At 65.1% G+C, this 114,956-nt stretch carries 104 protein-coding genes and 1 pseudogene (2 of these 105 only partly in view); 65 read left to right on the top strand and 40 right to left on the bottom strand.

Annotated features, from left to right (window positions below):
* The 4 genes from HWX32_RS03580 to dnaE form a co-directional block, all read left to right on the top strand.
* A protein-coding gene (locus tag HWX32_RS03580) for an efflux RND transporter periplasmic adaptor subunit (protein WP_175934735.1) crosses the window boundary here: on the top strand, positions 1-1,166 show its 3' portion. It extends 592 nt beyond the left edge of the window; 1,166 of the gene's 1,758 nt are visible here — the last part of the coding sequence; the start codon falls outside the window, past its left edge; it ends in the stop codon at positions 1,164-1,166.
* 370 nt (positions 1,167-1,536) lie between these two features.
* Positions 1,537-2,247 (top strand): ABC transporter ATP-binding protein, encoded by a 711-nt coding sequence (locus tag HWX32_RS03585; RefSeq protein ID WP_075469402.1) that lies wholly within the window; start codon positions 1,537-1,539, stop codon positions 2,245-2,247.
* On the top strand, positions 2,248-3,522 hold the full coding sequence (locus tag HWX32_RS03590; protein WP_175934736.1) for an ABC transporter permease: 1,275 nt from the start codon (positions 2,248-2,250) through the stop codon (positions 3,520-3,522). It abuts the gene before it with no gap.
* A 66-nt stretch (positions 3,523-3,588) separates the two neighbouring features.
* Entirely contained in the window at positions 3,589-7,149 is a 3,561-nt protein-coding gene (dnaE, locus tag HWX32_RS03595) for a DNA polymerase III subunit alpha (protein WP_175934737.1), read from the top strand.
* An 82-nt stretch (positions 7,150-7,231) separates the two neighbouring features.
* Here dnaE and HWX32_RS03600 read toward each other — a convergent pair whose 3' ends face one another.
* Both HWX32_RS03600 and HWX32_RS03605 read right to left on the bottom strand, forming a co-directional pair.
* Positions 7,232-7,696, bottom strand: coding sequence for a hypothetical protein (locus tag HWX32_RS03600; RefSeq protein ID WP_075469338.1), 465 nt, complete (start codon positions 7,694-7,696; stop codon positions 7,232-7,234).
* A gap of 34 nt (positions 7,697-7,730) precedes the next feature.
* Positions 7,731-8,123, bottom strand: coding sequence for a hypothetical protein (locus tag HWX32_RS03605; RefSeq protein WP_175934738.1), 393 nt, complete (start codon positions 8,121-8,123; stop codon positions 7,731-7,733).
* Between the two features lie 260 nt (positions 8,124-8,383).
* Between HWX32_RS03605 and ilvA the strand changes: the two genes are divergently transcribed.
* Positions 8,384-9,676 (top strand): threonine ammonia-lyase IlvA, encoded by a 1,293-nt coding sequence (gene ilvA / locus HWX32_RS03610; protein WP_175934739.1) that lies wholly within the window; start codon positions 8,384-8,386, stop codon positions 9,674-9,676.
* Positions 9,677-9,705: 29 nt separating this feature from the next.
* Here ilvA and treZ read toward each other — a convergent pair whose 3' ends face one another.
* On the bottom strand, positions 9,706-11,415 hold the full coding sequence (gene treZ / locus HWX32_RS03615; RefSeq protein ID WP_175934740.1) for a malto-oligosyltrehalose trehalohydrolase: 1,710 nt from the start codon (positions 11,413-11,415) through the stop codon (positions 9,706-9,708).
* Between the two features lie 26 nt (positions 11,416-11,441).
* Here treZ and HWX32_RS03620 point away from each other — a divergent pair, with 26 nt between their 5' ends.
* From HWX32_RS03620 to HWX32_RS03630, 3 genes are read left to right on the top strand one after another with little or no spacing between them, the layout of a single operon-like run.
* Positions 11,442-12,086, top strand: coding sequence for a YigZ family protein (locus tag HWX32_RS03620; RefSeq protein WP_075469342.1), 645 nt, complete (start codon positions 11,442-11,444; stop codon positions 12,084-12,086).
* Positions 12,087-12,097: 11 nt separating this feature from the next.
* Entirely contained in the window at positions 12,098-12,331 is a 234-nt protein-coding gene (locus tag HWX32_RS03625; protein WP_075469343.1) for a hypothetical protein, read from the top strand.
* Positions 12,332-12,344: 13 nt separating this feature from the next.
* A complete protein-coding gene (locus tag HWX32_RS03630; RefSeq protein ID WP_075469344.1) occupies positions 12,345-12,728 on the top strand; it encodes an RNA-binding S4 domain-containing protein in 384 nt (127 codons plus the stop codon).
* Positions 12,729-12,737: 9 nt separating this feature from the next.
* Here HWX32_RS03630 and HWX32_RS03635 read toward each other — a convergent pair whose 3' ends face one another.
* From HWX32_RS03635 to HWX32_RS03645, 3 genes are read right to left on the bottom strand one after another with little or no spacing between them, the layout of a single operon-like run.
* Positions 12,738-13,763, bottom strand: coding sequence for a GTP pyrophosphokinase family protein (locus HWX32_RS03635; protein WP_175934741.1), 1,026 nt, complete (start codon positions 13,761-13,763; stop codon positions 12,738-12,740).
* Between the two features lie 22 nt (positions 13,764-13,785).
* The gene (gene treY, locus HWX32_RS03640; protein WP_175934742.1) at positions 13,786-16,221 is read right to left on the bottom strand and encodes a malto-oligosyltrehalose synthase; all 2,436 of its coding nucleotides are present in this window, start codon (positions 16,219-16,221) and stop codon (positions 13,786-13,788) included.
* A 53-nt stretch (positions 16,222-16,274) separates the two neighbouring features.
* Positions 16,275-16,715, bottom strand: a complete 441-nt coding sequence (locus HWX32_RS03645; RefSeq protein WP_175934743.1) for a hypothetical protein — start codon at positions 16,713-16,715, stop codon at positions 16,275-16,277.
* 420 nt (positions 16,716-17,135) lie between these two features.
* Here HWX32_RS03645 and HWX32_RS03650 point away from each other — a divergent pair, with 420 nt between their 5' ends.
* On the top strand, positions 17,136-18,686 hold the full coding sequence (locus tag HWX32_RS03650; RefSeq protein ID WP_175934744.1) for an aryl-sulfate sulfotransferase: 1,551 nt from the start codon (positions 17,136-17,138) through the stop codon (positions 18,684-18,686).
* A 39-nt stretch (positions 18,687-18,725) separates the two neighbouring features.
* Here the strand turns inward: HWX32_RS03650 and HWX32_RS03655 are convergent, their stop codons facing one another.
* The 3 genes from HWX32_RS03655 to HWX32_RS03665 are packed head-to-tail and all read right to left on the bottom strand — an operon-like array spanning position 18,726 to position 22,988.
* Positions 18,726-20,168 (bottom strand): exonuclease domain-containing protein, encoded by a 1,443-nt coding sequence (locus tag HWX32_RS03655; RefSeq protein WP_175934745.1) that lies wholly within the window; start codon positions 20,166-20,168, stop codon positions 18,726-18,728.
* Between the two features lie 44 nt (positions 20,169-20,212).
* The gene (gene glgX, locus HWX32_RS03660) at positions 20,213-22,390 is read right to left on the bottom strand and encodes a glycogen debranching protein GlgX (protein ID WP_175934746.1); all 2,178 of its coding nucleotides are present in this window, start codon (positions 22,388-22,390) and stop codon (positions 20,213-20,215) included.
* A 37-nt stretch (positions 22,391-22,427) separates the two neighbouring features.
* Positions 22,428-22,988 carry a TetR/AcrR family transcriptional regulator gene (locus tag HWX32_RS03665; RefSeq protein ID WP_075469351.1) on the bottom strand — a complete coding sequence of 187 codons (561 nt, stop codon included), beginning with the start codon at positions 22,986-22,988 and terminating at the stop codon, positions 22,428-22,430.
* 202 nt (positions 22,989-23,190) lie between these two features.
* On the opposite strand from HWX32_RS03665, the gene HWX32_RS03670 reads away from it, so the two are divergent.
* Both HWX32_RS03670 and HWX32_RS03675 read left to right on the top strand, forming a co-directional pair.
* Positions 23,191-23,937 (top strand): hypothetical protein, encoded by a 747-nt coding sequence (locus HWX32_RS03670; protein ID WP_175934747.1) that lies wholly within the window; start codon positions 23,191-23,193, stop codon positions 23,935-23,937.
* Complete coding sequence (locus HWX32_RS03675) at positions 23,928-24,530, top strand: hypothetical protein (protein WP_175934748.1); 603 nt, start codon at positions 23,928-23,930, stop codon at positions 24,528-24,530. Before HWX32_RS03670 ends, HWX32_RS03675 begins: the two co-directional genes overlap by 10 nt.
* Here the strand turns inward: HWX32_RS03675 and HWX32_RS03680 are convergent.
* Complete coding sequence (locus HWX32_RS03680) at positions 24,527-25,612, bottom strand: YbjN domain-containing protein (RefSeq protein WP_175934749.1); 1,086 nt, start codon at positions 25,610-25,612, stop codon at positions 24,527-24,529. The genes HWX32_RS03675 and HWX32_RS03680 overlap by 4 nt on opposite strands.
* A gap of 133 nt (positions 25,613-25,745) precedes the next feature.
* On the opposite strand from HWX32_RS03680, the gene HWX32_RS03685 reads away from it, so the two are divergent.
* From HWX32_RS03685 to HWX32_RS03725, 9 genes are all read left to right on the top strand, one after another.
* Positions 25,746-25,928, top strand: coding sequence for a hypothetical protein (locus HWX32_RS03685; RefSeq protein ID WP_075469355.1), 183 nt, complete (start codon positions 25,746-25,748; stop codon positions 25,926-25,928).
* Between the two features lies 1 nt (position 25,929).
* Positions 25,930-27,231 carry an MFS transporter gene (locus tag HWX32_RS03690; protein ID WP_175934750.1) on the top strand — a complete coding sequence of 434 codons (1,302 nt, stop codon included), beginning with the start codon at positions 25,930-25,932 and terminating at the stop codon, positions 27,229-27,231.
* A 22-nt stretch (positions 27,232-27,253) separates the two neighbouring features.
* Positions 27,254-27,886, top strand: coding sequence for an imidazole glycerol phosphate synthase subunit HisH (locus tag HWX32_RS03695; RefSeq protein WP_175934751.1), 633 nt, complete (start codon positions 27,254-27,256; stop codon positions 27,884-27,886).
* A 10-nt stretch (positions 27,887-27,896) separates the two neighbouring features.
* Positions 27,897-28,742 (top strand): inositol monophosphatase, encoded by an 846-nt coding sequence (locus HWX32_RS03700; RefSeq protein ID WP_075469358.1) that lies wholly within the window; start codon positions 27,897-27,899, stop codon positions 28,740-28,742.
* Positions 28,742-29,425, top strand: a complete 684-nt coding sequence (locus HWX32_RS03705) for a TIGR02234 family membrane protein (protein ID WP_175934752.1) — start codon at positions 28,742-28,744, stop codon at positions 29,423-29,425. The genes HWX32_RS03700 and HWX32_RS03705 overlap by 1 nt, the downstream gene beginning before the upstream one ends.
* A gap of 51 nt (positions 29,426-29,476) precedes the next feature.
* Positions 29,477-30,295, top strand: a complete 819-nt coding sequence (locus HWX32_RS03710) for an indole-3-glycerol-phosphate synthase (protein WP_175934753.1) — start codon at positions 29,477-29,479, stop codon at positions 30,293-30,295.
* 19 nt (positions 30,296-30,314) lie between these two features.
* Positions 30,315-31,286 (top strand): prolipoprotein diacylglyceryl transferase, encoded by a 972-nt coding sequence (gene lgt / locus HWX32_RS03715; protein WP_175934754.1) that lies wholly within the window; start codon positions 30,315-30,317, stop codon positions 31,284-31,286.
* Positions 31,287-31,342: 56 nt separating this feature from the next.
* Positions 31,343-32,770, top strand: coding sequence for a pyruvate kinase (gene pyk, locus HWX32_RS03720; RefSeq protein WP_175934755.1), 1,428 nt, complete (start codon positions 31,343-31,345; stop codon positions 32,768-32,770).
* Positions 32,771-32,993: 223 nt separating this feature from the next.
* Positions 32,994-35,399 carry an excinuclease ABC subunit UvrA gene (locus HWX32_RS03725; protein ID WP_175934756.1) on the top strand — a complete coding sequence of 802 codons (2,406 nt, stop codon included), beginning with the start codon at positions 32,994-32,996 and terminating at the stop codon, positions 35,397-35,399.
* Between the two features lie 20 nt (positions 35,400-35,419).
* Here the strand turns inward: HWX32_RS03725 and HWX32_RS03730 are convergent, their stop codons facing one another.
* The 5 genes and pseudogenes from HWX32_RS03730 to HWX32_RS03750 form a co-directional block, all read right to left on the bottom strand.
* Complete coding sequence (locus HWX32_RS03730) at positions 35,420-37,312, bottom strand: cation-translocating P-type ATPase (RefSeq protein ID WP_175934757.1); 1,893 nt, start codon at positions 37,310-37,312, stop codon at positions 35,420-35,422.
* Positions 37,309-37,668, bottom strand: coding sequence for a helix-turn-helix transcriptional regulator (locus tag HWX32_RS03735; protein ID WP_070828718.1), 360 nt, complete (start codon positions 37,666-37,668; stop codon positions 37,309-37,311). Before HWX32_RS03735 ends, HWX32_RS03730 begins: the two co-directional genes overlap by 4 nt.
* A gap of 82 nt (positions 37,669-37,750) precedes the next feature.
* A pseudogene (locus tag HWX32_RS03740) lies at positions 37,751-37,910 on the bottom strand (alkane 1-monooxygenase); the annotation flags it as partial.
* Between the two features lie 25 nt (positions 37,911-37,935).
* A complete protein-coding gene (locus HWX32_RS03745; protein WP_175934758.1) occupies positions 37,936-38,658 on the bottom strand; it encodes an aminotransferase class IV in 723 nt (240 codons plus the stop codon).
* Entirely contained in the window at positions 38,651-40,492 is a 1,842-nt protein-coding gene (locus tag HWX32_RS03750) for a chorismate-binding protein (protein WP_175934759.1), read from the bottom strand. The genes HWX32_RS03745 and HWX32_RS03750 overlap by 8 nt, the downstream gene beginning before the upstream one ends.
* A 164-nt stretch (positions 40,493-40,656) precedes the next feature.
* Here HWX32_RS03750 and HWX32_RS03755 point away from each other — a divergent pair, with 164 nt between their 5' ends.
* The 3 genes from HWX32_RS03755 to HWX32_RS03765 are packed head-to-tail and all read left to right on the top strand — an operon-like array spanning position 40,657 to position 44,200.
* Entirely contained in the window at positions 40,657-41,643 is a 987-nt protein-coding gene (locus tag HWX32_RS03755; protein ID WP_175934760.1) for a TAXI family TRAP transporter solute-binding subunit, read from the top strand.
* 3 nt (positions 41,644-41,646) lie between these two features.
* Complete coding sequence (locus HWX32_RS03760; protein ID WP_175934761.1) at positions 41,647-42,144, top strand: DUF1850 domain-containing protein; 498 nt, start codon at positions 41,647-41,649, stop codon at positions 42,142-42,144.
* A 19-nt stretch (positions 42,145-42,163) separates the two neighbouring features.
* Positions 42,164-44,200 (top strand): TRAP transporter permease, encoded by a 2,037-nt coding sequence (locus HWX32_RS03765; protein WP_175934762.1) that lies wholly within the window; start codon positions 42,164-42,166, stop codon positions 44,198-44,200.
* Between the two features lie 87 nt (positions 44,201-44,287).
* Here the strand turns inward: HWX32_RS03765 and HWX32_RS03770 are convergent, their stop codons facing one another.
* The 3 genes from HWX32_RS03770 to HWX32_RS03780 all read right to left on the bottom strand — a co-directional run bounded on the left by HWX32_RS03770 (position 44,288) and on the right by HWX32_RS03780 (position 49,397).
* Entirely contained in the window at positions 44,288-46,681 is a 2,394-nt protein-coding gene (locus tag HWX32_RS03770; protein WP_175934763.1) for a glycogen/starch/alpha-glucan phosphorylase, read from the bottom strand.
* A gap of 86 nt (positions 46,682-46,767) precedes the next feature.
* Positions 46,768-48,021 (bottom strand): amidohydrolase, encoded by a 1,254-nt coding sequence (locus HWX32_RS03775; protein WP_175934764.1) that lies wholly within the window; start codon positions 48,019-48,021, stop codon positions 46,768-46,770.
* 44 nt (positions 48,022-48,065) lie between these two features.
* Entirely contained in the window at positions 48,066-49,397 is a 1,332-nt protein-coding gene (locus tag HWX32_RS03780; RefSeq protein ID WP_175934765.1) for a DUF4921 family protein, read from the bottom strand.
* 33 nt (positions 49,398-49,430) lie between these two features.
* On the opposite strand from HWX32_RS03780, the gene HWX32_RS03785 reads away from it, so the two are divergent.
* Positions 49,431-49,820, top strand: coding sequence for a hypothetical protein (locus tag HWX32_RS03785; protein ID WP_075469374.1), 390 nt, complete (start codon positions 49,431-49,433; stop codon positions 49,818-49,820).
* Here HWX32_RS03785 and HWX32_RS03790 read toward each other — a convergent pair.
* Positions 49,790-50,941 (bottom strand): glycerate kinase, encoded by a 1,152-nt coding sequence (locus HWX32_RS03790; protein ID WP_175934766.1) that lies wholly within the window; start codon positions 50,939-50,941, stop codon positions 49,790-49,792. The two genes, HWX32_RS03785 and HWX32_RS03790, sit on opposite strands and share 31 nt — an antisense overlap.
* Positions 50,942-51,040: 99 nt before the next feature.
* On the opposite strand from HWX32_RS03790, the gene gdhA reads away from it, so the two are divergent.
* The 8 genes from gdhA (at position 51,041) to HWX32_RS03830 (ending at position 57,845) form a co-directional block, all read left to right on the top strand.
* Positions 51,041-52,387, top strand: coding sequence for an NADP-specific glutamate dehydrogenase (gdhA, locus tag HWX32_RS03795; protein WP_075469376.1), 1,347 nt, complete (start codon positions 51,041-51,043; stop codon positions 52,385-52,387).
* 50 nt (positions 52,388-52,437) lie between these two features.
* Positions 52,438-53,181, top strand: coding sequence for a DivIVA domain-containing protein (locus HWX32_RS03800; protein ID WP_175934767.1), 744 nt, complete (start codon positions 52,438-52,440; stop codon positions 53,179-53,181).
* Positions 53,182-53,291: 110 nt separating this feature from the next.
* Positions 53,292-53,828 (top strand): DUF177 domain-containing protein, encoded by a 537-nt coding sequence (locus tag HWX32_RS03805; RefSeq protein WP_075469378.1) that lies wholly within the window; start codon positions 53,292-53,294, stop codon positions 53,826-53,828.
* On the top strand, positions 53,825-54,583 hold the full coding sequence (gene rnc, locus HWX32_RS03810; RefSeq protein WP_175934768.1) for a ribonuclease III: 759 nt from the start codon (positions 53,825-53,827) through the stop codon (positions 54,581-54,583). Before HWX32_RS03805 ends, rnc begins: the two co-directional genes overlap by 4 nt.
* Positions 54,576-55,397 carry a bifunctional DNA-formamidopyrimidine glycosylase/DNA-(apurinic or apyrimidinic site) lyase gene (gene mutM, locus HWX32_RS03815; protein WP_175934769.1) on the top strand — a complete coding sequence of 274 codons (822 nt, stop codon included), beginning with the start codon at positions 54,576-54,578 and terminating at the stop codon, positions 55,395-55,397. The genes rnc and mutM overlap by 8 nt, the downstream gene beginning before the upstream one ends.
* A gap of 59 nt (positions 55,398-55,456) precedes the next feature.
* Complete coding sequence (locus tag HWX32_RS03820; protein WP_175934770.1) at positions 55,457-55,978, top strand: flavin reductase family protein; 522 nt, start codon at positions 55,457-55,459, stop codon at positions 55,976-55,978.
* 38 nt (positions 55,979-56,016) lie between these two features.
* On the top strand, positions 56,017-57,534 hold the full coding sequence (locus HWX32_RS03825; RefSeq protein ID WP_175934771.1) for a sodium:alanine symporter family protein: 1,518 nt from the start codon (positions 56,017-56,019) through the stop codon (positions 57,532-57,534).
* A gap of 26 nt (positions 57,535-57,560) precedes the next feature.
* Positions 57,561-57,845, top strand: a complete 285-nt coding sequence (locus HWX32_RS03830; RefSeq protein WP_075469383.1) for an acylphosphatase — start codon at positions 57,561-57,563, stop codon at positions 57,843-57,845.
* 53 nt (positions 57,846-57,898) lie between these two features.
* On the opposite strand, the gene HWX32_RS03835 is transcribed toward HWX32_RS03830, so the two are convergent.
* From HWX32_RS03835 to HWX32_RS03850, 4 genes are all read right to left on the bottom strand, one after another.
* Positions 57,899-58,210, bottom strand: coding sequence for a helix-turn-helix domain-containing protein (locus tag HWX32_RS03835; protein ID WP_175934772.1), 312 nt, complete (start codon positions 58,208-58,210; stop codon positions 57,899-57,901).
* A gap of 36 nt (positions 58,211-58,246) precedes the next feature.
* Positions 58,247-59,023: a 3-oxoacyl-ACP reductase gene (locus tag HWX32_RS03840; protein ID WP_175934773.1), complete on the bottom strand. Its 777-nt coding sequence runs from the start codon at positions 59,021-59,023 to the stop codon at positions 58,247-58,249.
* Between the two features lie 84 nt (positions 59,024-59,107).
* The gene (locus tag HWX32_RS03845; protein WP_217702883.1) at positions 59,108-59,377 is read right to left on the bottom strand and encodes a Fic family protein; all 270 of its coding nucleotides are present in this window, start codon (positions 59,375-59,377) and stop codon (positions 59,108-59,110) included.
* 81 nt (positions 59,378-59,458) lie between these two features.
* Positions 59,459-59,650: a hypothetical protein gene (locus HWX32_RS03850; RefSeq protein ID WP_175934774.1), complete on the bottom strand. Its 192-nt coding sequence runs from the start codon at positions 59,648-59,650 to the stop codon at positions 59,459-59,461.
* A gap of 82 nt (positions 59,651-59,732) precedes the next feature.
* Here HWX32_RS03850 and smc point away from each other — a divergent pair, with 82 nt between their 5' ends.
* Positions 59,733-63,209, top strand: coding sequence for a chromosome segregation protein SMC (gene smc / locus HWX32_RS03855; RefSeq protein WP_175934775.1), 3,477 nt, complete (start codon positions 59,733-59,735; stop codon positions 63,207-63,209).
* On the opposite strand, the gene HWX32_RS03860 is transcribed toward smc, so the two are convergent.
* On the bottom strand, positions 63,206-63,697 hold the full coding sequence (locus tag HWX32_RS03860) for a hypothetical protein (protein ID WP_175934776.1): 492 nt from the start codon (positions 63,695-63,697) through the stop codon (positions 63,206-63,208). The genes smc and HWX32_RS03860 overlap by 4 nt on opposite strands.
* A 79-nt stretch (positions 63,698-63,776) precedes the next feature.
* Here HWX32_RS03860 and ftsY point away from each other — a divergent pair, with 79 nt between their 5' ends.
* The gene (gene ftsY, locus HWX32_RS03865; RefSeq protein WP_175934777.1) at positions 63,777-65,492 is read left to right on the top strand and encodes a signal recognition particle-docking protein FtsY; all 1,716 of its coding nucleotides are present in this window, start codon (positions 63,777-63,779) and stop codon (positions 65,490-65,492) included.
* A 179-nt stretch (positions 65,493-65,671) separates the two neighbouring features.
* Complete coding sequence (ffh, locus tag HWX32_RS03870; RefSeq protein WP_175934778.1) at positions 65,672-67,300, top strand: signal recognition particle protein; 1,629 nt, start codon at positions 65,672-65,674, stop codon at positions 67,298-67,300.
* A gap of 102 nt (positions 67,301-67,402) precedes the next feature.
* On the opposite strand, the gene HWX32_RS03875 is transcribed toward ffh, so the two are convergent.
* On the bottom strand, positions 67,403-69,715 hold the full coding sequence (locus HWX32_RS03875; protein ID WP_175934779.1) for an acyltransferase family protein: 2,313 nt from the start codon (positions 69,713-69,715) through the stop codon (positions 67,403-67,405).
* Positions 69,716-70,060: 345 nt separating this feature from the next.
* Here HWX32_RS03875 and rpsP point away from each other — a divergent pair, with 345 nt between their 5' ends.
* The 13 genes from rpsP to HWX32_RS03940 all read left to right on the top strand — a co-directional run bounded on the left by rpsP (position 70,061) and on the right by HWX32_RS03940 (position 82,203).
* Positions 70,061-70,597: a 30S ribosomal protein S16 gene (gene rpsP, locus HWX32_RS03880; RefSeq protein ID WP_175934780.1), complete on the top strand. Its 537-nt coding sequence runs from the start codon at positions 70,061-70,063 to the stop codon at positions 70,595-70,597.
* 149 nt (positions 70,598-70,746) lie between these two features.
* Positions 70,747-71,526, top strand: a complete 780-nt coding sequence (locus tag HWX32_RS03885; protein ID WP_175934781.1) for an SDR family NAD(P)-dependent oxidoreductase — start codon at positions 70,747-70,749, stop codon at positions 71,524-71,526.
* A gap of 48 nt (positions 71,527-71,574) precedes the next feature.
* Positions 71,575-72,075, top strand: a complete 501-nt coding sequence (gene rimM / locus HWX32_RS03890; RefSeq protein WP_175934782.1) for a ribosome maturation factor RimM — start codon at positions 71,575-71,577, stop codon at positions 72,073-72,075.
* A 10-nt stretch (positions 72,076-72,085) separates the two neighbouring features.
* The gene (gene trmD, locus HWX32_RS03895; protein ID WP_175934783.1) at positions 72,086-73,237 is read left to right on the top strand and encodes a tRNA (guanosine(37)-N1)-methyltransferase TrmD; all 1,152 of its coding nucleotides are present in this window, start codon (positions 72,086-72,088) and stop codon (positions 73,235-73,237) included.
* A gap of 30 nt (positions 73,238-73,267) precedes the next feature.
* Positions 73,268-75,586 (top strand): Tex family protein, encoded by a 2,319-nt coding sequence (locus tag HWX32_RS03900; RefSeq protein WP_175934784.1) that lies wholly within the window; start codon positions 73,268-73,270, stop codon positions 75,584-75,586.
* 114 nt (positions 75,587-75,700) lie between these two features.
* Positions 75,701-76,048 (top strand): 50S ribosomal protein L19, encoded by a 348-nt coding sequence (rplS, locus tag HWX32_RS03905; RefSeq protein ID WP_075468977.1) that lies wholly within the window; start codon positions 75,701-75,703, stop codon positions 76,046-76,048.
* A gap of 357 nt (positions 76,049-76,405) precedes the next feature.
* A complete protein-coding gene (gene lepB, locus HWX32_RS03910; protein WP_175935025.1) occupies positions 76,406-77,095 on the top strand; it encodes a signal peptidase I in 690 nt (229 codons plus the stop codon).
* A 4-nt stretch (positions 77,096-77,099) separates the two neighbouring features.
* Positions 77,100-77,744, top strand: coding sequence for a ribonuclease HII (locus tag HWX32_RS03915; RefSeq protein WP_075468994.1), 645 nt, complete (start codon positions 77,100-77,102; stop codon positions 77,742-77,744).
* Entirely contained in the window at positions 77,741-78,046 is a 306-nt protein-coding gene (locus HWX32_RS03920) for a DUF2469 domain-containing protein (RefSeq protein ID WP_075468975.1), read from the top strand. The genes HWX32_RS03915 and HWX32_RS03920 overlap by 4 nt, the downstream gene beginning before the upstream one ends.
* 110 nt (positions 78,047-78,156) lie before the next feature.
* Complete coding sequence (locus HWX32_RS03925) at positions 78,157-78,537, top strand: YraN family protein (protein ID WP_175934785.1); 381 nt, start codon at positions 78,157-78,159, stop codon at positions 78,535-78,537.
* On the top strand, positions 78,524-80,053 hold the full coding sequence (locus HWX32_RS03930) for a YifB family Mg chelatase-like AAA ATPase (protein WP_175934786.1): 1,530 nt from the start codon (positions 78,524-78,526) through the stop codon (positions 80,051-80,053). The genes HWX32_RS03925 and HWX32_RS03930 overlap by 14 nt, the downstream gene beginning before the upstream one ends.
* Positions 80,054-81,232 (top strand): DNA-processing protein DprA, encoded by a 1,179-nt coding sequence (locus HWX32_RS03935; protein ID WP_175934787.1) that lies wholly within the window; start codon positions 80,054-80,056, stop codon positions 81,230-81,232. It abuts the gene before it with no gap.
* 74 nt (positions 81,233-81,306) lie between these two features.
* Entirely contained in the window at positions 81,307-82,203 is an 897-nt protein-coding gene (locus HWX32_RS03940) for a tyrosine recombinase XerC (protein ID WP_175934788.1), read from the top strand.
* On the opposite strand, the gene HWX32_RS03945 is transcribed toward HWX32_RS03940, so the two are convergent.
* Positions 82,200-82,667 (bottom strand): M23 family metallopeptidase, encoded by a 468-nt coding sequence (locus HWX32_RS03945; protein ID WP_175934789.1) that lies wholly within the window; start codon positions 82,665-82,667, stop codon positions 82,200-82,202. The genes HWX32_RS03940 and HWX32_RS03945 overlap by 4 nt on opposite strands.
* A 290-nt stretch (positions 82,668-82,957) precedes the next feature.
* Between HWX32_RS03945 and rpsB the strand changes: the two genes are divergently transcribed.
* Both rpsB and tsf read left to right on the top strand, forming a co-directional pair.
* On the top strand, positions 82,958-83,938 hold the full coding sequence (gene rpsB / locus HWX32_RS03950; RefSeq protein ID WP_175934790.1) for a 30S ribosomal protein S2: 981 nt from the start codon (positions 82,958-82,960) through the stop codon (positions 83,936-83,938).
* A gap of 217 nt (positions 83,939-84,155) precedes the next feature.
* A complete protein-coding gene (tsf, locus tag HWX32_RS03955) occupies positions 84,156-84,974 on the top strand; it encodes a translation elongation factor Ts (protein ID WP_175934791.1) in 819 nt (272 codons plus the stop codon).
* Positions 84,975-85,099: 125 nt separating this feature from the next.
* On the opposite strand, the gene HWX32_RS03960 is transcribed toward tsf, so the two are convergent.
* Positions 85,100-85,546 (bottom strand): hypothetical protein, encoded by a 447-nt coding sequence (locus HWX32_RS03960; RefSeq protein ID WP_131820140.1) that lies wholly within the window; start codon positions 85,544-85,546, stop codon positions 85,100-85,102.
* Positions 85,547-85,658: 112 nt separating this feature from the next.
* On the opposite strand from HWX32_RS03960, the gene pyrH reads away from it, so the two are divergent.
* Positions 85,659-86,342 (top strand): UMP kinase, encoded by a 684-nt coding sequence (pyrH, locus tag HWX32_RS03965; RefSeq protein ID WP_217702886.1) that lies wholly within the window; start codon positions 85,659-85,661, stop codon positions 86,340-86,342.
* A 4-nt stretch (positions 86,343-86,346) separates the two neighbouring features.
* Here the strand turns inward: pyrH and HWX32_RS03970 are convergent, their stop codons facing one another.
* Complete coding sequence (locus tag HWX32_RS03970) at positions 86,347-87,414, bottom strand: amidase (RefSeq protein ID WP_254868252.1); 1,068 nt, start codon at positions 87,412-87,414, stop codon at positions 86,347-86,349.
* A gap of 77 nt (positions 87,415-87,491) precedes the next feature.
* Here HWX32_RS03970 and frr point away from each other — a divergent pair, with 77 nt between their 5' ends.
* The 3 genes from frr to rlmN all read left to right on the top strand — a co-directional run bounded on the left by frr (position 87,492) and on the right by rlmN (position 90,167).
* Positions 87,492-88,049: a ribosome recycling factor gene (gene frr, locus HWX32_RS03975; protein WP_175934793.1), complete on the top strand. Its 558-nt coding sequence runs from the start codon at positions 87,492-87,494 to the stop codon at positions 88,047-88,049.
* Between the two features lie 105 nt (positions 88,050-88,154).
* On the top strand, positions 88,155-88,985 hold the full coding sequence (locus tag HWX32_RS03980) for a phosphatidate cytidylyltransferase (RefSeq protein WP_254868297.1): 831 nt from the start codon (positions 88,155-88,157) through the stop codon (positions 88,983-88,985).
* A gap of 54 nt (positions 88,986-89,039) precedes the next feature.
* Positions 89,040-90,167, top strand: a complete 1,128-nt coding sequence (rlmN, locus tag HWX32_RS03985) for a 23S rRNA (adenine(2503)-C(2))-methyltransferase RlmN (RefSeq protein WP_075468992.1) — start codon at positions 89,040-89,042, stop codon at positions 90,165-90,167.
* A gap of 107 nt (positions 90,168-90,274) precedes the next feature.
* On the opposite strand, the gene HWX32_RS03990 is transcribed toward rlmN, so the two are convergent.
* Complete coding sequence (locus HWX32_RS03990; RefSeq protein ID WP_175934795.1) at positions 90,275-90,832, bottom strand: DUF2631 domain-containing protein; 558 nt, start codon at positions 90,830-90,832, stop codon at positions 90,275-90,277.
* Between the two features lie 173 nt (positions 90,833-91,005).
* Between HWX32_RS03990 and dxr the strand changes: the two genes are divergently transcribed.
* Genes dxr through map form a run of 5 tightly spaced genes read left to right on the top strand, consistent with a single transcriptional unit; the run spans position 91,006 to position 97,364 of the window.
* Positions 91,006-92,178: a 1-deoxy-D-xylulose-5-phosphate reductoisomerase gene (gene dxr, locus HWX32_RS03995; RefSeq protein WP_175934796.1), complete on the top strand. Its 1,173-nt coding sequence runs from the start codon at positions 91,006-91,008 to the stop codon at positions 92,176-92,178.
* Positions 92,179-92,201: 23 nt separating this feature from the next.
* Complete coding sequence (locus tag HWX32_RS04000) at positions 92,202-93,410, top strand: RIP metalloprotease (protein ID WP_175934797.1); 1,209 nt, start codon at positions 92,202-92,204, stop codon at positions 93,408-93,410.
* 42 nt (positions 93,411-93,452) lie between these two features.
* Positions 93,453-94,616, top strand: a complete 1,164-nt coding sequence (gene ispG / locus HWX32_RS04005; RefSeq protein WP_175934798.1) for a flavodoxin-dependent (E)-4-hydroxy-3-methylbut-2-enyl-diphosphate synthase — start codon at positions 93,453-93,455, stop codon at positions 94,614-94,616.
* Positions 94,616-96,421 (top strand): penicillin-binding transpeptidase domain-containing protein, encoded by a 1,806-nt coding sequence (locus HWX32_RS04010; RefSeq protein ID WP_175934799.1) that lies wholly within the window; start codon positions 94,616-94,618, stop codon positions 96,419-96,421. The genes ispG and HWX32_RS04010 overlap by 1 nt, the downstream gene beginning before the upstream one ends.
* A 46-nt stretch (positions 96,422-96,467) precedes the next feature.
* Complete coding sequence (map, locus tag HWX32_RS04015) at positions 96,468-97,364, top strand: type I methionyl aminopeptidase (RefSeq protein ID WP_175934800.1); 897 nt, start codon at positions 96,468-96,470, stop codon at positions 97,362-97,364.
* A 93-nt stretch (positions 97,365-97,457) separates the two neighbouring features.
* Here the strand turns inward: map and HWX32_RS04020 are convergent, their stop codons facing one another.
* The 4 genes from HWX32_RS04020 to HWX32_RS04035 form a co-directional block, all read right to left on the bottom strand.
* Complete coding sequence (locus HWX32_RS04020; RefSeq protein WP_175934801.1) at positions 97,458-99,380, bottom strand: hypothetical protein; 1,923 nt, start codon at positions 99,378-99,380, stop codon at positions 97,458-97,460.
* Positions 99,381-99,422: 42 nt separating this feature from the next.
* The gene (locus tag HWX32_RS04025; protein ID WP_175934802.1) at positions 99,423-99,812 is read right to left on the bottom strand and encodes a hypothetical protein; all 390 of its coding nucleotides are present in this window, start codon (positions 99,810-99,812) and stop codon (positions 99,423-99,425) included.
* Between the two features lie 312 nt (positions 99,813-100,124).
* On the bottom strand, positions 100,125-101,528 hold the full coding sequence (gene mtr, locus HWX32_RS04030; RefSeq protein WP_175934803.1) for a mycothione reductase: 1,404 nt from the start codon (positions 101,526-101,528) through the stop codon (positions 100,125-100,127).
* A gap of 42 nt (positions 101,529-101,570) precedes the next feature.
* Positions 101,571-102,602, bottom strand: coding sequence for an alpha/beta hydrolase (locus HWX32_RS04035; RefSeq protein ID WP_175934804.1), 1,032 nt, complete (start codon positions 102,600-102,602; stop codon positions 101,571-101,573).
* A 140-nt stretch (positions 102,603-102,742) separates the two neighbouring features.
* Between HWX32_RS04035 and mqo the strand changes: the two genes are divergently transcribed.
* Complete coding sequence (gene mqo / locus HWX32_RS04040; protein WP_175934805.1) at positions 102,743-104,242, top strand: malate dehydrogenase (quinone); 1,500 nt, start codon at positions 102,743-102,745, stop codon at positions 104,240-104,242.
* Between the two features lie 48 nt (positions 104,243-104,290).
* Here the strand turns inward: mqo and HWX32_RS04045 are convergent, their stop codons facing one another.
* A complete protein-coding gene (locus HWX32_RS04045; protein ID WP_175934806.1) occupies positions 104,291-105,499 on the bottom strand; it encodes a protein adenylyltransferase SelO family protein in 1,209 nt (402 codons plus the stop codon).
* Between the two features lie 23 nt (positions 105,500-105,522).
* On the opposite strand from HWX32_RS04045, the gene cobA reads away from it, so the two are divergent.
* From cobA to HWX32_RS04060, 3 genes are all read left to right on the top strand, one after another.
* Positions 105,523-106,260, top strand: a complete 738-nt coding sequence (cobA, locus tag HWX32_RS04050; protein WP_175934807.1) for a uroporphyrinogen-III C-methyltransferase — start codon at positions 105,523-105,525, stop codon at positions 106,258-106,260.
* Positions 106,247-107,275 carry a class I SAM-dependent methyltransferase gene (locus tag HWX32_RS04055; protein ID WP_254868255.1) on the top strand — a complete coding sequence of 343 codons (1,029 nt, stop codon included), beginning with the start codon at positions 106,247-106,249 and terminating at the stop codon, positions 107,273-107,275. Before cobA ends, HWX32_RS04055 begins: the two co-directional genes overlap by 14 nt.
* Positions 107,276-107,355: 80 nt before the next feature.
* Positions 107,356-107,802, top strand: coding sequence for a type II toxin-antitoxin system YoeB family toxin (locus HWX32_RS04060; RefSeq protein ID WP_175934809.1), 447 nt, complete (start codon positions 107,356-107,358; stop codon positions 107,800-107,802).
* A 22-nt stretch (positions 107,803-107,824) separates the two neighbouring features.
* Here the strand turns inward: HWX32_RS04060 and HWX32_RS04065 are convergent, their stop codons facing one another.
* The 5 genes from HWX32_RS04065 to HWX32_RS04085 form a co-directional block, all read right to left on the bottom strand.
* Positions 107,825-108,559: an NAD-dependent deacylase gene (locus HWX32_RS04065; RefSeq protein ID WP_175934810.1), complete on the bottom strand. Its 735-nt coding sequence runs from the start codon at positions 108,557-108,559 to the stop codon at positions 107,825-107,827.
* Between the two features lie 3 nt (positions 108,560-108,562).
* Positions 108,563-109,171 carry a thermonuclease family protein gene (locus HWX32_RS04070; RefSeq protein ID WP_175934811.1) on the bottom strand — a complete coding sequence of 203 codons (609 nt, stop codon included), beginning with the start codon at positions 109,169-109,171 and terminating at the stop codon, positions 108,563-108,565.
* Positions 109,172-109,960: a DUF1648 domain-containing protein gene (locus HWX32_RS04075; protein ID WP_175934812.1), complete on the bottom strand. Its 789-nt coding sequence runs from the start codon at positions 109,958-109,960 to the stop codon at positions 109,172-109,174.
* A 23-nt stretch (positions 109,961-109,983) separates the two neighbouring features.
* The gene (locus HWX32_RS04080; RefSeq protein ID WP_175934813.1) at positions 109,984-111,105 is read right to left on the bottom strand and encodes an ATP-binding protein; all 1,122 of its coding nucleotides are present in this window, start codon (positions 111,103-111,105) and stop codon (positions 109,984-109,986) included.
* A 70-nt stretch (positions 111,106-111,175) separates the two neighbouring features.
* Positions 111,176-111,898: a YaaA family protein gene (locus tag HWX32_RS04085; RefSeq protein WP_175934814.1), complete on the bottom strand. Its 723-nt coding sequence runs from the start codon at positions 111,896-111,898 to the stop codon at positions 111,176-111,178.
* 30 nt (positions 111,899-111,928) lie between these two features.
* On the opposite strand from HWX32_RS04085, the gene HWX32_RS04090 reads away from it, so the two are divergent.
* Entirely contained in the window at positions 111,929-113,707 is a 1,779-nt protein-coding gene (locus HWX32_RS04090) for a proline--tRNA ligase (protein WP_175934815.1), read from the top strand.
* 228 nt (positions 113,708-113,935) lie between these two features.
* Here HWX32_RS04090 and HWX32_RS04095 read toward each other — a convergent pair whose 3' ends face one another.
* Complete coding sequence (locus tag HWX32_RS04095; RefSeq protein ID WP_254868257.1) at positions 113,936-114,796, bottom strand: hypothetical protein; 861 nt, start codon at positions 114,794-114,796, stop codon at positions 113,936-113,938.
* A 31-nt stretch (positions 114,797-114,827) separates the two neighbouring features.
* Between HWX32_RS04095 and rimP the strand changes: the two genes are divergently transcribed.
* On the top strand, positions 114,828-114,956 hold the start of the coding sequence (gene rimP, locus HWX32_RS04100; RefSeq protein WP_175934816.1) for a ribosome maturation factor RimP. Its footprint extends 411 nt past the window's final position; only the first 129 of its 540 coding nucleotides appear in the window; it begins with the start codon at positions 114,828-114,830; the stop codon falls past the right edge of the window.

Here is a 114,956-nt window from a genome sequence, read left to right on the forward strand (position 1 = left end):
TAGTCCGCGGCGGTACGCAGGGCACCGCCGGTGCGCCGGGTCGCGCGTTGACGCCACCGGCGCCGCCGGTTGTGCCGTCACCGGGTGCCCCGGGTGCAGTCCCTGGCGCTGGCGCCGCTCCTGGCGCTCCCGGTGCAGTTCCTGGGGCTGGCGCGGGCGTGAATCCGAACGACATCGCGGCGCAGCTGGGCGGCGGCACTGGCGTTGGTGCGGGTGCTGGCGCAGGTTTGAGCGCCGAAGAAGCGTATGCGGCGCTGCAGGAAGCGCGCGCGGACCTCGAGGTCGCGCGCACCCAGGCGGCGCAAGAACGCGACCAGCTCCAGGCGCAGGTGAACTCCGCATGGCGCCAGGCCGAGGCGGCGCAGCTTACCGAGGGTGATGGCACCCTGGAGTACCAGGTGCAGGAATCCACCATTTACGCGCCGATCTCTGGTCTTGTGACGAGCGTGGACGTGCGTGAGGGTGACATTCCGCAGGGTAAGCTGCTCTCCATCGCGGACGATTCGCGGTTGATGATCCGCACCGACGTCCGCGAGGTCGACGTGCCGAACATCTCCGAGGGAGACAAGGTGAAGTTCACCTCCACTGCCACGGGCAAGAAGGAATTCACCGGGCGAGTGGTGCGCATCGCTCCTGCCGCGGGCAACGGCGGCGGCGCTGTAGCGGCGCAGAACCCGGCCATGGCGATGGGTGGCGGCGGCGAAGGCGGCTCGTCCACAGTGACATTCCCCGTGGAGATCGAGGTGACCGGCGACAAGGAAGGCCTGCTGCTGGGCGGCAGCGTGCGCGCCGAGATCATCACCGAGGAGGCCGCGGGCGCGATCAGCGTGCCGGTGGACGCGGTGTACGAAAACGAAGACGGCGAGAAGACGGTGCTGGTGCTCGCCACAGACTCCGACGACGCGACCTCGGGCACAGTAGAGGAGCGCTCTGTGAAAACGGGCGCGGCCAATGACGTGGATATCGCGGTAACGGGCGGCGAGCTGAAGGCCGGCGACATTGTGATCAACTGGCCGGACGAGTACCAGGGCCGCATCGGCGAGCACGTGGACATCACGGACCCGAACTTCGACCCGGCGGCCGTGCGCGAAGCACGCGAGAAGAAGCAGCCCACCACGGCGACGGTAACGGTAACGAGCACCCGCCGCGCCACTGAGGCGCAGTAGGGAAGCCGCGGTGAGCACACCTTTTTCCCGGTGGCGGAAGAAACCGCGCCACGGTGCAGACGACAGCGTTGAGCGGGCTGAGCAGTTCGAACACGCCGACGACAACGGAAACGACCCGTTTTTCTTCGGCGAGGAGGATGACGACTGGGACGACGGATGGGTGAACACTGATGCGTTGCCCCAAGTAGACGCACCGGTAGGCAATGAGGGCGCCAAGGACCCGAGCAAAGGCGTGCCCATTGCCGCGCCCGCGCCGCACAACCCGTACGCGCAGCAGCAGGCGCCAGCTCCGAAAGCCAAGAAGCCACGGAAGGTTACGGCCGGGGCGGGGCGAGCTTTAGACGTCGATAAGCAAACTGCTCCCTCGACCATGGGTAATACCGGGCTGCTCATTGACATGCGCGACATTGTGAAGACCTATAACGAGGGCGAGCCGAGCGAGCTGACGGTACTGCACGGCATTGACTTCCATGCGGATCAGGGCGAGTTTGTATCCATTGTCGGACCTTCCGGCTGCGGTAAATCGACGCTGATGAACCTCATCGGCATGCTGGACCGACCCACCGGCGGCGCGTACGCGTTCAACGGCGAGCCCGTCTACGCGAAAGAAGACAAGGAGCTGGCGGCATACCGTAGCCAGAACATCGGCTTCATTTTCCAGAACTTCAACCTGGTGGGGCGCATCGACGCGCTACAGAACGTGGCCATGCCCATGATGTACGCGGGTGTGGGCAAAGCCGAGCGCGAGGAACGCGCGGCCGATTTGCTCACCCGCATGGGCATGGGCGATCGCCTCCACCACAACCCAAACGAACTCTCCGGCGGTCAGAAGCAGCGCGTGGCGATTGCACGCAGCCTGGCGAACGACCCGGACCTTTTGCTTGCCGACGAGCCCACGGGCGCCCTGGACTCCAAGACCGGGCGCATGGTGATGGATCTTTTCCACGAGCTGAACAGCGACCTGGGTAAGGCGATCGTGTTCATTACCCACAACCCGGAGCTTGCCGAGGAAACCGGCCGCGTGGTGGAGATGATGGACGGGCGCATCGACAACGTGCGCGTGCCGGGGAAGGGGCAGTAGGTGAATATTCGCGAATCGCTGCGGCTGGCCGTATCCAGCCTGAACACGAACAAGCTGCGCTCGCTGCTGACCCTTCTGGGCATCATCATCGGCATCATGGCCGTGATCATCATCATGACGCTCGGCCGTGCTCTGGAAAACGACGTGATGGGCGGGCTGGAGGAAGCCGGTACCACAACGTACCCCGTGTACATCCACGAGGTGCCGGAAGAGAGCGACGACGTGGACCCGGAGGACCCCTTCGGCGCGTTCACCATGGCACCGCCGACGAACGAGCGCGACGCGATGACGCTCGATGAGCTGCAAGAACTGGATCGGTTCTTCGGCGAGAGGGTTACTGGCGTGGACCTCGAATACTCCCTCGAGGGCGAGGCCAAGGTCGGCGACAAGACGACCTCCACCGGCATCAACCCGGTTCTGGCGGGCTCGCTGGATATGCGCGGGCTTGAGGTGGAGTACGGCCGTGGCATCACGCAGGACATGATCGACGGTGCCCGCCCGGTCGCGGTGGCGTCGCCCACACTGGTCGAGGCGCTTTTCGACGGCGACGCTGTATCCGCCCTCGGTGAGAGAGTAGACGTGGAAGCTGACGGGCAGACCGGAGTGTTCACCATCGTCGGCGTGGCGCAGGAAGCCGACCAGAATCCCATGTTCGGGCAGATGTCGTACGCGGACATCTACATCCCCGCTACGGCCGCGGACCGGGTGGGTGCGGACGTGAGCTGGACTGCGTCGTTTAGCGTGCGCTCTGCGCCGACGGAGGACCCGGAGGTGTTCCGCGCGGACCTGCAGGAGTACCTGGACCGCCAGTACCGCGGCAACGACGCCTACACCGCGGAGGTCTTCGACATCGCCGCCTCGCTGGAGGAGCTGACCGCCATTTTCCGCACCATGTCGGTGGTGCTGTCCGCGATCGGTGGCATCTCGCTGCTCGTCGGCGGCATCGGCGTGATGAACATCATGCTGATCACGGTCACCGAGCGCACCCGGGAGATCGGTGTGCGTAAGGCGCTCGGCGCGACGCAGAACGACATCCGCATGCAGTTCATCATTGAGGCGATGATGGTGTGCCTCATCGGCGGCATCATCGGCGTGGTGCTCGGCGGAGCGATCGGCATGATTGCCTCGTCGGCCCTATTGTCGCTGACCTGGCCGCCGTTGTCCGCGGTGCTGTTTTCGCTTCTGTTCTCGCTGGCAATCGGCGTGTTCTTCGGCGCGTACCCGGCGTCGAAGGCCGCGAAGATGCAGCCCATCGACGCGCTGCGCTACGAGTAAGACCGAGTTACGCCGAATTACAATGGGGGATTTTTCGGCGTCGCCGGGCAGTCTAAGATGACCGGCATGGCCAAAAATTCCTCCTTCGTCCACCTGCACAACCACACCGAGTTTTCCATGCTGGACGGCATGGCGAAGGTGGACATGCTGGCCGATGAGGTGGTGCGCCAAGGCATGCCGGCGGTGGGCATGACGGACCACGGCAACATGTTCGGCTCCAACGCGTTTTATCGGCGCATGGTGGACGCGGGCGTGAAGCCGATTATCGGCATTGAGGCGTACATGGCTCCGGAGAGCCGCTTCAACAAAAAGCGCGTGCTGTGGGGCACCCCGGACCAGAAATCCGACGACGTTTCGGCCTCCGGTGCGTACCTGCACCAGACCATGCTGGCGGAGAACGCCACCGGTCTTCACAACCTGTTTAAGCTTTCGTCGCTCGCGTCCTACGAGGGCCAGCTGGGCAAGTGGCCGCGCATGGACGCGGAGCTGGTGGCGGAGCACGCCGACGGTATCATTGCCACCACCGGCTGCCCATCCGGCGACGTGCAGACGCGCCTGCGCCTGGGCCAGTACGACGCGGCGCTTGAGGCCGCGGCGATGTGGCAGGACATCTACGGACGCGACAACTACTTCCTCGAGCTGATGGACCACGGCTTGCACATCGAACGCCGGGTGCGCGAGGACCTGCTGCGCATCGGCAAGACGCTTGACCTTCCGCCGCTGGTGACAAACGACTGCCACTACGTGCTCGAATCCCAGGCACCCGCACACGAGGCGATGCTGTGCGTGCAGACCGGCAAGACGCTGCTGGACCCGGACCGATTCAAATTCGACGGTTCCGGCTACTACATCAAGTCCGCAGAGCAGATGCGTGAGCTATGGGATTCGACCGTGCCGGACGGTTGCGACAACACGCTGTGGATCGCGGAGCGCGTCGGCGACTACGGCGAGTTGTGGGAAGAGCACCCGCACGACCGCATGCCGATTGCTGATGTGCCGGAGGGGCACACGCCGACCTCTTGGCTGCGCGAAGAGGTCATGCGCGGCCTGCGAGACCGCTTCGACGGCGCCGAGGTGCCGCAGGACTACATCGAGCGGGCGAACTACGAGATCGACGTTATCGACATGAAGGGCTACCCGTCCTACTTCCTCATCGTCGCCGAGTTGATTAAGCACGCCCGCGAGATTGGCATCCGTGTCGGCCCCGGTCGTGGTTCCGCCGCTGGTTCCTTGGTGGCGTACGCGCTGACCATCACAAACATCGACCCGATGGAACACGGCCTGCTTTTCGAGCGATTCTTGAACCCGGAGCGCCCGAGTGCGCCCGATATTGATATCGACTTCGACGATCGCCGCCGCGGCGAGATGATCACCTACGCCGCTGAGCGCTGGGGCGAGGACAAGATCGCCCAGGTGATCACGTTCGGTACGGTGAAGACGAAGCAGGCGATTAAAGACTCGGCGAAGGTGAACTTCGGCCAGCCCGGCTTCCAGATGGCCGACCGGATCAACGGTGCGCTTCCGCCGGCGATCATGGCGAAGGACATTCCGCTGGCCGGTATCACCGACCCGGAGCACGCCCGCTACGCCGAAGCCGCGGAGGTGCGATCGCTCATCGAGACGGACCCGGACGTTGCGAAGATCTACGAAACCGCCCGGGGGCTCGAAGGCGTAGTTCGCCAGGCCGGCGTGCACGCGTGTGCGGTGATTATGGCGTCTGTGCCGCTGATGGAGCACATTCCGATGTGGAAGCGCCCGGCCGACGGCGCGATTATCACCGGCTGGGACTACCCAGCATGCGAGGCTATCGGCCTGCTAAAGATGGACTTTTTGGGCCTGCGTAACCTCACGGTGCTCGGCGACGCGTTGGAGAACGTGAAGAAGAACCGTGGCGAGGCCATTGACTTGGAGGCGCTGACCACCGACAACCAGGCTGTGTACGAGCTGTTGTCGCGCGGCGACACGCTCGGCGTGTTCCAGCTCGATTCCGGCGGCATGCAGGAGCTGCTCAAGCGCATGAAACCGACGGGGTTCAACGATATTGTCGCCTCCTTGGCGCTGTACCGCCCGGGCCCGATGGGTGTCAACGCCCACTGGGACTACGCCGATCGCAAGAACGGGCGCAAACCGATCACCCCGATCCACCCGGAGCTGGAGGAACCGCTCAAAGAGATCCTGGACGAGACGTACGGCCTGATCGTCTACCAGGAGCAGATCATGAACATCTCCCAGAAGGTGGCGAACTACACGGCCGGCCAGGCCGACGGCTTCCGCAAGGCCATGGGTAAGAAGAAGCCGGAGGTGCTGGCGAAGGAGTACGAGACGTTCTCCGCCGGCATGTTTGAAAACGGCTACTCCAAAGACGCGGTGGACGCGTTGTGGGGCACCATCGAGCCGTTCGCGTCCTACGCGTTCAACAAGTCCCACGCGGCCGGCTATGCGCTTGTGTCTTATTGGACGGCGTACATGAAGGCGAACTACACCGCCGAGTACATGGCCGCGCTGTTGACGTCGGTGGGTGACAAGAAGGACAAGTCCGCCATCTACCTCGCCGACTGCCGCCACCTTGGTATCAGCGTGCTGCAGCCGGATATTAACGAATCCGAGGAGAACTTCATGGCTGTCGGCGAAGACATCCGCTACGGTCTCGCCGCAGTTCGCAACGTGGGTGTGGAAGTGGTCGAATCGATCAAGGAGACCCGCCGCACGAAGGGCGAGTTCACGAGCTTTTCGGACTACTTAGACAAGATTGACCTCGCGGCCTGCAACAAGCGCATCACGGAATCGTTGATCAAGGCGGGCGCGTTCGACTTACTCGGCCACCCGCGCAAGGGCCTGATGCTCATCCAGGAAGACGCGGTGGATTCCGTGCTGTCCACAAAGAAGGCTGCGGACAAGGGCCAATTCGACCTCTTCGCCGGGTTCGGCGGCGGCGAAGCGTCGGAAAGCTCGATGTTCGCTATCGACGTGCCGGACGACGAGTGGGACCGCAAGCACAAGCTCGCCCTCGAGCGCGAAATGCTCGGCCTGTACGTCTCCGGCCACCCGCTCGACGGCTTCGAGGAAGCCATCGACGCGCAGACCGACACGCAGCTGACCACGATCCTGTCCGGCGAGCTGCGCAACGGTGCGGAGGTGACCATCGGCGGGCTGATTTCGAGCGTGGACCGGCGCTTCTCCAAGAAGGACGGCTCGCCGTGGGCGATCGTGACGGTGGAGGACCACCACGGCGCGCAGGTGGACGTGCTGCTGTTCAACAAGGTCTACGCGCTGGTCGCGCCGCAGATCGTGGAGGACAACATCATCCTGGTCAAGGCTCACGTGTCGATCCGGGATGAGCGGATGAGCCTGTTCGGCGACGACGTCAAGGTACCGGAACTCGGCCCCGGAAACGGTGCCGGGCTGCCGCTGCGGCTGACCATGCGCACAGACCAGTGCACCATCGACAACATTGCAAAACTCAAAGGGGTGCTGGTGAACAACCCCGGTGATTCGGACGTGTACTTGAACCTGGTCAACGGGGATCACAGCCAACTCATGGTGTTGGGCGACCACCTGCGGGTGAACCGCTCCGCGAGTTTGATGGGGGATCTGAAGGCGACGCTCGGCGCCGGCATCTTGGGGTAGCGGCAACGAGAAAGCCCGCCCCCGAAAAAAGGGGGGCGGGCAGAGTTTTCGTCCGTCCGGTCAGGAGGCGGCGCGTCAACCCTTAGCGGGGCATCATGTCGCGAACCATCTTCTTCAGGCCCGGCACCTTGCCGATGAGCGTAGCCAGCGCGGCGATGATCGTGCCGATGGCGGTGACGGCGATACCGACCTTGCCGATAACCTCGAGGATCTCGGCCTCATTCTCGACCGGCGCCAGCCAAGCCGGGGGGGCGTAGGTGGTGGTAGCCGGGGTGAGCTTGTTGTTCTCCTTCTTGCCCTCGGGCATCTGCTTCTCGACGGTGGCGGTGACCGTTACCGTGGCAGTCTTCTCCGCCGGCTTCTCAGCCTCCGGGGAGGGGGCCGGCTCGCCGGTCTTCTCTGCCGGCTTCTCGGCCTGCGAAGCGGGGGCCGGCTCGGAGACGTTGCTGTTGGTGGTCGGGGTCTCAGCGGCGAGGGCGGTGCCTGCGAATGCGCCGGTGAGGATTGCGCCTGCGGCGAAACCAGCGGCGATGTTACGGATCTTCACGATTGCTCCTAATAGACGGTGAAATGTGCGGGGCTTAGAACGGCAGGGGCACGTGAGCCAGGCCCAGGCCGAAATTCTGGTTGAGCAGGTCAACGATCTTGTTGATACCGCTCGGGTTAGACAGCACGATCATGCTGGTGGTCAGCAGCGCGGCCAAAATGCCAGTCATGGTTCCAACAAAGGCAGCACTGGACGAGAGCGACCCAGCGGAGGATCCACTGCTATTGCCGTCCTGCTTCCCCTCGGTCTTCGATGCTTCATCCTGAGTGCCCTCATCCTCAGCGGACGGGGTATCAACGAGGTCGCTTTCGACGCTGACGTTGGGAGTGTGCGTATCCTTGGCGTCAGCTTCCACAGCGATAGCCGGGGCAGCGACCAGGGACAGCGCGGTAGCGACAGCCACCGTAGCAGCGGAAATGCGCTTCATGAAACCTATGCTCCTTGTAGAAATGTCCTCTGAACGACGTCGCTGTCGGCGGAAAGCACGATGCGACACCCCGAAGAACCTAGCAGGTTCGCGGTGAAAAATATAGTTCTATTGCTCTTCCACTCGGGGTGTTGGATGCTGGCCGTCACTTGAACGTGCGCATTTTGTTATACGCCCTAAAGGTTTTTCGCGGGTGACGTGGAGATGAAGGGTTGGTAAACGTGTGGGGGCTCGTGCTGCGGGGTATAGAATCTCGCACCATGGCCAACACCCCGAGCGCAACCCCCGCAGACGTCGTCCATGCCGCCGATATTCAGATGGCGCAATCGCGTATTTCCCACGTGATTACCCCGACGCCGCTGCAGTACTGCCCACGCTTGTCCCAGCAGTACGGGGTGGAGGTGTACCTCAAGCGCGAGGACTTGCAAGACGTGCGCTCCTACAAGATCCGGGGTGCGTACTACGGCATCTCGAAGCTGGATGACACGCATCGCGAAGCTGGGGTGGTGGCGGCGTCGGCGGGCAACCACGCCCAGGGCGTGGCGTACGCGTGCCGCGCGATGGGGATCGAGGGCAAGATTTTCGTGCCGAAGCCCACACCGAAGCAGAAGCGCGACCGCATCCGCGTGCACGGCGGTGACGCCATCGAGCTTGTGGTTACGGGCAATACTTTCGACGAAGCCGCGCAGGCAGCCCGCGAGGATGCCCAGGCTCGCGGCGCGACCGTGATTGAGCCGTTCAACTCCTGGGACACTATTACGGGGCAGGGGACCGTGGCCGCGGAGATCCTTAGCCAGCTGGCCAGCATGGGCAAGGCTCCGGAAACCATCATGGTGCCCGTGGGCGGCGCGGGCCTGCTTGCCGGTGTGTTGTCGTATGTTGCGGACATGTCACCCGCCACGCGCGTGGTGGGGGTGGAGCCTGCTGGCGCCGCCTCCCTGGCGGCTGCGCGCGAAGCCGGCGAGCCGGTCACGCTGCGCACCATCGATCCGTTCGTCGACGGTGCCGCCGTGAAGCGCGTCGGGGACGTGCCCTTCCAGGTGGTTCAGTCGCACGCAGATCGCACGCAGTTACTCATCGCCGACGAAGGTGCGGTGTGCACCGAGATGTTAGGCCTGTACCAAAACGAGGGCATCATCGCCGAGCCCGCCGGCGCGCTTTCGGTCGCGGGGCTCGAGGACACCGATCTCGCGCCTGGTTCGACGGTGGTGTGCATCATCTCCGGCGGCAACAACGACGTGCTGCGCTACGCCGAGGTAATGGAGCGCTCCCTGGTACACCGCGGTGTGAAGCACTACTTCCTGGTGAACTTCCCCCAGGAGGCGGGCCAGCTGCGCCACTTCCTCACCGACATCCTCGGGGAAGAGGACGACATTGTGCTGTTCGAATACCTGAAGAAGAACAACCGCGAGACCGGCGCGGCGCTCGTGGGTCTCGAGCTCGCCCGCGCCGAGGACTTGGCGCCGCTGCTCGAGCGGATGGACGCCTCGCCGATCGAGTGCCGCCAGCTAGAGCCGGGTACACCGGAGTACGAATACATCGTCAACGGCTAGAACGGCCAGCGTGGGACACGCGCTCGGCGTCACCGGCGCAGCAGCGCAAACCCCCACGGCTCGAGCACGCTCTCGCCCGCGTCAACGCGTGGGGAGCCGAAGGAGTACACGAGCTCCCCACCGGCAGGCACCGTCACTTCAGAATTTGAGAAGTTCGCGGCGAGGACGTGTTCACGGTCGGCGATGGTGAGCCACTGCGCGCCGTGCGAAACCTCGATGTCTCGCAGGTCGCCCCGGGCGATGGCGTGGGTGGGGCGAAGCGCGATGAGGGACCGGTAGGCGTCGTAAAGCTTCTGCTCCTGCCCCCGCGCAGGCCAGTCCAGCTTCGCTTGGTCAAACGTCGCCTCGTCCGCAGGATCCAACATCTCCTCGGGCCACCCTTCGGCGGCGAACCAGCCGGCGCGCCCTTGAACGGCGTCGCGCTCGGCGCGCTCATCGGAGTGCGAGATGAAAAACGGGAACGGGGTGCGCGCGCCGAACTCCTCGCCCATGAACAGCATCGGGGTAAACGGCCCAAGCAGCACAATCGCGGCTTTCAGCGCGAGTTGGGCAGGGCTTAAGCTTTGCGACGGCCTGTCGCCGCGCGGACGATTGCCCGTCTCGTCGTGATTCGTGGTGTACACCACCATCTGCCAGGGTGCGACCCGGCTGAAGTCGAGCGGGCGGCCGTGGCTGCAGCCGTAAAACTCGGAGTAACCGCCGCGGAAGAAAAATCCGTGCTGCAACACGTCGGCGAGCTCCGCAACACCGCCGTAGTCCACGTGGTGGCCGTGGCGCTCCCCGGTGATGAGCGCGTGCATGGCGTGGTTGAGATCGAAAAGCCACTGGCCGTCAAGCCCGTAGCCGCCGTGGGCGCGCGGGGTGACAATGCGCGGGTCGTCCTGCGTGGACTCGCCGATGATGGTGCGCGGCACCCCGGTTTCGGCAGCGATCTCGTCGGCAACAGCTCGGATGTCTTCCATGATGGAGTACGCGCGCCGGTCGTCGTAGGCCTGCACCGCGTCCAGGCGCAGCCCGTCGACGTGGAACTCGCCCAGCCACTGGCGCACCGCGTCCAGTATGAGCGCGCGCACTGCGTCGGAGCCCCAGCCGGAGATGTTCACGGCGTCGCCCCAGCCCGTGGCACTCGGGGTGGTGTAGGGGCCATAGGCGTAGGTGTAGTTGCCTTCGGGGCCGAAGTGGTTGTACACCACGTCGAGAAGCACCGCGATGCCCTTCGCGTGAGCGGCGTCCACCAGACGCTTCAGCCCTTCGGGCCCGCCGTAGGCTTCGTGCACCGCGTGCCACGCCACCCCGTCGTAGCCCCAGTTTCGCGCGCCGGGAAACGGCTGGACCGGCATGAGCTCGATAGTGTTCACGCCAAGTTCCGCCAGGTAGTCCAGTTTCGACTCGACGCCCGCGAAGGTGCCTTCCGGAGTGAACGTGCCCACGTGCAGTTCGTACTGGATCTGGTCTTTCAGCTCGATGCCGGGCCACGACTGGTCGGTCCAGGCGGTGTCGCGGGCGTAGACCTCGCTTTCACCATGCACGCCATCGGGCTGGAAGCGCGAGCGTGGGTCGGGCAGCGGCTTGGACCACGTGGAGCCGTCGAAAAGCGAAAACGCGTAGCGCTGCCCATCCACCGGCACGATGTCGCTTGCCCACCACCCGCGCTCGGTGGCGCGCATCGGGTGCCGCTCACCGCGGGTGAGAAGTTCGACCTGAGCTGCGTTTGGGGCCCACACTTCGAATCGCTCCATGCGCCCCAACGTACAGTGGGCAAGCGATGGACACTCCGTACGAACTTCCCGCCGCCTCCGCGCGCCACGAAATTGAGATCAAGCGCTCCCGCTTCATCTGCATCGTCGAGAAGGCGCGCAGCGAGGATGAGGCGCGTGCCGTTATCCAGGCCGCGCGCGAGGAGTTCCCCGACGCGCGCCACCACTGTTCCGCCTTCATCGTCCACGTGGAAGGCGCACAGCCCATCGAGCGCTCCTCCGACGACGGGGAGCCCTCCGGCACGGCAGGAAAACCGATGCTGGAGGTACTCAAAGGCTCAGGGCTTCACGACGTCGTCGCCGTCGTCGTGCGCTACTTCGGCGGAGTGAAACTGGGCACCGGCGGCCTGGTGAGCGCGTATACGAATTCGGTGTCGGAGACCCTCGATGGCTTGCCGCGCGCAGTGCGTACACCGCGAGCGCTGGCCACCGTCGCGCTGCCGCACGCAGACGCCGGGCGCATTGAGGCAGAGCTGCGCAACGCCGGAGTAGACGTGGTGGACGTTGAGTACGGCCAACAGGCGATCTACACGCTTGCTTTCGAACCTGGGGCGCGCGCCCGCATCGACGAGCTCGTCGCCGCCGCCACCGCCGGAAGCGCCGAAACCCGCGACGCCGGGCACCGGTGGGTTGAGACCCGCCTGGGGCGCTAAACTTTTAAACCATGACGATCCAGCCCCGCCCGAATAACCCCATCGAGCAGCGCAAGGCCGCCGTGCGCAAGTACTCCCGCAACGCCGCCCTCTGGGCCGGCGGCGGCGTGGTCGGGGGCATCGCCTTCGGCTTGATCTTCAGCTCCTGGGCCGTGCTCATCCTGGGCTTCGTGGTGGCTGTCGCAGGTGGCGTGACGAACTGGAACAAGGTCCAGCGCATCGTCAACCACAAAGACGAGTACTAAACCGGAGCAGCATATGACTGAGCCCACCGGCAAAGCGGTGCGCATCGACGTCTGGCTGTGGGCGGTGCGCATCTTCAAAACGCGCAGCCAATCCGCAGAGGCGGTACGCGCAGGCCACGTGAAGCTCAACGACAAGACGGTCAAACCCTCCGCTCAGGTGGTGCCCGGCGACGAGGTGAAGGTGTGGAAAGACCACCGCAACATGATCCTCGAGGTCACCGCCACGGTGCCGAAGCGTGTTGGAGCCCCGGTGGCGCGCAAGTGCTACATAGATTTCTCCCCGCCGCCGCCGTCAATCGACGTGCTGCTCACCATGCCGCAGCGCGACCGGGGCGCGGGAAGGCCCACGAAGAAGGAGCGGCGCGAAACCGACCGTCTGCTCGGGCGGCGCCGCTAGCCGGTCTCGCTAGCTGGTACCGCGCAGCGTTGCGAGGCGCGCTTCCAGGCGCTTGCGGCGCAGCTGCGGACGGTTGCCGGAGTCCCAAGTGCGCTCGATGTGCTCGGTGCCGTAGCGGTTGAGCAAGAGATCGTCGATAAGCCTGACTTGCCCCGGCACGAACGCGTACTCCAGGGTGTTCGAAACCGCCTCGATGTCCGCCGGGTTGGTCAACTCGGCGAGCTCCGAGACAACCTCGATGCCGTGCGCGCGCAACAGTTCCGTAAGAAAGCGGTAGTCGCTCGCGCGAGCCAGCGGGAAGCTGGAGCCGAGCAGCACGGTGAGGATGCCGGGCAGGGTCTCCGGCGACAGCTCCGCGTCCACATCCGTGTCGATGTGCTGGTTCGGGTCCGCCAGGCTGGCGATTTGGTCGAACTGCTGGTCCGCCAGCTCGATTAGGCCCGCGGCGAGCGTAAACGCGCGGTCGGCGCGCGGGTCGAGCGCTTCGTGGCCCGCGCGTTTGTAGCGGATGTCGTGCTCGAACTCCGCCCAAGCGTGCTGCAGCACGGTGCGGATCTGCACCTCGAACACCGTGCCCACGTACTCCTCCAGGCCCTCGGAGTGTTCCACCACGCGCACCACCATGTGGTGGGAGCCGTAGCCGAAACCGCCGGCCACACGCGTTTCCTCCGCTTTGTCCACGCTGCGCAACACCTCGAATTGGTCGGCCAGCAAGCGCTGCACTGCGGGGATTTCGGTGGAGTGCAACACGCTGATGCGCGCGCCGATGATATCGCGGATGTCGTGCCACGGGTCCGGGTACACCAGTGAGCCGTCGGCGTTGGTCTTGCGGGCCTTCTCTTTGAGGCTGGTCCAGGATTTCACCCGCACGTCGACGCGGTCGAACTTCACGCCAGCGTCGCGCATGAGTTCGTGCAGCATGTGGCGCAGCGTCGTGGAGACGTCGGGGTGGGCATCCACCCACGCAAAATAGGTCGAACCGAGGCGGGCGATCGTGTCGTCCGCCTCTTTATTCCTTCGGCTGCGTGCGTTCATAACGGCCCGACAGTGTAGCGCGTTAGGCGCGCACGAGTAGCACCGCGGGAAGTTTATGCATGAGCTTATCGACGTCTACCTGGCCGCCATACCGCCTTTCCGTGAGACAGTCGACCCATTCGCCCTCCGGCAGGCGCACCGTGGTGCCGCGCCATCCGCCGCCGCGTTCGAGCGCCAGCGGCTCCCGAACGGCTAGGGCGATGACCTCTACCGTGTCCGCGTCATCTGCGCCGGCAGTTCGCGCCATGCCGATTACGTGGCGGGCGGCGGTGCCCTCTGCAAAGACGGCCTGGTAGCCGCCTTCGAGGAAGAGCTCCGGGCGCTCGCGCCGCAGCGTGAGTGCCTCACGGACGATGTGCTGTTTAGCACTGTCAGCGTCGGCGAACGCGTCGCCCGCGAGCGCCTCACGGCGGGCCGCGTAATCCACGAAGCGCCGGTTATCCGGGTCCACCAGGGAGAAATCCAAGAATTCGGTGCCTTGGTAGGTGTCCGGGATGCCGGGGCCCACAAGCTGCAGCAGCTTGCGGCCCAGGGACACCACCACGCCGCCGCGGTCGAGTGCGCGCGCGAACTCTGCGAGCGCTGCGGTGGCCGGGCCGTCTGCGAGGTGCGCGATCCATTTCGTAACCTCGGCCTCGTACTCCAGGTCGTTGTCGTACCAGCTGGTGTGCATATCCGCCTCGCGTACCGCCTTCACCGCGTACGCCTGGAGGCGCGCAACGAAGTCTTGGGTGACCTCGCCGTTGCGCGGCCAGGCGCCCAGCACGTTCTGGATCAGGAAATGACCGGTGGCGGGGTCCGGCGGCGGGGTGAGCGCGAAGACGTCGCTGACAAGCTGCGCGAACTCGCCGGGTAGCTCCGCGATCTCGATCATCCGGGCGCGGGTGTCTTCGCTGCGCTTCGTGTCGTGGGTGGACAGGGTGGTCATCGCGTGCGGCCAGAGGCGGGCGCGCTCGTCCTGCAGGAGGTGGAACTCCGCCGGGCTCACGCCAAGGCGCCCGGGTGCCCCGCCGACTTCCTGCAGCGCCACAAGACGCGATGCCATGTAGAAGAGCGTGTCCTCTACGCCCTTCGCCATTACCGCGCCGCAGACCTGGGCGAAGCGGTGCGCGGCCTCCCCGCCGGCTGAGAGCGCGGCCGCGACGAGGTCGAGCGCGGCCGGGTTGAACGCGAGCGGGCTTGCCGCCATCTCGGCGATGAGCGTGGCCGTGACACGCGACAGCGAGCGGTAGTCGGCGCGGTACACCGGCATGCGCGCCACGAGCTCCACCAGCACCTCGGTGAGGTCCGCGTCGCTCACTTTCAAGCCGGCGGTGGAGAGGTTGTCGCGGCGCACCGCACGCGCCAGGCGGCGAACCTCGGCGGCGAGCTCGTCTTCGGCCACGCGGGCTTTGAGCATCCACTCCGACACCTTAATTGCGTGCTCGTCCCAAATGGAGCCGCTGTAGCGGTAGGCCGTCTCGGCTAGCTGCGCGGGGGCGCTTGCGTCCACAAAGACACCGTCGAACTCGCGTAACGCGTCGTAACCGGTTGTGCCGTCGATGTCCAGGCGAGGGTCCAGCGGCTCGTCCACCGCGAGGATTTTTTCCACGATGAGCCAGCACTCAGGCCCGATAAGTTCGCGCAGTTGCGTGAGGTAGCCGAACGGGTCGGTGAGACCGTCTGGGTGGTCGACGCGGACGCCGTCGATAAGCTGCTCGCGCACAAGCTGCGCCAACCCCTCATGCGTAGCGGCGAACACCTCCGGGTCTTCCTGCCGCACCCCGGCGAGCCCGTTGACGGAGAAGAAGCGCCGGTAGGAGATGACCCCGTCGCGCCAGTACATCAGCCGGTACGCCTGGCGTTCGTGCACCGCCACCGGGTCGTCGTCCAAACCGGAGTAGGAGCCTGGTGCAAGCGGGAAGTAATGCCCGAAGTAGGCCAGCACATCTTCGCCCTCCGGGGCGTGACCCGGCGGGAACTCGTCTGCCTTCAAGTGCACTAGCTGAAGCTGTGTGGCATCTTCTGGCGAGCCGAGCACCGGCAACCCGAGCTTGCCGCCCGCGCCGTTGTCCTCGTGCCAGTCGACGTCGAAGTAACTCGCATACTGCGATTTTTGGCCATGTTTGAGCACGTCCCACCACCAGCGGTTGTTGCGCGGCACCTCCACGCCAAGGTGGTTCGGCACGATGTCTACCACCAGACCCATGCCAGCCTCATGCGCGGCGCGCGCAAGCAGACGCAGCCCGTCGATCCCGCCGAGCTCCGGATTGACCAGGGTGGGGTCGGTGACGTCGTAGTTGTGGTTCGATTCCCGCGCGGAAGCGAACACGGGGGAGAGGTAGATGTGAGACACCCCCATATCGCGCAGGTACGGAACCAAGTCGGCGGCTTGGGCGAACCCGAACTCGCGCCCCTGCGGGTCCGCGTGGGGTCCGCGCAGCTGCAGCCGGTAGGTCGAGGTAATGGGGCGGCGCATCAATCGCTCCTTATAAGTGTAGGAAGTGGGCTCGTGGTGCAACCCCTCTCACACTAGCTACGCAGCGAGTGGTGCAGCAGCGGGAAGCCCACCGAGTACGTCATCACCGCGGCGTTTGGCAGCAACTGCGCAACAGAGTCGGCGGGCGCGTCGAACACAAATAGCTCCTTGTCGTCGCGCGTGGCGTACATGAGGTCGTGCTCTGGGTGCATCACCGCCTCGAAGTGGCGGTGCAGCAAGGTAAACGTGCGCGGGTGCGCGAGCCAGGAGGCCGCAGGGCAACCGTGCCCGTCCACCTCGAAACCCGGTGGGTGGCCCTCTATCCCGAGCGCGACGGCAGGGCTTCGCACCATGAACTCCACACCAGCGGCGCAGTACGCCCGGGGCTCAAGTTGTGCGGCAGCGGCGTTCCACGCCTGGTGCGCGGTCATCCCGGCTGCGCCGATGCCCTGGTGGGTCAGCCCCTGGAACCCGCCGCTGTCAAAGACACACACCAGGCCAGGGGACAGATTGATGTACGCGGTGGACGAACCGAAACCGGGCGTAAGCCACGTCCGAGGTGCGTCCGCGCCCGTTTCGCGCCGGGCGAGGCGAGGGGTAAGAGCGAGTTGGGTCAGTGGGGACGAAGGTGCTGAAGTGCGTTGCGCGAGAAGAGTCATGGGAATTAGACGCAGCGCACCCACCCCCGGTTCCATCGACAATTATTTTTATTCAGGCTATCCGGTAAAGTGTGACGCTAAAGTCTCCGCGGCTACGTCAACGGGGCGGGTGCTGTTACGTTGAGAGCAACAACGTCGCCCGCGCCTAGGACGAGGGGGTTGTAGAGGCCGGACCACACATTGCACCGAGGAGTGAGACCGATCCTTTCCCGCAGAAACCGGTTGCGCACGACCGCACTATGTCTCGCGGCAACATTGGCACTGGGCGGGTGCGCAGCGAGCAACGACGAAAGCGCCGGGACGGGCACCACCGCAGAAAATGCAACCGGCCCCGATCATTCAGCGCTGCACACTGCCTCGCCCGCGGCCAGCGAAGGGCCTTTCCTCCTGCGCATCAACGGCGAGATCGCCCACTTCGACGTGGAGAAATCGGACGTGGTGGAGCCCGTCACCCTTCACGCGGGCACCCCGGTGCTGGTGGAGGTCACTGTGCCGGGAGGCGATGCCACCGTCACAGTCAACGGAGCGCCACTCGAAGCGGAGGGCGAAACCTTCACGGGAGAATTCACCCTGGAGCGCCTCGACGCGGAGGTCACGGTGCCGCTCACCGTCGAGCAGGCGAGTGGAACCACCACGCTGCACATCCGCACGGCGCCCGATGATTTGCCACCGGTGGTCTTCGAGGGCGACACCTACTTCGATACGGGCACGTTCTACTACGCCAACCTGTTTCCCACTGAAGCCACGCGCGACTACATCGTCAAATACGACAACTTTGGCCAACCCGTGTTCTACCGCAATCACGACACGATGGTGTTTAACAACTTCGGCCCGTGGGAGGGAGACGGTGCGCGCGGCTCTTATTACTTCGCGGAATCCCCCGCGGACGATTCCGGCTTCGGCATCCGCCGCGGCCGCTACGTGGTGCTGGACGAGCATTACCGGGTGATCGATGACGACGCGCGCCCACGCACTACTGCAACCTACAACCCGAAAGAGGGCCCGTTTGCCGAAATGCATGAGTTCCAGGTGCTGGGTCCGAGTCACTACATCTTCCTTGATTACTACGTCGCCGAGGTAGACCGCGACGGCGTGCGCCACTACGTGCCGTACATTCAGGAGCTCAAGGACGGGGAAGTGGTGTGGGAATGGGACTCCTGGGACCACGAGTTGTTCGAGGACGCCAGCCGCGCCGGGTACGTTCGCGTGCCGGATGAGGAGTCGATGGCGGAAGCGGAGGTCGAGGGCCGGGAGGCGGCCATCGCCGCCGGTGCGTTCACCGACGCCATCCACACCAACTCGGTGAACGTGTGTCCGAACGACGGAAACATCATCATCTCGAATCGCAACCAAAGCGCCGTGATGGAGATCGAGCGCGACACCGGCGATATCGCCTGGGTGCTCGGCGGCAAACACAACACGTGGGACATCGGTGCGCTCAGCGAGATTGGGCAGCAGCACGACGCGCGCATGCTTATCGACGCCTCCGGTATCCACCTCCTCACCCTCTACGACAACCGCACCGAGGTGGCGGAGACCTCCCGCGGCCTCGTCCTGCAAGTAGACGAAGATAACCAACGGGTGCTCGGGGCAGAGGAGTACACCGCCCACGGGCAGAAGGGCGACTTCACCGGCTCTACACGCCTGTTCGGCGATGCCCAGCAGTACGTGATGGTCGGCTGGGGGCTTGTGCGCCCGCAGCCGACGCTAGCCACCATATTTGACCGCTACGGCAACGTGCTCAAAGACATCACCACATCCGGCGTGCAGATGGACACCTACCGCTTCGTCCCGGCTGAGTTCTAGGCGGGCACACGCGGTCTTAGGCGCCCACACGCGAGAACGCTAAAACGGCGGCTGCTCGTTCAACCCGAGTACGTCGAGGAGCTTCTCGGCCGGCCAGATTTCGATCTCCTGGCCTTTTTCCATCAACTCGCGTGCCCGCTTCTCCTTCGAGGTCATCGTGGCCCACTCACCGACCACCAACACAGTGGTTTTCTTGGTCACGTTCTTGCCCACCTGCGCGCCCTGGTGCGCGATGCCGGCCCACAGCTGGCCTTTGTCGTAGGGCTCGAACTCGCCGGTAAGCGTGACGTGCTCGCCGTACAGCGGCGCGTTCGGGTCCGCTTCGGGGTTCGGCTCGGGCACGGTGTCGGGGGTTGCCACCGATTGCCACGGCGCGGGGCCATTGCCATTTTGTGACCTCTTTGCACCGCCCCGATTCGGCCCGCCCTGCTTCGGCCCGCCCTGCTTCGACGCGGTGTTCTTCGGCCCGGCTTGGTTAGAACCCCGCGGCGCCGCCGTCGCAGCCACGGCGGCCGCGACTGATTCGGCGGCACGCTCCGCCTGCACGGCCCGGCCCGCACCGGAGCGGTCGCGCAGCACCGGCGTGACACGTGTCTCGTCGATGGAGCCGAGCGTGAATCCGGTGTCGTGTACAAACGACATGAGGCTGCCCTGGTGGCGCGCCTCGCGTGCGAGCCCGACCATGATGCCCGCGCAGGCCGCGGCGTCCTCGCACGCGTCGTGGTGGTTGGCAAGCGTTACGCCGAAGCGCTGTGCAAGCGTGGGCAGTCGGTGGTTTTCCACGTCGAGTTTGGTGGCGCGGGCCTGCGCGAGTGTGCACGCGAAGAGCAGTGGTGGGATAGGCGTGTCGGTTTCCCGGCAGGCGTCGCGAAGCGCAGATGCGTCGAACTGCGCGTTGTGGGCGACTAGCGGCAAATCGCCGACGAAGTCAACCATCTGCGCGATGACATCGGCAACCGCTGGTGCGTCGGCGACGTCTTCGGCGCGGATGCCGTGGATGGCCACGTTGCCCTCGTCGAAGTCCCCCAGAGCCGCCGGAGGCTGGCACAGCCAGGAAGCCCGGTCGACCTCCTCACCGTCGACGACTTTCACCAGGCCGATCTGGCAGATGGAGCCCCAACGCGGGTTCGCGGTCTCCACGTCGAAGCCCACGAAAGAGAAACCGGGGATACCGGCACCCCCAGCTACCGGGCTTGCCTCCGGGGCCTCGCCGGCCCGGGCGGCACCGAGCAGCTTCTCCAGCTGAGCGGGTCCCTCGGAATCGCCGGGGTGGAACCAGACAGTCAGGGTGCTCTCGCCCGACTGGATGTCCACCGCCGCGGGCGACCACGCGTCGCCTTCGCGTACCGCCACCCCGGAAATGTCGCCGATGGCCACGGTGCGCGGGGCGGAATCGCCCAACAGCGAAGCGGCGAGCGGATCCGGGGCTAGCGTCAGCGCATCGTTGGTCACGGTCACCGTGGCGCCGTGGGCGGAAATCACAGGGCAAGCACTCCTTACAGCGGGAATTTCAAAAGAGGGGGCGGCTACGCGTTGGCACCTTCACCCGCGGGCGGCTGGGTGCGACGCAGCACCACGGTGGAACGCTGACCGACGGTGATAGCGGATCCGGCGGTTACAGGCTCGGCGTTTTCGCGGATGCCCAGCGGCTCGGTGGTGTCCACCACCACCTCCCACTCGTCGCCGAACTTGCTCGCCGGCACGGTGAACTCGATGTCCTCGTAGTGCGCGTTAAACATGAGCAGGAACGTGTCGTCGATAATGCGCTGACCACGGCTGTCCGGTTCCGAGATCGCCTCGCCGTCCAGATACGCCATGAGCGACTTGCCGGAGGCGAAGCTCCAATCGTCGTCCGTCATCAACGTGCAGTCGGGCGTGAGCCAAGCAATCTCGCGGCCGTGCTCCTCGTCGCCGAGCGCGCCACCACCGAGGAAACGACGGCGACGGAAAACCGGGTGGTCTTTGCGCAGTTGAATCAGGCGCCGAGTGAAATCATGCAGCTCGGAAGCTTCCTCGAGCTGCGACCAGTCCATCCAGGCGATCTCGTTGTCCTGGCAGTAGACGTTGTTGTTGCCGCCCTGGGTGCGCGCGATCTCGTCGCCGTGGGCAAGCATCGGCGTGCCCTGCGACAGCAGCAGGGTGGTGAGGAAGTTGCGGCGCTGACGCGCGCGCAGCTCGACGACCTCCGGGTCATCGCTGGGGCCTTCCTCGCCGCAGTTCCAGGAGCGGTTGTGGCTCTCGCCGTCGCGGTTGTCCTCGCCGTTAGCCTCGTTGTGCTTCTCGTTGTAAGACACGAGGTCGTTGAGGGTGAAGCCGTCGTGGGCGGTGATGAAGTTGATCGAGTGCGTCGGGCGGCGCCCGTTGTGCTCGTACAAGTCGGAAGACCCGGTCAGGCGGGACGCGAACTCGCCGAGTGTGGAATCCTCGCCGCGCCAAAAGTCGCGCATGGTGTCGCGGTACTTGCCGTTCCACTCGCTCCACAGCGACGGGAAGTTACCCACCTGGTAGCCGCCCTCGCCCACATCCCACGGCTCGGCGATGAGCTTGACCTGGCTGACCACCGGGTCCTGCTGCACCAGGTCGAAGAATGTGGCCAGGCGGTCCACATCGGAGAACTCGCGGGCCAAGGTGGAGGCGAGGTCGAAGCGGAAACCGTCGACGTGCATATCGGTCACCCAGTACCGCAGCGAATCCATGATCAGCTGCAACGAATGCGGCTGGCGCACGTTAAAGGAGTTACCGGTGCCGGTGTAGTCCATGTAGTGGAACTTGTCGCCGTCCACCAGGCGGTAGTACGCCTCATTATCAATGCCGCGGAACGCAATAGTTGGGCCCATGTGGTTGCCTTCCGCGGTGTGGTTGTACACCACATCCAGGATGACCTCCATGCCCGCCTCGTGGTAGGCGCGCACCATCTGCTTGAACTCCGCCACCGCGTCGCCCGGGGCGGTGGAGGAGGAGTAGTGGTTCTCCGGCGCGAAGAAGCCAAAGGTGTTGTAGCCCCAGTAGTTGCGAAGCCCCAGGTCGCGCAGGCGGTCGTCCTGCAAGAACTGGTGCACCGGCAGCAGCTCGATGGTGGTCACGCCGAGGTCTTTGAGGTAGTCCACCATCACCGGATGCGCCATGCCTGCGTAGGTGCCACGCAGCTGCTCCGGGATCTCTGGGTGCGTTTGCGTCATGCCCTTGACGTGGCATTCATAAATCACCGTCTCCTCGTCCGGAATACGCGGCGCGCGGTCGTCGCCCCAGTCGAAGAACGGGTTGATCACCACGGACAGCATGGTGTGGCCGAGGGAGTCTTCCTCATTGCGGCCGGTGCCGGGTTCGTCCGCGTGGATGTCGTAGGAAAACAGTGAAGAGTGCTGGTCGAACTCGCCGTCGAAAGCGCGCGCGTACGGGTCAACGAGCAGCTTGTTCGGGTCGCATCGCTTGCCGTCGTAGGGGTCCCACGGCCCGTGCACGCGGTAGCCGTAACGCTGTCCGGGGCTTACGCCGGGCAGGTAGGCGTGCCAGACGAAGTTGTCCACTTCCTCGAGCTGCACGCGTGTTTCAGCGCCTTCGTCGTCGATGAGGCACAGCTCCACTGCGTCGGCCACCTCGGAGAAGAGGGCGAAGTTCGTCCCCGCGCCGTCGAAGGTGGAGCCCAGGGGGTACGCGGAGCCCGGCCACACGATGGGGGCAGGCTGATCAGCAGTTGCAGTCATGGCGCCAAATCTTATCGCACGGGCCCGACATTGCTGCCTAGCTACGCGCCCGCAGCCCTTCGAGCAGGAAGTTCACCGCGTCTTCGTGCGCTTGTCTCGCGTCGTCCGTTTCGCTCACACCGGTAAGTTCCGCTAGCTGCGCCGCCGATTGCTGCACGGTGGCATCCCCCAGCGTGAGGTGGAGCAGTCCGAGCGCGGCGGAGTGCACATTGCTTATCGACGCAGCTTCGCCCGCAAACGCCCCCACCGATTCCACAAACCTCTCCCGCAGGGCGGCGCGTACGGCGGCGTCCGGCTGGCTTACCGCGGCCACCACCACTTCGGCGCCGTCGCGGACCCCCAGCACGGCGTCGCGCAGCTGGGCGGAAAGCGTTGCGGGATGGGGGCGGGGTTGGTCCGCGGAGCCGTCGATAAGCGTGCGCACAATCATCTCTGCCATGGATGCGATGAGCTCCTGCTTGTTCGCGATGTGCCAGTACAATGCGCCCGGAGCCACCCCGAGCGATGAGGCGACGCGGCGCATGGATACGTCGCCGAGGCCGTATTCGCCCAGGATGGACATGGCTGCCTCGGTGATCTTCTCGCGCGTGAGCTGCATAGGGGCATACTTTAGCGCCCAAAGGCTTTACGAAAGTTCACAGGAACCGCGCAGAACAATCGTACGGCTATGGCACACAGGTATAAGTGAGTAGTTGCTACTATTTCCTGCAGCACATCGTCATCGCGCTTTTTCGAGCCCGCGGTGGCGGCCCGTTACCGACGAGTGGTCCGGGATAACGAACGAGAGGTAGAAGTACATCGTGAGGTTGCACACTTCGAAGGCCGTTGCCGCCTGCGCGTCCGCGCTCGCACTCGCACTGCCGCTTACCGCTTGCAGCTCCGACGAGGAGGGCGCATCCGGCGGCCTGTCTACCGCTGCCGAGGCACCCGGCGCCGCTGACACGGATGCGGACGGCGACGGCGAGCCGGACGCTGCGGACCCGAATGGCAACAATGACGGCGGCGACGCAGACGCCGACGGTAAAGGTGGCCAGGGCGGCGGCAACAACACCGGCCAGGGTGGCGGCAACAACCAGGGCGGCAACAACGCTGGCCAAGGCGGCGGGAACGGCGAAATCCCGCAGATTGCCAACCCGTTTGAAAACGGCATGCCGGAGAACACGAACCAGCCCCTGGCAAACGGCAAGGAAGGCAGCGAGAAGGACCGCAAGCAGATGGAAGACGCCGCGCGTGCGGTGCTCAACCCTGACTCCTTCGGCGGCTGGACCCGCACCATCCTGGACAATTCCTGCTCCGCCGTGACGGACGAGATGATGCAACAGCTCGACGCGATGGGCCTTTCCCTCGAGCAGATCGAGGAGGCCAGCCGCATGGCCGAGCAGCAGGGCCAGGGCCTGACCACGCCAAAGGCCGACGTGAGCATCTCCGACGTGCGCGTCGACGGCAACCGCGCTTCCGCCAGCCTGACCGCGAAGAGCGACGGCCAGGAGCAGACCGAAGTGATGATCTTCGAAAAGGAAGACGGGCGCTGGAAGCTTTGCAGGTAGCTCCTCGCCGCGACACCCTGCGCAGCACCCTCGGTGCTGGCGCGGGGTTGCTTGCGTTTGCACTCCTTGCAGGCATCGTCGGAGGAGTGGCATGGGGCGCTCTGCGGCCCGCGTACGTGGTGAAAACGCTCGACGACGGGGTGGCCGTCGACCAGATCGTCAGCCCGCCGAACGTGGAGTTCGCCGCGCTCGGATGGTTCGCCGTGCTCACCTCGGTCGTTTGCGCGCTCATCGGGCTTACAGCGTGGCGCCAGACCACATCCGGTGCCTCCCGCGGCAGCGTCGGCTGGCTGTGGTGGGTGGTGGCCTGTGCGGCCTGCGCCACCGGCACGCTCTACGTGTTCGGCGACTGGACCGCGCTGCTTCTCCACGACATGCCGCCCCACGGCGACGGCAATGGTGGCGGGTTTGAGCCGGGCCAGACGTTCTCGCTCGTGCCACCCGTGCGCCCCGGTGCAGCGTGGGCGGCCGGTCCCTTCGCCGCCGCGTTGGTGTACTGGGTGGCCAACTTCGTGTCGTACACCCAGCTAGATGCGCAGGTAAAGCGCGAGATGCTTCCGGGCACAATCCCGGCGGCGCAGGTGGCCAGCTAGGCCTGCGGCGGCCACTCCACCGCGGAATGGCCCTGCGTGAGCCGGCTTAAGTAGTCCACCGCTGCGAGCCCCGCGACCATGGAGGACAACACGAACTCATCCAGCTGCGCTGGTGATGCACCCGCGGTGGCCACCAGGGTTGCCTCCGCGTGCAAGTGCATCACCCCGTCGTGTTCGTGCAGGTACGTCGACACGGCCGCGGAGCGTTCGTTGACGTCGTTGCACAGCAGCCACACCCGCAGGAAATCCTCGTCGGCGTCAAGGCCGGTGTCCCACATGGCGGTGACGCGGGCGTAGCGGGATCTGAAATCAGCGTCGCCGCCGTCGACGGTCAGCGCGAACGGCACGCCGTTGACACCGGTGGCCACCACCTCGTTGCCTGGATCCACGGCATGCGAAAAGCTCAGTGTCTCCAGAGCGTCCGCTAGCGAAGCCGTGCGTACTTGCGCCGGTGCGGTGTAGTGTTCGCTGCCCGCGCCGGTGCCGGCAGCGTCGAAAAGCTCCGGCGCGTACGTGACCTCTTTCTCTGTGCCCGCAGGGAGATGGCGCGCCGAGGGGTGGCGGCCCAACAGCGCGTCGAAATCCTGCGCGCGGGCAAGCGCCGGAGGTAGCGGCTGGTCCCAACCTGCGTCCAAGAAGCGCTCGCGCAGCGACTGGAAGAACATCGCGGCGTGCTCAAAAATGTCGGCGAGCTCGGCCAGCAGCTGCTCGTCGCTAAGCCCGTGCTTGATGTGGACGCCACGGCGCATGCCCACCCGCACATCGCCGGATTCTAAAAGGCGGTAGGACGCAAACGGGCCTACGCGGTCGTGGTTCCAGGTATTGATGAAGCGGGCGACGCGGCTGGCGTGCGCGAAATCGGTGGGGATGCGCTCGTGCGCGTCGACAACCAGCATGAGCGGGCGTTCGTGATGCACCCACACCGTGGCCACGAACGCGTATGCGCCGACCACCAGGCGGTCGGGGCGCACCATCGGATCGAAGCCCAATCCCTCCAACGCGGCGGCAGCGCGCTCGAGCGTGACGGCGAGCGGGGTGGTACTCCCCGGAGTGTCGCCGCCGGGCGCGCTGTGTCTGCCCATGGCACGAGCATAAGCGTGTGACGGTGGGAGAGGAAACCCCGTGTGGGTGCGCCGCGACCCAGCCCTTGTGGCGTCGGGGGAGTTGTCTACACTGTCCTGCGGCAGAAGCCTGCGGTGGAAGCGAAGGGGGTTGATGGCGGTGGCCGGAGTAGGGCAATCGATGTTCGTGGTGGTGCTGTTCCTGCTGGCGGGGTTGCTCGTCGGCGGCGTATGGGCGAGCTACCAGAACGGGTCGAAGGCGATGACGGCGGTGCTTGCACTCATGGCCGTCATGGCGCTCGCGTTTGCGCTACTGACCATGGTTGAGGTGATGTGACATGCGCCTGACCCCGAGGGACCTCACGCACGAGGAAGTTGAGTCGCTGACCAGTGTGTGGAAGGCGCGCGGGCTCGTGCCCGTGCTCATCGCCGTCGCCGCCGCATTCGGGGCGTGGTCGCTGCTGTTGCCCGTGGTGCCCACCGCGGTGATCGACGCCGGCCTGCCGGATTCGCTTGCCGGCCTTTCCACCGGCGTATTCATGCTTGCCACCGTGATCACCCAGGTGTTCACTCCGCGGGCGCTGCGCAAGGTGGGCTACCGCGCGGTAATGGCGGTGTCCTCGCTGCTTTTGGGTATCCCGGCGCTGGGCTACATGCTGGGAATGGATCCGGCCCCGCTGCTGACAGTGTCGGCGATTCGCGGTATCGGTTTCGGCGCGCTGTCTGTGGCGGAGGCCGCGATCGTCGCCGAACTGGTGCCGCTGCGTCTGCTTGGCAGCGCCACTGGCATCTTCGGCGCCGTGGTGGGCCTGGCGCAAATGGCTGCACTGCCCACAGGCTTGGCGCTGGTAGATGTGATTGGCTACAACGCCGTCTATGTGCTCGCCACCTTCATCGGGGCGATCTCCCTCGTGGCCTGCCTGGCTATCCCCGGCATCCCGGCTACAGCGGCGGAGGCTGAGACCACGCATACGGTGCGCGCCCCCACCTGGCACCTCGTGCTCGTGCCCGCCCTCGCCCTGATGTTTGTCACCACGGCCTACGGCGCAATCACGAACTTTCTGCCCGTGTCCATGCGCGAGCTCGACCCGATCAAGGGTGCCGCGCTGGGTGGCGTGATGCTTTCCGTTTTGAACTTCGCGGCGATGTGCTCGCGCTACTTCGCGGGCCGCGTGATGGACCGCCGCGGATACCCGGGCACCGTGATCATTCCGTTCCAGGTGCTCGCCGCACTCGGCGTGTTCATCATGGCGCTTATCTTGGCGATGGACCTGCCGGTGTGGACGATGGTGATCGGCGCGCTGTGCTACGGAGCGGGCTTCGGCGCGGTGCAAAACGAGGCGCTGACGCTGATGTTTTACCGCCTGCCGCGGCACAAGACATCCGAGGCTTCGGCGATTTGGAATATCGCGTTCGACGGCGGCACCGGTTTGGGCTCCACCATGTACGGCGCCCTGCTGGTCACCGTGGCCTACGCGCCGATGTTCGGCATCGCCGCGGCGGTGATCACCCTGGGTATCGGCGTGACCATTTTGGATAGGCAGCTCGGCCGCCACCGCGTGGTGGAGGTGAACAACCTCGCGGTGCGTTTGAAGTCGGTGCAGGCCCCGCGCATGTACCCACCGCGGGGGCGAAAGTAGGGCGGGGCTACACTACGCAACCATGACGCACATTCCCGCTGGAGTAACTGTGGCCGTCCTCGATGTTTCCGCGAACACCGCGGAGGTGGTCGAGGCGATCAAAAAGGCCGGTGCGATCGCGTTCGCCACCACCGACCCGCGCGAGGCCGCAGCCGCCGACGGCATGGTGCTGCCGGGCGCGGAGAGTTTCGCGCTTCAGATGGAAGCCCTCGGCGAGGTCCAGGGTGCGCGCGTGGTGGGCCAGCGGCTCGCGGGTGCTCGCCCGGTTTTGGCCATCGGTACGGGCATGCAGGTGCTTTTTGAGCAGTTGCTTGACGACGCGTCCGGGGTAGCCGGCCTCGGGGAGTGGCCGGGAGGCGTCGATAAGCTCGATGCTCCTTGTGAAACCGCGACGGTAGAACCCGCCCGCGGCACTGAACTGCTGCGCGGTGTGGACGGGCCGCTCTCATTTGGCAATGCGTACGGTGTGCGCGGGTTCGCCTTAGAGGAAGACGAGTTCATCGCGTACCCGCGTTTGAGCTGGGCGCAGTGCGGAGATAACCGTTTTATTGCGGCGGTGGAAAACGGCGCGCTGTGGGCGACGCAGTTCCACCCGGAGCGCTCCGGTGAGGCCGGGATGGACGTGCTACGCAACTGGCTCGCGCAGCTGGGCTAACTTATTGGGCATGGGCACCAACTCCGGTTCCGGCACAGGCTTCGAATTCGGCGCATACGGGGAGTACCTCGCGGCTGCGGAAGCGGCTGTCGATGCTGCCCGAGACATCTTCGTCGAGCACCTCGGCGCAGCACCAGCGTTATATAAAGGTCCCGGCGATTTCGCTACCGCGGCCGACTTGGCCGTGGAGAAGCTCCTGCGCGAGCGCCTTGAGGCGACAACCGGCATCGACGTGTACGGTGAAGAACAGGGTGGCGAATTCAACCCGGAGGCGTGCTGGGTGGTCGACCCGATCGACGGCACGTCGAACTATTCCTCCGGTAACCCCAACTGCGCGATCCTGGTGGCGCTCCTGCGCGGTGGACAGCCGGTGGTGGCGGTGACGGATGCGCCGCTGTTGGGCATGCGTCTCACCGCAGTCGAGGGCGGGCCGGTGGTGCTCAACGGCACGGCCCTTCCGCCGGTGGGGCAGGAAAGTGCCGCCGCCCAGCAAGTCGGGATTGGCTCGCTCGCGTCCGACGATAGGCAGCGCTTCCCCTCGCAGCAGCGGCTGCAGTTGGCGGGAGCGCTGGCGGAGACGAACCTGCGTCCGCGCATCAGCGGCTCTGTCGGTGTGGACCTGGCGTTTGTGGCGCAGGGGATCTACCAGGCCGCGGTGAGTTTCTCGCCCTACGTGTGGGACAACGCAGCCGGCGTGCTGCTCGCGCGAAGCGCAGGCGCGGTGGCCACTGCTGGCGACGGCACCTCCTGGGAGCCGGGCAAGGCAGGAGCGATCGTGGGCACACCGTCCGCGCATGCCCGGGTCATGGAAACGATGCGCGCGGTGCGAAGCGACGAGTTGGGAGAGGGACAGTAATGCAGCACACAAACCAGGGACTGCGCCGAATCGGTGCCGCGTTGCTCGGCGTGGCGGGCGCGTCCATGTGGGCGTTTTCTCGGCTGGACTGGATCGTGGCGGACTACACCGACGACATCTCGGGCGGCGGGTCTGCCGCAGTTCAGGGCTCGCAGTGGTCGACCGAGGTGACTGCGGTGGCGATTCTTCTCATCGCCGGTATGGCGGCCGGGTTGGCGCTGCGCCGCACTGCACGACGTGTAGTTGGCGCGGTGAGCGCAGTTGTCGCGGCTGTTGCTGTGGTACCAGTGGCGTCGCTCCTGATTCGCGGCGCGGGCACCGAGCGTGTGCACGCAATTTTGAGCGCCGGTGCAGACGAGGCTCAGTCCGCTGCCTCTCAGGCGGACATCGCGCAGTGGGCGGAGATAACGTCCACAACAGTCCAGTCGCTCGGTCCAGTACTGAGTCTGCTCGGCTGCCTGCTGGGTGTCGCCGGTGGTGTGATGCTCGCCGCCCGCCCGGGCGTGGACGCCCCGCGCAGCAACAAGTATGAAAAGGAGACGGTGCGCATGGAAAAGGTGCGCACCGATCTTGAGGAAGACCCGGCTTCGGGCCGCGTGTTGTGGGATGCGATCAGCGCGGATATCGACCCAACTGATACCGCCGATGTGCCCAGGGCAGGCGGGGATTTCCAGTCGCGGTGATCAACCCGCTAGCCTTAGGCGCATAAGCCAGCGTTTTTACTGGAGGTAGGCATGGCGGCACCAGGCGCAGTAGACAGCGTCGTCGCTGGCGTGCTTGAAGACGTGGCGAAGCGCGAAGCCCAAGTGCCCTTCAAAGAAATCAAAGCGCGCTCGCGCGATATGGCGCCGACCCGGGATGCTCGGGCGGCGCTTTTGCGTAATGGGTGCAGTGTGATTGTGGAGATCAAGCGAAACTCCCCGGTCTTCGGCCCGACGGCGGAGACGCAAACGCCGGTGGAGGCACTCGCCCGCGACATTGAGGAAGGCGGCGCACACCTCATCGCGTGCCAGACGGAGCGGTTGCGTTTCGACGGTTCGCTTTTGGACATGGCCTGTGCACGCGCTGCGGTGGACCTGCCGATGTTGTGCCGCGACGTGATCGTGGACCCGTACCAGATCCACGAGGCACGCTGCTTCGGCGCAGACGCGATCCCACTCATGGTGGGCATTTTGGAGCAGGCGCGATTCGTCGCACTGGTGGACCGTGCGGAATCGCTCGGCATGGTTGCCGTCGCTGAGGTGCGCACTCCCGCCGAAGCGGACCGGGCGCTGGCCGCCGGCGTGGGTGTCATTGCGGTGAACCACTGGACCTTCGACACGAACGACTTGAACCGTAACGCCTTCGCCGAAATCGCGCCGGGTCTGCCGAGCGAAGTGATCAAGATCAGCCTGGGTGGTGTGACAACGCCGCGCGATCTCATCGACGCGGCGGCGTGCGGGGCAGACGCGGTGCTTGCAGCTGAGGCGGTCATGGCGGCTGGCGACGTGCTCTCCGCGACTCGTTCCCTGGCTACGGCGGGCCAGCACCCGGCGTGCCCGTCGCGTCGCTAGCCGTGGCACACTGTTGTGCGTGCAAGAAACGATCCTGGCCAACATTCCTTCCCCGCCGCAGGGCGTGTGGTACATCGGCCCGTTCCCACTGCGGGCGTACGCGCTGTGCATTATCACCGGCATCATCGTCGCAATGGCGCTGTCGCTGCGCCGCTACAAGGAGCGTGGCGGCGACCCGGAAACCATCTGGGACGCGGCGATTGTGGCAATCCCCGCCGGCATCATCGGCGGGCGCCTGTACCACGTGATCACGGACTGGGATAAGTACTTCGGGGAGGGCAAAAACCCCTGGCAGGCTTTCAATATCACTGCGGGTGGCTTGGGCATCATCGGCGCGGTGACACTGGGCACGCTGGCAGTGTGCGCGCTGCTGCGGCACAAGAAGGTGCCGATCGCGCCGGTGGCGGATTCGATTGCCCCGACGATCATCCTGGCACAGGCAATCGGCCGCTTCGGAAACTACTTCAACCAGGAGCTCTACGGTCGCCCCACCGACGTGCCGTGGGCGCTGGACATCTTCTACCGCGTCGATGAGGCGGGCAATTACGCGCCGCTGACTGGGCGCTCCACCGGCGAGGTCATCGCCAGCGTGCACCCAACTTTTCTCTACGAGGCGCTGTGGAATGTCACGGTGTTCTTCCTCATTATCTGGGCGGACCGCAAGTTCCGCATGGGCCACGGCCGCGTCTTTTGGCTCTACGTCGCGGGTTACACACTCGGACGCTTCTTCATCGAGTTCATGCGCGCCGACGAGGCGAACACCATCCTCGGCCTGCGCGTGAACACCTGGATGTCGGCTCTGATCTTCATCACCGCCGTTATCATTTTCTTCCTCCTTCCGAAGGGCCGCGAGACGAAGGAGGAGGTTGATCCCGCCTACCAGCAGTCGTTGCGCGAAGAGGAGCACGAGGCGCTTGACGACGCTGCCGTGGCTTCCTCCCCGGCGAAAGACGCTCACGGCGAGTACGGTGGTGCGCTGAAAGACACGTAGACAAAGCACGCAGACGAGAGCGGGGCTTTTCCACGCCCCAGTAAAGGTTGGCAAACGTGGACAGAAGAACCAAGATTGTGTGTACGCTCGGCCCGGCCGTAGCTAACAAGGACGCAATTGTGGGCCTTGTGCGCGACGGCATGGATGTTGCGCGCCTGAACTTCTCACACGGCGACTACCCGGACCACGAGCAGAACTACCGGTGGGTGCGCGAGGCGACGGACGAGACCGGCCACGCGGTTGGCATCCTCGCTGACCTGCAGGGCCCGAAGATCCGCCTCGGACGCTTTGAGGGCGAGGGCAAGACGTACTGGGAGACCGGCGAGACGGTCCGCATCACTGTCGACGATGTGGAGGGCACGCACGACCGTGTTTCCACCACCTACAAGAACCTCGCCCAGGACGCGAAGCCGGGTGATCGCCTGCTTGTCGACGACGGCAAGGTTGGCCTCGTGTGCATCGAAGTCGACGGCAACGATGTCGTGTGCAAGGTCACCGAGGGTGGCCCGGTGTCGAACAACAAGGGTGTGTCCCTGCCCGGCATGGATATCTCGGTTCCCGCATTGAGCGAGAAGGACAAGGAAGACCTGCGCTTCGCGGTGCGCATGGGCGTGGACGCGATTGCGCTTTCGTTCGTGCGCTCGCCTTCGGACGTGGACCTTGTACACGAAATCATGGATGAGGTTGGCCGCCGCGTTCCCGTGATTGCGAAGCTGGAGAAGCCGGAAGCAGTCGACGCGCTCGAGTCCATCATCCTGGCCTTCGACGGTGTGATGGTTGCCCGTGGCGACCTAGGTGTGGAGATCCCGCTGGAGCAGGTGCCGCTGGTGCAGAAGCGTGTGATCCAGATTGCGCGTGAGAATGCCAAGCCGGTCATCGTCGCAACGCAAATGCTCGATTCCATGATTGAGAATTCGCGCCCGACTCGCGCCGAGGCTTCCGATGTGGCGAACGCGGTGCTCGACGGCGCAGATGCCGTGATGCTTTCCGGTGAGACGTCCGTTGGTGTGGACCCCCACAACGTGGTGCGCACCATGGGTCGCATCGTGCGTTCGGCTGAGACGATGGGCAACGTCCCTCCGCTTAACCACATCCCGCGCACGAAGCGTGGCGTGATCTCGTACTCGGCGAACGACATCGCCGACCGCTTGAACGCGCGCGCAATCGTTACGTTCACAACTTCTGGCGACACCGCCCGCCGTGTGGCGCGCCTACACCCGGAGCTGCCGATTTTGGTGTTCACCCCGATCCAGCAGGTGCGTTCCCAGCTGGCAGTGACCTGGGGCGCCGAAACGTTCCTTTGCCCGGAGGTGCACAACACCGACGACATGCTCAAGGTAGTCGACGAATACCTGCTCGCCATGGACGAGTACGACGAGGGCGACACCATGGTCGTCGTCGCCGGCATCCCGCCGGGAATCGCCGGTTCCACCAACACGATCCACGTTCACCAGTTGGGCGAGGACACGAGGCACCCGCACTAGCCTGTGGGTGCTCCAGCGGGCAGCGCTTCGGCTCCGCCCGCTTTTTGCGTGTCGCTGCGTGCCCCGCGGCCCAGTTAATCTGGTTGCCCTAGTCAGGGGTGCGGATCTCGGGGTGCGGATCTCGGGGGCGCGGCGCAGGAGGCCACCAGCAACACGGTCGCTTGCAGCGCTGCGACACCCGCGAGCCGCCGGTAAAGCGCGTGAGATACGTACACTGGCTGCAATGTCTGGGATTGAAATTCGTGATGCGCACCTGCACAACCTCAAGAACGTCGACGTGGATATTCCGCGTGGGAAGCTGGTTGCGGTAACCGGCGTGTCGGGCTCGGGAAAGTCCTCGCTGGCGTTCGGCACGGTCCATGGGGAGGGGCAGCGGCGCTACTTCGAGTCGGTAGCGCCGTTCGCGCGCCGGCTAATCGGCTCTGCGGTGGACCCGCAGGTGAGCCAGGTGGAGGGGCTGCCCCCAACGGTAGCGCTGGAGCAGTCGACGTCCGGGGGAGGGGCGCGCTCCACGGTGGGGACGGTCTCCGCGCTGTCCAACAGCATTCGGTTGCTGTACTCGCGCGCCGGTGACAACCCGAAGGGCCTTTACTCCGACTCGTTCTCGCCGAACACGCCCGAGGGCATGTGTCCCACGTGCCAAGGCACCGGGGTGGTGCATGAGCCGACGGAGGCATCGATGGTGCCGGATCCGACCAAGTCGATCGAGGATGGTGCGATCCAGGCGTGGCCCGGCGCGTGGGCGGGCAAGAATTTCCACGACATTCTGCAGGAGCTCGGCTATGACTTGGATTCGCCGTGGCAGGACCTGCCGAAGAAAGACCGGGACTGGATCCTGTTTACCGAGGAGCGCCCGGTGGTCACGGTGAAGCCGACCCGCGGTGCGGACCAGATTCAGCGCAACTACCAGGGCACGTGGCGCTCGGTAGCGAACTACCTCACCAACACGCTGGCCGAGACCGAGTCCGACACGCTGCGCAAACGCGTCCTTTCCTACATGGAGTCGCGGGTGTGCGAAACCTGCGGCGGGCGTCGCCTCAACCCGGAGGCACTGAAGGTGACCTACGCCGGTATGCCTATCGACGAGCTGGGGGCACTACCCCTGGAGAAGGTCCATGAGGTGCTGGCGAATCAGGAACCAAAGAAGGGCTCAGCGGAGGACCTGCTGCTGAAACAGATCCTGCCGGCGTTGCAGTCGGCACTCGATTTGGGTCTGGCGCACTTGAGCCTGGACCGCCCCGCGCCGACGCTGTCTGCGGGCGAGCTGCAACGCATCCGACTCTCGGCCCAGCTGCGCTCCGGGTTATTCGGCGTTGCCTATGTGCTCGATGAGCCGTCCGCGGGACTGCACCCGGCAGAGCGCGGTGCGGTGCTCGATATCTGCCGCCGCTTCATCGGCGCCGGCAACTCCGTGCTGTTGGTGGAGCACGACATGGACCTTGTGGCGCAGACGGACTGGCTCGTAGACGTGGGCCCGCTCGCCGGCGAGCGCGGCGGCGAGGTCGTCTACTCCGGCCCCACCAGCGACTACCGCGGCGACAGCCCCACAGCCCGCGCACTAGCCAACCGCGAGCTTTCGCTTCTCGACGACCCCCGTTCACCCACCGGCACCCTCACCCTCACCGGTGTGCGGGCGCGCTCCATCGATGGCCTTGACGTGACGTTCGGGCTCGGCCAGTTCACCGCCGTGGCTGGTGTATCCGGTTCGGGGAAGTCCACGTTGGTGAGCACGGTCCTCGCCGGCGTGCTGCGGGAAAGGGCGTCCGCCGTGGTGGAGGATGATGATGGCGATGAGGGGGAGGCCGGATGGGGCGTCGATAAGCGTGATGGCTTTGATGCGGTGACGCGGGTGGTGCAGATTACCCAGAAACCCATCGGCCGTACGCCGCGCTCTACCTTGGCCACGTACACCGGACTTTTCGACGGCGTGCGCAAACTCTTCGCCAGCACCGGCGACGCGAAGCGCCGGAAGTGGACCGTGTCGCGCTTTTCCTACAACGTGAAACAGGGCCAGTGTCCGACCTGCGGCGGTGCCGGCAAGATCGAGGTGGAGCTCGTGTTCTTGCCCGGTTCCTACACCACCTGCCCGGATTGCCATGGCGCACGTTACAACGACGAGACGCTCGAGGTGACGTGGGAGGGCCTGAACATCGCGGAAGTGCTCGGGTTGACTGTGGACGAGGCAGCGGACGTATTCGCTGGCGAACCGAAGATCCATCGCGCGGTGGAAACGCTGCAAGCAGTCGGTCTCGGCTACCTCACGCTGGGTCAGGGCGCGCCGGAACTTTCCGGCGGTGAGGCGCAGCGCATCAAGCTGGCCACCGAGCTGCAACGCTCCCGCAATTCGCGCCGGGGGCACACCGTCTACCTCCTCGACGAACCAACCACCGGCCTCCACCCCGCCGACGTGCAGCTGCTGGTGACGGAGCTCAATAGCCTTGTCGACGCCGGGCAGACCGTCATCGTGGTCGAACACGACCTATCCGTCCTCGCGCAGGCGGACCGGATCATCGAGATGGGCCCCGGCGCTGGTGCCGAGGGCGGACACATCATCGCCGAGGGCACCCCAGCCGAGCTAGCGGCATGCGACACGGCGACGGGTCAAGTGCTCGCGGCGAGGTCCGCCTAACACTCTGCCGCTGCAGAGTCTCATCGCTTCGCTTGCGCGGCCCGCAGGCCGTTCAAGATCACGATGACTTCGGCGACCTCGTGAACCAACACGACGGCGGCCAGGCCCAGCACGCCGCTGATCGCCAGCGGCATCAGCACGATGATGATAGCCAGAGACAGCACGATGTTCTGGTTAATGATCCTGCTGCCTCGGCGGGCGTGCTGCAGTGCCTGCGGGATCAGCCGGAGGTCGTGGCCGGTGAAGGCGACGTCAGCGGACTCGATCGCGGCGTCAGAGCCAGTCGCCCCCATCGCTATGCCCACCGTCGCGCCCGCCAGCGCCGGAGCGTCGTTGATGCCGTCGCCGATCATCGCCGTCGGCGTCTTGGAGGAGAGCTCGGCGACGATGCGTGCCTTGTCCTCGGGTCGCAGCTCGGCGCGCACGTCGTCGATTCCGGCGATGTCAGCCAGCGCCCGGGCAGTGCGAGTGTTGTCGCCGGTGAGCATGCTCACTTCCACGTCGTTGGCGTGCAGGGTTTGCACGGCTTCGGGCACCTCGGGCCGCAGCTCGTCGCGGACCCCGATCGCCCCGGCGAGGGCGCCATCGACGGTGACCAGGACGCAGGTTTGGCCCTCGGACTCCATGCGCTCAACGTCTGCCTTCAGTGGCCCGGCGTCGATCCACCGGGGGCTGCCCACCAGCACCCGTCGGCCTTCGACGGTGCCGCCGATGCCGTGCCCGGCTTCTTCACTGATGTCCTGGGCGGCGGGCGCTTCGGGCACCGCTGCCGCGATCGCCGCGGCGAGGGGGTGCGTCGATTGCTGCTCAACTGCCGCCGCGAAGGCAAGCACCTGCGCCCGATCGAATCCGACTGCCGGGACCACGCCGGTAACCTCGGGCTGGTTGCGGGTGAGGGTTCCCGTCTTGTCCACCGCCAGGTGACGGATGCCGCCGAGCCGCTCGAACGCCGCGCCGGACTTGATGACCACGCCAAACTGGCTGGCCGCGCCGATCGCGGCCACGACCGTCAGCGGCACTGAAATTGCCAGCGCGCACGGTGACGCTGCGACCAGGACCACCAGTGCACGGGTGATCCACGTCTCAGGGTCGCCCAGCAGCGAGCCGATCACGCCGACCAGCACCGCCAGGATCATCACCCCGGGCACTAGGGGTCGGGCAATCCGGTCGGCGATCCGGGCGCGGTCGCCCTTTTCCGCCTGCGCCTGCTCGACCAGGTCCACGAGTGTGGTCAGCGAGTTGTCCGTTCCAGCTGCGGTCGTTTCGACCTCCAGCACACCAGCGGAGTTGATCGCTCCCGCGGGCACCTCGTCGCCGGGTGCGACCTCCTCCGGAATGGATTCTCCGGTGATCGCTGAGGTGTCAATACTGGAGCGTCCGGAACGAATGATGCCGTCCGTGGCGATCCGCTCCCCAGGGCGCACAAGCATCAACTCGCCAACCTCGAGGTCCTTCGCTGCAACCTCGACCGCCGTGCCGTCGCGCAGCACCGTCGCGGTCTGCGGCACCAACTTCAACAGTGCCCGCAGTCCGCCCTGGGCCCGGTCCATCGCCTTGTCTTCCAGTGCCTCGGCGATCGAGTACAGGAACGCTAGCGCCGCGGCCTCTCCGACGAAGCCGAGGATCACCGCGCCGACAGCGCTGATCGTCATCAGCAACCCAATGCCGAGCTTGCGCTTCGTGACAAGGTTCCGGATCGCTCCAGGCGCGAACGTGTATGCGCCCAGCAGCAGGCCAACCCAGAACAGTACCGTCGCGGGCGTCTCCTGCCCGGACCAGTCCAGCGCTAGGCCTATGCAGAGGGCTACACCGGAGAAGATCGGCAGTAGCAGCTCGGGGTCTTTCCACCATGGCTGATCGTGCTCTTCGATCTCCGCGGCGGGTTCGTGTTCGCATCCACACGCCGAGCTCATGCGTCCGCTCCCTTCTCGCCGCAGCCGGGCACCGAGCACTCAGGGTCGATGCAGGGGGCGTTTTCGTCGACAGCCAACGTCGCATTCACCAGCGCGTCGAGTGCTGCCGCGAGGTGCGGATCGGCGATTTCGTAGCGGGTCTTGCGGCCCTCCGGCTCGGCGACGACGATGCCGCAGTCGCGCAAGCAGGTCAGGTGGTTCGAGACGTTCGAGCGGGTCAGGTCCAGGTCGCGTGAAAGCACGGCCGGGTAGCTCGGGCCGTCAAGTAGGGTCATCAGGATTCTGGAGCGCGTCGGATCCGCCATGGCCCGGCCGAGCCGGTTCATGACGTCGAGGCGCGAAGCAATAGTCAGCATTTGCTGCACTATACATTAATTACTGAATTGTTCAAGATCTACTGAACTGTCAGGAACGCGCAGTTCCCGCGACCGGCAGGAACTAGTCGATGGGATAGCCGGTGACTGGTCCTTCGCGGTTCGGCTTCCAACCCAACGCGGGCGCGACGTGAGTGGCGAAGTTCTTCAGGATCTTCACGTTGACGTCCATCCCCCATCCCGGTGGGGATGGTGATGAGTAGGGTGTCGGCGGACATGACGGCGGCGTATCAACGACCAGGGTAGGGCTCAGGAGAATCCGGCCCACCACCAGTTCCGCCACCCCTCGGCGTCTGGGTGTGCTGGGGGAGTGGCTACGTCTGGGCCAACGTGGAGCTGACTGACCGGGCTGATGCCGTGCAGCGAGTTGAGAAACCACAGCGGGCGCTCGGCTGCGAACTCCGGCGTGAGCAAGCGGCGCTCGACGCGCAGGCCCAGTTCACGGGCTCGGGACGTCACCTGGTGCAGTGTCACGCTCGGGAGCCACACGCCGTCGGGGATGCACAGCGTGTCGCCGTCCCACGCCACGAGTGCGCCGGTGGTGGTCTCCAGCATCGCGCCGCGCTCGTCCACGATGGCGGTGTCGTCGGTGCCCTCGAGCTGATGCAGGTTGCGGTACGCCCGCAGCGCGCCGAAGTCCGGGCCTTTGACCTCGGGCTGCGTCCTCGGGTCCGGCGCCTGCGCATAGGTGAGGTGTGTTTGGTGGCGAGGGGAGGGGGCGGAGCGGACGTCGAGAAGCAAAAGCCCCTGCGAAAGCGCAATGCGGGGGAACAGCTCGCCCTCGCCGAGCAGCCCCAACATCTCGTCGACGAAGCCGGCCGGCAGTGGCCCCGCCGCGCGCGAAAAGCGCTCGAGATGCAGGTCTAGCCCGTTTACGCGGCCGCACGAGTGGCGCCACGAGTCGGCGACGTCGAACGGCGCGCCGGGGAAATCACAAAGCTCGAAGCGTCCGTGCCAGGCGTAGCTACGCATCGAACGCCCCCAGCACCGACTGCGCCTTCAGGTTGCGTTCGGCAAGTTCCGCCGCCGGATCCGAATCGAGCACGATCGCCCCGCCCGCGCCGACGGTTACCTCACCACCGGAGCGAACTGCGGTGCGGATCACCACGGACAGATCCGCCTGCCCGTCGTAGCCGAAGTAGCCGAGCGCGCCCGAATACACCCCGCGAGGGCCGGTCTCAAGCGCATCAATAATCTGGCACGTGCGCAACTTCGGCGCGCCGGTCATGGAGCCGGGCGGGAAGGTTGAGCGCACCGCATCGAGCGCCGTCGCGCCCGGCTGCAACGTGCCCGTGATAGTGGACACGAGCTGGTGCACGGTGGCGTAGGATTCGACGGCCATGAGCTTCGGCACCCGCACCGTGCCTGGCTCGCAGACGCGGGAGAGGTCGTTGCGCAATAGGTCCACGATCATGAGGTTCTCCGCGCGCGTCTTCGCGTCCTTCAGCAGCGCCGGGTCTTGGTCGGCCGCGATCGTTCCCTTGATCGGCTTTGCCTCCACCTCGCGCCCGCGCACGGTGAGGAAGCGCTCCGGGGAGGCGCTCGCCACCTCCACGCCGTCGAAGATGAGGTGCGCGGCGTATGGCGCCGGGTTGTGTGCGCGCAGCCTGCCATACAGCTCGCCCTCGGCGTGCGCTGTGCAGGTATCCGTTAGGCACACCTCGTAGCTTTCGCCATCGCGTAGCAGCTCCTGCGCGCGCTCGATCCGCTTCAGGTAGTCGGGGGTGCGCCAGGAGGCATTGCTTATCGACGCGTCCCCGCTTCCACCCACTCCCTCAAGCGCCCCCTCGAGCCTGTCCAACAGCGCTTCCGCGCCGTCGCCGGCCAGGCAGCACAGGTGCGCGGTTTCTTGGTCGTGGTCGTACACGATGAAGGATTGCGGACGCACGAAGTATGCATCCGGGTACGGCGAGCGGTGACGCAGCTCGATGGGGAGGGTGAGCTGGGCGCACTCGTAGCCGATATAGCCCACAACGCCGCCGGTAAACGGCAGGTCGGGCGCGTTTCGGATCGGCGTGGCCAGCTCGCGCTCAAGCGTGTGCAGAATGTCCGGGTCGTCGCCGAGCGAGAACCTGAAGGAACGGCTTAGCGCGCCGGCCGTGTCGCCCAAGATGGAGTAGCGCCCACGCGGGTCGGCGGAGTCAAGGAGGAACGCGTCGTTGCCGTCCTGCCGCAACGCATTGAATACACGCTGGCAGTCCAGCGCGCCGGGAACCTCGCGGTGGATGAGCCACCAGCCGCCGAGGAAGTTGCGCATGAGCTGCGTGCCGTGCTGCGTGAGTATCGACTCCGGGTGGAACTGCACGCCCCATTGCGGCAGCCCGTCCACCTTTAGCGCCTGGACCACGCCGTCTTCGCTTCGCGCGTGAACGGTGATGCCGGGTACTTCATCGATGTGCAGGGAGTGGTAGCGCACCGCCTCGAAGTCCTGCGGGATCCCGGCGAAAATGCCTTCGCCCGAGTGGGTGATGGTGGAGACGTAGCCGTGGCGCGGCTGCGGTGCCCGGTTCACTCGAGCACCTGCCAGCATCGCCAGACCTTGGTGCCCTAGGCACACGCCGAGAAGCGGGACCTGGGCTTCCGCTGCCGCTTCAATCACCCGGCGGGAAGCGCCGAAGTCTTCATCGCGTTCGGGCGTGCCCGGGCCGGGAGAGATCACCACATGGCTGAACTCGCCAGCCCGTACCCGTGCGGGGAGGTCGCCCGCCTCATCCGCAGAAATGACGAGGGGAGCGGAAGCAACCTCGGCGATGAGGTGCGCGAGGTTGAAGGTGTAGGAATCGTGGTTGTCCAGCAGCAGGATCATTGTGGGGAAATGGTACCCGGGCGGCAACGTATCGGGGAACGGCAGATGGTTGTCGAAAAGTTACAAAATTTTCCGGCCAAAGTAACCTGCGTCACTGTACGGTTCAATAGTTAAACCGGTCATGGTTTTGAAGTTGTTGTCTCACAAGGTAAGGATCTCCAACGATGAGAACTCGTACAATCGCAGCTACCCTTCTGACTGCTTCGCTTGTCCTCGCAGGTTGCTCAGACACTGGCGCCTCGGGGGACTCTGCTGCCGGTGCGGGCGATGGAAGCGTTGATTTCGTAACGATTGCCGCAGGCGGAACCTCGGGTCCCTACTACCAGATCGGCGCCACCATGTCGCAAGTGTTAAACCGTGAGCTAGGTGCGGACTCTACGGTGCAAGCGACAGGAGCATCTGTAGAGAACATCCAGCTGCTCGTTGACGAAAACGCCGAGGTTGCCTTCGCGATGGGCGATGCAACCCGCCAGGCGATCGAAGGAACCGGTCCCTTCGAAGGCAAGGGTGGCGTCTCGGACCTGAAGGCGATCACGGCGCTGTACCCGAACTACGTGCAGATTGTCACTACGGAGAAATCCGGCATCAAATCGGTTGATGATCTGAAGGGGAAGCGGGTCGGTGTAGGCGACAAGAACTCCGGTGTCGAACTCAACGCACAGATGATCCTCGACGCCTACGGACTGAACTATGACGATATCGACGAGGACTTCTTGTCTTATTCCGACGCGATCGACCAGATGAAGAACGGCCAGATCGACGCAGCATTCGTCACATCCGGTCTCCCGAACTCGTCCGTAATGGACCTTGCAACTTCCGAAGACGTCGTGGTCGTGCCAATCGAGGGTGCTGGTTTCGAAGCATTGCAGAAAAAGTACCCGTTCTTCGACAACACCCCGATTCCGGGCGGCACGTACGACGAGCAAGAAGACGTGATGACGGCGACGATCACCAACCAACTCCTTGTCTCCCCGAGCTTGAACGATGATCAGGTTTATGCGATCACCAAGGCCCTCTTCGAGAACCTCGACGAGATCCACGAAGCGCACAACGCGGCGAAGCAGATCACGCTCGAATCGGTCGAGGACGGTATCGCAACCGAGCTGCACCCCGGGGCCCGCAGGTACTTCGAAGAAGTAGGCGCCCTTTAAGCCATGTTCTCGCGACCCGTGAGACGAGTTGCCGCAGTCACCGCCACCGCACTGCTCATATTGCTTGGGGTGGTGGGGTTAGCAGCAAGTTCGCAGGGGCAGCCGCATCTCGTCGTTTCTAACCAGAAAACGGGCGAGGTGTATCTCGATATCGCGGCAGACGACGTGTCGTCTCTTGAGCTGTCGTGGATTCACTCCATCGAGAAAACTCCGTGGCGCGAAAGGTACATCATCTGCGACGATGAGTTCGAGCTTACGGATGTGTATCTCAAGTCTTACGGCGCCGGAGCACCCACCGACATTGGAGGAAATACCTCGGTTGAAAACGGCGTGATTCACATCTCCGAACTGCAGACAGGGTACGAAGAGATTTCTTGGGTGCATTCCCACGACACCCACCACAAACTCATCGTCTATCCAACTGGGACAGCCGAACCACACGTCATCGCCGAAGATCTTCCGCAACGCACATTTCTGCGGGCGCGGGTTACGAAACTTTAATTAAGAAGAGGCAAACAACATGTCTTCGAAGATTAGCCACCCGGGCGGAGGACAGCGCCGCGACTCTGCAGATTCGCGGGTGCAGCTCGCTCCGGCCGAGGAAGTAGAAGCACAACACACCGAGGAAGTCGACTCGAACGCCGTTCTTGAGGAGTTCGACCGCGAATCGAGGTTACGCAGTTTTGCGTCTCGCCCGCTTACCGTAGGGCTCACGGTAGTTGCAGTGGCGATTTCGCTGTACCACATGTACACCGCCTACTTTGGTACTCCGCCGGTGTTGGTGCACCGGTCCGTTCACGTGGCAATGATTCTCGCGCTGGGTTTTGCGCTGTATCCGCCCACGAAAAACGCGACCCGGAACAAGATCCCTTTCTATGACATCATTTTCATTCTGTTGTCTATCGCCACCGCCGTCTACGTGGTGATGAACTACGAAGACATCGTGCGTCGCGCAGGTGTGCCCACGACGTGGGACGTGATCATGGCGGCTGTTCTAGTGCTCTTGGTGCTGGAGGCTGCGCGCCGTGTTTCGGGCTGGGCGTTGCCAGTCTTGGGCGTGGTGTTTCTGCTGTACTCCGTGTTTGGCCGCCAGATACCAGGAGTATTCCGGCATCGTGGTTACGACTGGGACAGCACCTTTAACTTCCTGTACCTCACAACTGAAGGTGTCTACGGAACGGCCATCGGCGTCGCGGCTTCGTACATCTTCCTGTTCGTCCTCTTCGGCGCCGTACTGCAGAAATCAGGTATGGGGCAGTTCTTTAACGACGTTGCTCTTGCGCTCGCCGGACAGCGCCGTGGCGGTCCGGCGAAAGTAGCGGTTGTTGCATCTGGCTTCCTTGGATCCATCAACGGTGCAGCCGTTGCCAACGTGGTAACCACAGGCGCGTTCACAATCCCGTTGATGAAGCGGGTTGGGTACAAACCGGTCTTCGCTGGCGCGGTGGAGGCCTCAGCTTCCGTTGGTGGCCAAATTCTGCCGCCGATTATGGGTGCGGCAGCTTTCATCATGGCTGAGACGCTGGGCATGCCGTACCGCGATATCGCGATTGCCGCGCTCATCCCGGCGCTGCTGTACTACCTCGGAGTCATCGCCCAGGTGCATCTGCGCGCAACCCGCGAGGGACTCAAGGGGATCTCGAAGGACAATCTTCCTGCAGTGAAGGAAGTGATGAAGGAGCGCGGTCACCTCCTCATTCCGCTGCTCTTCCTCATTTACATGCTGTTCTTCACTGGGCGAACCATTCTGCTTTCGGCGTTGCTGACCATCTTTGTCACGTTGGTGGTTGCCCAGATTCGCCCGGCTACCCGCATGAGCGCAAAGGAGATCGTAGAGTCGCTGGCGGACGGCGCGAAGACGGCAGTACCGGTTTCCATTGCGTGTGCCGCTGTAGGCATCATCGTCGGCGTAGTCACGCTTACGGGCTTCGGTGTGAAGCTGTCGAACGTCATTGTGTCTATCGGCGCTGGCAACCTGCTTCTTTCGCTGGCACTCACCATGATTGCCTGCATCATCCTGGGCATGGGGCTGCCGTCGATCCCGACGTACATCATTACTGCCACGATGGCGGCTCCGGCGCTTGGCCAGTTGGGCGTCGAACCGTTGGTTGCTCACCTGTTCGTCTTCTACTTCGGTCTTTTCGCAAACATCACTCCGCCGGTGTCGCTCGCTTCTTTCGCGGCAGCGGGACTATCCGGTGGAGATCCGGTGAAGACAGGTGTGCAGTCAATGCGACTTTCTCTCGCAGGCTACGTCATCCCGTACATCTTCGTGTTCAACCCAGCGATGCTGCTCCAAGATGTCTCTGCGTTAGAGGCGATCTTGGTGGCGCTCACCGGTATCGCGGGCGTACTCCTGCTATCGGTGGCCGTGGAAGGCCACCTGATGGTGCGTGTTAACCCGATCATGCGGATTGTGTTCGCAGTTGCTGCACTTACCCTCATGTCTCCGGATACGGTGACCGACCTCATCGGTCTGGCAGCCGCTCTCTTTGCCATCGGCGTCCAATGTGTGCTCGCGCGCCGGGAAGGCTCGCTGTCCATCCGCAACATCTAGCTACGGCTACAACCGTTAGCCGCAGCACGAAAGTAGCCGCCGTCCACGAGCAGTGGGCGGCGGCTATGGCGTTAACGCGAACTGCGCTTAGCCACGAATCGGGGTCGGGTCGATCTTCCACACCTCGTTGGCGTAGTCGCGGATCGTGCGGTCGGAGGAGAAACGGCCGGTCTCGCAGATGTTGATCCAGCACATCTTCGCCCAGTGGTCCGGGTCGGCGTAGTACTCGTCCGCCATGCGGTCGCGGGTGTCGCGGTAGTCCGCGAAGTCGCCGAGCACGTAGTACACGTCGGCCGCGTCGTGCCCGAAGCCGTCGAGAAGCGAGGCGCGGATGTCGTGGAAGGCGCCGGTGCCGTCGTCGTCAAGGGTGCCGTCGACAAGCGCATCGAGTGCCCGCTGCAGCCCCGGGGTCTCAGCTGCGACCTGCTTGGGGTCGTACGTCTTCTTCAGATGCTGCAGCTCGTTTACTCGAGCGCCGAAGATGTACGCGTTCGACATGGTGACGGAGTCCACGATCTCCACGTTCGCACCGTCCATCGTGCCCAGCGTCAGCGCGCCGTTCATCATGAACTTCATGTTCGAGGTACCCGAGGCCTCCTTGCCAGCGGTGGAGATCTGCTCCGAGACGTCCGAGGCGGGGATGATCTGCTCGGCCGGGGAGACGTTGTAGTTCTCCACGAAGACAACGTGGATGTACTCGGAAGCCACCGGGTCGTTGTTCACCAGCTCGCCGATGGTGTTGATGAGTTTGATGATGCCCTTGGCCATCGCGTAGCCCGGCGCCGCCTTTGCGCCGAAGATGAAGGTGCGCTTCGGGATGTCGCGCTCGCCGTCTTGAGTGATGCGGAAGTACAGGTCCAGGATGTACAGCGCGTTCATCAGTTGGCGCTTGTACTCGTGCAGGCGCTTGATCTGGGTGTCGAAAATCGAATCAGGGTCGATCTCCGCGCCCTGGCGGTCTTCGATCCACTCGGCGAAGTCCCGCTTGTTGGCGGCCTTGATCTCGCGCAGCTCGCGCAGCACCTCGGGGTCGTCGGCGTAAGAGCGCAGCTCTTTGAGCTTGTTCAGGTCGGTGACCCAGTCGTCGTTGCCTGCCAAGCGGTCGAGCAGCTCGCTCAAGCGCGGGTTGCACATGCGCAGCCAGCGGCGCGGGGTGACACCGTTGGTCTTGTTGTTGAAGACATCGGGTTTGAGATCGTGCCAGAATCCGAGAGTTTCGTCCTTGATGATCTCGGTGTGGATCGCGGCCACACCATTGATGGAGTAGGAGGCGTAGCACGCGATCCACGCCATGTGCACCATCCCGTCGTGCACCGGCGAGTAGTGGTGCGCCGTCTCCGGGGCGATGCCGCGCTCCTCCATGTCGATGCGGTAGCGACGGTCGATCTCCATGACGATCTCGTAGACGCGGTAGAACAGCTGGCGGAAGATGGATTCCTCCCAGGTCTCCAGCGCTTCTTGCAGCACCGTGTGGTTCGTGTACGCGAACGTGTTGGTCACCACGTGCCATGCGTCGTCCCAGCCCAGGCCGTGCTCGTCCATCAGCAGGCGCATCAGCTCCGGGATGCCCAGCACCGGGTGGGTGTCGTTGAGCTGGATGGAGTTGTACTTGTGGAAGTCGCGCAGGTCCTCGCCGTGGTTGTCGATGTAATCGTCGATCATCTCCTGCAGCGAGGCGGAGACGAAGAAGTACTGCTGGCGCACTCGCAGCACCTTGCCCGCGTATGTGGAGTCGTTCGGGTAGAGCACGCGCGTGATGTCGTGGACCGATTCGCGCTCTAGGATGGCGTCGGCGAAGCGCTGCGAGTTGAACGCGTCGTAGTCGAAGTCGGCCACAGGCGCGGCGTCCCACAGACGCAGCGTGCCGACGTTGTTGGTGCCGTAGCCGGTGATCGGCATGTCGTAGGGGATCGCGCGCACCGTCATATCGTCGAAGCACACCCGGCGCTGCTCGGATCCGCGGCGCACGATGAACGGGTAGAAGGACTCCTTCCACGCGTCCGGGTGCTCGCGCTGGAACCCGTTCTCAAACTCCTGGCGGAACAGCCCGTAGCGGTAGAGCAGGCCGTAGCCGGTGAGAGGGTAGTCCTGTGCCGCCGCCGAATCCAGGAAACAGGCGGCCAAACGTCCCAGGCCACCGTTACCGAGCGCGGCGTCGTGCTCCGACTCCAGCACGTCCGACAGCTCGAAGCCGTACTCGCGCGACACCTCCGCGGCCTGGTCCACCAGGCCGAGGTTGGTCAGGTTGTTCAAAAGCGCACGCCCCTGCAGAAACTCTGCGGAGAAGTACGCCGCGCGGCGCGTCGCCTTATACGCTTTGCGGGTTTCGTCCCAGTCGTCCGCGAGCTGCTCCATCACGGCCGCGGACAGGCCGGTCCAAAACTTCTTCTGTGTGGAGTTCTCCGGCGCGCGGCCGGAGAAACCCCGCACGTGGCCCGGGGCGGCATCTTTGAAGTTGGGCAGCTTTGCTGGAATTGTCATGGCAGTCCTTCACCTCGGTTTTTGTCGGGGTCGGCGTATGGCACACAAGGGTACCGTCGATAAGCAATTGCTTCTCGACGTCGCGCCTACCTTGCCAGATACGTCAACGCCGCAGCGATGCCGGAGTTCGTGGCGGCGCGAATCGTCGGGGCGTACTCCGGCAGGAAGTTCGACATGTGGTTGACAGGCACGTCCTCGTCCACCCGGCCGGCTGCCACCGCGTCGTCCCACAGCTTCTGCGGGGTGCAGCCGGTGAGCCAGAACAGGTACGGGCGGCCGAACGCCTGGCCAAGCACCGGGAAGTCCTCAGAAACGGTCTTCGCGTCTGCGGTGATGGAAGCTTCGCCGAAGACGTCATCGAAGGTGGCGCGCACCGCGTCGTACACCGCCTGGTCGTTGTCCACCAGCTCCGTGTGCGCGAGGTATTCAATCTCCGCCTCGCCGTCCACGCCGGACGCGAGCACCTCTGCGCGGGCGACGCGCTCGATGGAGGCCAGCACGCGGGCCTTCACCCTGTCGTCGTAGAAACGGGTGTTGAGCTGCAGCTCCGCGTAGTCCGGGATGATGTTGTGCACCGTGCCGGCGCGAACGCTGCCCACGGTGACCACCGCGAAGTCAGCCGGGTTCACCTCGCGGCCCACAATCGCCTGCAGGCGGGCGATGATCATCGCGGCTGTAAACGTCGGGTCGATGGAGTTGTGCGGCATCGAGCCGTGCGCGCCGCGGCCCGGAATGCGGATGCGCAGCGAATCGCACGCAGCAAACTGCGGGCCCGGCTTCGTCATCACATCGCCCGCGCGGCCCGGCATGACGTGCTGGCCCAGTACTACGTCCGGGGTGGGCACCTTCTCCGTCAGACCGTTGTCCACCATGTCCTGCGCGCCCCGGGCGATCTCCTCGCCGGGCTGGAACAGCGCGATGAAGGTGCCCGCCCACGCATTGCGGTTCGCGTTGAGGAAGTCGCACACACTTAGCGCCGCGGTGGTGTGAATGTCGTGGCCGCAGGCGTGCATGGTGCCCACCGTGTGCCCTTCGGCGTTTACAACCTGCTTCGTCGACGCGTAGGGCACGCCGGTGGTCTCCGTGACCGGCAGGCCGTCGAAATCGGCGCGGTAAAGCACGCCCGGTCCCTCGCCGTTTTCAAACACCGCGCAGATGCCGTGCGAGCCGATCGGGGCAACTACCTCGCAGTCGAAGCGCTCGAGCTCTTCAACGATCTTTGCGTAGGTTTCGTCCTCGCGCATGGAAAGCTCCGGGTTGGCGTGCATCCACTCGTAGAAGCCGCGCTGCCAATCCTCGTCGATCTGGTAGCCCTCAATGAGCGCCTTGATGTCGGTCATTGCTTTTTAGTTCTCCTTTACCTCTTTGTTGGTCTGCGAGTAAATTACCGATCCAAGTTGGGGTTGTAGCGCAGCTTATTCGGCTCGGGCTTGCATTCCTGCGCAATCGCGATTCCGTCCGCGATTTTCCCCTCGGCGCGCAGGCGGCGCAGGTTATCCGTCGCCCGGTTGCGCATGTCGAAGGGGGTCAGGGTGTTCACGTAGATCTGGGTCCCGCCTTCGAAACCGGCGAGGGTGGAAATGCGCCACTTCAGGTTCACGCGCCACGGCATCGGCACGTCTAGGTCGATGGGGCGGTAGTGCCACTCCTCGTTCGTGGCCACCTCCGCGCCAGTGGCCGCGTGCGCTGCGTGCAAAAGGTCGGAGACGGCGCGCACCTCCTCCGGCGAGTGGTCCCAGGGGTGGGACTGGCGCGACTTCGAATACACCGTCATCGTGGGGTAGCGGTGGCCAACGCCCGCCACCAGGATGGCGTGCTCGTTCTCCGCAATCACCAAGTTTTGGTAGAACGCGTGGTTAATGCCCCAGTCGTTGTACAAGTTTTGGTTCTGGCGCAACTTCGAGGTTTCCGTCTCGGCGTTCACGCCGCGCTCGTCGATAGCAACAAGCTGCTTGTGCAAGTGCTCGAAGGACGCGCCGGCGGGGGAGAGCCAGTTTTGAAACACCACCACGTAGCGCGAGTACAGGTGCTGGCGCACGAGATCCTCCAGCGCGTCGATAGTAAAAGCGATGAAGCGGTAATGCTCGTCCGGGCTCAAGGTGCCAGAGCCCGCAAGCTGGGAGGCGTTATCGGCGCCGTCGAGAAAGTGCCTACGCGCGATGATCACATCGTGCCCACCGCCGAAGTACGCCGGGGCGATGTTAAGCAGCTCTTCTTCCGGTAGGTTCGCGGGCTGGCCTGCAGCGGAAAGGCGGGTGCGCACCGTGTCCAGCACGTGCTGCCGCCCCTCAGGTTCCGCCAGGTAGCGCTCCATGTGTTCCCGGCGCGCCCGCGGCATTTCGTAGCCGTAGTTCTTGCGCCAGTAGTCGTAGGAGACGATCTCAAACAGGTTCGGCACGCGCCGAAACTCGGGCCGGGTGTGCTCGAGTTCCTCCGGGAGGAGGTCGCGCAGGATCTCAAACGAGCCGTCCTCGTGCGCCACCAGCCGCGACTTTTCCGGCGGGGTGCGCAGCTTACGGTCCTCGCAGAAGTTGCACGTGTCGGTCTCCGCGCCGGGCAGGAGCGGAGCGGGCGCAGCCGGTGCCGCGGATAAGGGGCGGTTTCCCCGTCCAGGCACCGTCCACACCTCAGTGCCGGAAAACGGGTTGATTTGCTTCAGCGTCCCGTCCGCCATGGTCCGAAGCGCTACCTGGTACGAGTGCACAGGGTTGAACATGGCAGCAAGGGTACTCGCGATAGCCTTGAGCTCATGGCAACCATCCAGTTCGACATCCTGGTTCCCCCGGAAAAGGCAGACGAGGTCCGCGACGCGTTCCAGCGCGCGCTAGACATCCTGGTGCGCAGGGACATGCTCACCGCCGGCAGTGTGAGGATGGAGCCGGAGCTTATCGACGACTCCATTGAGGCCCAGCTGCGAACAACATACGAGCAGAACCGCGGCGAACCTGCCGACGATGCCGTTGTGCACCGTTTGCGTGCTGACGTTGAGGGCGCGCGCAGCCTGAACTCGCTCGCTATGGGGCTCTCGCGCATCCTCACGCCAAAGGCGGACCTGCCGCGAGATCCCGCGCAGCTGGAACAGGAAGAGCGCTTTGAGCTGCCCGCGATCTACCCCTGGGTAGTCGAGGTGTTCAGGTAGGCCACGGCGATCTCCGCGCCCGCGCGGATGAGTTGCTCGCGGGTGGAGTCCGCTTCCTTAAGCGTTACCGCGATGGTGCCCTCGGGCGGTTCGGTATCAAAGCGGCCGGCAGCTACGGCGAATGCGGCGCCAGCGGCCTCGGCGGCCCTCGCCACCACGGCCGGCACCTTGCCGGTAGCCGTCTGGCCGTCGTAGGCACCCTCGCCCGTGATCACCAGCGCCGCGCCGTCTGCGGCTTCCAGAAACCCGTTGGATTCGGCCACCACCTGCGCGCCGGGCAGGATGTGCACGTGGCTGGGGTCGCCGTGGAGCATGGTGGACAGCCAGGTGATGCCGATGCCCACGCCGCCCGCCGCGCCGAGGCCAGGCGTGTCCGGGTCCACGTCCGCGAATTCGCACAGGCGCGCAAGACCCCGGTCGAGGAGCGCGACGTCTTCTTCACTGGCGCCCTTCTGCGGGCCGAACACTTCGGCCGCACCGGTGGGGCCGGTGGCCGGTGCGGTGGTGTCGGTGAGTAGCACCCACTCCACGGCACCTGCGGGCACGTTCACCTTCGCGGTGTCGAATGAGCCGAGACGCTCCAGGGAGCCGCCGCCGGGCCTGAGCTGGTAGCCCCCCTCGTCCAGCGGGTTGACGCCCAAGGCGACGAGGATGCCCGTGCCACCGTCAACAGTCGCAGTCCCGCCGAGCCCAAGCACGATGCGCGTGGCCCCGCGGGTCTCGGCGTCCGCGATGAGCACGCCGGTGCCGTAGGTGTCGCCGGTAAGCGGCACCGGGTTCTTCTCCACCGCGGGCAGGCCGGTCGCGGCAGAGACGTCGATGAACGCGGTCTGCGAGCCGGCATGGTACGTGTACTCGGCTTCGGTGAGGCGGCCGGCGGCGTCCACCGTCGGCAAGCAAATGCGCTCACCGTCGAACAGGGCGGAAGTGCCTTCGCCGCCATCGGCCATCGGGGTGAGCACAACCTGCGCGTCGCGGATGATGCTGCGTACTCCCTCGCCCAGCCATTCAGCGGCCTGTTCGGCGCGGGCGGTGCCCTTGAAAGAGTCCGGGGCGACGACCACCTTCGGCGATGGGGCTTCGACATCGGAAGTGAAGGGCAGATTGTCCGGGTGAGTCATGAATCGAAGTGTAGCTATATGCTGCGCTGCGGTGAATGTGGTGTAGCATTACGTCCGTTCAAAATTCGATACTCCGATAGGTATTGGGAGGATTTGGTCATGACGTCCATCGAACAGGAAGTGGCTGGCTACTACGACAAGCTGCTGAAGCGCAACGCAGGTGAGCCGGAATTCCACCAGGCGGTGGCCGAGGTCCTCGACTCGCTGAAGATCGTGCTGGGCAAGGACCCGCACTACGCCGACTACGGCTTGATCGAGCGCCTCTGTGAGCCGGAGCGCCAGATCATCTTCCGTGTGCCCTGGATGGACGACGACAACAACATCCGCGTCAACCGCGGATTCCGAGTGCAGTTCAACTCCGCGCTCGGCCCGTACAAGGGCGGCCTGCGCTTCCACCCGAGCGTGAACCTCGGCGTGATCAAGTTCTTGGGCTTCGAGCAGATCTTCAAAAACTCGCTGACCGGCCTGCCCATCGGCGGCGGCAAGGGCGGCTCCGACTTCGACCCGAAGGGCCGCTCCGAGGGCGAGGTCATGCGTTTTTGCCAGTCTTTCATGACGGAGCTGTGGCGCCACATCGGCGAGTACCGCGACGTGCCCGCCGGCGACATCGGTGTCGGCGGACGTGAGATTGGCTTCTTGTTCGGCCAGTACCGCCGCCTTGCCAACCAGCACGAATCCGGCGTGCTTACCGGCAAGGGCCTGGAATGGGGCGGTTCGCTCGCGCGTACTGAGGCGACCGGCTATGGAAGCGTGTACTTCACCCAGGAAATGATGAAGGCCAAGGGCGAGGAGCTCTCGGGGGCGAAGGTGATCGTCTCCGGCTCTGGCAACGTTGCCATCTACGCGATCCAAAAGGCGCAGGAGCTCGGAGCCACGGTTGTTGGTTTCTCCGATTCTTCCGGCTGGGTGGAGACCCCGAACGGTGTGGACGTGGAGCTGTTGCGCGACATCAAGGAAGTGCGTCGCGGGCGCGTGTCCTCCTATGTGGAGGAAGCAACCGGCGCGACGCTGCACACCGACGGCTCTATCTGGGACTTGAAGGCGGATGTCGCGCTGCCGTGCGCCACGCAGAACGAGCTGAACGCCGATCATGCCCGCGCCCTGGTGGGCAATGGTGTGCGCTACGTGGCGGAGGGTGCCAACATGCCTTCGACGGCCGAGGCGATCGAGGTGTTCCGCGAGGAAAAGATCAACTTCGGCCCGGGCAAGGCCGCCAACGCTGGTGGCGTGGCCACCTCCGCGCTGGAGATGCAGCAGAACGCCTCGCGCGACAAGTGGACCTTCGAGTACACCGACGAGCGTCTGCACAAGATCATGTCCAACATTTTCAAGGTCTCGGCGGAGACCGCGGCCGAGTACGACCACGAGGGCGACTACGTTGTGGGCGCGAATATCGCCGGGTTTAAGAAGGTCGCGGACGCGATGCTTGCGCAGGGCGTGATTTAAAACAGCGCGTCGCGCGGTCTCGGGCCCCATAGTGACGTACTGTGGGGCGTATGTACCGCGTTTTCGAAGCCCTCGACGAACTTGTTCAGACCGTAGAGCAGGCCTACGGCGTCCCGATGACCGCCAACTGCATGGTCCCCCGAAACGAGATGCTCGCGCTTCTCGACGATTTGCGTAACGCCCTGCCCGTCGATCTGGACGATGCGCAGGATGTGCTGGATAAGCAGGACGAGATCCTGCGTGGCGCCCAGGACCGGGCGGACCAGCTTGTGGGTGGCGCGGAGGAAGACTCGCGTCGAATTGTCACCGATGCGCACAACGAGTCGGAGAGCATGCTTTCCGACGCGCAGGCGCGCGCAACCCAGCTCGTCTCGAACGCTGAGGAAGAGTCGCGCAACATGATCACCCAGGCGCAGATGGTTGCGGAAACCACCGTGACCAACGCGCAGCGCGAGGCGGACAACCTGGTTGAATCGGGCAACGAAGAGTACCAGCGCTCCGTGGAGCAGGGCCTGGCCAAGCAGGAGCGCCTGGTGTCCGAGTCCGAGGTCATGCGCCGCGCCGATGAGGAAGCGCACCGCCTGGTGGAACAGGCGCACGCGGATTCGGCTCGCCTGCGCTCCGAGTGCGATGAATACGTGGACTCCAAGCTCTCGGAGTTCGAGGACACCATGAAGTCCGTGCTGCGTACCGTTTCGTCCGACCGCGCGGCGCTGCGCCGCGGCGCAGGTATCTCTGGTGCGGGCTACACGCCGCGCCAGCGCTCGGGCGAATCGGCGGGCCAGGACTACTAGAGGGGGACTACTAGAGAGGGACTACTAGAACCGCCTCAAGCTTCGAGCACTTTCACGCGGCCCCGCTCGGCACCGATGCCGGCGGGGTTTCGTTGTAGTCTTATGGGGCTATGTCTAACAATCCTTTCGTGTTTGATGTCGCCGACGTGCTCGGCGGGGACGGTCTTCCGGTCACGGTGACCCAGGTGGGGCCGTCGCCCTCGCGGATCGGGCCGGAGATGATCGCCATCCCACAAGGCCGCGAGGTTGAGGTGGAGGCCACCTTGATTCCGCTGGGTAACGGCGTGATGGTGGACGCGACGGCCACGGCTCAGCTCGAGGGCCAGTGCGTGAGATGCTTGAAGGAGCTCACCCCAACCGAGACGATTCGTGCGACGGCCGTTTTCGCCGCCTCGGACGACTTCATCACCGGTGACCCTGAGGTGGACGAAGACCAGGGGTCGGGCGACGAGGTGTACCGCGTTGAGGAAGATACGGTGGACTTGGAGCAGGCCTTTGTGGACGAGGCTGGTTTAACCTGGCCGTTTAACCCCACCTGCGAGCCAGAGTGCGCGGGTGACACCGACGTGCCCGCACCGGACGGGATCTCGGGGGAAGACAATGACTTGATCGACCCGCGCTGGGCTGGGCTGGAGAAGTTTTTGTGAGCCGTTCCCGCAAGCCAAAGATAAATGCGGACGAGGCGTGGGAGCAGGCGTTTAGCGCCGTTGACCACGCCCCCCTTTTGGAGCGCTTGGGTGTGAGCCTGCCGCGCGAGACACTAAAGCTCGCACTAACGCACCGCTCGTTCGCGAACGAGCACAACCACCTGCCGAACAACGAGCGCCTGGAGTTTGTGGGCGACGCCGTGCTGGGCTTGTCCGTGGCCACGAAGCTCTTCGAGCTGTACCCATCGCGCCCGGAGTCAGACCTGTCGCCGATGCGCGCTGCCATCGTGTCGCGCTACGGGCTGGCGGACATCGCCCGCGAGATCGACCTCGGCCCCCACATGCTCATCGGCAAGGGCGAGGAACACACCGGCGGGCGTGCGAAAGAGTCCATCCTGGCGGACACCACGGAGGCACTTTTCGGCGCGATCTACCTCGAGTACGGCTTTGAGCCGGCGCGGGATGTGGTGCTCAAGCTTTTCGACGAAAAACTAAAGAATGCCACCGTAAACCCGAAGCACCAGGACTGGAAGACTGCGCTGCAGGTGCGCGTGGCCGAGCTGAAGCTGCCGGTGGCGGAGTACCGCGCGGAGGCCACCGGACCGGAGCACGAGCAGACGTTTAGCGCCGAGGTACTCATCGGCGGAGAGGTGCGAGGCAAAGGCACCGGCCCGAACAAGAAACTCGCGGAGCAGGAAGCTGCGCACCAGGCGGTGCTCTACTTGCGCGATACCGCCCGGTTTGGCAATGCCTGAGCTGCCCGAAGTTGAGGTGGTGCGCCGCGGCCTTGAGCGCCACGTGGTTGGCCGCACGTTCGGCGAGGTGCACGTGCTGCACCCGCGTGCTGCCCGCGGCAACACCGTGGACATAGAGCAGGTGCTTCCGGGCCTTTCGGTCACCGGCACCGGCCGCCGCGGCAAATACTTGTGGCTCCAGCTAAGCGACGGTGCCGCGCTGCTCGTGCACCTGCGCATGAGCGGGCAGATGCTTATCGACGCTCCCGGCACCAACCAATCCCCACACCTGCGCATCCGCGCCGCGATGGGCGACGTGGACTTAAACTTTGTGGACCAGCGCACCTTCGGCTTCTGGCAGTACACCCAACTCGTCGGCGGTATACCGGAGCCTGCGCTGCACATCGCGCCGGATCCCTTCGAGGACGCCTTCGACTTACAGGCCACGGCGCGGCTGATGCGGAAGAAGAACTCGAAGCTGAAGACGGTGCTGCTGAACCAAGAAGTGGTTTCCGGCATCGGTTCCATCTACGCCGACGAGGCAATGTGGGCTGCCGAACTCAAGCCGTGGCGTACCGCGCGTACGATGCGCCAACGCGACGCGGAGGCGGTGCTTTCCGCCTCCCGGGACGTGATGGCCCGCTCGCTGGAGCAGGGCGGGACGAGCTTCGACTCGTTGTATGTGAACGTCAACGGCTCATCGGGATACTTTTCGCGCTCGCTCGAGGCCTACGGTCAGGCCGGCAAGCCATGCTCACGTTGTAACACCCCGATTGAGCGCGTGGTGGTCAACGGGCGCTCAAGCTTCTTCTGCCCGGTATGCCAGGTGAACTAGGCCGCTGGCGGCGCCGCGCTGCGCCGGGCGGGGCGGCGAAAGGGGTACGGTGTGTTGCCATGGCAGAGCAATTCGTCGACCGCGACGCGTTCAAGGACGCGATGTCCCAGTTGGCGTCGGCGGTGTCCATCGTGACCACCGGCACGGCCGAGGAGCCGCACGGCACGACGGTGAGCGCGTTCATGTCGCTTTCGCTCGACCCGCCGATGGTGCTCGTGTCACTGGACAGGCGCTCGTCGTTGTTGTCGCGGATTTCCCCGGAGTCGTCGATAGGCGTCAATGTGCTCTCCACCGAGCAGGACACGCTGGCGCAGCGCTTCGCCACCAAGGGTCTCGACCGTTTCAAGGGCGTGGATTGGGCGATGGCCGACGGCGCGCCGAAACTCGCGGGCAACCACACCTGGATCGCAGGCAGGGTGCACAGTATCGTGCCGGGCGGCGACCACTGCCTGCTGCTCGTCAGCGTCACCGCGGCCGAGACCGGCAGCAACTGCCCACTTTTGTACTGGCAGCGCGAATTCGGCACGCACGGCGCCATGCGCCAGGGGAAACCCTGCGCGCCGGGCCTCAACGCGCCCTAGGTGCGCGCCGCGTCGGAGGCGGGGCTAGACTGCCCCGCATGGAAAAAGCGACCGCGTTTATCGACGGCACGTTGAACGGCCTGATCTGGTCCGTCGTGCCGTGGGCCCTGATCATCGCCGGCATCTACTTCGGGCTGCGGACCATCTTCGTGCAGGTGCGCCTGCTGCCGGACATGTTCAAGGCCATCACTGAGACCCCGAAGGGCAAGGACCGGGAGGGCCGCGACCTGGACGAGGAGTACGGCGGCATCTCCGCGTTCAAGGCATTCACCATTTCGGCGGCGTCGCGGGTGGGCACCGGCAACGTCGCCGGTGTGGCGCTGGCCATCTCGGTCGGCGGGCCGGGCGCGGTGTTTTGGATGTGGATGCTGGCGATTATTGGCGGCGCGACATCGTTCGTGGAATCGACGCTCGCGCAGCTGTGGAAGACGAAAGACGAGAAGGGCAACTACCACGGCGGGCCGGCGTACTACATGACGCGCGGGTTGGGCTGGGCGCCGCTGGCCACGGTGTTCTCCGTGTTCCTCGCGGTGACCTACGGGTTCGTGTACAACGCCATTCAGACGAACTCCATCGTCGAGGCGGTCGGCGGCTCGCTGGGCAGCGACTCGACCGCGTTGAAGGCCGTGGTGGCGTTCGTGCTCGCCGCGCTGACCGCGCTGGTGATCTTCGGCGGCGTCACCCGCATCGCCAGCTGGACGCAGATCATCGTGCCGTTCATGGCTGGTGCTTACATCCTCATCGGCGTGTGGGTGCTCATCGTCAACGTCTCCGAGATCCCGGGGATGATCTCGCTCATCGTGGGCCACGCGCTTGGCATCAAGCAGGTCGCCGGTGCCGCCATCGGCGCTGCATTCACGCAGGGCATGCGCCGAGGGCTGTTCTCCAACGAGGCCGGCATGGGTTCCGCCCCCAACGCGGCGGCCACCGCGACAGTCTCGCACCCGGTGAAGCAGGGGCTGGTGCAAACGCTCGGCGTGTACTTCGACACCCTGGTGGTGTGCACCATCACCGCCTTCCTCGTGTTGCTCGGACCGGCCGTAAATTACGGCACCGACGACGTTCAGGGCGCGGCGCTGACCCAGTCCGCCCTCGCCGACTCCGTCGGGGCCTGGGGCGCGCACGCGCTCACGTTCATCCTGTTCTTCCTCGCGTTCTCCTCGGTGCTGGGCAACTACTACCTCGCCCAGGCCAACCTGGAGTACCTCACCGATTCGAAGGCGGTGATGACGGTCTTCCGCGTGGTGGTTATCGGCTTCGTCATCTTCGGCGCGTTCGGCACCGTGCCGCTTGTGTGGGCGCTCGGCGACACCATGGCCGGCCTGCTGGCACTGATGAACATCGTGGCCATCATCCCGCTGGGCGGAGTGGTCATCAAACTGCTGAAGAACTTCAACGAGCAGCGCCGCCAGGGCATCGACCCGGTCTTCCACCGCGACATGCTGCCCGAGCTGCGAAACGTGGAGTTCTGGGATGGCTCGGATCCGGTCACGCGCCGCAGCCTCGAAGACCGGGTCACCGTGCGCGAGACGAATGCCCCGGGCGAGAACGCGTAACCGCCGCGCTGAGTAGATTGGGCGGCATGGCTGATACACGAATGACCGCCCACGTCCACGGACACGTCCAAGGTGTCGGGTTCCGATACTGGACGAAAACGCAGGCGAAGAAGCTCGGTCTGACCGGCTACGCGAAAAATCTCACCGACGGTCGAGTTGAGGTGGTGGCTGAAGGTGCGGAAGCTGACGTCGATAAGCTAGCTGCCCTTTTGCGCGAAGACCCCTCCAGCGCCGATCGCCCCGGGCACGTGGAGCACGTTGCCGCTCAGTACGGGGAGCCGAAGGGTGCGGAGGGATTCGAGGAGCGCTAGTCCATCACCAAGCCGACATGCCCCAGTGCGTTTGGCTTCATAGCTAGTCGTGTTCAGTCCTTCGCAGGAGAATCCACGACCACCTTGATTTCTACGCCAATTGCCCGAGCGTACCGCTGGACCGTGGACAACTGAGGGTCCGTGTCACCATTTTCAAAATCGGAGATCGCCGATTGGGTAGTGCCCATAATTTGGGCTACACGACTCTGGGTAATCCCACTATCTGATCGGATTTTACGAAGATAAGCGACGAACTCGGACCGCGCTTCGGCGTCCTCGAAGGCGACCTGTATCTCCGGATCACCCAGAAACGCGTCCAGATTCAGATCCGCGGAATTCCGAGCCAAGTAATCTTCAGGCTTCACCTTCAGCCCCCCTATCGGTTCAAACCGATACCCAGTTTAGTCCATCACCAAGCCACCGTCGACCACCAGGTTCTGGCCGGTAACAGCGCGCGACCACGGGGAGGCGAAGAAGAGCGCCGCGTCGGCGAATTCCTCAGGCGTGGTGACGGAACCGAGTGGAGTGGTTGCCGCAATGGCGTCGAAGACCTCCTCCGGGGTGGCGGAGCTTGCGTCGGTGGTGCGCAGCAGGCCGCCGGAGACCATGTTCACCGTCACCCCCTGCGGGCCGAGCTCGGCGGCGAGGGTGCGCGTCATGGACAACAACGCAGCCTTTGCCGCGGTGTAGTCGTGGTAGGGCACCACTGGGTTCTGGAAGAGGTTGGTGCCCACGTTGATCACGCGACCGCTGCCCGCCTTCTTGAAGCCCGGCAGTGCCGCCTGGACTGTGTTCAGGGGGCCTCGGACCGAGGTGGAAAACAGGTTCTCGAAGGCCTCGTAGGTGATTTCGTCGGCCTTGTCGCGGGCGTCGCCGTTGAAGGAGAAGTCACCGAGTGCGTTGTTCACCACGGTGGTCACTGGCGTGCCGAACTCGCGCTCGGCGGCGCTGAAAAGCTCTTTCACTGCGTCGGCATCACGCACGTCGGCCTGCACAGCAATGGCCCTGCCGTTGCTGGTGTCCGCGATTTCCTGGGCCGCGTCCTGGCTGGAGCGGTAGTTCACCACCACGCGAGCGCCCTCGCGCAAGAATGCCTCCGTGATGGCTTTACCCAGGCCACGTGCGCCGCCGGTGACGAGCACTACCTGGTCTTCGACTGCGGGAATTGTGCGTTCCATTTCGCTAGCTCCTTCATTATTGGTGCGTTCATTAGTGGCACCGAGGGTACAGAAGGTGCAGTGGAGCGCTAGGGGGACGGACCGCTAACGCACGATGCGGTTGAGGACTTCCGCAAGCTTTGCGTTGTCTCCGGTGTCTTGGCTGTGGAAGCGGGCCGCGACGAACGCATCCCGCACTTCCGCGTCGAGGAACGCCGCTGGCTCTAGGTTGTAGCCGGCGTGGCGTGTGAGATCCGCGAAGTACACCGTCTGCGTGCGCGTGTTGCCCTCGCGGAAAGGATGAATGACGTTGATCTCGCCCCAGAACTCCGCGAGCTCTGAGACAAACTCATCCCGCGGCAGACCCCGTAGCAAGTCTTTCCGTGCGAGTCTGCGGAACTGTGTCTCGGCCGCCTCGGATGTAGTAGTCCTCCCAGGAGCGGATGTCTGAATTGTTCACTCTGCTTCGTGTCGTTCGATTACGGCTTGTTTGAACGTTTCGAACTCGATGTCGCCAGCGGCAAGCTGGTCAACGAGATCGAGTGTTACCGGGTCTTCTATCTCATGACCTGCGGCGGCGAGTGCCCCGAGTGCGAAGTCTCGTCGAGCTGCTGCGGTATCGGTCTGTGCTGGCACGCTACGAGTCATTTCGGCCCCCTTTCAATGGGAGGATTTTACCAGGTGGGCAGGTGGACGTCGATAAGCGAAAAGCCCCTGTTACACTGCAGCAATGCACCTCAAATCGCTGACGCTCAAGGGATTCAAGTCCTTCGCGTCGGCGACCACGATGAAGTTTGAGCCGGGCATCTGCGCGGTGGTGGGGCCGAACGGCTCCGGCAAGTCGAACGTGGTGGATGCGCTCGCGTGGGTGATGGGGGAGCAGGGCGCGAAGAACCTGCGCGGCGGCAAGATGGAAGATGTCATCTTCGCTGGCGCGGGCGGGCGCAAACCGCTGGGACGCGCCGAGGTGACGCTGACTTTTGACAACACCGACGGGCGCCTGCCAATCGACTACACGGATGTGGCGATCACGCGGCGGATGTTCCGCGACGGTGCCTCCGAGTACGAGATCAACGGCTCGAAGGCGCGCCTGATGGATATCCAGGAGCTGCTCAGCGATTCCGGCATCGGCCGCGAAATGCACATCATTGTGGGCCAGGGCAAGCTCTCCGAGATCCTGGAGTCGCGCCCGGAGGAGCGCCGCGCGTTCATCGAGGAAGCCGCCGGTGTACTGAAACACCGCCGCCGCAAGGAGAAGGCGCAGCGCAAACTCACGGGCATGCAGGCGAACCTGGATAGGCTCACCGACCTCACCCAAGAGCTGGGCAAACAGCTCGGGCCGCTCGCTCGCCAGGCGGAGGCGGCGAAGAAGGGCGCGACGATCCAAGCCACGGTGCGCGACGCGAAGTTGAGGCTCGCGGGCGAAGAGGTGGTGCGGTTGCGCACGCAGCTTTTCGACGCCTCCCGGTCCGCCGAACTGCTCGCCGAGCAGGCCGAAGCCGTCGAGGCGGCGCTTGAGGAAGCCGAGGCGGTGCAAGAGGCGGTAGAGGCCCAGCAGGCAGAGGTCCAGCCGAAGGCCCAGCAAGCCCAGCAGGTGTGGTTCAGCCTTTCCACACTCGCGGAGCGGGCCAGTGCAACCGAGCGTGTGGCCTCGGAGCGTGCGGCGAACCAGGCGGCGAACGCGCCGTACGCGGGGCAGAACCCGGAGGACTTGGAGGCGCGCGCAGAGGTGGCCGATGAGCGCTACGCCAACGCGCTCGAGGCGGCTGAGGAAGCCGCCGAACGTCTGGAGGCGGCGCGGGAAGAATCCGCCGAGCTGCAGGAGCGTTTCGATGAAGCCGAGCGCGAGCACCTCGCCCAGGTACGCGCCATCGCAGACCGGCGCGAGGGCGTGGTGCGGCTTATCGCGCAGGAGGAATCCCAAGCCAAAGCGGTCGAGGCTGCCGAAGACGAGATCCGGCGCATGGAGGAGACGCTCGCCGAGACGCGCGAGCGGGCCGTTTCCGCCCGCGAGGACGCCGCGCAGGTGGCAGAGAAACTCGCCGCGATTGAGGCAGACCGCGCGCCGCTGGACGAGGCGCACGTGCGCGCGGGCGCAGAGGCGGCCGCAGCGGAGCAGCGACTGGAGCAACTCCGTGCGGATCAGCGTGAGCGTGAAAGGGCGGTGGCCACGTTGGAGTCGCGCATCGCCACGCTTGGCGAGCAGGCGCCGAGCGTAAAGGCCCGTGACATCCTTATGGCGTTCGAGCCGCTCGCGGACATGGTGCGTGCCGAGACGGGTCTGGAAACCGCGTTGGCTGCGGCGCTTGGTAGCCACGCCGAGGCGCTGGTGGGCAAGGTCACCCCGCATGCGCTAAAGGCGCTGCGGGATGCGGAGCGCACGGCCGTGGTGGACGCGCGCGGCGGCGAGACTTGGCGCATGGCCACGGATGTGGACGCAGACTGGCTGCTTGACCACGTGCAGCTCGACGAATCGGTGGCAGGGCCCGTCACGCGCTTGCTTGCCGACGTGGTGCTGGCCGACGACGCCGACACCGCCCGCGCCGTAGTGGAGTCCGACCCGCGCCTGCGCGCCGTGACCCGCGACGGGTTGGTGGCGGGTGACGGCTGGGCCGTAGCTGGTGCCCGCGCTGCTACCACGGTGGAGGTCGCCGCCCGAATCGAGGCGGCGCGCAACGAGCTACAGGAGGCCCGCGCCCAGCTCACGGAACTGTCAGGCACGCTAGAGGGCGCGAAGCAGGCCGCTGACGACGCCCGTGTGGCCGCCGCGGGCGCGAAGGCCGCCCTGCGCGAGCACGACACGCAACTAGAATCCTGGCGCCGCGATCAGGCGCGGTTGAACAAGCAGGCGGAGGCGAACGTCGCCGAGCACGAACGTGCCGCCGCCCGCGCCACCGAGGCCGAGGTGCGCTTGAGCCAGCGCCGCGAGGAACTGGAACTTACCCGCGACCGCCTGGCCCGCGTGGAGGATGACGAGCCCGCGGCCGAGCCGTCCTCGGACGAGCGCGACCGGGCCCGCGCAGCGCTGAACCAGGCGAAGGCTGTGGAGATGGAGGCCACGCTGGCCGCCCGCACCGCGCAGCAGGCCGCGCAAGCCGAGGCGGGCAAGGGCGACGCGTTGCGCCGCCAGGCCGAGCAGGAACGCCAGGCGAAAGCGCGCCACGAGGCGGCGATGGCTCGGAGGAGGGCTGAGGCGGAGGTCGCGCTAGCCGTCGAGAAGCATGCGCGCGACCTCATCGCCCGCATCGACGACGCGCTCGCCCGCGCCACCGCGGAGCGCGACGAATACTCCGCGCAGGTGGCCAGCCTGCAGGGCAAGCTGCAGCAGGCGCGCAGCGAGGTGAGCGCAACACGGCAGAAGCTGGCGCGGTTGACCGATTCCGCGCACGAGTCCGACATCGCGCGCTCGCAGGCGCAGGTGCGCGCCGACGAGGCCGAGGCCAAGGTGGTGGAGAACCTGGGTATCTCTGTCACCGACCTGCTCGACGGCTACACCCCGGACGAGGATTTCGACCGCGCGGCCGAGGAAAAGCGCCTCAAGCAGGCGGAAAAGGACCTACGCGCCTTGGGCAAAGTCAACCCGCTCGCGCTCGAGGAGTACAAGGCGCTGGAGGAGCGCTACACGTTTTTGAGTACACAGCTTGACGACGTGGTGCGTGCCCGCGAAGACCTCGAGGGCGTAATCACGGACGTCGACGCGCAGATCCTGCAGCTGTTCACCGACGCGTGGACGGACGTCGAAGCGGAATTTCCGAAGGTGTTCCAAACGCTGTTTCCGGGCGGCGAGGCGCGCCTGATTCTCACGGAGCCGGACGACATGCTGGCCACCGGCATCGAAATCGAGGCGCGCCCGCCGGGCAAACGCGTGAAAAGGCTGTCGCTGCTCTCCGGCGGCGAGAAGTCGCTCACCGCACTCGCGTTCCTGGTGGCCATCTTCCGCGCGCGCCCCAGCCCGTTCTACGTGTTGGACGAGGTGGAGGCAGCGCTTGACGACGTCAACCTCCGCCGCCTCATCGCGCTTCTGGAGGAACTGCGCCAAGACTCCCAGCTGATCGTGATCACCCACCAGAAACCCACGATGGACGTGGCGAACGTGCTGTACGGCGTGACGATGCGCGGCGACGGAGTGACCCGCGTGCTCTCGCAGCGCATGCAGCCGGTTGAGGAGCGCTCGGCGGCTGCGGCTTCTGAGGGCGCCAGCAGCTAGACGCGGTTGAGCGTGAGCGTGGTGGTGGGGGAGATGAGGTAGGCGGTGGCGGAGCCGTCGATAAGCAATTGCACCCCGTCGGTGAACGCGCTGTTGAGGCGGGCTTCGTAGTCCAGCCCGTCGCACGCCATCTTGGTCAGCGGTGTGGCCTGGATGCGCAGCGTGGACGGATCCGGCTGGGCGGCAGGGATGAAGGCGCCGACGCCGTTGCAGGTGCCCGGCGCGTTGACGAAGTAGCCGTCCTGGCCGCCGAAGGTCTCGCGTTCGAACGAGATGGTGTTGTCGCGGTACGCCGGTGCGGGCCGCCATGTGGAGCTGAAGAAATCCTCGAGCTGTGAGGCGCTCGCTTGCGTGGCGGAAGCTGGTGCGTCGGTTTGGGCCGGGCGGCTGCTGCCGGTGGTTTCGCTGGACAGGCCGAAACCCAGGCCCAACGCGGTGGCAAGCGCGACGATGAGGGCCACTACGGTGGCGATGATGTTGGCTGGCATGCAGAAGATTCTAGCCCACACCGGTGGCGTGCGCGGGTGGGTAGCGCGCCGAATCTGCGGTGCTGGCACACTAGACGGCATGAACACGACTGTCCTATGGATCATCATTGCCATCGTCGTCATCGCGCTGATCGTCGTCGGCGTGATCGTCGCCGGGAAGAAGCGCAAGGAAAGCAAGACCATCTCGTTTGAGAAGGTCGAGGAGACCAAAGAGCTCACCCAGCAGGAGAAATCCGGAAATTACCAGGCCAAGGGCGGGTTCAACTTCGCTCAGGCCGACGCGCAGCCGAAACAGCCGGAGCCGGTGCGCCGCACCCCGGCAGAGCCGAAGCCTGAGCCGCCGGCTCCGAAGGCTGCCGCGGCGGCTGCGCCGGTGGAACCGGTGGAACCCGTGGAGCCGGAACCGGCGGAGGCCGTGGAGCCGGAACCGGCGGTGCGTGACCAACCCGCAGAGCCGGAACCGGCGGTGCGTGACCAACCCGCAGAGCCGGAGCCGGTCGAGCCGGTAGAACCGGAGTCGGCGGAGCCCGTTGCGGAAGGGGTAGCGGTTGAGGAGACGGTCGTCGAGCCGGAGCCGCAACCGGAGCCGGTTGTTGAAGAAGAACCGGTGGTTGAGGAACCGATCGTCGATAAGCCTGTGCTCGATGCCGAGGAAGAGGAGCTCGCGGCGGGCGAGGACATCGCGCAGCCGGTCGAGCCAGAGCCGACGGAGGAGACCGTCCGCGAGGAGGCCGAGGAGGCTGCCGGGGCCGCTGCCGCAACCGCGGAGGGCGCAGGCGAGGCGCTGCAGGCTGAGCCGGCCGAGACTGAGGTGTCCGACGAAGCGGTTGTGGTAGAACCGACCCCGGCCGAGGCAACCGAGATCGACGAGATCGCCCCGGCGGCAGGCCGCATGGGCAAGCTGCGCGGGCGCCTGTCGCGCTCCCAGAACGCGATCGGCCAGGGCCTGTTGGGTATCCTCACCGCGGGTGAGCTGGACGACGACGCCTGGGAGGAGATCGAGGACACGCTGATTATGGCGGACCTCGGCGCCGAGCTGACCATGAAGGTCACCGACAACCTGCGAGAGAAGATCGCCGAACGCGGCGTGTCCTCCGAGGAAGAGGCACGCGCCATGCTGCGCGAGACCCTCATCGAGGCCGCGCGGCCGGAAATGGACCGCTCCATTAAGGCGATGCCGAACGACGGCAAGCCGGCCGTGATCCTGGTCGTGGGTGTGAACGGCACCGGCAAGACCACCACCACAGGCAAGCTCGCGCGCGTGCTCGTGTCCATGGGCCACTCCGTCGTGCTGGGTGCGGCCGATACGTTCCGTGCTGCCGCCGCCGACCAGCTGGAAACCTGGGGCAAGCGCGTCGGCGCGACGACGGTGCGCGGCAAGGAGGGCGCCGACCCGGCTTCCGTGGCCTTCGACGCGGTGGCGACCGGCGTGGCGGAGGGCGCGGATGTGGTGATCGTGGACACCGCGGGCCGCCTGCACACCTCCACCGGGCTGATGGACCAGCTGGGCAAGGTCAAGCGCGTGGTGGAGAAGAAGAGCCACGTCGACGAGGTGCTGCTAGTGCTCGACGCCACGGTGGGCCAGAACGGCATCACCCAGGCCCGCGTGTTTAAGGACGTGGTGGAGATCTCCGGGGTGGTGCTGACCAAGCTGGACGGCACCGCGAAGGGCGGTATCGTCTTCCAGGTTCAGGAGGAACTCGGCGTGCCGGTCAAGCTCGTGGGCCTGGGCGAGGGTGCCGACGACCTCGCACCGTTCGAGGTGGAGAGCTTCGTCGACGCACTGTTGGGCTAGGTTTTCGCTCCGTTCCCGCCGCTTTCATGCGGCGGGTTTTTCTATGGGCACAGTTGCGCTTATCGACGGCTCCCTGGCTTACCGATGCATTCGAATGTGCCCCGTACAGGGTGCACGCGATAGGCTGGGTCGAACTGTTTTCGCGAAAACCGATTGAAGTGACAGAGGGAGTACACAACGTGTTCGAGTCACTGTCCGACCGCCTCCAATCAGCCCTGGGCGGCCTGCGGGGCAAGGGCAAGCTCACCGAGGAGGACATCAACGCCACAGCGCGCGAGATTCGCATCGCGCTGCTGGAGGCGGATGTGTCCCTGCCGGTGGTGCGTGCCTTCATTAAGCGTGTGAAGGAGCGCGCGCTGGGCGCCGACGTGTCCGCCGCGCTCAACCCCGCGCAGCAAGTGATCAAGATCGTCGATGAGGAGTTGACCAACATCCTCGGCGGCGAGACGCGCCGGCTGAACTTTGCGAAGAACCCGCCGACGGTGATCATGCTGGCCGGTTTGCAGGGTGCGGGTAAGACCACCTTGGCCGGTAAGCTCGCGAACCACCTGAAGAAGCAGGGCCACACCCCGATCCTGGTGGCGTGTGACCTGCAGCGCCCGGGCGCGGTGCAGCAGCTGCAGATTGTCGGTGAACGCGCTGGCGTGCCGACGTTCGCGCCGGACCCGGGTACCTCGATCGACTCTTACGGCCACGAGATGGGCACCTCCCACGGCGACCCGGTGGCTGTTGCACAGGAGGGCATCGAGTACGCGAAGCGCAACAAGAACGACGTGGTGATCATCGATACCGCTGGTCGCCTTGGTATCGACGAGACGCTGATGACGCAGGCGCGCAACATCCGCGATGCCGTCAACCCGGACGAAGTGCTCTTTGTCATTGACGCGATGATCGGCCAGGACGCGGTGAAGACCGCCGAGGCTTTCGCCGAGGGTGTGGACTTCACCGGCGTGGTGCTGACCAAGCTCGACGGCGACGCCCGCGGTGGTGCCGCACTGTCCATCCGCGAGGTGACCGGCAAGCCGATCCTGTTCGCCTCCACAGGTGAGAAGCTCGACGATTTCGACGTCTTCCACCCAGAGCGCATGGCCAGCCGCATCCTGGGCATGGGCGATCTGCTCTCGCTTATCGAGCAGGCGGAGAACACCTTCAACGAGCAGGACGCCGAGGCTTCCGCGAAGAAGCTCGCCTCCGGTGAGCTCACACTGGAGGACTTCCTGGATCAGCTGCTCATGATCCGCCGCATGGGCCCCATCGGCAACCTGTTGAAGATGATGCCGGGCGGCAAGCAGATGAACGAGATGGCCGACATGGTGGACGAGAAGCAGCTCGACCGCATCCAGGCCATCATCCGCGGCATGACGCCGGAGGAGCGCGCTGATCCGAAGATCTTGAACGCGTCGCGCCGCAAGCGCATCGCGAAGGGTTCGGGCGTGAGCGTGTCCGACGTGAACCAGCTGGTGGACCGTTTCTTCGAAGCAAAGAAGATGATGGGTCAGATGGCCAGCCAGTTCGGCCTTCCGGGTATGCCCGGCATGGGCGGCGGCCGTTCCGCGACGAAGAAGAAGCCGAAGGGCCGCAAGGGTAAGAACGGCAAGCGCAAGCCCGCGAAGCGCCAGGGCGGCGGCATGCCGAAGATGCCGGGTGGGATGCCCGGTATGCCCGGCATGCCCGGTATGCCCGGTGGGATGCCGGACCCGAAGGAACTGGAGAAGCTCCAGGAGCAGCTGCCCGCCGGTATGCAGGGCTTGGACCTGAACAACCTGGACTTCGAAAAGGCGATGAAGCGGATGGGCAAATTCCGCTAATCGACGACCCCCTCGCGGACAGATCTTGTCGTCGTTGTCCGGCTCCTGGGGTTCTAGGCCGCTTGTGACAAATAACGCGGAGTTTGTCCGCCGGCGCTGGGGCTACTCCTCCGGTGCCTCGGAGGCGGAGGATTCAGCCTCGCGGGCCTCGCGCTCCGCAACCGCGTTCTCTTCGCTTTGCACCTGCTCCATGCCCTCGCGCAGCGCGGTGACCATATCTTCGTCATTGGTGTCGGCGTAGGGCAGCTCGAGCGCCTCGAAGATCGGCTCCAGAGCCTCCCACAGAAGAGGCGCCAGCGTGAGCGCGTACGCGTTCGAGATGTGGTTCTGGTCGCGGTAGATATACACGTTGCCGATCTGCGGCGGGCAGATGCCGTCCGGGCAGAACCACGGCTCGGTGTCCACCTCCCATTGCAGCCACTGCGGGTCGAGGTAGGCGGCCGCAGGGTCTTCCGGCGTGTAGAACTGCGACGCTGGCACGGAGCAGTCGGCCTCGGAGTGGCCGTCCACGATGCAGTAATTGGGGTTCACCGGGATGCCGAGGGCGTCGAAAATCCACGGGTTGTCGCGCAGGCCCACAAACGGGATGCCGTTCTGGGCGAGCACGGCCCACAAGTTGGCGTATGCCTCCGGCACTTGGTCGAGTGTGGCGCTGCCTTCGCCGGGGCGGCCCTCCGGGCGGGTGGAGGTGGAGATCACCATGTCCGGGTCCAGCTCGATGATGCGCTCCAAGGCGTTGGCGCTCCACTCGGCGCACACCGGATCCACGATGTCGTTCACCGGGTTCTCCGGGCCTCCGGCCACTAGCGGGCAGGCCTGGCGGATGTAGGGGATGATCTTGAAGTTGTGCTGGCGGCCCAGGACGTCCAGCGGGATCATGTACGGCTCGATGTGCGAGCCGCCGGTGAGCACCAACGTGGTCTCCGCGTCCGGGTCACCGTACACGCAGTGTTCTGGCACCAAGTCGTCTGTGGCATCCGGTTTAAACCGCATGCAGCCGTCGTGACCCACGGGAGGGTAGATGCCGGCGATGAGGTTCGGGTCCGGGCGTGCCTCGACGTTCGGCACGTTGGCACCCAGCAGCGCCATCGCACCCGGGTACTCCTCCGGGTCAAGCGGCTTCTCGGCTGCCGCAACACGCTGGTTCCACACCGGGACCACGGCCAGAAGCACCGCGACCAGTGCGGCGACCAGCACGCCGCCGATGGCGCGCAGTACGCCGGGGGCGGTGCGCAAGGTGGCGGCGGCGTCGGCAAACGGGTGCTCGCCGGCCAGCGGGCGGCGGCGGTGCTGGCGCAGCGGGTCTTCCACAAGCACGTGGGTGACGTGCGCCAGGGCCAGAGAGACGGCGATAACCACGATGCCGACGGCCACAGGAGGCGTGTCGTATCCAGCAATCACGCTGATGATGATCAGGATCGGCCAGTGCCACAGGTACAGCGAGTACGCGACCTGCCCCAGCCACGTCATCGGCTTCGAGGACAGCACGGAAGACACCGGGTTGGAGTTGCCCGACAGGATGACCAGCGCGGCGCCGGTGAGCGGCAGCAGGGTGAGCGGGCCCGGGAACGCGAGCGAGGTGGTGATCACGATGCCGGTCGCCGCGATCATCAGCACACCAATAAGCGCGGTGATCCCGGCTGTCCTCTTCGGCAGGAAGAACCGAGACGGCACGAACGCAAGCAGGCCACCGAGAGAGAGCTCCCAAGCACGCGAGTAGGTGGAGTAGTAGTTCTCGCCGGTACCCGTCCAGCCGAAGCGCGCGGCGTAGGCGAACGACGCCACCGTGATCAGCGCCAGCACTACCACCGTGCCGCGGCGCGCCTTGACGGGGTCCACCTTGAGTTTGCTCACCACAATTGCCACGAGCGTGCCGAAAAGGATGGCCACGATGTAGAACTGGCCCTGCACGCTCATAGACCACAGGTGTTGCAACGGTGAGGTGTCCTGGCCTGCGGCTGCGTAGTCGAGGTTTTGGGCTGCGAGCTCCCAGTTCTGCCTGTACAAGATGGAGGCCTTGAACTGCCGGGCCAGTTCGTCGGACATCAGTGCCGGGGTAAGCGTAATCACCGCGACTAGGGTGGCCACCAGCACCAACGCGAGTGCGGGGACGAGCCTGCGGATGGTGCGCCACAGCGGCCACCACGGGTTCAAATTCGGGTTCGGGCGCATGGCGTAGCGCAGCTGCCCGCCGAGGAAGAAGTAGCCGGATAGCAACAAGAAGACGTCCACGCCGCCGGACACGCGTCCGACAAAGACGTGGAAGAGCACCACCAGAGCGATTGCGAAGCCGCGCAGGCCGTCCAGGTCAACCCTGTATGCGGTGGAACCTTTCGTGGCCCCGCCTGCGGATACGCCGGTGGCGGGTTGCCCCGCCCGCACTGTCTCCGCTGCCTGCGCCTGCTGCGCTGCCATGTTGTCTACCTCGTGCTATACGCCCGTTGTGCCCGTCAATGCCATAGAGACCTTACAACTCGGATGCGCCGCGGCCGAACTGCCACCGCTGTCGGCGCGCCGGAAATGCTCACGGGCACGAACCCCGAAACCGACGCCGAAGCGAAGCGGTTTGGTCGCAGGCGAACCGGCCGGTAGCATGGCTCAGGTTGTCGGGCGCACGCCTGGCGATACTGCGTTCGCGCCGGTGCTCGGATACGTTCCGCCCGGCCAGTCACACGCAGGTTAAAGGATGAAGGGTTGAACCGGCGCGTCGATAAGCGGCGCGTGCCTGCACTGCCCAGTGACCGTAAGGACTTTTGAACTATGGCTGTAAAGATCAAGCTGCAGCGCGTGGGCAAGATCCGCAACGCGCAGTACCGCGTTGTTGTTGCCGACGCACGCACCCGCCGCGATGGCCGTGTTATCGAGAACATCGGCATCTACCACCCGAAGGAAGAGCCGTCGCTCATCCGCATCGACTCTGAGCGTGCCCAGTACTGGCTGGGTGTCGGCGCGCAGCCGACCGAGCCGGTTATGGCTCTGCTGAAGGTGACCGGCGACTGGCAGAAGCACAAGGGCGAGGAAGGCGCCGAGGGCACCCTGAAGGTGGCCGAGGAGAAGCCGAGCAAGCTCGACCTGTTCAACCAGGCGCTGGAGGAGGCCAACAACGGCCCGACCGCTGAGGCCATCACCGAGAAGCGCAAGAAGGCCAAGGAAGACGCTGAGGCTAAGGCTGCCGCTGAGGCCGCTGCCGCCGCTGAAGCTGAGGCAGAGGCTGCGAAGGAAGCTGACGCTGAGGCCGAGGAGGACGCTGCCGAGGCTGCAGAGGCCGAGGAGACCCCGGCTGAGGACAACGAGTAAGCGCACTTCGCTTATCGATGGCTACCGCGCCCGCCGCCCCCACTTTTATGGGAGTCGGCGGGCGCTTTGCCTTCTTGGCGGGGCCATGGTCTGTGTAACCCGCGTAGAATTGGGCGCGTACGACGAATCCAAGAGAAAGGACTCCTCTCATGGCACGCACGTTTTTGATCACTGGTGGCGCAGGCGGCATCGGCAAGGCCACCGCGGATCTGCTTACGTCCCGCGGGCACAAGGCGATCACCGCTGACATCGCCAACGCGGACATCAACGCCGACCTGACCACGGAGGAGGGCCGCAAGCAGCTCGTCGAGGAAGCTACGAAGCTTTCCGACGGCAAGCTGGACGGCGTGGTTGCAAACGCCGGTATGCAGGCGCCCACCCCGAAGACGGCGCAGGTGAACTTCTTCGGCGCAGTAGCAACGCTGGAGGGCCTGCGCCCGCTGCTGGAGAAGTCTGAGGCCCCGCGTGCGGTGGTCACCGCCTCGATCGCCTCGCTGCAGCCGGCGGATGAGAAGCTCGTTGATGCGATGCTCGCGGGCGACGAGGAAGCTACCGTCAAGCGCGGCCAGGAGCTGGTGGATGAGGGCCCGGAGCAGGCGTACCTGAACTACTCCTCCTCCAAGCAGGCCATCGCCCGCTGGGTGCGCAAGAACGCCATCTCCGACGAGTGGGCTGGCAAGGGCATCGCGCTCAACGCCATCGCCCCGGCCGTGGTGATTTCCCCGATGACGGAGGAGCTGCGTAACACCGAGGAAGGCCGCGCGCAGCTCGCGCAGGTGCCGATGCCGCTGAACTCCTGGATGCCGGCTGAATCCGCCGCGAACCTGATCGCGTGGCTCACCTCCGAGGAGAACACCCACCTGTGTGGCCAGGTGCTGTTCATCGACGGCGGCTTCGACGCCACTGTCCGCGGCGACCAGACCTGGTAATCCCGCCACCTAATTTAGAAGCTCCATGGCCTGCTAACCTTGCGGGCCATGGAGCTTAATGTTGGCAAGGTGGTCAAGTCCCACGGCATCAGGGGAGAGGTTGCCGTGGAGATCACCACGGACGACCCGGATGTGCACTTCGCGGTGGGCGAGGTGCTCACGGGCCGCCAGGCGGGCAAGGAGCGCGAGTTGACGGTGAAGACGTCGCGCCCGCACCAGAAGCGGCTGCTGGTCAGCTTCGAGGAAGTGCCGGACCGCACGGCCGCGGACAGCCTGCGCGGGATGAAGTTTTACGCGGCGCCGCTTGCGCGGGAAGAGGATTCGGACGAGTACTACGACCACGAGCTCATCGGGTTGCAGGTGCTTCACGACGGCTCCGCGGTGGGCGACGTCACCGCTGTGATGGACACACCGAACCGGAAGATTCTGGTGATTGATTACCGCGGCAAAGAAGTACTGGTGCCGTTCGTGATGGATTTCGTGCCGGAGATCGATTTGGAGGAAGCCACCTTGACCATTACGCCGCCGGAGGGGCTGCTCGACCTGTGAGGCGAAACGGATGAGGCTAGACGTTGTCACGATCTTCCCCGAGTACCTAGAGCCGCTGCGCCACGCCCTGCTGGGCAAGGCGATCGAGCAGGGCATCCTGGAGGTGGGGGTGCACAACCTGCGCGACTGGGCGAGCGGGAACCACAAGTCGGTCGATGCCCCGCCGCTGGGTGGGGGTCCGGGCATGGTGATGAAGCCGGAGGTGTGGGGCCCTGCGCTTGACGACGTCGCCGCAGGCCGTGTCGGCCGCGAGCTTGCCACCGCCGCCGCCCACCGCAACGACAAGTTGCGCCACGACGACGTGGCGGCGGTGGCGCCGCGTCCGTACGAAGCGACGGACGTGCGCGAGGGGGAGGACCCGGACGCGCCGCTGCTCGTCGTGCCCACGCCCGCCGGCAAACCGTTCACTCAGGCCGACGCGCAGGCGTTTTCGCGCGAGCGCCACATCGTCTTCGCGTGCGGCCGCTACGAGGGGATTGACCAGCGCGTGTTTGAGGACGCAAGGAAGCGCTACCGGGTGCGCGAGGTGTCGATCGGGGAGTACGTGCTCATCGGCGGCGAGGTCGCCGTGCTGGTGATCGCGGAGGCCGTCACGCGGCTCATTCCGGGGGTGCTGGGAAACACTGAGTCGCACGAGGATGACAGTTTCTCCGACGGGCTGCTCGAGGCGCCGAGTTACACCAAGCCGCGCGTGTGGCGCGGGATTGAGGCGCCGGAGGTGCTCACCTCCGGCGACCACGCGAAGGTGCAGGATTGGCGGCGGGAGCAGTCGCTCAAGCGCACCCGCGAGGTGCGCCCGGACCTTTTGGAGCGGGTAGAGCTCAGCGAGGCGGACCGGTTCGCGCTTGACGCGCGTGAGGTGGTCACGGAGTTGGACGTGGTGGGGCGGGAGCCCGTCGTCAAGCAAATGCGTCGTGCGCTGAAGAAAGCCGGATACGTGGCCGAATCCATCGAATTCAGTGGGGACCGCGGGGCGCGCTGCTTCGGGCCGTCGATGTTGGAGGAGCAATACGAGTTGGAGCACGGACGGCCGCCGACGGAGCCGGTGCGCCAGCTCGAGGTGCGCGGGCGTACGGCACTGCCGTTGGCGGAGGCGACGGCAGCGGTAGCGGCGGCGCTGCCGAAGGGGGCCTATTGGTACGGTTCGACCCGAGAGGTTTAACCGCGCCCCGACCCGGCTACACTTCCCCGAATGACATCAATCGCAGACACCATCGCGAACGAACTGTCCATTCGGGTCTCCCAGGTCGAGGCGGCGCTGAAGCTGCTGGCCGAGGGCAATACCGTGCCGTTTATCTCCCGCTACCGCAAGGAAGCCACCGGGGGCTTGGATGATGCGCAGTTGCGCCACATCGCGGAGCGCAACCAGTACCTCACCGAGCTCGCGGAGCGCAAAGAAGCGGTGTTGGAGGCCATCGAGGAGCAGGGCAAACTCACCGACGAGCTGCGCGCCGCCATCGCGGAGGCCGACACGAAGGCACGCGTGGAGGACCTCTACCTGCCGTACAAGAAGCGCCGCAAGACGAAGGCAGACATCGCGCGCGAGGCAGGGTTGGAGGAGTTGGAGCAAAAGCTTATCGACGATCCCGCGGCCGATCCCGAGACCCTCGCCGCCGACCACCTGTCCGAGGGCTTCCCGGACACAAAGGCGGCGCTCGACGGCGCACGCGCGATTCTGGTGGACCGCTTCGCTACAGACGCGGACCTGGTGGGCGAGGTGCGCGACCGCGTTTTCGAGCAGGGCACCATGCGCGCGTCCGTCGTGGAAGGCAAGGAGACCGAGGGCGCGAAGTTCTCAGACTACTTCGAGTTCTCCGAGCCGTTTGCGAAGCTACCCAGCCACCGCATCCTCGCGCTTCTACGCGGCGAGGCCGAGGGCGTGCTCACCCTCGACATGGACCCGGGGGACGAGGCTGTCTACGAGGGAATGATTTCCCGCGCCTTCGACTTGCCGAAGAGCGAGTGGATAAACAAGGCCGTGCGCTGGGGGTGGCGCACCAAACTGCAGGTCTCCGCGAACCTTGATACCCGCATGAGGCTAAAAGACGTCGCGGAAGCCGGTGCGCTCGAGGTGTTCAAGACGAACCTGCGCGACGTGCTGCTCGCCGCGCCGGCCGGTCAGCGCGCCACGCTCGCGTTGGACCCGGGGTACCGCAACGGCGTGAAGTGCGCCGTGGTGGACGGCACCGGCAAGGTGCTGGCCACCACCATCGTCTACCCGCACCAGCCGCAGAACCGCTGGGACGCGGCGCGCAACGAACTCGCGGGGCTTTCCGCCGAGCACGGTGTGGAACTTATCGCGGTGGGCAACGGCACGGCCTCGCGCGAAAGCGAGAAGCTGGCCGGCGAGGTAGCGGACATGATCGCCCAGGCAGGCGGTAAGCGGCCGACTCCGGTGGTGGTAAGTGAATCTGGCGCGTCGGTGTATTCCGCAAGCGAGATCGCGGCGCAGGAGTTCCCGGACATGGATGTCTCGCTGCGCTCCGCGGTATCCATCGCCCGCCGCCTGCAGGACCCGCTGGCGGAGCTGGTGAAGGTGGACCCGAAGTCCATCGGCGTCGGCCAGTACCAGCACGACGTGAACCAGACGGCGCTCGCGCACACGCTGGACGCCGTGGTGGAGGACGCGGTGAACTCCGTGGGTGTGGACGTGAACACCGCCTCGGCGCCGTTGCTCGAGCGCGTGGCCGGTTTGAGCTCCACGGTGGCGAAGAACATCGTGGCCTACCGCGATGAAAACGGCAGCTTTGCCAACCGCAAGGAGCTGGGCAAGGTGCCGCGCCTGGGACCGAAGGCCTTCGAGCAGGCCGCCGGCTTCTTGCGTATCCAGGGCGGGGAGAACCCGCTGGACGCCTCCGCGGTGCACCCGGAGGCATACCCGGTGGTGCAGCGCGTGGCTCACACAACCGGTCTTTCCACTGACCAACTCATCGGCAACACCGCGGTGCTTACCAAGCTCAAGCCCGCGGACTTCGCCGACGAGCAGTTCGGCGTGCCCACCGTGACCGACATCCTGGCGGAGCTGGACAAGCCGGGCCGCGACCCGCGCCCGGAGTTCAAAACCGCCGCGTTCAAAGAGGGCGTCAACGAGGTCAAGGACCTCAAACCGGGCATGATCCTGGAGGGCACCGTGACCAACGTGGCGGCGTTCGGCGCGTTCGTGGATGTCGGCGTGCACCAGGACGGGCTCGTGCACATCTCCGCGATGAGCCACAAGTTCGTCTCCGACCCGCACGATGTGGTGCGCTCCGGCGAGGTGGTGAAGGTCAAGGTGACAGACGTCGACGTGGCGCGCAACCGCATCGGGTTGAGCTTGCGGCTTGACGACGAGCCGGGGGCGAAACACCAGACACAGCAGCAGAAGCGTTCCCCTGGTCAGGGTCAGGGGAATGGCCAGGGGAATGGCCGGGGGAAGGGCAGGCGAAAGGGCAAGGGCGGGGCACCGTCAGGACGTCATGAAGCAACCGGCTCCATGGCGGACGCGCTCAAGCGAGCCGGATTTGGGAACTGACCGGCCGATATGTAGAATCTCCAAGGTTGTTGTACACGACACGAACCGGCCGAGCGCCCGAGCAAGGGAAGTGCCGCCAGGGTCCTCTGTCCGTAAACGTAAAGGATTGCTGCTATGAGCAACGGCAAGATTGATCTGGTTGACGCAGGCCAGCTGCGCGACGACATCCCCGAGTTCCGCCCCGGTGACACCCTTGACGTGCACGTCAAGGTTATCGAGGGTTCTGTGACCCGTACCCAGGTGTTCACTGGCTTTGTGGTGCGCCGCCAGGGCTCCGGCATCCGTGAGACCTTCACGGTGCGCAAGATCTCCTTCGGCATCGGCGTGGAGCGCACCTTCCCGGTGCACTCCCCGAACATTGAGAAGATCGAGGTTGTGCGTCGCGGTAAGGTTCGCCGCGCGAAGCTGTACTACATGCGCGACCTGCGCGGCAAGGCTGCCCGCATCAAGGAGCGTCGCTAGTAGCTGGCTGCCCCGTGCAGCCCACAGGCGTAAAGCCCGGCACTGAGAGTTTGTTCTCGGCGCCGGGCTTTTTCGTGTTTAGCGGTAGCGGTTCTGGTCGAACTGGCCGACCGGCTTGGTAAAGATTCGAAATGCGGGAAGAAGATCGTTCGCCGTTATTCGGTGTCGGTCCGCGGTGCTAACGTATGGCGGGTGACGAACGTGAACGGGCCTAACGGCCGCCCCACCCAGCCGCACAACCCGTACGCCGAGGCGCGTACGGAGCCGAACTACCACGTAGTGGACGCACCTGCGCGTGGCGCGGACACGCGCGGCTCCACCCGTGCGCCTGGCGGGGAGGGCGAAGAGGCCAAGGAGATGCCCTGGTACATCGAGATCCCCATGGTCGTGGTGCTCACGCTGCTCATCATGTTCGTGATCCAGACGTTTATCGGGCGTCTGTATGTCATCCCCTCGGCCTCCATGGAGCCCACGCTGCACGGCGAGAACGGATCGGGCGACCGCATTTTTGTGGAGAAGGTCAGCTACTACTTCTCCGACCCGGAGCCGGGCGACGTGGTCGTCTTCGCGGGTACTGACTCGTGGAACGCTGGCTTTGATTCGAACCGTTCTCAAAACCCCGCGGTGCGCGGCTTGCAGGAGGTCGGCTCCTGGGTGGGCTTGGTGCCGAAGGACGAGAACACCTTGGTCAAGCGCATCATTGCGAAGGGCGGGCAGACGGTGTCGTGTCAGGCGGGCGACCCGGCGGTGATGGTGGACGGTAAACCCATCGACCAGTCCTATATTCTCCAGCCGAACTTCTACCCGGTGGACCCGGAGACTGGTTCGGACGCGTGCGGCGGGCCGTACTTCGGGCCGGTTGAAGTGCCGGAAGGGCACTACTTCATGATGGGCGACAACCGCACCAACTCGCTTGACTCGCGCTACCACATGGGCGATGAGCTGCAGGGCACGATTCCAAAGGAGAACCTGCGCGGCAAGGTGCAGGCGATCGTCTTCCCGCTCAACCGCATGGGCGGCGTGAACAACCCGGATATCCTGCAGTAACGTGGTGCGCCGCCTGAAGCAGCTGCGCACGTACGAGGTTGCGCTGGCCAAGGCGGGCCTCGGGCCGGTCGCCGGGGTGGACGAAGCGGGCCGCGGCGCCTGCTTCGGCCCTATCACTATCGCCGCGTGCGTGTTGCCGCTGCGACCCATCCCTGCGCTGGACGGGCTTACGGATTCGAAGAAGCTCACCGCGGCGAAGCGGAGCTTGCTTTTCGACGCCATCCGGTTACACGCCGAGTCCTTCCACATCGTGCATATCTCCGCGGGCGAGATCGATCGGCGCGGTATTCAAGCCGCCAACCTTGACGGGGCGCGCCGCGCGGTCGCGGGCCTCGATGTCTTACCTGGCTACGTGCTGATGGACGGCTTCCGCGTACCCGGGCTTGCCTGCCCGCAGCTACCGGTGGTGGGCGGCGATTACACGGCGCGCTGTATCGCCGCGGCTTCTGTGCTGGCGAAGGTGAGCCGCGACCGGCTTGTCAGCGAGATGGCCACGCAGTTCCCGCAGTACGGGCTGGAGGGGCACAAGGGCTATTCCACAGCGGCGCACATGGATGCGGTGCGCCGCCACGGTGCGAGCGCGGAGCACCGTTATAGTTATGCAAACGTCCGGCAAGCCAACGAGGTTTTTGTAAGGGGTCATGCATGAGCGCCGAGGATCTTGATAACTACGAGGCCGAGGTTGAACTCTCCCTCTACCGCGAGTACCGCGACGTGGCCAGCCAGTTTTCCTATGTGGTGGAGACGGACCGCCGTTTCTATCTAGCGAACGCCGTGAAGCTGATCCCGCACACCGAGGGCCGCGATGTGTATTACGAGGTGCTCATGTCTGACGCGTGGGTGTGGGATATGTACCGCGCGGTGCGCTTCGTACGCTACGTGCGCGTGATCACGTACAAGGACGTCAACATTGAGGAGCTGGACAAGCCGGAGCTGACGTTCCCGGACTAAACCTTCGCAACAAAAGTAAATTTTTCGCCGCCTTGGGGAACCGGGGCGGCGTTTTTTGCGTCCAAATACCTAAGCAATCTGTGCAAGCAATTTTTTAAGGGGAGGACGCAATGGAAGTGGATTACGCAACGCAGTACGAGCTGGGCCGCGCAGGTGAGCGTGCTGCGGTGAGCTGGTATGAGGAGGAGGGCTACCGCACACTCGGGGTGCGCGAGCGGATGAAGTCGGGCGAGATCGATGCGGTGGTGGAGGACCCTGACGGCACCATCGTGTTCGTCGAGGTGAAGTCGCGCGCGGGTGATGCGTTCGGCGCGGCGGAGGCAGTGACGGAGAAAAAGCTCGCCACGATGCGGCGCTGCGCCGGCCAGTGGTTGGAGAAGTACGAGGTGGCAACGATGCATCCGGTGCGTTTCGACGTGGTGGAGTGTGTCTTCCACGGGGGCGACTACATTTTGCGGCGATTCCCGGGGGTTGAAGATGGCGCTTGCTAGCACGCTTAGCGCAACCGTAGAGGGGGTGAGCGCCCGTGTAGTCACGGTGGAGGCGAACGTGGGCCCGGGCCTGCCCGGCATGCACATGGTGGGGCTTGGCGACGCGGCGGTGAAGGAATCCCGCGAGCGCATCCGCACCGCAATCTCAAACTCGGCGCTGCCCTGGCCGCGCACGAAAATCATGGTCTCACTCTCGCCGGCGCACCTGCCGAAGGCCGGCTCGCACTTCGACCTGCCGATCGCTGCGGCGGTGCTAGGCAGCTTAGATCCGCGTGCGCAGCGCACACTCGCAGCCACGATGCTGCTTGGCGAGTTAGCGCTTGACGGCACACTGCGCAGGGTGGAGGGAGTGTTGCCGATGCTGGTGGCAGCGCTTATCGACGCGACAGGGCGTGCCAAACCCACCACCGTCGTAGTGCCGCGTGCGAACGCCGAGGAAGCGGCACTTATCGGCGGCGGCCGCATTCTTGTGGCCGACACCTTGGCCGAGGTGTGGGCCTGGCTCACTGGTGCGGGAGACCTGGAGACGGTGCAAGGCCCAATCCGACCGGAGCCAGCACGCGCCGTTCCGGATTTCCGTGACGTGGCCGGCATGCGGTTCGAACGTCACGCTCTCGAAGTTGCCGCCGCTGGCGGGCACCACGTGATGATGGTGGGCCCACCCGGCTCCGGAAAGTCCATGCTGGCAGAACGGTTGCCTTCCATCCTGCCGCCGATGGATATCGCGGAGATGGTGGAGGTGACCTCGCTGCATTCGGTGGCTGGGCTCTCGCATGGGCGGGTGGTCTCGCAGCGGCCGTTTATCGCCCCGCACCCCTCGCTGACCAAAGCGGCGTTGATCGGCGGCGGCTCCGGCACACCGATGCCTGGGGTGGTCAGCCAGGCCCACAACGGGGTGCTCTTCCTCGATGAGGTCTCGGAGATCCCCGCCCACGTCCTCGACGCGCTGCGCATACCGCTAGAGAAGCGGCAGGTGCGGCTCATGCGTGGCAAGCGCGAAGTGGTCTACCCGGCGGACACGCAGCTGGTACTCGCGGCGAACCCCTGCGCCTGCGACCGGCGCGACGGGGTGTGCCACTGTACGGGCTCTGCACGGGCGAACTACTTAAGCAACGTATCCGGCCCGCTGCGAGACCGCATCGACGTGCGCCTCAACACCTCAGGCGCCTCGGCGGTGGTTCACCCGTTGGACGCGGAGCCCTCGGCCACAATTGCCCAACGCGTCGCCGCCGCCCGGGAGCGCGCCGCGGACCGGTGGGCGAAAGCTGGAGTAGAGGAGCGGGTCAACGGGCGTGTTCCGGCGACTATGATCCGCCGCGACTTCCCGGCGGAGGAATCCGGCATGGCCTACCTCGCCGGCCTGCTCACCCGCCAACAGCTCACTCAGCGCGGGGTTGACCGTTGCCTGAAGCTCGCGTGGACCCTGGCGGACCTTGGTGGCGCCGAACGCCCCGGCATCGACCACATCGCTATCGCCGTGGACATGCGATCAACTGATGTGAAGGCGGTGGCGTAAATGAGCTCGCTTGAGTCATGGGCCTACCTCAACCGCGTGGTGGAGGGCCCGTCGCAGCACATTCAGGCGCTCCTTCGCGCCGGGCGCACGGCGCAGGAGATTGCGCACGGTGTGCGCACCCGCGCCACCTGGATCGGCGGGCTCGCCGCGCAGACAGAGAATCGCTACACCTGGGACCGTCCCACAGAAGACCTGGAGGCGGCTGCGCAGCAGGGTTTTACACTGCTCACCCCGGAATCTGACGGCTGGCCAACCGATGAGATCGCAGAGGCTTTTGACCGTGGCCGCGCGGTGGCTGCCGCCGAGGGCCGCACCGTGCCCGCCGACGCCGTCGCTCCGCACGGGCTGTGGGTGCGCGGGAACACTGATCTTGCGGCACTGTTGTCGCGTTCCGTGGCGTTCGTGGGTACCCGCGCGGCGAGCACGTACGGCCACCACGCCACCGCGAATCTGGTGAACGGGTTAGCGCAGCACAGGTACACGATTGTGTCCGGCGGGGCGTACGGGGTCGACACGGTTGCGCACCGCACCGCGCTGGACGCGGGCTTGCCCACCGTGGTGGTCGCCGCCGGCGGGCCGGGCAACGTCTACCCGGCAGCGAACCGCGACCTGTTCGAGCAGATCACAGCATCCGGCGGGAGCTGGGTTACCGAGTATCCACCCGGCACAGCCCCTGAGCGCCACCGCTTCCTCACCCGCAACCGCCTGGTGGCGGCGCTCACCCAAGGCACCGTGCTTACTGAGGCCGCGTTCCGCTCCGGCGCGCTCAACACACTGACCTGGGTTAACGCCTTCAACCGTGCTGCGATGGCGGTGCCGGGGCCGATCCTTGGAGCCCAGTCGTTGGGCACGAATCTAGCCATCCGCGACGAACGCGCGCTCATGGTGCTCAACGCCGGCATGATCCACGAGCGCTTAAGCTGCGTCGGCGAGTTCGACGCTGAGGCACAGCTGGAGATGGATTTCGCGGCCGATCCCATCCAGCAGCTCAGCCGGAACGAGCTGCGCATTTACGACGCGCTGCCGCCCGCCGGCCACAAAGGCCGCCAAGCCGAGGACATCGCGTCCGCCTCTGGGCTCACGATCGCGCTGACGGTGCACATTCTCATGGATCTGCAGAAGCGCGCGATGGTGGTGCGCGACGGCCGGTTGTGGTCCCGCACCCAGCAAGGGGAGTGACACAATTCCGCTCACGCCCATCCACCCGCGCCCCGCACCGTGTAACGCAAGGGGCGCGGGTAGACTGCCGTGACATGAGTGAGAACCGGCAGGCCCAGCTACAGGCGGCGGTGGAGGACTTCGCCGAGCACGCCGAGCTGGTGCTTGGCCGCTCGCCGAACACCGTGAAAGGCTACGTCAGCGACCTAGCCACCCTCGAGGGCTACGCCGACACATTTGAAGCGTTCACGCTGGATACCCTGCGGACCTGGCTCGCCGATGCGCTCACGGCTGGCAAGGCCCGCTCCACACTCGCACGTCGCACTGCGGCCGCACGGGCCTTCTCATCCTGGGCGTACAGGCAGGGCTATATTGACGCGGATCACGCGGCCCGCCTGAAAGCCCCGAAGCAGACCCGATCGCTTCCCACGGTCGTGCGCGGGGAGCGCGCTGTCCAGATGGTGGAGGCGGACACTGCGGACGACGCCCACCCGGCAGAGCACCTGCGCGACCGGGCAATGCTCGAGCTGCTCTACGCCACCGGCATGCGTGTTGGCGAGCTCACCGGTTTGGATACCCAGGATGTGGACCTTGCCAAGGGGCTCGCGCGGGTGACCGGTAAGGGCAACAAACAGCGCGTCGTCCCGTTCGGCGACACCGCAGCCGTCGCGGTCAACGAGTGGCTAGAGTTCGGCCGCCACGAGCTCGCCGGCGACACCGCAGCGCTCTTCGTCGGCTCGCGCGGCGGGCGCATCGACCAGCGCCAGGTCCGCCGCGTGGTGGACCGCGCGAGTGCGGGCGCGGGGCTCGAGCACGTCAGCCCCCACACCCTGCGCCACACCGCGGCGACCCACATGCTCGAAGGGGGAGCGGACCTGCGCGTGGTGCAAGAGATGCTCGGTCACACCAGCCTGCAAACCACGCAGATCTACACGCACGTTTCGGCGCAGCGCCTCAAAGCCGTCTACGACCAGTCGCACCCGCGTGCCTAGATCGGCTTGAGCCGGATCACCGGCGTATTGAGCAGCGTGAGCGGATCGATGTAGGTGTCCTTCGCCACCAACGCGCCCCAATGCAGCCCGTCGTGCTCCCGGCCGCGCATCAGCGTGCCAATTACTTGTCCTTCGCGCACGGTATCGCCTTTGCGTATGTTCGCCCTCACGGGCTGATACGTCGTCCTCAACCCGCCCGCGTGCTCGATGGAAACGGTGGGCACGCCGACAACCACTCCGGCAAAAACAACAACTCCATCCGCGGCGGCGCGCACCTTCGCCCCGTGCTCAAGCCCGAGGTCCACTCCACGGTGCCCGGGCAACCAGTTGCGTTCCGGGATGTCCGCGGGGCGGGTCACCCGGCTGGCGTGGTCGAGCCCCGTGGTGGGGTCCACCCAGGCCGCGGCGGGAGCGGCGAACCACGCGGTAAGAAGCAGGGCACAAACTATGTTGATCCAGCGCATGCACGCATTCGAGCACGCCCGACTCCGCGAGTAAAGGGCGGTTCTGCGAATCTGTGGATAACTCGGAGTTATCCACAAAAGACGCAGATGGGATTAGGTTTTCGCCGTGTTTGCGGGTAATGTATCCCCGGCAGTCTTCATAGGCTGACTACGCGCGCCGGGTAATGCCAGCTCAGCGACGGTCCCGTTCACGGGGTGCTGTGGCGGGCACGGTGCCAGGGCGCGGGATAAAAACCCGCGTACGTGAACTTTGCAAGTAACCGAACGATTTCTCTCCGAAGGAGATATTCATGGCAGTTGTAACCATGAGCGAACTCCTCGACGCGGGTGTGCACTTTGGCCACCAGACGCGTCGCTGGAACCCGAAGATGCGTCGCTTCATCTTCACCGACCGCAACGGCATCTACATCATCGACCTGCAGCAGACGCTGACCTACATCGATGAGGCTTTCGAGTTTGTGAAGGAGACCGTCGCGCACGGCGGCACCATCCTGTTCGTGGGCACCAAGAAGCAGGCCCAGGAGCCGATCCAGGAAGAGGCGCAGCGCGTCGGCATGCCGTACGTCACCCACCGTTGGCTGGGCGGCATGCTGACCAACTTCCAGACTGTGTCCAAGCGTATTGGTCGCATGAAGGAGCTGCAGGCAATGGACGCGGCCGAGGACGGCTACGCCGGCCGCGGCAAGAAGGAAATCCTCATGCTCACCCGCGAGCGCGTGAAGCTCGAGCGTGTGCTGGGCGGTATTTCCGAGATGACCAAGGCTCCGTCCGCGCTGTGGATCGTGGACACCAACAAGGAGCACATCGCGGTGTCCGAGGCGCAGAAGCTGCGCATCCCGGTGGTTGCCGTCCTTGACACGAACTGCGACCCGGACCTGGTCGACTTCCCGATCCCGGGCAACGACGACGCGATCGGCGCGGTCAAGCTGCTCACCCATGTTGTGGGCGAGGCTGTCATCGCCGGTAAGCAGCAGCGTGAGGAGCGTCAGCTCGCCGCAGCACGCGACGCCGCTGGCGACAACGACGCGAAGCGTCAGGCTGAGGCATCCGAGGCTGCCGCGCAGGCCGCTGCTTCCGAGGATGTTGATCCGGCTGAGGCTGCTAAGGCTGCCGTCGCTGCTGAGCAGGCTGCGCCGCAGGTGGTTGCTGACGTTGAGCAGCCGGCTGCTGTCCGCGCCGCTGAGCAGGCTGAGGCTGCCCCGGCGAACGAGACCGGCAAGGTCGACGAGGGTATCCAGATCTCCGGCACCGAGTCCGCAACCCAGGCGTAATTCGCTTCGGGCTTGACGGTCTCTATGCCGCACGCGCCCCGCGTCCCGTCCACGTCCGCCGGTTTACCCGGCATGGACGCGGGGGACCGGGGCGCGTTTGCGCTTTCACCGTGGCGCGAGAAGTAGCTGGCGTGGTCTGCCGTCCTTGGCAGTTTCGGCTACTCTTGAAACGGTTTAGAAACTTTTAGCAACACTTTTTTGAGGAGGGTCGCCCAGAATGGCGAACTACACTGCTGCTGACGTGAAGAAGCTCCGCGAGACCACTGGCTCCGGCATGCTCGACTGCAAGAAGGCGCTGGAGGAGACCGGCGGCGATTTCGAGAAGGCCGTTGAGAACCTGCGCATCAAGGGCGCGAAGGACGTGGGCAAGCGCGCTGAGCGCAACGCTCTCGAGGGCCTCGTCGCTGTCTCCGGCAACACCATCGTGGAGATCAACTCCGAGACCGACTTCGTGGCGAAGAACCAGGAGTTCAAGGACATCGCTAACCAGATCGCCGAGGCTGCTGCCAAGGTGAACGCGAACTCCCAGGAGGAGCTCGCGAACGCTGACGTGAACGGCGAGTCCGCTCACGACGTGCTGGAGCGCCTGTCCGCGAAGATCGGTGAGAAGTTGGAGCTGCGCCGCGCCGCTACCGTCGAGGGCGAGAAGGTTGAGGCGTACCTGCACCAGAAGGCTGCAGACCTGCCGCCGGCCGTCGGCGTGCTGGTTGCCTACACCGGCGACAACGCGGAGGCTGCACACCAGGTTGCGCTGCAGATCGCCGCGATGAAGGCACGCTTCCTCAACCGCGAGTCCGTTCCGGCCGACGTCATCGAGAAGGAGCGCGCGGTCCAGGAAGAGATCACCCGCAACGAGGGCAAGCCGGAGGCTGCGATCGAGAAGATCGTCGAGGGCCGCATGGGCGGCTTCTTCAAGGACGTTGTCCTGCTCGACCAGCCGTCTTTGGCTGACTCCAAGAAGACCGTTGCCCAGTTCGCTGAGGAAAACGGCATCACCATTACCGACTTCGTCCGCTACGAGGTCGGCCAGGCGTAACGTTTCAGGCGTAACGTTTCAGGCGTAGCGCGTTAAGCGCCTAGCGCTGGCAAGCCCCGGTGTCACTGAACCGGGGCTTTTTTAAGTGCTCGCTCCGCCGATCTGATCCTTCCCTTTACGCGAAGCTACATGCCCGTGAAGAACCAGGTGCCGCCACGCTGCTCGAACTCCAACGAACCACCCGTAACATCCTCGGCGGCGATCGCGGACTCAGCGCACAGATCGATCTGCGTCCGGTCGATCGCCACTTTGATCGTCGCTCCGTTGGTTTCCTTTACGGCGACCCAGTTGGCGCCCTCGTCGACGTCCTCGTAGCCTTTGAAAGCCTCATGACCGAGCAGGTCGTTCGCAGCCGCGCCGCTGTACGGGCACACAAGCACTACCTTCTCGGCGGCGGGGTAGAGGTCGTCCACCGGCAGCGTCACCGCGTCTTGGCCGGAGGACTTCTCCAGCGCGTCCTGGAGGGCGAGTTGGTGGTTCAAGGTGGCGTCGACAAGCCCGCACCCGGCAAGGCTCAACGTGCACGCGCAAGCGAGGGCGAGCGCAGTGAACCGGCGGTTGTGCTGGGGCATCGGGAACTCCAATCGGTCAGCGTAGGATGTTGATGAGTGTAATCGCACCCGGATATCAAGGAGCTGAAAGAACGTGACCGAAGCGCCAACGCGGCAGGGCTACAAGCGAGTGATGTTGAAGCTGGGTGGTGAGATGTTCGGCGGCGGCAAGGTGGGCATCGACCCGGACGTGGTGGAAAGTGTGGCGAAGCAGATCGCTGAGATCGCGCGCGGCGGCACCGAGGTTGCGGTGGTGATTGGCGGCGGCAACTTCTTCCGCGGTGCCCAGCTGCAGCAGCGTGGCATGGATCGTGCGCGTTCGGACTACATGGGCATGCTCGGCACGGTGATGAACTGCCTGGCGCTGCAGGATTTCCTGCAGCAGGAGGGGGTGGATTGCCGCGTGCAGACCGCGATCAACATGGCGCAGATTGCGGAGCCGTACTTGCCGCTGCGCGCCGCGCGTCACCTGGAGAAGGGGCGCGTGGTCATTTTCGGCGCGGGTATGGGTATGCCGTACTTCTCCACGGACACCACGGCCGCGCAGCGTGCGCTGGAGATCGGCTGCGAGGTGCTGCTCATGGCGAAGGCGGTCGACGGGGTGTACGACTCGGATCCGCGCGAGAACCCGGACGCCAAGCTTTACTCCGAGATTTCCCCGCGCCAGGTCATCGAGCACGGCCTGAAGGTTGCGGATGCCACCGCGTTCAGCCTGTGCATGGACAACAACATGCCGATCCTCGTGTTCAACTTGCTCGAGCAGGGCAACATCGCGCGTGCGGTGGCGGGCGAACAGGTGGGCACGCTCGTCGCGTAGGGAGCTATTGCTTATCGACGAGCTCCGCCACCCCAACCAGTTCCTCCACCGAAACCGTCACTGCGCCGAGGTGCACCGGGCCTAGCGCGATGGCGGGCGTGCGCAGCACGTTGAACAGCGAGCACCAGGGCGACCAATCCGTCTGAGCGTGGAAGCTGTCTTCCGGTGCCATGGCGGGGAAGTGGCCGAGCGCCGGCGGGTCGTAGGCGAGCGTGGGGGAGAGCAGCACGTCCACACCCCACGGGCGAGCGAGCAGACCCGGAAGCTCGCGGGCGTGCGACCTTGCGGCCTCAACCTGTGCCGGGGTCACCTGGAGGGCGCGCTCCACCAGCCAGGCGATGTATGCGCTGTCTCGCGGGTCCACGTTGCGAAACGCGTGCGTGATTGCCGTGGTGAAGTGTGCGTACGTTTCCAGCGAGCCGGGGTAGGGGCGCACCTGCACCACCTCGTGGTGCTGGCTCAACTTCGCCGCGGCGCGTTCGACCGCCGCGCCGCGGGAGTCCTGCAGATCGGGTCGCGCGAATAACCCCTCGGTGAGCACCCCAATCTTCAACCGTCGCATCCCCCGGCTCGGCAACCCCAGCAGCTCGCGTTGGTCCGCCACGCTTCGGGTGAGAAATCCGTGCGCCGCCAGCCGGCTGCTCCCCAGCTTGAGCCCCACCACTTCGCACGCGGCGGCGGGCACGCGAATCGAGCCCCCTGCGTCCGTTCCGTGCGCCGCCCGCACCGTGCCGTCAGCCACGACAACCGCGGCGCCCGCCGACGAACCACCGGGCGTACACCCGGGGTGCGCCGGCGATTCCAACACCGGCACCCCCTCGCGCTCTGCGTAACACGTCGCACCCAGCTCCGACGTCAACGTCTTCGCCGGGACTGTCGCGCCCAGTTCCAGCAGGAGTTGCACGAACGGGTCCGTCTTTTCCGCCACGTACGCGCGTGCTGGGTTTCCGTGGGTGGTGGGCACTCCCGCGATGTCGGTGCCGTCTTTCACCGGGATGCTCCACCCGCTCAGCCTGCCGGTCGGGCCGGTGAGCGGGGGATCGATCACGTGGGTGAACGCGGGGTGCAGCATGGCGCCAGTGTAGGCGTCGGGCGCGCTGGTAAGTTGGTGGGCACGTGAGTTTAAAAGACGAAAGTAGGGATGTACCCATGATTGACGACGTGTTGATGGATGCCGAAGAGCGCATGACCTCCTCCGTGGAGCACACCCGTGAGGAGTTGGTGACCATCCGCACCGGCCGCGCAAACCCCGCGATGTTCAACGGCGTGATGGCGGAGTTTTACGGCGCGCCGACGCCGATTAACCAGATGGCAACCATCTCGGTGCCGGAGCCGCGCATGCTGTTGATCAAGCCGTACGACCAGTCCACGATGCGCGACATCGAGGACGCGATTCGCAACTCCGACCTTGGCGTGAACCCGACCGACGACGGCCAGGTCATCCGCGTGACCATCCCGCAGCTGACGGAGGAGCGCCGCAAGGAGCTGGTGAAGCAGGCGAAGCAGAAGGGCGAGGAAGGCAAGGTGGCCATCCGTAACGTGCGCCGCCAGGGCATGGATTCGCTGAAGAAGATCCAGAAGGACGGCGACGCGGGCGAGGACGAAGTCCAGGCCGCCGAGAAGGAGCTGGATAAGACCACGCAGACCTACGTCTCGCAGATCGATGAGCTGGTGCAGCGCAAGGAGTCGGAGCTGCTGGAGGTCTAGGTGTCTCCCACCCAAACGGGCGCAAATACTGCCGGGGATGAGCGCGCGCATCCCAGCCGCTGGCCGTCGCGCGCGCCGAAACCAAAGAACAAGGCCGGGCGTAACCTGCCTGCGGCAATCGCTACCGGCGTGGTGCTCGGCGCGCTCGTCATCGGTGCGGTGTGGGTCGGCCCCAACGCGTGGTACCCCCTTGTCGCCGTCGCGATGGCGTTGGCCATGTGGGAGGTGCTCACGCGTCTGCGCGAGGCTGGTTACATCCAGCCGCGCACGCTGTTGATCATCCTCGGGCAGGTGATGATTTGGGCGTCGTGGCCCTACGGCCCCTCCGGGCTGGTCACCGGTTTCGCGCTCGCCGTGTTGGTGGTCATGTTCTGGGGCATGTTCCACCGCGGCCGCCACAACCACCCGGAGAATTACCTGCGCGATACTGCCGTGGGTATTTTCGTGCTTGCGTGGATCCCGCTGTTCGGCGCCTTCGCCGCGATGATCTCGCGCATTAGCGAGGGCGGAGTCTCCGGGTCCGCCTACATCGTGGCGTTCATGCTGTGCGTGGTGGCCAACGACGTCGGCGGCTACGCCTCGGGCGTGATGTTCGGTTCTCACCCGATGGCCCCGGCTATCAGCCCGAACAAGAGCTGGGAAGGCTTCGCGGGCTCGATGTGCTTCGGCATTGTCACCGGTGTGCTTGTGGTGCATTTCCTTATCGACGGCCCCTGGTGGATGGGCATCGTCCTTGGCATCGCCCTTGTCATCTGCGCAACCATGGGCGATTTGGTGGAAAGCCAGTTCAAGCGAGAGCTGGGCATCAAGGACATGTCGCAGCTGCTGCCGGGGCACGGCGGCATCATGGACCGTCTCGACGGCATGTTGCCGGCGGCCGCGGCGACCTACATCCTGCTCACCACCATCGCGTTTATGAACGCCGGCGCAATCTAGCTCGCGCACGCGGATTAGAACTCGTGCGCTCCACGTGCCAAAATGGGGCGCATTATGAGCGAGCAACCCGAAGCCACCACCGGCAACGTCCCGAAGATCCAGCTGCTGTCCCCGAAGCGGGGCATGCCGCCGAAGCACTTCGCGGACCTTTCTAAGCAGGAGCGCATCGACGCGCTGAAGGAGCTGGGCCTGCCGAAGTTCCGCGCCGACCAGATCGCGCGCCATTACTACGGCAAGTTCGAGGCGGATCCGCTCACTATGACGGATCTGCCGGAGAACCAGCGTCAGCTGGTCAAGGACGCTCTCTTTCCCACGCTGCTCACCCCGGTGCGCACGGTGGAGACGGACGAGGGCGACACGACGAAGACCCTCTGGCGTCTCCACGACGGAATTCTTCTGGAGTCCGTCCTCATGCGCTACCCGGACCGCGCCACACTGTGCATCTCTTCGCAGGCTGGCTGCGGCATGGCGTGCCCGTTCTGCGCCACCGGCCAGGGTGGCCTGGACCGCAACCTGTCCACCGCGGAGATCGTGGATCAGGTCCGCGCCGCCGCCGCGATGATGGCCGCCGAAGGTTCGCGCCTGTCCAACGTGGTGTTCATGGGCATGGGCGAGCCGCTCGCGAACTACAACCGCATGCTCTCGGCAGTCCGCCAGATCACCCAGCCGTCGCCGGACGGTTTCGGCATTTCCCAGCGCAACGTGACTGTTTCCACGGTGGGGCTTGCACCGCAGATCCGCCGCCTTGCGGACGAGGGCCTGTCCTGCACGCTTGCCGTTTCGCTGCACACGCCTGACGACGAGCTCCGCGACGAACTCGTCCCCATGAACAACCGCTTCTCCGTTGAGGACGTCCTGGACGCGGCCGCGTACTACGCCGACCAGACCGGCCGCCGCGTGTCCATCGAGTACGCCCTCATCCGCGACATGAACGACCAGGACTTCCGCGCGGACATGCTGGGGCAGAAGCTGCACAAGGCACTTGGCTCCCGGGTCCACGTGAACCTGATCCCGCTTAACCCGACCCCGGGCTCCAAGTGGGACGCGTCGCCCAAGGACCGCCAGGCAGAGTTCGTGCGCCGCGTCATCGCCCAGGGTGTGCCCTGCACCGTGCGTGACACGAAGGGCCAGGAGATTGCGGCGGCCTGCGGCCAGCTCGCGGCGGACGAGAAGGTCGGCTAACCCGCCCCAACCCACTGGCCCCAGCCCCACACCCCAGGAAACCAAAAAGGCCAGCCCAACCGGGCTGGCCTCACAGCTCAATCACAGAGCCAAACAACACCTAACGCTTAGCGCGCCTCGTGCTTCCCGCGCGGCTCGACCTCGATCACCTCGACGGTCTCGCGGCTTTCGCGGACCGGCTCAGCGGCAACGCGACGGGTCTCAACGGTCTCAACACGCTCGGTCGTCACGGCGCGCTGCTCCTGGTAACCAGGACGCAGGTGCGCAACGCGGGCCGGCTCGATGTTCAGCGCGCGCAGCTGGGAGTCGGTGAGGTTCTCGTACACCGGGCCTGACAGGGTGGCCTGGTCGTAGGTCCAGTCGGGCTCCTGGTGGCCGACCGGCTTGTTGTGAGAGGTCACGGTGCGCACCTGGGACAGCTTCGGCTTCACTGCGTGCAGGATCAGACCGAGCGCGATCACCACTGCGAGCGCAATGAGCCAGATGGTCTCCACGTGGCCCTGGTGGTTGCCGAAGTTGTAGGCAACGAGGAATGCGACGGAGATCCAGCCGGCGGTTTGGATGGTGCTGTCCGAGAATTCGCTCCAGCCGAAGCGTGCGGAGGGCACGTCAGCCTCGGATACGCCGTTGTACACCTGCGGTGCCTTGTCCTTCGCGTGGGCCACGGGAATGCTCCTTTTATTGCGGGGAACGGGTTTTAACTCCGCCTATCATCTCACACCGGGGGGCTCTTAGGGGCACAGATACCCCCAATGTGTTCAAACTTTCGCACCACAGTCTGCCTGCTTCGGCTGTATTTGTGGCGCTAAGGTGCACCGATGGTCTCTTTCGTGGCACAATGGTGCGCGTGAAAGATGTAATGATCCTGGGTTCGACCGGTTCCATCGGCACGCAGACGGTTGAGGTGATCCGGGAGAATCCCGATAAGTTCAACGTTGTCGGTTTGGCTACCGGCGGTAATAATCCGGATCTGCTCATTGAGCAGGCGCTTGAGTTCGGCCTGTCCGCGGACCAGGTCGCGGTGCGCGATATTGAGGGCGCGAAGAAGGTGTCGAAGGCGCTTGGCGGTTATGTCATCACTGGTGATAATTGCGCGCCCGCGCTTGTCGACGCTCAACCGGCCGACCTTGTCCTCAACGCCCTTGTCGGCTCCGCTGGTCTTCCGGCCACGCTTGAGGTGCTGAAGTCCGGTGCGACGCTCGCCCTGGCGAATAAGGAGTCACTGGTGGCCGGTGGCCGCACGGTGTTGGATGCCGCGCAGCCGGGCCAGATTGTGCCGGTAGATTCGGAGCACTCTGCGATGGCGCAGTGCTTGCGCGGCGAGGAGCACGGTGCCGTGTCCCGTCTTGTGCTCACGGCTTCGGGCGGCCCGTTCCGCGGCAAGCACCGCGACGAGCTGATGAATGTTACGCCGGATGAGGCGGTGGCGCACCCGACGTGGTCGATGGGCGCGATGAATTCCATCAACTCGGCGACGCTGGTGAATAAAGGCCTGGAGCTTATTGAGGCGTCGTTGTTGTTCGACATCGACCCGGATCTCATTGATGTCACGGTGCACCCGCAGTCAGTGGTGCACTCGATGGTGACGTTCCAGGACGGTGCAACGATCGCGCAGGCGTCCGAGCCGTCGATGAAGCTGCCGATTTCTTTGGCGCTGAATTGGCCGGACCGCATGCCGGACGCGCAGCCAGCTCTCGATTTTTCGGAGGCGTTTACGTGGGAGTTTGAACCGCTCGATTCCACGGATTTCCCGGCGGTGGAGCTCGCGCGTGAGGCCGCGAAGATGGGGGATCCGTACCCGGCGGTGTACAACGCTGCAAACGAGGGCGCGGTTGATGCGTTCTTCGCTGGCCGCATCAAGTTCCCGCAGATTGTGGACATCATCGCGGACGTGTTGGAGCGTGCCGGCGAGTTCGCGAAGACGCCGACCGACGTCTACGACGTGATGCGTACTGAGGCAACGGCGCGCGAGTACGTCGGTATGGCGATCTCGCGCGCCGAGCAGCGTTAGTACCTTCCCAGTAAAGGCACCTTTTGGGTTTCTTTGGCATCGTCGTGTTCGCGTTGGCGATCACGGCGTCGATTGCCTTGCACGAAGCGGGGCATATGTTTACCGCCCGCGCGTTCGGCATGCGAGTGCGCCGCTACTTCATTGGCTTCGGCCCGACTCTTTGGTCCACGAAGAAGGGGAACACGGAGTACGGTCTCGCGGCGCTGCCGTTCGGCGGATTTTGCGATATCGCGGGCATGACGGCGATGGATCCGGTCACGCCGGAGGAAGCCCCGCACGCGATGGTGAACAAGCCCGCGTGGCAGCGCATTGCGGTGCTCGCGGGCGGCATCGTGATGAATCTGCTCATCGGCGTGGTCCTGATCTACCTGGTGGCCACCACGAGCGGAATCCCGAACCCGTACGCAGACACCACACCGCGCGTCGGCGAGGTCACCTGCGTCGCGGACCAGGTGGACGCGGAGACGCTCGCGGAGTGCTCGGGCGCAGGTCCGGCGGGCACCGCTGGCATTCGAGCGGGCGACACGCTCACCGCCGTCGATGGAAACCCGGTGGAGACGTTCTACGATCTGCGCGATTACGTCATAGAGCGCCCGGGGGAGCAGGTGCTTATCGACGTGCTCCGCGACAACCAACCCCACACCTTTGAAGTCCCCATCGAGCCGGTGACCCGCATCAACGCGCAAACGGGCGAGCCGATCACCATCGGCGCCGTCGGCATCACTGCCGCCCCCATCAAGGAGGCGGTGAAGCAGTTCGGCCCGGCAGAGGCGGTGCCGGCCACGTTTAACTTCACCGGCCAGATGCTCGGCGCCACGGTCGAGGGCATCGCGAAGTTCCCGTCCATGATCCCGGGCGTGGTGGCATCCGTCTTCGGCGCGGAGCGCGACATGGAGGGGCCAATTTCCATCATCGGCGCTTCCCGCGCGGGCGGCGAGTTGGTGGCCCAAGACCAGTGGCCGGCGTTTTGGATGATGCTGGCCAGCCTGAACTTCTTCCTCGCCCTGTTCAACCTGGTGCCGCTGCCACCGCTCGACGGCGGCCACATCGCGGTGGTGCTCTACGAAAAGATCCGCGATTTCTTCCGCCGCCTTCGCGGCAAGAAGCCGGGCCCGCCGGTGAATTACGAGAAGCTCATGCCGCTGACCATCACCATGGCCGGCCTGCTGCTCGTGGTGGGCTTGTTCGTCATGCTGGCGGACGTGGTCAATCCGATTCGCCTCCTCGGCTAGGCGCCCCGGTTTCCGCGCAGTTCGGGTGTAAGGTATGCACCTATGAGCGCTCCCATCGGATTAGGCATGCCAGAAGGTCCGGCCCCCACGCTGGCCCCGCGTCGGAAGACCCGCCAGCTGATGGTGGGTGGTGTCGGCGTCGGTTCGGACCACCCGATCACTGTGCAGTCGATGACCACCACGAAAACGCACGATATCAACGCCACGTTGCAGCAGATCGCGCAGCTGGCCACCGCCGGTTGCGACATTGTGCGTGTCGCGTGCCCGAAGACGGTGGACGCGGAGGCCCTGCCGGCTATCGCGGCGAAGTCGCCGATCCCGGTCATCGCGGATATTCACTTCCAGCCGAAGTACATCTTCGCGGCCATCGATGCCGGCTGCGCCGCGGTGCGCGTGAACCCGGGCAACATCAAGGAGTTCGACGGCCGCGTCAAAGAGGTGGCGAAGGCCGCGGGCGACGCCGGCATCCCGATCCGCATCGGCGTCAACGGCGGCTCCCTGGATAAGCGCCTGCTGAAAAAGTACGGCAAGGCCACCCCGGAGGCGCTGGTCGAATCCGCGATCTACGAGGCTGGGCTGTTCGAGGAGTACGGCTACGGCGATATCGCCATTTCCGTGAAGCACTCCGACCCGGTGCTCATGGTGGAGGCCTACCGCCAGCTCGCGGAGAAGACGGATTACCCGCTGCACCTCGGCGTGACGGAGGCGGGCCCGAAGTTCATGGGCACCATCAAGTCTTCCGTCGCGTTCGGCGCCCTGCTCTCCCAGGGCATCGGCGACACCATCCGCGTGTCCCTGTCCGCGGATCCGGTGGAGGAGATCAAGGTCGGCGACCAGATCCTGCAGTCGTTGAACCTGCGTCCCCGCAAGCTGGAGATCGTGTCTTGCCCGTCGTGTGGCCGCGCGCAGGTGGACGTGTACAAGCTCGCCGAGGAGGTCACGGCTGGCCTCGAGGACATGGAGTACCCGTTGCGCGTCGCCGTCATGGGCTGCGTCGTAAATGGCCCTGGCGAGGCTCGCGATGCGGATCTCGGCGTGGCGTCGGGTAACGGCAAGGGCCAGATCTTCGTCAAGGGCGAGGTGGTGGAGACGGTGCCGGAGGCCGACATCGTGGAGACCCTGATCGCGCACGCGAATCGTATTGCTGAGGAGGAGGGGCTGGAGCAGGTCGCGGGCTCGGGCCCTGAGGTGAAGGTCACGCGTTAATGCGGCGCGTTTTCGCCCTGTGGGGTGCGGTTGTGCTCGCGGTGTCGCTCGCGGCGTGCACGCCGCGCCCGAATGACGCGGAGCCAGCGGCAAGTGCGTTTCTTGCGGCTTTAGAGAGTCGCGAGGTGAACAGTTCGCTTATCGACGATGCTTCCGCCGCCGACTCCTCCCTTCAATCCACCTGGGACGGTTTGCAGGCGGAGTCGCTCGACGCGGAGCTGGGCGACATCAACCAGGCCGAGAACCTCGCCACCGCAAAATACACACTCACCTGGCACCTGCCGCGCGAGCGCGAACTCACCTACGACGCGCAAGCCACGCTAACCCAGACGCAGGGGGAGTGGACGGTGCGCTGGCAGCCGTCTGTGCTGCACCCGCGCCTGGGCGCGAACCAGCACTTGGAGTTGCGCGCGATCCCTCCAGTGCAGGCCTCGGTGGTCTCCTCCGACGGCGTGGAGCTGCTCAAACCCGGCGTCGCGTTCCGTGTGCTGGTGGACACCGGCGACATCTCCACCCCCGGCGCCGCTGCCGCCGGCATCTCTCGTGCCTTAGAGCGCGCGCACGAAGTGGACCGTGGCGTACCCCTTATCGGCGCGGATGCCATCGCAGAGGGTATCGCCAATGCCGGCGACGTCTACTCGGCCGCCGTTATCCCAGCCGCTGCCGCAGAGGCGTTCACGGATGCCCTCGCAGGCGAGCCGGGCGTGCGGCTCAACGAGGAAGCTGCGATGGTCAACTCCCAGCCTGATTTCGCCCCGGACATCATGGCCCGCGTCGGCGAACTCGTCCGCGACGACCTGGAGGGCGACGCCGGCTGGAGCGTGTCCGTAGTCAACGAAAACGGCGCCGCGCTGGAGGACATCGAGCGCACCGAGCCGAACCCCGCCCCGGCGGTGCACATCTCGCTGGACCACCGCGTGCAGCAGGCTGCGGAAGCGGCGCTCGAACCCGTCGCCGGGCAGCAAGCCATGATCGTGGCCATTCGCCCCTCCACCGGCGGCATCCTCGCCATCGCGCAAACCCCAGCGGCGGACAAGGAGGGCAACCTCGCGACGATGGGCCAGTACCCGCCGGGCTCCACGTTCAAGATCATCACCGCCGCCGCCGGGCTCACCAAACAGGGGCTCACCCCGGATTCGCCGGTGCCGTGCCCGAGCACCATGGACATCTACGGTCGCACCGTGACGAACTATACGGGCTTCGGCCTTGGCACGGTGCCGCTGGAGCTCGCCTTCGCCCGCTCCTGCAACACCACGTTCGCCGACATCTCCACCAAGCTTGCTCCCGGCGAGCTCGAGGCAGTGGGTAAACAGTTCGGCCTGGGCCTGGACATGGAGATCCCCGGGGTGGAGACCATCACCGGTTCCATCCCGACGGGCGAGGAAGCCCTCGACCGCACTGAGGCCGGTTACGGCCAGGGGCACGACTTGGCCAGCCCGTTCGGCATGGCCCTCGTCGCAGCCACAGCAGCCCGCGGTTCCATGCCTGTGCCCTACCTGGTCAAGGGCGCGGAGACCAAGGTGGGGGAGGAAGTGCAGCCGCTTCCGCCAGAGGCTATCGACGAGCTCCGCCGCCTCATGGCCGCCGTCACCAGCCCAGGCGGCACCGCAGGCGGCATGAGCGCTGGCGGCGACATCCGCGGCAAGACCGGCGAGGCGGAAATCAACGCTGGGTCGCACTCCTGGTTCACCGGGTACAGGGCTGACGACGATATTGCGTTCGCCACCCTCGTCGTCCTCGGCGGCGGCTCGGAGGCCGCGGTGGCGCTTACGAACACGATGCTGTCTAACCTCAACGCTGAATAGCCCGGTCTCTCGGGGCGTATTTGACCTCGGGACTACCATTGTCCCCATGAATCCAAGAGGCCTACTTACCCCCGGAAAACCCACGCCTGAGCGCAAGGTGCCCAAGGACATCCAGCGCCCCGAGTACGCCTGGAAGAACGACGTCCAGGAAAACATCGGCGAACCCGTCGTCCAGACGCCGGAGACCATCGAGGCGATGCGCGAGTCTTCCAAGATCGCCGCGAACGCACTCGCCCTGGCAGGTGCGGCCATCGAGCCGGGCAAGACCACCGACGAGATCGACGGCATCGTCCACGATTACCTCATCGATCACGGCGCGTATCCCTCCACCCTCGGCTACCGCGGATACCCGAAGTCCAGCTGCATCTCGCTCAACGAGATCGTCTGCCACGGCATCCCCGACACCACCGTGATTAAGGAGGGTGACATCGTGAACATCGACGTCACCGCCTACAAGAACGGCGTGCACGGCGACACGAACGCCACCTTTTTCGCCGGCGAAGTTGCAGAAGAGCACAAACTGCTCGTCGACCGCACCTACGAAGCGATGATGCGCGGCATCAAGGTGGCGAAGCCGGGCCGCGAGATCAACGTCATCGGACGCGTCATCGAGTCCTACGCGAAGCGCTTCGGCTACAACGTGGTTACCGACTTCACCGGCCACGGCGTCGGCCCGACATTCCACAACGGCCTCGTTGTGCTGCACTACGATTCCGACGCCTACCGCGACGTACTCGAGCCGGGCATGACGCTCACCATCGAGCCGATGATCAACCTCGGCGAGCTGCCGTACCGCGTGTGGGACGACGGCTGGACGGTGCAGAACATCGACGGCGAGTACACCGCACAGTTCGAGCACACCATCGTGATTACCGAGGACGGCAACGAGATCCTCACGATCCCCGATGCCGATATTGCTGCGGGCCAGCACATGGCGGGGTAAGAGCCCGCCGCGCACTTCGTATATAAATCCAAGAACAGGGAAGAGGCCCCGCCGCTATTGCGACGGGGCCTCACGCTCGGGGCTAATCAGCGATTAGCGGCCGAACGGGTGCTGGATCCAGCCGTTGTAGATGGCGAAGTTGAAGCCAGCGATCACCAGGCCGATGATGGCGGCAACAGAGGCGATAATGGTGGTGTTGAGCCATGCCTCTGCCCAGCCCGGAACAGCCGCGCGGTCGGTCTTGCCGTCCGCGCCCTTGAACGCGTCGCTGATGTAGAACGACTTGGCCTGGTCAGCCTTGCGCTCCTCGGAACCGGCCTTGCCGATCTTCTCGGAGGAGTTCGGCTGCAGCAGGACGCGCTCCTCGCCGGTGAAGACCGGCAGTTCACCGCCGAACGCCTCGATGAGGGCCACGACGTAAACGTCGCGTTCGTCCTTGGTGAGAGCGTCAAACTCCTCCGGAGTCTTGATATCGTACTTAAAGCCCTTGCCCTTGACCGCCTTCTTTAGCGCCTCGGGCTGACCGAGCAGCTCACGCACCTGCTTGACCTGCTCCTCGGTCGGCGCGAGCTTATCCTTGGCCTCCTTGGAGGCCTTGGCCTGCTTTTCGGCCTCGTCACGGTCCTCCTCCGCAGCGGCCTTCGCGTCCTCAGCCTGCTTTGCTGCCTTGTTTGCTGCATTCTCTTCGTCAGCAGCCTTGTTCTTAGCGATGGTGTCCGCAATGGACTTGTTGGTGGCCTCGACTGCCGCGTCGGCGGACGCAGTGGCCTTCGCCTCGGCCTCGTCGGCAGCCTGCTTCGCGGCCTGGGCTTCCTTCAGCTTCTCGACAGCCGTCTCAGCCGCCTTGTCCGCAGCCTCACGAGCCTCATCAGCAGCCTTCTTGTCTGCCTCAGCCTGCTGAAGAAGAGCATCGTCAAATGGCTTATCCTCAGCGATCTTTGCAGAGGCGGCGGCCTTTTCGTTAGCCGCATTCGCGGCTTCGTTAGCGTCGACTGCCTTTTCGAGGCTCTCTACGGCCTCCTCGGCTGACTTGTCCGCGGTCTGCTTGGCATCCTCGTAAGCCTTCTGGTCATCGTTGGCCTTTTGCTGAACCGTTTCGAGGTTCGCGGTGGGGCTTTGGGCGCCCTCGACGGGGATGCCCGCCTCGGCGGCAGCCTGGTTGGCGGCGATCTGTGCGTCGATAGCGTCCTGAACTGCCGTCACTGCGGCCTGCTCCGCCTCATCCGCGGCTTTCTTCGTGGCCTCATCGGCCCCTTCGGCATCTGCAGCCTGACGCAGCGCGGTGGCCTCCTGAAGGGCCTCGGAAGCCGCGTTTTCCTTCTCGATAGCGTCCCGCATAATTTCCTGCATGCGATCTGCGACCTTCTTGGAGGCGTTTGCCTGGTCCTGAGCCTGGTTCGCCGCGATTGCGTCGTCGATAGCCTTCTGGGTCGCCTCTACGGCAGCCTCCTGAGCCTTGACAAGCTCAGCCTCCGCATCTTTGGCTTTCTGCTCGTCCTCAGCTGCCGTTTCCTGGGCTTCCTGGGCTTCCTTCGCTGCCTTGGCGGACGCAGCAGCCTTATCCTCAGCCTCGTTAGCCGCGATGGTGGCAGCCACAGAGTCATTAGCCGCGTCGGCGACTTCCTGGAGGTCAAGTGCGTCGAGCTTCGCCTGTGCCTCGTCCGCAGCCTCGCGGTCATCCACAGCCTGCTGCAGCTTCTCTACAGCATCAGCGGCGGACGCGTCTGCTACCGCGGCTGCGTCGGAGGCGGCCTTCTGGGCAGCCTTCTTCTCCGCGTTGGCTTTTTTAGCTGCCTCGGCAGACTTCTTAGCCGCTTCGATCTTCTCGTCGGCAATCTTCTGGTCCGCAGCAGCCTTCTCCTGGGCGGCCTTCAGGGTGTCGGCCTTGCTGGTTGCCTCGGTCGCCGTCTCATTGGTCGGAGCTGGGGTGTTCTCCTCCGCCACGGCGTAGGTGCCACCAGCGATGAGGCTCACGGTGGCAGCTGCGGCCACAGCGGTATTGCGAATCTTGCGCATTTTAATCCTTAAAAATCAGTAGGTCTGGAATCTGTCAGTGGCTTACAGGCCGTGAACGATGTAGTTGTACAGCGGGCCGACGATCAGGCCGATCACTGCGCTGACCATAGCGAAGATGCCGCCAGCGAAGAGAACCGGAACCCACTTCGGGGTGCCACCTTCGGCCGGGCTCTTAGAGAAGTCCCATTCGCCGATGAACTGGTTCCAGGTCACTCCGGTAGTGAGCTCATCGCCCTCTTTCTTGAGAGAGACATTGTCTTTCGGGCCCTCTTGAATTGGCACACCGTTCTCGTCCGTAGCAGGGATGCGAACGTCCAAGCTGAAGTTCGTAGCCGGCTTGGAGGTTTCGTCGGCGACTGCGACCGACATCGAGCCGGTTGCGACGGCTACTGCGGTGGCACCTGCCAACGCTGCCTTGCGGAAGTTGTGCATGAAACAAATCCCTTTCTGGTTGTTCTGGCAAAGACGCCCGGTCTCGTGTCGTGAAGCCCGGGAGCCTGGATGCTCCCTGAGACCTGACTGCAAATCCATATGGGATCCGCTCCGGTGTCTGTTTAGAAACATAGCGAACAGTGACGTTAAAATCAGCTTTTATTTCAAAGATGTCTGTATAAAATTGTTCAACACTTTGTGGTCTGGTGGCCGGTTCTAATACTTCATTCGCGTTCTGGCGAAACCTACCAGGGCATCTTATGTGCCTATAAGGTAGGGGGCCTGTTCGGTTACGGCCCCCAATAATGGGGGTCAATCATCGATGAAGTCGAGCTCCAGGCCGAGGATGGCGTTTTCGGTGACCTCGGGCAGGGCGGGGTGGATCCAGTACTGCTTGCGGGGGAACTCGCGAAGGTCGAGTTCGTAGGCGAGGATCGTGATCGCTTGTTGGATCAGAGTGGAGGCCTGCGGGCCCATGTAGTGCGCGCCGAGGAGCTGGCCCGAGTCCTTGTCGGCGACGAGTTTCGCTACGCCTGTGGAGTCCTCGAGCGCCCAGCCGTAGGCGACGTCGCCGTAGTTCTGGATCATGCAGGTGACGTTGTGGCCGGCGTCTGTGGCTTGCTGCTCGGTGAGGCCCACAGTGGCGATCTGCGGGTGGGTGAACACGGCGTAGGGGACGTGGTCGTGGGGCATGGGCTTTAGCGCCGCGTCGTCCTGACCGGCCCAGGCGGCCAGCACGTTGTGGGTCACTGCGCGCGTTTCGGCGTTTGCCACGTGCTTGAGTTGGTACGGCGAGGAGATGTCGCCGAGAGCCCAGACGTCAGCGGCGGTGGTGCGCCCGAAATCGTCGACAACCACGCGGCCGTCGGGGTGGGTGTCGATGCCGGCGGCGGCCACATCCAACGTGTCCGAGTTGGGCACGCGGCCGGTGGCGATGAGGAGGGCCTCGGAGGTGACGGCGGAGCCGTCGTCAAGCAAAAGCTCAACTCCCCCGTCCGTCTTGGACGCGGAGGTGACCGTGCGGCCGATGCGGGCGTCGAAACGCTCCGCGGCGATCGCGTTGAAGGCGTCCGTGATGTCCTTATCCAGCGAGCGCAACAGCGGCGAGCGGTTGATCACCGTGACCTTCGTGCCGAGGGCCTCGAAGATGTGCGCGAACTCCATGGCGATGAAGCCGCCGCCGACGATGGTGAGGCTCTCCGGCTGCTTCTCGAGGCGCATGATGTCCTCGTTGGTGTGGAACGGCACGGCCTCGGCCCACTCCGGGATAAACGGGCGCGAACCCGCGGCGAGGATAATGGTGTCGCCGGTGATCGTGGCGTCCTCGCCATCAATGCCAGTGGCGAGCGTTTTCGGCCCGGTGAAGTGCGCCTCGTGGTTATAGACGTCCACGTTGGGGGAGCCGTCGCCGCGGCGGTACTCCTCGCCGCCCTTGGCGATGAGGTCGATGCGGCGGTCGAAGACGCGCTCCACGATGCCGGGCCAATCCGCGCCCTTGTATTCCAGGTCGATACCCAGCTTGCCGGCCTCGCGCGCCGTGTAGGCGGTCTCCGCGGCGAGCACGAACATCTTCGTGGGGATGCAGCCCACGTTCAGGCAAGTGCCGCCGAACGCGCCCTTTTCCACGATGGCGATGGATTTGTCCTCGAAATCCGGTCCGACGATCGTGTTGCCGGAGCCCGCGCCGACGATGATGAGGTCGTAGTGCTTTTCCATGGGTGTCCTCTCTCTGGCTTTTCTGAGTGGCTTTGCTGTGTGTTAGTTCAAGGGCTGGCGCTTCGTGAGCTCGTCGAGCCACTCGAAGGAAGCCTTGAAAGCGGCCTCGCGGGCGTGGCGTTCCGAGAGGAACACGTCGTGGCGCGCGCCGTCGATGACCTCTGTCGTGTGGTCTTGGGCGAGCTGCGGGGCCCAGTGCTGGATCTGCTCCACATCAAGCACCGTGTCGGCGGTGTCGGCGGCGGGCGAGTACTCCTCCCCGAGGTAGGAGTGCGAAGAACACAGCGTGAGGGTGGGTACGCCGGTTTCCACCTCGCCGGAGTGGATCTCGCGCTGCGCCTTAAGCACCGCGCGGATCCAGCCGAAGTACTTGCGGTGGCCCTCTATGGGCTTCCACTTCGTGTTGAACTCCCATTCGCCGTGCTCGTCCTTGTGAATGGACTGCCCATACGCGCCCAGGCCGCCACCAGGCAACGGCAGGGAGGGGAAGATCGCGCCGAAAACGTTGACAACCGGGCGCAGAATCTTGACTAGAAGCGGGTTGAACTGCAGGTCGAGCCACGGGCTGTTGAGGATGATGCCGGCGAGCTTCGCGTGCTCGGCGGGACGCTCTCGTCGCAAGTAGTCTGCCCACAAGGGCACGATCAACCCGCCGGTGGAGTGTGCGAGCGGGATCACGGCGCCGTGCTGCTCGGCGATGATGTCGAGGGCGTCGGTGAGCTCGTCGAAGTAGCGCTCCATGTCCAGGGTGAAGTGGAAGCGCTCGCCTTTCTGGTGGGCGCGCCCACAACGTCGCAAGTCCAGCCCGTAGAACGGGTAGCCCTGCTCGGCGAACTCTTCCGCGACATGGTCCTGGAAAAAGTAATCGCTCATGCCGTGCACCCACAACACCGCTGGCTTGTCCGTGTCAGCCTCCCCGCTCGGCGTGTGCCGCACCAGCACACCACGTACCTTTTTGCCGGTATCCGGGTCCTTGCCCTGGGGCAGGACAAGCTGGGCGAAATCGCCGCCCAAAACGTCCGGTTTCCAATCTCGTGCAGGGGCTGTTTCGTCGTGGGTTTCGCGCGTAGTCATGGAGCCGATGATACTTGCCGGATTTGGGTCCGCCCCGGGGTGGCGAACGCGCCTTGTGCTCATTCGCAAAGTGGAAGACGTAAGATGTGTGGCACTTGCGCACACACGCAAAAACTCTTACACGTGGAGGATTACTACGCATGTCAAACAGCAAAGGCAACCAGTACGCGGACGAGGTAGATATCCTGCATGTCGGCGCCGGCATCATGAGCGCGACGCTGGCATCGATGCTCCAAGAGCTCGAGCCAAGCTGGAGCCAGATGATCTTCGAACGCCTCGAAGGACCCGCAGAAGAGTCCTCCTACCCGTTCAACAACGCGGGCACGGGCCACTCCGCCCTCTGCGAGCTGAACTACACGCCGGAGAAAAACGGCAAGATCGACGTGTCCAAAGCGATGAGCATCAACGAGAAATTCCAGCTCTCCCGCCAGTACTGGTCCTACCTTGTGGATAACGGCAAGCTGAAGGACCCGCGCGCGTTCATCAACCCCGTGCCGCACGTCTCCTTCGCACAGGGCGAAGACCAGATTCAGTACCTGAAGAAGCGCTACGACGCGCTGAGCTCGAACCACATGTTCCCGGAGATGAAGTTCACCGAGGACCAGGGCGAGTTCAGCGAAAAGCTCCCGCTGATGGCCAAGGGCCGCGACTTCGACGAGGAGCCGGTCGCCATCTCCTGGACGGATGTGGGCACCGACATCAACTACGGCTCGCTGACCAATCAGTACCTGGACGCCGCGAAGGCCAACGGCGTGGTTATCCGCTACGGCCGCGAGGTGACCAACCTCAAGCGCGACGGCAACTTCTGGAAGGTGACGGTAAAGAACCTGCACACCGGCGACAAGCAGGTCGTGCGTGCTCGCTTCGTCTTCGTCGGCGCTGGTGGCTACGCACTCGACCTGCTGAAGAAGGCGGGCGTGCCGGAGGTGCACGGCTATGCGGGTTTCCCGATCTCCGGCATGTGGCTGAAGTCCACCAACCAGGAGCTGGTGCAGCAGCACCAGGCCAAGGTGTACGGCAAGGCGAAGGTGGGCGCCCCGCCGATGTCGGTGCCACACCTAGACCTGCGCGTCGTCGACGGCGAAGAGTCGCTGCTGTTCGGCCCGTACGGCGGCTGGAGCCCGAAGTTCCTCAAGCAGGGTTCCTACCTGGACCTGTTTAAGTCCATCAGCTTCGACAACATCCCGTCCTACCTGGGTGTCGCGGCGACCAACTTCGACCTGGTGAAGTACCTGGTGCAGGAGGTCTTCCGCGACTTCGACGGCAAGATGGACATGCTGCACGAGTACTACCCGGAGGCAGACGGTTCCGACTGGGACGTGGTGGTTGCAGGCCAGCGCGTGCAGGTAATCAAGCCGGCCGCGTTCCCGCGCTTCGGCACCCTGGAATTCGGCACCGCCCTGGTGAACGACCAGAACGGCACCATCGCCGGTGTGCTTGGCGCGTCCCCGGGCGCGTCGATTACCCCGGCCGCCATGATCGAGCTGCTGGAGCGCTGCTTCGGCGAGCACATGATCGATTGGTCGGACAAGCTGCACGAGATGTTTCCCACCTACGGCAAGTCGCTCAAGCGCGACAAGGAAGCCTACGAGAAGCAGTGGGAGTGGACGCAGAAGTCGCTGCAGCTTGACGAAGCGTAAGCGCGCTTCCCGCTGCGGTGCCAGAGTTCGCTTAGCGCAACAGCGCCTTTAAGTGCCGCAGTAGGTGATGAAGGGCTGCTGCCCTTCAGGCCGGGCCATCCATTCGGGCCCGGCCTTTTCGTTGTACGGGTCGGTCACGGCTGCGTAGAGCGCGTTGAATGTTTCGTAGTCGCCGTGGTCCTCCGCGGCGTCGATTGCTTCTTGCAGCATGAGGTTACGGGGGATGAAGATCGGGCCCGGGCGGCCATCAGGCATGCCGTGTTCCCGGTTGTAGGTGGCGATGTCTTCTGCCTGGTTTAGGGCTTCGTGGTCGTCGCCGATCCACGTTGCCCACGCGTGATCCCACCTGCGCTGGATGGTCATCAGCTGCTCCTGGGCCGCCTCCAAGCCCATGAGCGGGACAAGCGCCTCGGCGAGGCGGGCGATATTCCACGCGATGATGTTGGGCTGGTTGCCGAACGCGTAGCGCCCGTACGTGTCGATGGAGGAGAACTTCGCCTGCGCGTCGAAGCGCTCGGTGAACGCGCACGGGCCGTAATCGATCGTCTCGCCGGACAGCGTCGTGTTGTCCGTGTTCATCACCCCGTGCACGAACCCGATGCGCATCCAGTGCGCCACAAGATCGGTCTGGCGGTCCATTACCGTATCGAGCAGGTCCGCGGCGTCGCTGAACCCCGCGTACTCGACCACCTGCTGCGTGAGCTCATCCGACTGCGTCGCCGCGTATTGGAGTGTGCCGGCACGCAGGTGGCTCTTGGCGATCCGCACCACGATGCCGCCGGGCACCGCACCCTTCTGGCGGATCACCTTCTCGCCGGTGTCCAGCACCGCGAGCGAGCGCGTGGTGGGTACCCCGACCGCGTGCATGTGCTCGGAGACGAGGTACTCGCGAAGCATTGGACCGATCGCGCCGACACCGTCGGTGTGGGGCCGGGAAAACGGGGTGCGCCCGGAGCCTTTCAGCTGGATTTCGCGGCCGGCGAGGGTGCCGATAAGAAGCGCGCGCCCGTCGCCAAGCAACGGCACAAACTGCCCGAACTGGTGCCCCGCATACGCGATCGCGTGGCCGCCCTGGGCACCTGCGAGCCACTGCGTGCCCTCGGGGGAACGCAGCCAGTCGGGGTCGAGGCCGAGCTCGCGCGCCAGCGGCTCGTTGAGTGCGACAATGCGCGCGTCGGGGAAGGTTGTGCCCGCAATCGGGGCGGCGAGTTCCGGCAGGGCGTCGGCGAAATCGTGGGCGAGGGTGATTGGCGGCATGCGACCACCCTAAACTGATCCGCATGCAATCTGGCCACATCACACTTGTCGGCGGGGGCCCCGGCGCCTGGGACCTGCTCACCATTCGGGGGTTGCGCGCGCTCGAGGCCGCGGATGTCATCTTGGCGGATCACCTCGGGCCTGCGGCTGAGCTCTCCGAGTTTCTGGATCTTTCCGGCAAAGAGGTCGTCGACGTCGCCAAGCTGCCGTACAAGAAGCAGGTGGCGCAGGAGCGCATCAACGAGCTGCTCGTGTCCTACGGGCGCGAGGGCAAGCGCGTGGTTCGGCTCAAAGGCGGCGACCCGTACGTGTTCGGCCGCGGCTTTGAGGAGCTCGAGGCGTGCGCCGAGGCGGGTTTGGTGTGCGAGGTGGTGCCGGGGGTGACCAGCGCCGTGTCCGTGCCGGCGGCTGCCGGCGTGCCGGTGACGCACCGCGGTGTCACCCACGCGTTCACCGTGGTGTCCGGGCACTTGGCGCCCGGGCACGAGAAGTCGCTCGTTGATTGGGCGGCGCTCGCGCGCTCCGGCGCGACCATTGTGGTGGTCATGGGGGTGCGGCGGGTTCGCGAGATTGCGCAGGCGCTTATCGACGGCGGCCTTTCCCCCGCCACCCCCGCCGCCGTCGTGCAGGAGGGAGAGACGTCCGCGCAGCGCGTCTTCTTCGCCACCGCGGAAACGTTGGCCGACGTGATGGAAGCTCAGCAGGTGACGGCGCCTGCCGTGTATGTGTTCGGGGAGGTCGCGGGCCTTGCGCACGCTTGATCAGCTGATCTTAGACGAGGCGTTCGGCGGCGGCTTTGCCGTCGACGTTGTCGCCGATGTTGTGGCCGATGTTGTGGCCGATGTTGTGGCCGTGTGCCTCGACCCGACCGGCGATTTGCTGCGGGCGGCGTTGGAGACCGGCGCGCGGGTGGTGTTCCTCGATCCGGATTACACGCGGTGCCAGGCTGCCGCTTCGCTCGGGGCGGAGATCGCGGGCGACGTGCGCCTGGATGAGTTCCTCGCCGGGTCGGGCGGCACGTGCGTGGCAGTGGGCGAGATGCCGAAATCGCTGGCGCGGCTGGATTACGTGGCGCGCTCGCTGGCGGGGGCCGGGTTTGACCAGGTGCGCTTGGTGTACGGGGCGAACAACAAACACCTCTCGCGCGGGATGAATGGGGTGCTCGCGCAGTCCTTCGATACCGTCGCCGCGTCCCGCGGGCGCGGGAAGTTCCGCTGCCTGGTGGCCGAAGGGCCGAAGCGCGGCGTGTCCTACGAGCCGGTGCGGGCAAACGGGTTGGTCGCATTCGGGGGCGTGTTCTCGGGTGCAACGCCGGATCGGGGAGGGGAGTTGTTGAGGGCTAACGTGCCGTCGATAAGCAAAAGCTTCCTGGATCTGGGATGCGGCAATGGGTCCGTCTCGCGGGGGCTGGCGAATGTGACCGCGACGGACGCGGACGCCGATGCGGTGCTCTCGGCGCGCGCGATTGGGCTGGAGGCGACGTGGGACGATGCGGGGTCGCGGCTGCCTGGGGCAAGCTTTGCGACGATTGCGTTGAACCCGCCATTCCACGACGGCACCGCGGTGGATGCGACACTGGTGCAGCACCTGCTCGATGCGGCCGCGCGCCTGATCGCCCCGGACGGTGAGCTGTTCCTGGTGCATAACTCCCACTTGCGGTACCGCGGGGAGGTGGAGCGGCGGTTCGCGGACGTGGAACAGGTGGATCGCGACGCGACGTTTACCGTGCTGCGCGCCGCGGGGGCTTCCCGCGACGGGCGGGGGCAGCGGGGGTAACGCGCAGCCCACCTGAGTGGAAAATATGCATTGCTTCGGTAAATTCGCAAAGAGACCTACGCATTGAAGGAGGGGTCGACGTGTCTGAAAACGGTGACTCGCAGCTCGCCGACGGTGCCTACCTGTTCAAATCGGCTGTCAACGCCCGCCGCTTGATGGACGCCTACGAGCACATCCTGCTCGGGTCCTACCACACCGAGCCCGAGGCCGACGAAGCTCTCGGCGAGACCGGTTCCTCCGTGCGTCTCGCGTGGGTGGACGAGTCCTGGCAGGACTACTGCCACTGGCGCGACACCGACCCAACAAAGCACGAGCACCTCATCGAGCTGCTGCGCCGGGTGGTCGCCCACCCCACGGGCGAAGACGACACGGTAGTGGTGCACAAGTACGGCACGTCGCGCGCATGGTCGCACAAGCTTTTCGACGGCCACCGGCTGCTCTACATGATCGAAGAAAACGCCGACCACGCCGAGGACGCCAACGCCCCCGTGGACCTGGTGGTGCTGCAGGCGCGCTACCACCAGTAGCGCCTAGATCTGATCGCGGTGCCTACTCGCCGAGGATCGCGGGCAGCGCCTCCGCCGCCGTGGCCTCCAACACCACCGTCGCCAGGTGGGAGAGATCAGTGCGCATCGGGGTGACCTCCACGATCGGGATCTCACGGGCGTGCGCCATCATCGGCAGGCCCGCGGCCGGGAACACCACGCCTGACGTGCCCACGATCACCAGTGCGTCGGCCGTCTTCATGCGGTGCTCGGCCTCGGCCCACGCGTCCTCCGGCAGCGCCTCGCCGAACCACACGACGCCCGGGCGGATGAGCCCGCCGCAGACGGGGCACTGCGGCGGTTCGATGGCGGGGACCTGCTCGGTGGGGATGTCGATGTGGTGGGCGTACGGTGTTGCGCAATCGGTGCAGCGGAACTCGAACAGCGAGCCGTGCAGGTGCACCACATCCTCGCTGCCGGCGCGTTCGTGCAGGTTATCGATGTTCTGCGTCGTCACCGTGACCCGTTTGCCGCGCGCGGCCTGCGCGATGGCGACGTGGCCCGCGTTCGGCTCCGCCTGCTGCGAAAGGTGCGCGCGCCACAGGTACCAAGCGAACATCGTCTCCGGGTCGTTGTGCCACGCGTCGATCGACGCCATCGCCTGCGGATCGACGTTCTCCCACAGGCCGGTCACCGCGTCGCGGTACGTGGCGATGCCGCTATCCGCGCTCATCCCGGCGCCCGTGAACACCTCGATGTGGTTGGCCTGGCTTAGGATCTCGCGCGCGTTGTCATACATGGGCTACAGGCTATCGATGAATTCCAGCGCCTGCTCGCGGTACGTGAAGTTCGGCGTGCGCTCCACCGCGTCCGTCATGACGTCTTTGTAGAACGGGTCGGGGTCGCGTTCGTAGCGCTCGAGCGCCTGCTTCGCCACATCGGTGGGCAGAAGGCACTCAGGGCCAACGGCGTGGATCCCGGTGTGGCCGGCCATCGCCTCAGCGGCCTCGGCGCGCTGTGTGAACTTGGTGTTGGGGTCGAAGGTGACGGCGCGAGCGAAGCCGTCGATAAGCATTTGCTCATTGACAAACACGTCGGTGAACACGCCCGCAAGCTCGCGCCCGTAGCGGTCCTGGCGCTCGACGTCGTACTCCAGCGTGACTTTCGTGCCGGGCGGGATGAGCTCTGTCAGGTGCGCGGTGGCTTCCTCGTAGAGGCATTCGCCCTGCTCAGGGGTGTCGATGTTAAGCAACCGCACTTTGGTTTCTTCGCCTTGCTTATCGACGACAATGGTGTCCCCGTCCACAATCTTCGTCACCGCGACCTGGTCTGGCGGGGTAGCGCAGGCGGTGAGTGTGACCGCTGTTGCTGTGAGTGCGATTGTGGTTACGCTGCGGGTGATGCGGGCCATTTAGACCACGATCGCGATGAAAATCGGGACGGCCATAATGGCCACCGCCCCCACAGCGATGCGCGTGAACTGGCGCTTACCCGCCGGGTGGGCCGAGTTGAGCTGCAGCTTGCCGGGCTCGCTCGGCAAGACGGCCACGGCCATCGGGTCGTTCGGCTCGCTGTAAAAACCGGCGCCAGCCTTGCGCGTGAGCGCGTCAATGCGCTGGAGTTCCTGGGCATCGGGCTGAAGACGCTCGCGGTCCTGCTTCGCGCGGCGGTTGAACTTGACCTGGCGCCAAATCGCCCAGGCCAGGTACGCCACAAACGCGACGATGAACACCCAATACGGCACCCGCACATTCGGGAACACGAGCAGTAGCTGAACCAGCGTTAGGAGCAGTGCGGTAAACAACAGCACCTCCGCGATGAAGCGCCGCGTCTGCATGATGAGCATCTCGGCGCGTTGCGCGGCGGTTTCCGAGAACGGGATGGCGGTGCTAGTGGCGTCTGTGGGGTCGGTGGCGTCTGTCGGGCCGGTGGCGCGGGTCGCACGGGCGAGTGCGGGGCCCGGCACGATCAGTGCGATGCACAGCGAAATAGCCACGCCAATCCACAGCACGCTGGTCACACCGAGGAACGTCTTCGGTACCCAGTTGTCCACTTTGCCGTCGAGACCGATGTGCATCGGCACCGGATCCGGGATCGCGCCCCACCTCAGCAGCGTGTATGCGAGCACGACCAGGTACACGGCGACCGTTGCCGCGTAGATGCTTCGCGTTTGGTGAGCGTCGGGGCCTGGCAGGTGCATGCGTTCAAGGTAGCAGCTGGTGGCTAGTTCACCCGCCGCGGCCGGTCCTGCCGCAGCAGGTACTCGCCGAGGTAGGGCTGCGCAAACTCAACTTTGCCCCAGCCGGCCGGAAGGATGAGGTCGCGTTCGATGAGCTTGGATCGGGTGTCACTGAGGTGGGTGGTGGATTTGCGCAGTGTCTCGGCAATGTCTGCCACTCGAACTGTCCCGTCCGTGGAGCTTTCGGCAAGGGCAGCCATGGCCCGGAGGTACTCGAGCTGGCGCTGCGGCACACCCCTCACCGACGGTTGGTGCACCTGTTGGCCCAAACGGTCGATAGCTGTTGGGATCACCTGCTGTAACAGCGTCGCGTCGACAAAATCTACACCGTGTTCAGTTGCCGCGTCCCAGGCCAGGAATCCGGTCAGCTGAACAAGGTAGGGGTACCCCTGGCTGAACATCGCGGCTTCTTCGGCGGCGTCGAATGTGAGGGAGCCTTCCTCCGCGGTCTTCTCCAAGGCGAGTCGCGCGTCCTCAACCGTTAAAGGACCGAGCTCGTAATGCCGCGCCCGGCGAAGGAACGTCGCACCCGGAAGATCGAGCAGCGTGTTAATTCCCTGGGTGATTCCAGCCATCGCCACAGCAACTGGTAGATCGTCCCTGACCAGGTCTTGGTAGGCGATCGCGATCTGCGCCAAGTCGTCGGCTGAGGCGTCCTGCACCTCGTCGATAGTGATCAGCACTCCGGATTCCCGCGTGAGCGCGATGAGTTCTCTCAGGGCGGAGGTCAACCGTGGCTCCGCGTGCGTCGTGTCTACAGCGGTGCTGATTGATCCGATCCCGGCAATCGAGAACCCCGTAATTTCCCTGCGTGCTGGTTGACTCAGCCGCTGGACCGCTTCTGGAATCGTTGCGCGGATCAGGGTGCCCGCGATCTGCTCTCGGGCTGAAGCGCGGAGAACGACCCAGCCGCGCGCCACCGCGATATCCTCTATCTCGTTCAAGAGCACGGTTTTGCCGATTCCCCTCGATCCGGAGATCAGCATCGAGCGATCGGGATTACCCGCGCCGCCATCCAGTGCTCGCGCGAACTCCGACAGAATCACGTCGCGTCCAGCCCAAACCCTGGGGCTCGCTCCGAACGTCGGCCTAAAGGGGTTTTCCATACCGCGATGATAGCCGATTGATAAATTGATAAAGTCTGGCAGATTGATAAATTGATAAATTGATAAATCGCTAGATCAGGAGCACGAGCTCGTCGCCGCGGACCTCCACACGGAAGCCGGCGCCGGCCGCGAGGTCCGCGATGTCGGAGATGGACTGAGCGTCGGCGACGGTGGGGGAGCTCGCCAGCGAGCGAGCCAGCTCGCCCTTGTATCGCTTGTTGAAGTGGCTGACCACTTTGCCGGTGTCCGCCTGCTCGACGCGGACGGTCATCGCGCCAGCGCCGCCCGCGCCGCCCGCGCCGGGCACCGGGCCGCTTGCGTCGGGCACCGGGCCGAGCTGCTTGTACGCCCCGGAGCGCATGTCCACCATGAAGCCCTGCTCAGCGAGCACGTCCGAGATGGCGGAGCCCCACCACGCTTTCATCGTCTTGCCGGCAAGCTTTGTGCCGCCGGAGAGCCGGTAACGCGGGATCGTGTCGCTCGCGCGCACCACACCGAACAACGCCGAGCCGATCGCAAGATGCTCGAGGGCGCCTTCGGGGAGGGTGGTGGCGCCCAGGGCGTCGTACAACACGCCCGTGTAGCGGTGCGCCGCTGGCATCACCGGGTTGGTGCGCAACGTGAAATTCTCGGCCGCTTCATCGCGCTTGGATTGGGGAGTGTCGACGGGGGTGTGCGAGAGCTCGTCGATAAGCAATGTGCGAATCGGATCGAGCGCCGGGAAGGAAAGCGACATCCCGTCGAACTCGCCGCCCGGCGCCTTGGTCTCGGAAGGAGGGAGCACGATCAACATGGCGACAACGCTAGCGGTAGAATCCCCCGCATGATCACACGCCTGTCCTCCCTGTTCCTGCGCACCCTGCGCGAAGACCCCGCCGACGCAGAGGTACCCAGCCACAAGCTGCTCGTGCGCGCCGGATACGTGCGCCGCGCCGCCCCCGGCGTGTACACGTGGCTGCCGCTCGGTCTGCGCGCGGTGCGTAAGGTCGAACAGGTCGTGCGCGAAGAAATGGAGGCCATCGGCGCCCAGGAGCTGCTCTTCCCGGCGCTGCTGCCGCGCGAGCCCTACGAGGCGACGAACCGCTGGACCGAATACGGCGACGACCTGTTCCGCCTCAAGGACCGCAAAGGCGCCGACATGCTGCTCGGCCCCACCCACGAGGAGATGTTCACCGCGGCGGTGAAAGACCTGTACTCCTCCTATAAGGACTTCCCGGTCACGCTGTACCAGATCCAGACGAAGTACCGCGATGAAGCGCGACCGCGTGCCGGCATTCTCCGCGGGCGCGAGTTCGTGATGAAGGACTCGTATTCGTTCGACATGACCGATGAGGGGCTCGAGGAGTCCTACGCCGCGCACCGTCGCGCGTACCAGGCCGTGTTCGACCGCGTGGGGCTGCGCTACGAGATCTGCCGCGCGACCTCCGGTGCGATGGGTGGCTCCGCGTCCGAGGAGTTCCTCGCGTATTCCGACAACGGCGAGGACACGTTTGTGGTGTCTACGGCCGGCGATTACGCCGCGAACGTCGAGGCCGTGACCACGGTTGCGCCCGCCGCGCGCCCCATCGACGGCCTCCCGGAGGCGGTGGAGCACGACACCCCGAACGCCGAGACCATCGCGGCGCTCGTTGAGTGGGCTCAGAGCGAGGGCGTGCTTATCGACGGTCGCCCCGCCGAAGCCCGCGACACCCTCAAGTGCATGATGATCAAGGTGGACGACCCGCGCGAAGTTAGGGAAGACGGCTCCCCTGTGGGCCCGCAGCTCGTCGGCGTGCTTATCCCGGGCGATCGCGAGCTGGATGAGAAACGCCTCGAGGCTTCGCTCGAGCCCGCGAAGTTTGACCTGGCTAGCGACGAGGACTTCGCCAAGTCGTCCTTCCTGGTCAAGGGCTACGTCGGCCCGCGCGCACTGCAGGCCAACGGGGTGCGAGTACTCGCAGACCCGCGCGTTGTCGACGGCTCCTCCTGGATCACGGGTGCTGACGCACCGCAGAAGCACGTTGTCGGCCTGGTAGCTGGCCGCGACTTCGAGGTCGACGGGTACATCGAGGCCGCGGAGATCAAGGAGGGCGACCCTTCTCCGTCGGGCAACGGCACTGTGGAGCTGGCCCGCGGCATTGAGCTCGGCCACATCTTCCAGCTGGGCCGCAAGTACACCGAGGCCATCGACGTGCAGATCCTCGACGAAAACGGCAAGCGCGCCGTGCCGACCATGGGGTCCTACGGCATCGGCGTCTCGCGCATGCTGGCCGTGATCGCCGAGCAGCGCCACGACGAAAAAGGCCTGGTCTGGCCGGTCGAGGTTGCGCCGTACCAGGTGCACGTCGCGGTGGCGAACAAGGACGCCGCCGCACTCGAGGCCGGCGAGCGCCTGGTGGAAGCACTCGACGCAGCAGGGCTCGAAGTGCTTTACGACGACCGCCCGAAAGTCTCCCCGGGCGTCAAATTCAAAGACGCCGAGTTGCTCGGTATGCCGTTCATCGTGATCCTGGGCCGCGCGTTTGCCGACGGCATCGTGGAGCTACGAATCCGCGGCGGCGAAACGCTTGAAGTCCCGGCCGACGAAGTCGTGGCGAAGGTCACCGAGCTCGTCCGCGGGTAGCTCTACGGGCGCGGGGTGCCGTGCGCGGGGCGCCGTGCGCGGGGTGCCGTGCGCGGGGCGCGGGGTCCTGGGCGCGGGGCGCCGCGCGTCGTGCCCCGGCGCAAATGCCCGCCAAGAGATGCCCGTCAGTCGAGTGCGGCGAGAGCGCCCGAAAATCCACCAGGCTGACGGGCATCTCTTGGCGGGCATTTGGCGTCCCTGTAAGGCACCGTCCTCGCCGGGGTCCAATTACGCACGCTGGGCGTGGGCCGCCAGGAGAATGGCCGCTCGTATCCAATCCGCGCTTGAGGCGTCCGCGGCCGTGCGTCGCCACTGTTTAACCAGGTCAGACTGCATCGTTTTGACAAGGTGGGTGGCCTCCGGCAGTGAGGTTGGTTCCTGGAAGCCCTCGGTGAACTTGTAGCCTGCGGCAGGAACGAGCGCCTCGGCAGCAGCATCCTCGGCACCGTCCTCGGCGCCAGCACCCGCACCCACGTCGCCGGGCAACCGCGGATCGTCGACCAGCGTTGTCAAAACCGAAACGCGCTCGTGGGAGGCATCGCGGAGTACCCGGATCCGCCCGCGCAACCCGTCGTCGGCGTACGCCAGTGCCAAGCCGAGGCCGTAATACAACGCGTTTTCCTGGGCGAGCATGGCGCGCGCGGCATCGATATCCGCCTCCCCCGACAGGCGCGCGGGATCAGCGGGCAGTTCAACAGACGCCAACGCCACCGCGTCGATCGCCTGGGCGACGACCAGGTCGACCGATTCGTCGGGCACTTTCTTCGCCGCTGCCACGGTGCTATCCAGCAATTCCTCGGGTGCTGCCGCGGCGGGCAGGTCCGTGTCCCCATAGCCGACGTTGCACGTCGACGGGGTCTTGCCGGCCTCGTCGACACCGCACAGGCGTAGCGCCTCGGCCTGGAGCTGTTCGCCGTGGAATTTGCGCATCTCGCGCCACTCGGGTGTGCCGTCGGAGCCGAAGACCCAGTCGGCGGAGGCTTGCTTGGCTAGTGACATGATTTCGCCGTTGGCGCGGGGGCCCACCACATCCATCACGGTGCAGCCGGAAAGTAGCAGGACGGCGGGCAGCGCGAGGAGTTTCTTCACCCGAAAAACGCTACACGATAGGGTGGTGGCCATGGCATTTCCCACGAACGATGAGCTCGAGGCGCTGGTGGCGCCTGTCGCCGCGACTTACGGGATGGATGTGGAGCGCATCAAGACCGTGAAAGCTGGCAAGAAATCGCAGGTGGTCATCGCGTTGGAT

The organism is Corynebacterium sp. Marseille-P4321 (assembly GCF_903645305.1).
In the GTDB taxonomy this organism is placed as follows: domain Bacteria; phylum Actinomycetota; class Actinomycetes; order Mycobacteriales; family Mycobacteriaceae; genus Corynebacterium.

Coding starts and splice junctions, on each gene's coding strand:
- HWX32_RS03585 (WP_075469402.1), top strand. CDS start 1,537: ATGGGTAATACCGGGCTGCTCATTGACATGCGCGACATTGTGAAGACC.
- dnaE (WP_175934737.1), top strand. CDS start 3,589: ATGGCCAAAAATTCCTCCTTCGTCCACCTGCACAACCACACCGAGTTT.
- HWX32_RS03605 (WP_175934738.1), bottom strand. CDS start 8,123: ATGAAGCGCATTTCCGCTGCTACGGTGGCTGTCGCTACCGCGCTGTCC.
- ilvA (WP_175934739.1), top strand. CDS start 8,384: ATGGCCAACACCCCGAGCGCAACCCCCGCAGACGTCGTCCATGCCGCC.
- treZ (WP_175934740.1), bottom strand. CDS start 11,415: ATGGAGCGATTCGAAGTGTGGGCCCCAAACGCAGCTCAGGTCGAACTT.
- HWX32_RS03620 (WP_075469342.1), top strand. CDS start 11,442: ATGGACACTCCGTACGAACTTCCCGCCGCCTCCGCGCGCCACGAAATT.
- HWX32_RS03625 (WP_075469343.1), top strand. CDS start 12,098: ATGACGATCCAGCCCCGCCCGAATAACCCCATCGAGCAGCGCAAGGCC.
- HWX32_RS03630 (WP_075469344.1), top strand. CDS start 12,345: ATGACTGAGCCCACCGGCAAAGCGGTGCGCATCGACGTCTGGCTGTGG.
- HWX32_RS03635 (WP_175934741.1), bottom strand. CDS start 13,763: ATGAACGCACGCAGCCGAAGGAATAAAGAGGCGGACGACACGATCGCC.
- treY (WP_175934742.1), bottom strand. CDS start 16,221: ATGCGCCGCCCCATTACCTCGACCTACCGGCTGCAGCTGCGCGGACCC.
- glgX (WP_175934746.1), bottom strand. CDS start 22,390: ATGACTGCAACTGCTGATCAGCCTGCCCCCATCGTGTGGCCGGGCTCC.
- HWX32_RS03665 (WP_075469351.1), bottom strand. CDS start 22,988: ATGCAGCTCACGCGCGAGAAGATCACCGAGGCAGCCATGTCCATCCTG.
- HWX32_RS03680 (WP_175934749.1), bottom strand. CDS start 25,612: ATGGGCAGACACAGCGCGCCCGGCGGCGACACTCCGGGGAGTACCACC.
- HWX32_RS03685 (WP_075469355.1), top strand. CDS start 25,746: ATGGCGGTGGCCGGAGTAGGGCAATCGATGTTCGTGGTGGTGCTGTTC.
- HWX32_RS03690 (WP_175934750.1), top strand. CDS start 25,930: ATGCGCCTGACCCCGAGGGACCTCACGCACGAGGAAGTTGAGTCGCTG.
- HWX32_RS03695 (WP_175934751.1), top strand. CDS start 27,254: ATGACGCACATTCCCGCTGGAGTAACTGTGGCCGTCCTCGATGTTTCC.
- HWX32_RS03700 (WP_075469358.1), top strand. CDS start 27,897: ATGGGCACCAACTCCGGTTCCGGCACAGGCTTCGAATTCGGCGCATAC.
- HWX32_RS03705 (WP_175934752.1), top strand. CDS start 28,742: ATGCAGCACACAAACCAGGGACTGCGCCGAATCGGTGCCGCGTTGCTC.
- HWX32_RS03710 (WP_175934753.1), top strand. CDS start 29,477: ATGGCGGCACCAGGCGCAGTAGACAGCGTCGTCGCTGGCGTGCTTGAA.
- HWX32_RS03725 (WP_175934756.1), top strand. CDS start 32,994: ATGTCTGGGATTGAAATTCGTGATGCGCACCTGCACAACCTCAAGAAC.
- HWX32_RS03730 (WP_175934757.1), bottom strand. CDS start 37,312: ATGAGCTCGGCGTGTGGATGCGAACACGAACCCGCCGCGGAGATCGAA.
- HWX32_RS03735 (WP_070828718.1), bottom strand. CDS start 37,668: ATGCTGACTATTGCTTCGCGCCTCGACGTCATGAACCGGCTCGGCCGG.
- HWX32_RS03745 (WP_175934758.1), bottom strand. CDS start 38,658: ATGCGTAGCTACGCCTGGCACGGACGCTTCGAGCTTTGTGATTTCCCC.
- HWX32_RS03750 (WP_175934759.1), bottom strand. CDS start 40,492: ATGATCCTGCTGCTGGACAACCACGATTCCTACACCTTCAACCTCGCG.
- HWX32_RS03755 (WP_175934760.1), top strand. CDS start 40,657: ATGAGAACTCGTACAATCGCAGCTACCCTTCTGACTGCTTCGCTTGTC.
- HWX32_RS03760 (WP_175934761.1), top strand. CDS start 41,647: ATGTTCTCGCGACCCGTGAGACGAGTTGCCGCAGTCACCGCCACCGCA.
- HWX32_RS03765 (WP_175934762.1), top strand. CDS start 42,164: ATGTCTTCGAAGATTAGCCACCCGGGCGGAGGACAGCGCCGCGACTCT.
- HWX32_RS03770 (WP_175934763.1), bottom strand. CDS start 46,681: ATGACAATTCCAGCAAAGCTGCCCAACTTCAAAGATGCCGCCCCGGGC.
- HWX32_RS03775 (WP_175934764.1), bottom strand. CDS start 48,021: ATGACCGACATCAAGGCGCTCATTGAGGGCTACCAGATCGACGAGGAT.
- HWX32_RS03780 (WP_175934765.1), bottom strand. CDS start 49,397: ATGTTCAACCCTGTGCACTCGTACCAGGTAGCGCTTCGGACCATGGCG.
- HWX32_RS03785 (WP_075469374.1), top strand. CDS start 49,431: ATGGCAACCATCCAGTTCGACATCCTGGTTCCCCCGGAAAAGGCAGAC.
- HWX32_RS03790 (WP_175934766.1), bottom strand. CDS start 50,941: ATGACTCACCCGGACAATCTGCCCTTCACTTCCGATGTCGAAGCCCCA.
- gdhA (WP_075469376.1), top strand. CDS start 51,041: ATGACGTCCATCGAACAGGAAGTGGCTGGCTACTACGACAAGCTGCTG.
- HWX32_RS03800 (WP_175934767.1), top strand. CDS start 52,438: ATGTACCGCGTTTTCGAAGCCCTCGACGAACTTGTTCAGACCGTAGAG.
- HWX32_RS03805 (WP_075469378.1), top strand. CDS start 53,292: ATGTCTAACAATCCTTTCGTGTTTGATGTCGCCGACGTGCTCGGCGGG.
- mutM (WP_175934769.1), top strand. CDS start 54,576: ATGCCTGAGCTGCCCGAAGTTGAGGTGGTGCGCCGCGGCCTTGAGCGC.
- HWX32_RS03820 (WP_175934770.1), top strand. CDS start 55,457: ATGGCAGAGCAATTCGTCGACCGCGACGCGTTCAAGGACGCGATGTCC.
- HWX32_RS03825 (WP_175934771.1), top strand. CDS start 56,017: ATGGAAAAAGCGACCGCGTTTATCGACGGCACGTTGAACGGCCTGATC.
- HWX32_RS03830 (WP_075469383.1), top strand. CDS start 57,561: ATGGCTGATACACGAATGACCGCCCACGTCCACGGACACGTCCAAGGT.
- HWX32_RS03840 (WP_175934773.1), bottom strand. CDS start 59,023: ATGGAACGCACAATTCCCGCAGTCGAAGACCAGGTAGTGCTCGTCACC.
- HWX32_RS03850 (WP_175934774.1), bottom strand. CDS start 59,650: ATGACTCGTAGCGTGCCAGCACAGACCGATACCGCAGCAGCTCGACGA.
- smc (WP_175934775.1), top strand. CDS start 59,733: ATGCACCTCAAATCGCTGACGCTCAAGGGATTCAAGTCCTTCGCGTCG.
- HWX32_RS03860 (WP_175934776.1), bottom strand. CDS start 63,697: ATGCCAGCCAACATCATCGCCACCGTAGTGGCCCTCATCGTCGCGCTT.
- ftsY (WP_175934777.1), top strand. CDS start 63,777: ATGAACACGACTGTCCTATGGATCATCATTGCCATCGTCGTCATCGCG.
- HWX32_RS03875 (WP_175934779.1), bottom strand. CDS start 69,715: ATGGCAGCGCAGCAGGCGCAGGCAGCGGAGACAGTGCGGGCGGGGCAA.
- rpsP (WP_175934780.1), top strand. CDS start 70,061: ATGGCTGTAAAGATCAAGCTGCAGCGCGTGGGCAAGATCCGCAACGCG.
- HWX32_RS03885 (WP_175934781.1), top strand. CDS start 70,747: ATGGCACGCACGTTTTTGATCACTGGTGGCGCAGGCGGCATCGGCAAG.
- rimM (WP_175934782.1), top strand. CDS start 71,575: ATGGAGCTTAATGTTGGCAAGGTGGTCAAGTCCCACGGCATCAGGGGA.
- trmD (WP_175934783.1), top strand. CDS start 72,086: ATGAGGCTAGACGTTGTCACGATCTTCCCCGAGTACCTAGAGCCGCTG.
- HWX32_RS03900 (WP_175934784.1), top strand. CDS start 73,268: ATGACATCAATCGCAGACACCATCGCGAACGAACTGTCCATTCGGGTC.
- rplS (WP_075468977.1), top strand. CDS start 75,701: ATGAGCAACGGCAAGATTGATCTGGTTGACGCAGGCCAGCTGCGCGAC.
- lepB (WP_175935025.1), top strand. CDS start 76,406: ATGCCCTGGTACATCGAGATCCCCATGGTCGTGGTGCTCACGCTGCTC.
- HWX32_RS03920 (WP_075468975.1), top strand. CDS start 77,741: ATGAGCGCCGAGGATCTTGATAACTACGAGGCCGAGGTTGAACTCTCC.
- HWX32_RS03925 (WP_175934785.1), top strand. CDS start 78,157: ATGGAAGTGGATTACGCAACGCAGTACGAGCTGGGCCGCGCAGGTGAG.
- HWX32_RS03930 (WP_175934786.1), top strand. CDS start 78,524: ATGGCGCTTGCTAGCACGCTTAGCGCAACCGTAGAGGGGGTGAGCGCC.
- HWX32_RS03935 (WP_175934787.1), top strand. CDS start 80,054: ATGAGCTCGCTTGAGTCATGGGCCTACCTCAACCGCGTGGTGGAGGGC.
- HWX32_RS03940 (WP_175934788.1), top strand. CDS start 81,307: ATGAGTGAGAACCGGCAGGCCCAGCTACAGGCGGCGGTGGAGGACTTC.
- HWX32_RS03945 (WP_175934789.1), bottom strand. CDS start 82,667: ATGCGCTGGATCAACATAGTTTGTGCCCTGCTTCTTACCGCGTGGTTC.
- rpsB (WP_175934790.1), top strand. CDS start 82,958: ATGGCAGTTGTAACCATGAGCGAACTCCTCGACGCGGGTGTGCACTTT.
- tsf (WP_175934791.1), top strand. CDS start 84,156: ATGGCGAACTACACTGCTGCTGACGTGAAGAAGCTCCGCGAGACCACT.
- HWX32_RS03960 (WP_131820140.1), bottom strand. CDS start 85,546: ATGCCCCAGCACAACCGCCGGTTCACTGCGCTCGCCCTCGCTTGCGCG.
- pyrH (WP_217702886.1), top strand. CDS start 85,659: ATGTTGAAGCTGGGTGGTGAGATGTTCGGCGGCGGCAAGGTGGGCATC.
- HWX32_RS03970 (WP_254868252.1), bottom strand. CDS start 87,414: ATGCTGCACCCCGCGTTCACCCACGTGATCGATCCCCCGCTCACCGGC.
- frr (WP_175934793.1), top strand. CDS start 87,492: ATGATTGACGACGTGTTGATGGATGCCGAAGAGCGCATGACCTCCTCC.
- rlmN (WP_075468992.1), top strand. CDS start 89,040: ATGAGCGAGCAACCCGAAGCCACCACCGGCAACGTCCCGAAGATCCAG.
- dxr (WP_175934796.1), top strand. CDS start 91,006: ATGGTGCGCGTGAAAGATGTAATGATCCTGGGTTCGACCGGTTCCATC.
- ispG (WP_175934798.1), top strand. CDS start 93,453: ATGAGCGCTCCCATCGGATTAGGCATGCCAGAAGGTCCGGCCCCCACG.
- HWX32_RS04010 (WP_175934799.1), top strand. CDS start 94,616: ATGCGGCGCGTTTTCGCCCTGTGGGGTGCGGTTGTGCTCGCGGTGTCG.
- map (WP_175934800.1), top strand. CDS start 96,468: ATGAATCCAAGAGGCCTACTTACCCCCGGAAAACCCACGCCTGAGCGC.
- HWX32_RS04020 (WP_175934801.1), bottom strand. CDS start 99,380: ATGCGCAAGATTCGCAATACCGCTGTGGCCGCAGCTGCCACCGTGAGC.
- HWX32_RS04025 (WP_175934802.1), bottom strand. CDS start 99,812: ATGCACAACTTCCGCAAGGCAGCGTTGGCAGGTGCCACCGCAGTAGCC.
- mtr (WP_175934803.1), bottom strand. CDS start 101,528: ATGGAAAAGCACTACGACCTCATCATCGTCGGCGCGGGCTCCGGCAAC.
- HWX32_RS04035 (WP_175934804.1), bottom strand. CDS start 102,602: ATGACTACGCGCGAAACCCACGACGAAACAGCCCCTGCACGAGATTGG.
- mqo (WP_175934805.1), top strand. CDS start 102,743: ATGTCAAACAGCAAAGGCAACCAGTACGCGGACGAGGTAGATATCCTG.
- HWX32_RS04045 (WP_175934806.1), bottom strand. CDS start 105,499: ATGCCGCCAATCACCCTCGCCCACGATTTCGCCGACGCCCTGCCGGAA.
- cobA (WP_175934807.1), top strand. CDS start 105,523: ATGCAATCTGGCCACATCACACTTGTCGGCGGGGGCCCCGGCGCCTGG.
- HWX32_RS04065 (WP_175934810.1), bottom strand. CDS start 108,559: ATGTATGACAACGCGCGCGAGATCCTAAGCCAGGCCAACCACATCGAG.
- HWX32_RS04070 (WP_175934811.1), bottom strand. CDS start 109,171: ATGGCCCGCATCACCCGCAGCGTAACCACAATCGCACTCACAGCAACA.
- HWX32_RS04075 (WP_175934812.1), bottom strand. CDS start 109,960: ATGCACCTGCCAGGCCCCGACGCTCACCAAACGCGAAGCATCTACGCG.
- HWX32_RS04080 (WP_175934813.1), bottom strand. CDS start 111,105: ATGGAAAACCCCTTTAGGCCGACGTTCGGAGCGAGCCCCAGGGTTTGG.
- HWX32_RS04085 (WP_175934814.1), bottom strand. CDS start 111,898: ATGTTGATCGTGCTCCCTCCTTCCGAGACCAAGGCGCCGGGCGGCGAG.
- HWX32_RS04090 (WP_175934815.1), top strand. CDS start 111,929: ATGATCACACGCCTGTCCTCCCTGTTCCTGCGCACCCTGCGCGAAGAC.